Raw genomic sequence first — 112,878 nt, forward strand, 5'->3', positions numbered from 1 at the left:
GGCGACCACCGAGGCGCTGCGGCGCCGGCTCGGCATGGACGAGACAAAGCTGCTGCTGACCTTCCAGTCGCGCTTCGGATTCGACGAGTGGCTGCAGCCCTACACTGACAAGACCATGGAGCGTCTGGCGAAAGAGGGCGTGCGCCGTATCGCGGTGATCACGCCGGGTTTTTCCGCCGACTGCCTGGAGACGCTGGAGGAGATCGCGCAGGAGAATGCCGAGATCTTCAAGCACAATGGCGGGGAGCAGTTTTCCGCGATCCCCTGCCTCAACGACAGCGACCCCGGCATGGATGTGATCCGAACGCTGGTGCTGCGCGAGCTCCAGGGCTGGATATAGTGAGCCTGGATCCGAGGAGCGCCCCATGAACCGCCGCGAGGTTCTGGCGCTTCTTGGGGTGACCACGATGCTGCCGGCCTCGGTGCTGGCGCAAGCGAATGCGACGCGCCGGCTCGGCGTGCTCTCGGTCACTGCGGCGGACGATGCGATCGGGCAGACGCGTAGCGCGGTCCTGGTCGAGGCGCTTGCCGGCCATGGCTGGAAGGAGGACGGCAGCCTTGAGATCGATTGGCGCAACGGCGGCGGCGACCGCGCGCGGATCGCGCAACTCGCCGACGAACTCGTGGCGCTCAAGCCCGACATCCTGCTTGCGGTCGGCACGCCCTCAGTGGAGGAGCTGCGCCAGCGCACGACGACGATCCCGATCGTTTTCGCCGTCGTCACCGATCCTGTCAGCCAGGGCTTTGTCCAGAATCTCGCCCATCCCGGCGGCAATATCACCGGCTTCACCGATTACGACGGCCCGCTGGCCGGCAAATGGCTGGAGATGCTTACGCAGGTCGTGCCAAAGCCGTCACGCGTTTCCGTCGTCTACAATCCCGCCACCGCGCCGTTCGCGCCGCTGATGCTGCGGACGATCGAAGACGCCGGCCGCGCGCTCGATGTGACGGTGGTGCCCGCGCCGGTCCATGACACGGCCTCGATCGCCGCCCTGGCCTTGCGGAAAGACGGCGGCCTGCTGGTGCTGCCGGATTTCTTCACCATGTCCAACCGTGCGCTTCTCCTGGCAGCCATCAATGAAGCGCGCGTGCCGGCGGTGTTCTGGAGCCGGACCTTCGTCGACGAGGGTGGCTTGATGTCCTACAGCACCGACAGCGCCGAGCAGCTCCGCCGCGCCGCCACCTATATCGATCGCATCCTGAAGGGTGCGCGAGCGGCCGACTTGCCGGTCCAGAATCCGACCACGTTCGAGCTGGCGATCAACTTGAAGACGGCCAAGGCGATCGGCGTCACGCTTCCGCCAAGCCTGCTCGCAACCGCGAACGAGGTCATCGAGTAGGATTTGGCTGCGACCGCCGGATTCGTTAACGTCGTCGCTAGGTGTGCGCCAGCACGCTTTCAAGAGCGCCTCGCAAATACATAATCGCGACCATTCCCTCTCCCGGTGTCTTGTGTAGAATCCTACCGATGCCGAAATCAGGCACGACCGCTGAGCCTTGAATCCTTCTGAACTCTTTACTGAATACTTTACTGAACCCTTGGGGTCGTGATCCCGACCAATGACAGCGCGGAAAAGGCCTTTTCCCGCCAATCTTTTCCGCCTTGGAGGAAATATGAGCGGTTTCGACATTTTCGCGATTGTTCTGGTCTTGCTCGTCATCGTCACGCTGGTGGCCGGCGTGAAGACGGTGCCGCAGGGCTATGACTGGACCATCGAGCGGTTCGGCAAATACACCCAGACGCTGAGCCCCGGGCTCAATCTGATCGTGCCCTATTTCGATCGCGTCGGACGCAAGATCAACATGATGGAGCAGGTGATCGACATTCCCGAGCAGGAGGTGATCACCAAGGACAACGCCACCGTGACGGTCGACGGCGTCGCCTTCTTTCAGGTGTTCGATGCCGCCAAGGCGAGCTACGAGGTCTCTAACCTGACCCAAGCCGTCACCGTGCTGACCATGACCAACATCCGTTCGGTGATGGGCTCGATGGATCTCGACCAGGTGTTGTCGCACCGCGACGAAATCAACGAGCGCCTGCTGCGTGTAGTCGATGCCGCCGTCTCGCCCTGGGGCCTCAAGGTCAATCGTATCGAGATCAAGGACATTGTGCCGCCGGCGGACCTCGTCGAAGCCATGGGCCGACAGATGAAGGCCGAGCGCGTCAAACGCGCCGACATCCTTCAGGCCGAAGGTGCACGCCAGTCCGAGATCCTGCGCGCAGAGGGTGCCAAGCAGGGCCAGATCCTCCAGGCGGAAGGTCGCCGCGAGGCCGCCTTCCGCGACGCCGAAGCACGCGAGCGGTCGGCGGAAGCTGAGGCCAAGGCGACGCAGATGGTCAGTGAAGCCATTGCCAAGGGCGACGTCGCGGCGCTGAACTACTTTATCGCCGACAAATATATCAAGGCGTTCGGGCAGTTTGCGGACTCGCCGAACCAGAAGATCATCATGCTGCCGATCGAGGCCACCAGCATGCTCGGCTCGCTCGCCGGCATCGGCGAGATCGCCAAGGCGACGTTCGGCGAGAGTGCTGCATCCGCCGCTGCCGCCGCTCGTCGCGGTTCGGTGCCGACGACTGGGAGCACGCCCCCGGCGGTGCCGCCGCGGCAGGGGTAAAGCGCATGCCCCGGAAAAGTGGACACCGGTTTTCCGACAAGGGCATGCGCCATTTCAAAGAGGTCGTGTCATGACCGACATGTTCGTATCGCTCGGCACCTGGAACTGGCTGATCTTCGGCTTCATCCTGATGGCGCTGGAGGTGCTGGCGCCGGGAGTCTTCCTGTTCTGGCTCGGGCTCGCCGCGCTGCTGGTCGGGCTGATCTCGTTCGGAGTGGCGATATCCTGGCAGATCCAGCTCGTGATGTTCGCGATCTTCGCCGCCGCCGCCGTGCCGGTTTGGCGTCGGCTCGCCCGGCCGAAGCCGGATGCAATTGCCGCCAGCCCCTTCCTCAACAAGCGCGCGGATGCGCTGCTCGGCCGCGAGTTCACGCTGGAGAAGCCGATCGTCGACGGCAACGGCACCATGCGCATCGGCGACACCGTCTGGCGCGTCGCAGGTCCCGATACGCCGGCGGGCACGCGTGTGAAGGTGGTGCAAGTGGACGGCGCGAATCTGACGGTGGCGGCGGCTTAGTCCACCGTCATTGCGAGCGCAGCGAAGCAATCCAGACTGCTGCCGGTGGAAAGATTCTGGATTGCTTCGCTTCGCTCGCATGACGAGCTAGTCGGGACGGCATCGCCAGACTTACGCGCCGCTCTTGCTGCGCCACCGCTCCGCAAACCTATGCAGCGGCATGAACGTCTCGCACAAGTCCCGCCCGAGCGCCGTCAGCGCGTAACCGCCGGCTTCGCCGAGCTCCACGAACCCGGCCTCGCGCAAATCGTCCAGCCGCGCCTGCAGCACCGTCGGCGAGGCCTCGTCGCAGGCGGTGCGCAATGCGCGCGAGGTGAGGGGGGCGTCGCGCAGCTCCCACAGGATTCGCAGGCTCCAGCGTCGTCCGAGGAGGTCGAGCAGCACCATGATCGGCCGCCCGCTGCGCGGGCCACGGACGCCGCGCGATCTCGAAGTGGTCTGTTTCGCCATCGTCGCCCCCTTGCGCGGTGCTACAAATAGTGTAGCTTCATGCTACGTTAAATGTAGCAAGAGAGGCGGCCAATGTCCCCGGTCACAGCGCGCATTGCCCCGCTCACCCCGCCTTATCCCCCGGAGATCCAGGCCCAGTTCGACCGCATCATGCGCGGCGCGCCGCCACTGCTGCTGTTCCGGGTCATGGCGGGCCACACCCGCGCCTGGGACAAGTTTCGCGCCGGCGGCTTGCTCGATCCCGGACCGCTGTCGCTGCGCCAGCGCGAGATCGTGATCGACCGCACCTGCGCGCTGAACAAATGCGAATATGAATGGGGCGTGCATGTCGCGGTCTTTGCCGGGCCGGCGAAACTCACCGAGGAGGAAGTGCGCGCCACCGTGCAGGGTGATGCGGCGTCGTCGTGCTGGTCCCCGGCCGAGCAGACGCTGATCGCCGCCGTCGACGCGCTGCATCACAGCGCGACGTTTGACGACGCTGAGTTCGCTGCGCTGTCGGCGCATTACGACGAGGCGCAGATCCTGGAGATCATGCTGCTGTGCGGCTTCTACCGCACGGTCTCGTATCTGGCGAACGGACTGCGGTTGCCGCTGGAGGAGACGGCGGCAAGATTTCCTGCGCCGCTCTAGCCGCCGTCGTTGCGAGCGTAGCGAAGCAATCCAGAGTCTTTCCGCGGTGGCACTCTGGATGTTTCGCTGCGCTCGCAATGACGGTGAGTGGCTCCCTACGCCACGCCTGCCCGCAGCAGATCGTGCAGGTGCACGATGCCCACCACCTTGTCCGCCTCGGTCACGACCAGCGTCGTGATCTTGCGGGTGTTGAGCACCTCGATCATCTCGGTGGCCAGCATCGAGGGCGGTACGGTTTTCGGCTGCCTGGTCATGACGTCGTCGACCGACGCCGTCAGCAGGTCGGGCCGCATGTGGCGGCGCAGATCGCCGTCGGTGATGATGCCGAGAGCCTCGTTCGCCTCGTTGACGATGCAGACGCACCCCAAACCCTTGGCGGACATCTCCATCACCGCGTCCGACATCTTGGTGCCGAGCGGCTTGACCGGGATTTCCGCACCGGTGCGCATGTAGTCGCGGACGAATTTCAGCATCGCCCCTAACTTGCCGCCGGGGTGGAAATGCGCGAACTCCAGCGCGGTGAAGCCGCGGCCTTCGAGCAGCGCGATCGCAAGCGCATCGCCTATCGCGGCCTGCATCAGGGTCGAGGTGGTCGGCGCCAGATTGTGCGGGCAGGCCTCGCGCGCCTTCGGCAGCTCGATCACGACGTCGGCCGCTTGTCCCAGCGAGGATGCCGCGTTCGACGTCACCGCGATCATCGGGATTGCGAATCTTGCGGAATAGTTCACGAGAGTCTTCATCTCCGGCTGCTCGCCGGACCAGGACAGCGCCATGATGACGTCGTCGGTGGTAATCATGCCGAGGTCGCCATGGGCGGCTTCGGCGGTGTGCACGAAGAAGGCGGGCGTGCCGGTCGAGGCCAACGTTGCCGCGATCTTGCGGCCCATATGGCCCGACTTGCCGAGCCCGGTGACGATGACGCGGCCCTTCGCGTTGCGGATCAGATCGACCGCCTGGGCGAAGCTCGCGCCAAGCGGGCCGCGCAGGGCGGCGGCGAGCGCGTTGATACCGCCGCTCTCCGTTTCCAGCGTGCGGAGTGCGGATTCGACGCTGTCGGGAATGGGGCCGGATGATTGGGTCATCAGCGGTTTCGAACTCGGCATGTTCTGGTCCAGGAGGAGGGGCCTTCGCCCGTTGGCGCCTGCTTAACACGCCGCGGCCTTCGAGGCGACGAGCCCGACCCGACCCTCAACCGGTCGTTAACCATAATTGTTTTAACTCCATTAACGATAGTTCCCGCCGATCGGTGGGGACAATCGCGAAAGTGTTTGATTTCGTTGGAGTTCTTCCATCGTGGGGTCGTCTCCAGGCACGAGCCGGAGCAAACGCGCGCATTTCCTGCGCGCGGCTTTGCCGTGCTTTGCGCTGACGGTCCTCGGAAGCGCCCCCGTGGCCGCCCAGAGCCTCACCCCCGACCTGTTCAGTCCCAACCGCGGTGGCTTCGCTTCGCCCGACACGCTGCCGACGCGCCGCACCGCGGGCGTTCCGCAGGCACCGTCGGATGCGCTGCCGGCGCTGCCCGATCCCAACTCCGACTTTCGCAAGCGCCAGCAGACGCCGGCGCGCCCATGGCAGAACCCGACGAACCAAAACGCGACCAGCCAGGTCCCGACCTATGGCCTGCCGGCCGCCAACGGTGCGAGCAGCTCCGGCTACGACTCGCTGAACCGCAAGCGGCAGCAGCCGAAGTTCTATCCGGGTCAGCCCAAGCCGAAGCGCCCTGCTGGTCCCGGCTCGCGGGCGCCGACCACTACGCCGCCGCCATCCACGCTCGGTTCGCCGAAGATCGCGCCGCCCCCGTCCGCCTCCGCCAACAAGGCGCCCGTGCCGGCGGCGATGGCGGGCACCGTGCCCGGCCAGCCGCTACGCCGCCGCCTCAAGGCCGATGACGATGCGTTCGGCGCGGTCGGCGACTATGCCGGCAGTTTCCTGATCAAGGGCGGGCTCGAGCTCTCCACCGGTTACGACACCAATCCGGCGCGTCTGAACAAGCCGGTCGGCTCGCCGGCCTATGTGGTTGCACCCGATCTCCTCGTGGCGTCCGATTGGGAGCGCCACGCGCTGGTCGCGGATCTGCGCGGCTCGTTCTCGGGCTACACCAACAACATGCCGGCGACGATCGACGGCTTTGCCTCGCCTTCGCCGGTCGAGGTCGACCGCCCCGACTTCAACGGCCATGTCGACGGCCGCCTCGACGTCAATCGCGATCTCAAGCTGACCACGCAGCTGCGCCTGCGGCTCGCCACCGACAATCCCGGCAGCCCGAACGTGCAGGCCGGCCTGCAAAAATATCCTGTTTATGCCGCCTATGGCACGACCGTCGGCTTCGACCAGAGCTTCAACCGCTTCCAGATCGCGGCCGGCGCCACTGTCGATCGCACCGCCTACACCAACTCAAAACTGACCGACGGCTCGACCTTCAGCAACGACGATCGCGACTTCAACCAGTATGGCGGCGTCGGACGCTTCTCCTACGATCTCAAGCCGGGGCTGAAGCCATTCGTCGAGATCCAGGGCGACACCCGCGTCCATGACCTGGCCGCCGACCGCAACGGCTATTTCCGCGATTCGAACGGCGGCTACGCCAAGGTCGGCACGTCCTTCGAGTTCTCGCGGATCCTCATCGGCGAGGTCTCGGTCGGCTATTCCGCGCGCAACTATGTCGACCCGCGCCTGAGCCAGCTCGCGGGCTTCCTGACCTCGGGCTCGCTGATCTGGAGTGCAAGCGGCCTCACCACGGTGAAATTCGCCACCGACACCCAGATCGCCGAGACCACCGTCCCCGGCTCCTCCGGCGTGCTGGTGCACACCTACGGGGTCGAAGTCGATCACGATTTCCGCCGCTGGCTTACGGCAGTGGGCAAATTCACCTACGGCACCTACGACTATCAGGGCCAGAATCGTAACGACAAGACCTACTCGTTCGAAAGCAATCTGATCTACAAGCTCAACCGCAACATCTGGATCAAGGGCACGCTCCGCCACGACATCCTGGATTCGAACCAGCCGGGGTCAAGCTCGCAGGCGACGGTGGTGATGGTCGGGGTGAGGTTGCAGAATTAGAGGGGAGGCCCCGTGGCGGCTCGGATTACTTTGGACATCAACTCGGCTGGAGTATTCGAGCTATGGCTCAATCCCGAAGGCCGAGACCTTCTCGTCAAGGAACTGCTCGCCCTGAGCGAGACCAACGACCACTTTCACCTGATGCCCAGTGAAGTAGCCTCGGACGTCGAAGTTTCGGCGCGTCCCTATCGGCCGAACGACAAGCTTCTCGAATACGGTAAGGTGCTGTTCCGGCTTGACGAGTGGGACGCACAGCACTTTCCGCACGTCTTGGGCTAAGGCCCCGTCGCTCTCGCCATCTACTCCGCCGTCATGCCCCGCGAAGGCGGGGCATCCAGTACGCCGCGGCTTCTCGGTAAATCACAACTGTTTCGGAATACTGGATCGCCCGCTTTCGCGGGCGATGACACCGTTTGTAAATCTGACAGCGAGCCAAGCAACTACCGCGGCAGATCCGTCTTCCCCATCAGGAACGTATCGATCGACCGGGCACACAGCCGGCCCTCGCGGATGGCCCAGACCACCAGCGACTGGCCGCGGCGCATGTCGCCGGCGGTGAACACGTTGGGGCGTGAGGTCTGATAGTCCAGCGTGTTGGCCTTGACGTTGCCGCGGGGGTCGAGCTCGACCGAGAGCATCTTGAGCAGGCCCTCGTGCACGGGATGGACGAAGCCCATCGCGAGCAGGACGAGGTCGGCGTCGAGTTCGAACTCGGTGCCGGCGATCGGCTTGAACTTGTCGTCGACGCGCACGCAGTGCAGCTTCTTGACCTTGCCGTTCTCGCCGGTGAACTTCTGCGTCAGCACGGCGAATTCGCGGATCGCGCCTTCGGCCTGGCTGGAGGACGTCCGCATCTTCAGCGGCCAGTTCGGCCAGGTGAGGCCCTTGTTCTCGTGCTCCGGCGGGGCGGGCATGATCTCGAGCTGGGTCACGGAGAGCGCGCCCTGGCGCAGCGAGGTGCCGATGCAATCGGATCCGGTGTCGCCGCCGCCGATGACGACGACATGCTTGCCACCGGCCAAAATCTCCTGGACGCCGTTCAACGGTTCCTCCGACACGCGGCGGTTCTGTTGCGGCAGAAAGTCCATGGCATAGTGGATGCCGGCAAGGTCGCGGCCGGGAATCGGGAGGTCGCGCGGGGCTTCGGCGCCGCCGGTCAGCGCCACGGCATCGTACTCGTTGAGCATCTCGCGTGGGTCGACATTGCCGTCGGCGCCGACATGGCTGTTGTAATGGAAGGTGACGCCTTCGCCTTCCATCTGCGCGACGCGGCGGTCGATGATGCCCTTCTCCATCTTGAAGTCGGGGATGCCGTAGCGCAGCAGGCCGCCGGCCTTGGCGAACTTCTCGAACAGATGCACGTCGTGGCCGGCGCGCGCGAGCTGCTGCGCGCAGGCCATGCCGGCCGGACCGGAGCCGATCACCGCGACCTTCTTGCCGGTCTTATGGGCGGCGATTTCGGGCTTCAGCCAGCCATTGTCCCAGGCGCGATCGACGATCGCGCATTCGATGGTCTTGATGGTGACGGGGTTGTCGTCGATGTTGAGCGTGCAGGACGCCTCACACGGCGCCGGGCAGATGCGCCCCGTGAACTCCGGGAAATTGTTGGTCGAGTGCAGATTGCGCGAGGCTTCTTCCCAGTTGCCCTGATAGACGAGGTCGTTCCAGTCCGGGATCTGGTTGTTGACCGGGCAGCCGGGCGTGCCGGGCGAGACCGAGCCGGTGCCGTGGCAATAGGGAATGCCGCAATTCATGCAGCGCGCGGCCTGGTCGCGCGTTTCCTTCTCGGAGAGGGGAACGACGAACTCGTGGAAATGCTTCACGCGCTCGGCGACCGGGGTGTACTTGCGGTCATGCCGTTCGATTTCGAGAAAACCCGTGATCTTGCCCATTAAACCCGAAGTCCCTGCCGCTTAAATTCGTTGTGTTTCTCTCTCGTCGTCATTGCGAGGAGCGTGAGCTTCGAAGCAATCCAGTCTGCATCCGAGGAGAAAGTCTGGATTGCTTCGCTACGCTCGCAATGACGGGCGCTGATATTTCTTACGCCCCGATCGCGATTTTCGGCTCGGCGTCCGCGTTGGCGGCCATCTCGCGCAGCGCGCGCCGGTATTCGACCGGCATCACCTTGCGGAATTTTGGCAGCCAGTCCTTCCAGTTGGCCAGGATGTCGGCGGCGCGCCTGGAGCCTGTCGCCTTCGCATGGCGCGTGATCAGGACGTGCAGCCGCTCGACGTCGGAGGCGAGCAGGTCCTTGAACACGTCGACCCGGCCGTGCGCTTCGAGGTCACCGGAGTGGTGATAGGTGCCGGCGTTGATCAGCTCTTCCGACAGCACCGGCTCGAGCTCGACCATCGCCATGTTGCACAGCCTGTCGAAGTCGCCGGTCTCGTCCAGCACATAGGCGATGCCGCCGGACATGCCGGCCGCGAAGTTGCGTCCGGTCTTGCCGAGCACGACCACGATGCCGCCGGTCATGTATTCGCAGCAATGGTCGCCGGCGCCCTCGACCACCGCCACGGCGCCGGAATTGCGCACGGCAAAACGCTCGCCGGCGATGCCTCGGAAGTAGCACTCGCCTTGAATGGCGCCGTACATCACGGTGTTGCCGACGATGATGCTCTCTTCCGGCACGATGCCGCTGTTGGCCGGCGGCTTGACGATGATCTTGCCGCCCGAGAGGCCCTTGCCGACATAGTCGTTGGCTTCGCCTTCGAGCTCGAAGGTGACGCCTTGCGCCAGCCAGGCGCCGAAGGCCTGGCCGGCGGTGCCCTTGAGGCTGACATGGATGGTCTCATGCGGCAGGCCGGCATGGCCGTAGATCTTGGCGACCGCACCCGACAGCATCGCGCCCGCGGAGCGGTTGGTGCTGTTGATCTTGGCCTCGATCTTCACCGGCGCACCGCGGTCGAGCGCAGGCGTCGCCTGCTCGATCAGCGTGCGGTCGAGCACCGCTTCCAGATGATGGTTCTGGCGCTCGGAGTGATAGATCTTCTGGCCCTTCTCTTCCTTCTGCTTGACGAAGAGCTTGGAGAAATCGAGCCCCTTGGCCTTCCAGTGCGCGACCAGCTTGGTCTGGTCGAGCAGCTGCACCTGGCCGATCATCTCGTTGAAGCTGCGGAAGCCGAGCGAGGCCATGATCTCGCGGACCTCCTCGGCGACGAAGAAGAAGTAGTTGATCACATGCTCGGGCTGGCCGGTGAAGCGCTTGCGCAGGACGGGGTCCTGGGTCGCGACGCCGACCGGGCAGGTGTTGAGATGGCACTTGCGCATCATGATGCAGCCGGCCGCGATCAGGGGCGCGGTGGCGAAGCCGAACTCGTCGGCGCCGAGCAGCGCGCCGATCACGACGTCGCGGCCGGTGCGGAAACCGCCGTCGACCTGGACCACGATGCGGCTGCGCAGCCGCTCGCGCACCAGCGTCTGGTGGGTTTCGGCGAGGCCGATCTCCCACGGCGAGCCGGCGTGCTTGATCGAGGTCAGCGGCGAAGCGCCGGTGCCGCCCTCGAAGCCCGCGATGGTGACATGGTCGGCGCGCGCCTTGGCGACGCCCGCGGCTACGGTTCCGACGCCGATCTCCGAGACGAGCTTGACCGAGACCGCGCCGTCCGGGTTGACGTTCTTGAGGTCGTAGATGAGCTGCGCCAGATCCTCGATCGAGTAGATGTCGTGGTGCGGTGGCGGCGAGATCAGGCCGACGCCCGGCGTCGAATGCCGGACCTTTGCGATGGTGGCATCGACCTTGTGGCCGGGCAACTGGCCGCCTTCGCCGGGTTTTGCACCCTGCGCCATCTTGATCTGCATCATGTCGGAGTTGACGAGATACTCCGTGGTGACGCCGAAGCGGCCCGAGGCGACCTGCTTGATTGCCGAGCGCATGCTGTCACCGTTCGGCATCGGCTTGAAGCGGTCGGCTTCCTCGCCGCCTTCGCCGGTGTTCGACTTGCCGCCGATCCGGTTCATGGCGATCGCGAGCGTGGTGTGCGCCTCGCGCGAGATCGAGCCGAAGCTCATCGCGCCGGTGGCGAAACGCTTGACGATGTCCTTGGCCGGCTCGACCTGGTCGAGCGGTACCGGCTTGCGCTTCTCTTCGTCCGCATTCTTGATCCGGAACAGGCCGCGCAGCGTCAGGAGACGCTCCGACTGCTCGTTGAGGATCTTCGCGAAGGCGCGGTAGCGTTCCAGCGAATTGCCGCGCGCGGCGTGCTGGAGCAGCCCCACCGACTCGGCGGTCCATGCATGGTCCTCGCCGCGGCTGCGATAGGCATATTCGCCGCCGACATCGAGCGAGGTCTTGTACACGAGCGCGTCGCCGAACGCGTCGGCATGACGGCGCACCGCCTCTTCGGCGATCTCGCCAAGACCGACGCCCTCGACGCGGGTGTGCGTGCCCGCGAAGAATTTTCCGACGAATTCCGCCTTCAGGCCAATGGCGTCAAAGATCTGCGCGCCGCAATAGGACTGGTAGGTCGAGATGCCCATCTTGGACATCACCTTGAGCAGGCCCTTGCCGATCGACTTGATGTAGCGCTTGACGATCTCGTAGTCGTCGAGCGAGCCGGGCAGGCGGTCCTTCATCGCGATGATGGTCTCGAACGCCAGATACGGATTGATCGCTTCCGCGCCGTAGCCGGCGAGACAGGCGAAGTGATGCACTTCGCGCGGCTCGCCGGATTCGACGACGAGGCCGACCGAAGTGCGCAATCCGGTGCGGATCAGATGATGATGCACGGCGGCGCAGGCCAGCAGCGACGGGATCGGAACCCGGTCGGTGCCGACCATGCGGTCGGACAGGATGATGATGTTGACGCCCTCGCGCACCGCGCTCTCGGCGCGCGCGCAGAGCTCGTCCAGCACCTGGTCCATGCCGGCCGCGCCGAGGCCGGCGTGGAAGGTGGTGTCCAGCGTGCGCGACTTGAAGTGCGACTCGGCGACCTCGGAGATTGAGCGGATCTTTTCGAGGTCCGCGTCGGTCAGGATCGGCTGGCGCGCTTCGAGGCGCTTGGTAGTGGCTAGGCCTTGCAGGTCGAACAGGTTCGGCCGCGGTCCGATGATGGAGACGAGGCTCATCACCAGCTCCTCGCGGATCGGATCGATCGGCGGATTGGTGACCTGCGCAAAGTTCTGCTTGAAGTAGGTGAACAGCGGCTTGGCCTTGGCCGACAGCGCCGAGATCGGCGTGTCGTTGCCCATCGAGCCTGCGGCTTCCTCGCCGGTGGAGGCCATCGGCGTCATCAGGATGGTGATGTCTTCCTGGCTGTAGCCGAACGCCTGCTGGCGATCGAGCAGCGACAGGTTGGAGCGCACGCCGGTGGTCGGCACCTTCGGCAGCTCTTCCAGCACGATCTGGGTCCGCTCCAGCCACTCCGTGTAGGGATGGCTCCTTGCGAGCTCGGCCTTGATCTCGTCGTCGGGGATGAGGCGGCCCTGCTCGAGGTCGACCAGCAGCATCTTGCCGGGCTGCAAGCGCCACTTGGTGATGATCTGGTCCTCGGGAATCGTCAGCACGCCCATCTCGGACGCCATCACGATGCGGTCGTCCTTGGTGACGAGATAGCGCGCCGGCCGAAGGCCGTTGCGGTCCAGCGTGGCACCGATCTGGCGGCCGTCGGTGAAGGCGATCGCGGCGGGGCCGTCCCACGGCTCCATCAGGGCTGCATGATATTCGTAGAAGGCGCGGCGCTTCTCATCCATCAAGGGATTGCCGGCCCACGCCTCCGGAATCATCATCATGACGGCGTGCGGCAGCGAGTAGCCGCCCTGCACCAGGAATTCGAGTGCGTTGTCGAAGCAGGCGGTGTCCGACTGGCCTTCGTAGGAGATCGGCCAGAGCCGGTTGATGTCCTTGCCGTACAGCTCGGAGCTCACCGAGGCCTGGCGCGCCGCCATCCAGTTGACGTTGCCGCGCAGCGTGTTGATCTCGCCATTATGCGCGATCATGCGGTAGGGATGCGCCAGCGACCACGCCGGGAAGGTGTTGGTCGAGAAACGCTGGTGCACGAGCGCCAGCGCGCTCTCGAAATCCTTCTCGTGCAAATCGGGATAGTACTTGCCGAGCTGGTCGGCGAGGAACATGCCCTTGTAGATCACGGTGCGGCAGGACATCGAGCACGGATAGTAGCCGGCGAGGCCGCGGTCGCGGCGCTGATAGATCGCTTGCGAGATCGACTTGCGCAGGATGTAAAGCCGGCGCTCGAAATCGTCCTCGGTCTTGGCGGTGCCGTTGCGGCCAATGAACACCTGCATGCAGGCGGGCTCGGTCGGCTTTACGGTGACGCCGAGCGAGGAATTGTCGGTTGGCACGTCGCGCCAGCCGAGCAGCGTCAGGCCCTCTTCCTTGATCTGGTCGGCGATGATGCTCTTGATGACGTTGCGCCAGGCAGTGTCGCGCGGCATGAACAACGCGCCGATGGCGTATTCGCCCGGATTGGGCAGCACGAAGCCGAGCTCCTTCGCCTTGCGGCTGAAGAAAGCATGCGGGATCTGCACCAGAATGCCGGCGCCGTCACCGGCGCGCGGGTCGGCGCCGACGGCGCCGCGGTGCTCGAGGTTACAGAGGATGCTGAGCGCGTCCGCGACGATCTCGTGCGACTTCTGGCCCTTGATGTTGGCGATGAAGCCGACGCCGCAGGAATCTTTTTCCAGGCTCGGATCGTACAGGCCTACGGCCGGCGGCCGTGAATTGTGTTCCTGAATCGGATCGGTCGTTTTCGAGGCGACCGTCGCCGACAGTTGTTCTGCCACGATGTTTCCGCGCTCGACTTGCGACCCGTTCATGTTCTCGTCCTCTCCATGCGGCAAGCTGCCTCACCGCCATCTTCGGCGCACCTTGGGCGTCCCGCGGCACCCGCTTCTGGGTCACCGCTCGTCCGCTCGCGAGCCGCATTTTCTTAAATTCAGGCCAAGGCGTTCTTCGTCCCCGAGAACGGCTTTGCCTGTTGCCTTCTTGGCGCTCGAAAGCACCGACTTTCGTTGCAATCCCTATGCCGGAACCGCAAGCAAAATTGAGACAGTCTTCCTGTCCTAACCATCACCTTGCCAAATTTTTGTCTATCACACAAGCGCGCGCAAGTCCCGATTCCCCATATGTCAATCAATCGCTTTCCAAAAGTTGCGCGGCCCCGGTTTTGAAGCAAACGCGCCCTGATCCGGCCCTGCCGACGCCGGAATCCCCAATGAAGCTTCGGATCAACCCTTTGGAAGACCCGCCACGCCGCAAGAAGCAAAAGAGCGCGATCCATCCGGGGGCCTGACAGGAGCGTCTCGACCATGAAGTTTTTCACAGGATGTGTGGCCGCCGCCACGCTGGCGCTGGCCGCGACCGCGGCTCAAGCGCAGGTTCCAGCGCGAGGGGCGATGATCGCGGTCTCGGATTTCGACGCCCCCTATGCGCCGTCGGAGGCCGCGCCGCCGCCGCGCTACGGCTATGGCTACGAAGAACGCGGGCCGGCCCCGGTGCTGCTGCCATCGACCGAGGTCTACGCGGTGCTGCGCGAGAACGGCTTCTCTCCACTGGGCATCCCGCGCCTGCGCGGCGGCGTCTACACCATCGCGGTGATTGACCGCCGGGGGGAGGACGGCCGGCTCGTGATCGATGCCCGCGACGGAAGGATTTTGCGCCTCATGCCGGCTGCCGACGCCTACGGCATGGCACCCGGCTACGAGCAGCCTGCGGTTGCACCTTACCGCCCGCAAAGCGCGCTGCCGCCGCCGACCATGGTCCGCAGTGGTCCGCCCCGCCCTCCGGCCCCGATCCCGCATGTCGCCAGCCGTTCCGTGCCGCTGCCCAAGGCGGCTCCGCCGCGCGAGGCCCCGGGCGTCCCCGCCAAGCCGGCCGAGCCTGCGACGCCGCAGGCCCAGGTGCCGCAGGCACAACCTGTGACGCAGACCGCGGCCGCCGTGCCGTCCAAGCCCGCTGAGGTCGCACCGCAAGCCGCCGCGCCAACCGTAGGTCAGGTCAAGCCTGCCGCGACTATCCTGCCTACGCAGGAGATGCCGGCGGCACAGGGGCTGGACTAAGCGCGGGCGTTTGAGGCGATGGCCCGCATCACCCCAACGGTGTCGTCCTGGCGAAGGCCAGGACCCATACCGCGAGGTGCATCATATGAGTGACGCGGGAGTACCGAACTCCGAATCTTCGCCAAACTCCTCCCTGTGGTTATGGGTCCTGGCCTTCGCCAGGACGAGGTTGGGGAGAGAGTTAGCGCAAACAGAAGGCGTCTCAGCACTCAGGCGCCTTCTGAACCATGACGAGCGCGGCTCAGCTCCGGCCATACCCCGCCGCTTCCAGGATCAAATTCGCCACCTCCTTCGGATGCGACACCAGCGACAGATGGCCGGCGTCGAGCTCGATCGTGGTTGCGTTCATGCGCTTGGCGAGGAAGCGTTCGAGATCGGGATTGATGGTGTAGTCGTTCTTCGACACCGCGTACCAGCTCGGCTTGGAATGCCATGCCGCCTCCGTGGTGCGACCGGCGAAGATCGAGGCGGCCGTCGGCCATTGCACGGCGTAGAGCTCCTTGGCCTGCTCCGGCTTAACGCCATTGGCGAAGTACTTCAGGAAGGCGTCTTCTGACAGCTTGGTGTAGCCGTCGCGCTCGACGACGCCGGCGCGTGCCGGTCCCGCCGGAAACTGCTTCGACAGCGCGACAAAATCCTCGTTGGCATCGGGCGCACGGGCGGCGACATAGACGAGGCCGGTGACCTTCGGGTCGGTGCCGACCTGGCTGATCACGGTGCCGCCCCAGGAATGCGCGACCAGCACGGTCGGACCATCCTGTTCGGCCAGCACGCGCTTGGTCGCCTCGACGGAATCCGCAAGCGACGACAACGGATTTTGCACGGCAGTTACGTTGAGCCCTGCGGCCTGGAGGATCGGGATCACTTCCGACCAGCTTGAGCCGTCGGCCCAGGCGCCGTGCACCAGCACAACGTTCTTGGCCTTTACGGTCTGCGGCGTCTGCGCGTGAGCGAGGCTGAGAGGGGCCGCCAGCAGGCTCGCGGCGACGAAAAGGCTGCGCCAGAAAGTCATGATTGTTCTCCGTCTTGTTTTTGGGTTCGATATCCAAAAGACGATGCGCGGGGCGGCGGTGTTACGCCATTTCACCGCTCTGTGATGCGGCGCAACAGTCCAGCACGGCCGTTCAGCAATCGGTGACGTCCCGGCGACGACCGAGACCATCCTCTCTGGTAAGGTATGGCAGATCCGTCGTTCGGTATTTCTTCCGTGCACGATTGATCGATCTCGCGGCAGGATTCCCCGGCTCTCGCCGGGACGAGGAGAGCCCAACAAAAAAACGCCCCGGGGCACCGGGGCGTTTTCGCAACCTGGAAGCGGCCGACGTGATTTACGCGGCTACCGAGTTCTCGATCACCTGTGCGCCTTGCGCACCGGTGTTGATCGCGATGTGGCGGGGCTTCTTCGCTTCGGGAATCTCACGGACGAGGTCGACGTGAAGCAGCCCGTTCTCGAGCGAGGCGTTCTTCACCTGCACGAAGTCGGCAAGCTGGAAGGCGCGCTCGAAGGCACGCGCGGCGATGCCACGGTACAGCACTTCGGCCTTCGAGTTCTCGTTGGCGACTTTCTCGCCCTTAATCGTCAACGTGTTTTCCTTCGCGACGATGGAGAGCTCATCCTTGGCAAAGCCCGAAACCGCAACGGTGATGCGGTAGTCGTTCTCACCGGTACGCTCGATATTGTAGGGGGGATAACCGGGGCTGCCGTCCGAACCGGCCTGGTCGAGCAGGTTGAAGAGACGGTCGAAGCCGACGGTGGAACGGTAGAAGGGGGTCAGGTCGTAGGTACGCATGGTCAAGTCCTCCATTGAGCGACTGTTGAGTAACCCGCCCGCCAATCGGGCCGGGCTTTCGTCTGTGTGCAGCCTGATGTTCCGGTTCCGAAACACTGGTAGCGGCCTGCACCAAGGTGATATGGGTTCAGGGGAACGGCGTTCAAGAGGGCGGATACTCAGCCTTTTCGGCGCTCCCGCCCCTGATTTGCAGCTCTTCGTGCCCAAGCCCTCCCCATCATGACGCTGGTCTCGATACCGTCCAATCCCGTTCCCGAAGACGTCGTCAGCGGCACCATCAAGACCCCTGATGGCGTCGAGCTGCGCTTTGCGCGCTGGGCACCGCCGGCGAACCGCAAGGGCACGGTCTGCGTCTTCACCGGACGCAGCGAGCAGATCGAGAAGTATTTCGAGACCGTGCGCGACCTGCGCGACCGCGGTTTTGCGGTGGCGATGATCGACTGGCGCGGGCAGGGCCACTCCTCGCGCCGCCTGCGCGATCCGCGCAAGGGCTATGTCCGCGACTTCGCTGATTTCGAGATCGACGTCGAGACCTTCGTGCAGCAGGTGGTGCTGCCGGATTGCCCGCCGCCCTTCTTCGCGCTCGCCCACTCCATGGGCGGCACCGTGATGCTGCGGGTGGCGCATGCGGGCAAGCGCTGGTTCGACCGCATGGTGCTGTCTGCGCCGATGATCGACCTCCCCGGCCGCGCCACCTCGTTTCCGGCGCGGGCTCTGCTGAAGACGATGCGCGTGCTGGGGATGGGCGGCCGTTATGTCCCCGGCGGCAGCGACCAGATCACCGGGCTCAATCCCTTCATCAACAATCCGCTGACCAGCGACCCCGTGCGCTATGCGCGCAATGCCGCAATCCTGGAGGAGGATCCGACCCTCGGGCTCGCGTCACCGACGGTCGCCTGGGCCGATACCGCCTTCCGCGCGATGAACACCTTCAAGGGCAAAAACTACCCGTCCGAGATCCGTCAGCCGATCCTGATGCTGGCGGCCTCCAGCGACACCGTGGTCTCGATCGCGGCGATCGAGGAGTTCGCCTATCATTTGCGCGCAGGCTCCCATCTCGTGATCGCCGGTGCCAAGCACGAGATTCTCCAGGAGCAGGACCGCTACCGTTCCCAATTCTGGGCAGCCTTCGACGCCTTCGTGCCAGGCACGCCGCTGTTCAAGTGAGGGGAGGCGATGCTGCCCTGCGACCACACGCCGGCATGCCGGGACAAGCCCGGCCATGACGAGGAAGTAGCATCACCCACTACAGCGTCTTCAGATACTCGATCAGATCGTAGCGCTCGTTGTCGTCCTTGAACACGCGGCCGATGACACCGGGACGTTTTTCCTCGCCCGGCTTGCGCTCGAAGGAATGGCCGAGCACGCTGTTGCCCTGGATCGGATCCTTGTCCGACCCGGCCGAGAACTCGGTTTCACCCGTCTTGCACTTCTCGTTGGCGGTGACCGCAAAGCCGACGGTCACGGGATCATAGTCGCGGCGGCCCATGCAGAATTTTTGCGGGCGCTCGCTTGCAGGCTTCAGCAACCAGTAGAGAGAGGGCACCGAACCGTTGTGCAGATAGGGTGCCGTGGCCCAGACGCCGTTCAGCGGCCGTGCCCGATAGCGTGCTCCCCCCACCGGATTGAGGCAGTTCTTGCGCGCGAGATTCCACAATTTCGACCGCTCGGCGTCCGGAGTCTTCTCGTCGTCCATCCATTTGCGGGCGACGAGATCCACCACCGTCATCAACCCGAGCGCATAAACCATCTCGGTCGGCGAGCTTGCGGTCGAGACGTCGCATTGCCACCATTTCTGGAGGTCGGCCGTATTCACCTTCAGGAAGCCGGGCAGATCGACGATCCTGTTGCTGAGCACGAGCGACTGTTCGGGATCCGTCTTGATCTCGTCGAGGGGGATCGTCACCGCGTTCAGCACCTTGCTGTCGCCGCTCGGCTCCCAATGTCCCGACGACCAGAAAGCCGGGGTGTCGATCGCCGGCAGATGGCATCCGGAGCACATCTCGGCGTAGATCTTGCGGCCATTGTCGACCTTCTTTTGATCGAGCCTCCAATTGTCGCCAAGGATCTGCGAGGGCCATTTCGGCGCCAGCAGGCCGCCGAACTTCGGGCCGGTGGAGGGATCTGCCGTCTTGAACGGGTCTGGCCCCCTGAGCATGTCCTCGATCCAGCCGAGCGTGTTGATATGAACCGAGGAGCGCCACAGCCTGTCCTCCGGGTAGGCGTCGGACAGGTTGAGCAGCGCCGTCACGCCGAGGGCTTCGCCGGCGTTGCGGATCAGCGGCTGCTCGATCGAGGCGTCGTACTGGGCGAACTTGAACCAGGGCACGGTCCAGATCGGGGGATAGCTGACCGGCGCGTCCTGGGCGTGCAGGTTCTTCTCGAATCCCTTGATCCCGCTCAGCGCGAGATCCTGCGAAAAAACTTGATTGCCGATGCGATTGAGAGCGTCGAGGCGACCGAACCCTTCCTCGGTGTCCTGCTGCTGCCTGCCGTTCCAGGTCTTCTTGCCTTCAATCGTCTTTTGCTGGGTTTGCGCCCAGTCGATCAGGAAGTTGCCGATCGCGCTGAGCTTCTGCTTGAGCGCGGCGCGGTCAGCCTTGCTGGCATCGGGGCCGAGCACGCGATCGGCGAAGCGCTGGAAGCGGAACGGCACGTAAAGCGTGTAGGCGATCGACAGGCCGGTGGAGACCTCGAGCTTCTTCAGGTCGGTCATGGCCGGGCCGCCGTCGAAACGCACGTCCACGCCCTGGTAGTGGATCTGGCCGGTATGGCAGGCCGCGCAGGTCAGCCCGATCTTGTCCTCTTCGCGACGGCCGGTCGCGGGATCGACGACACCGGTCATCCGTGCGAAGCCGACCGGCAGGCCGTCGACGTTCTCCGCCGGCGTCCACCTGGTCGACCAGTCCGGCACCTGTGTCGTCTCGTAGACATTGGCATAGCCGAAGCGGCGCAGTGACGTCGCGTCAGTCTGGATCGACTGCGGGCTCGGGATGAACCCGAAGCGCTCGAGATAGGTGCCGTCCGTCATCATGCCCGGCGCCGAGAACAGATGCAGGCGCGGCTGCTCCAGGGCCATGAACCATTCATAGGGCACCGGGAAGGTCGCTGTGCCCTGGCTGGCATGGTGAAACCAGTGCCTGTCCTTCAGCGACCAATTCTGTTCGAGCCAAAAGGCCGCCTTCGTCTCCGGGACCGTGGGCAAGGGTGGCGGCAGGAGATTCACGAGAATTCCCTTTTGCGGCAGCATGGCGCGCACCTGGTCGGGAAATTCGGCGACCGCAACGAGCAAGGCGAGACCGAGGGCGAGCAGCAGGGCCGCAACCTTGAGGGCGCCCCGCACCACACGCTGGCAGGTGGACAGCACCGGCTGCGATACCAGCCGCTGGTTGATGCGAGCAGGGAATTGCCGCTCGTTGAACAGAGTGCGCACGTCGGCCACGCTGAGATAGCGGTCCTCACCCGCGCCCTTGCCCATGATCTTCAGGAGGATCGGCCACTCGAACTTCATCAGCAGGGGGTAGTACCAGCGCGCGGCGCTGCCGGCGCGCTTGAGGTTGTCGCGCATGAAGACGCCGATTTCCGAGGCGTTGAGACCGGGCTCAGAGCCGCCGCCGTTCGGATCCCGGTAGTCCCGGCCGAAGCTCGCAAACCGCGCAAGCTCGTCCTCATCGACCTTGCCGTCGACGCCGAGGACGCGCGAGCCGGCACCGCGCTTGTCGAGAGGGCCGCCACGCAACGCGTCGAGCTGTGCGCCCGAAAATATGCTCTTCAGGATGTGACCGAGCCCGTTGGCGATAAGCGCAACGCCGCGGACCTGGATGCGGGCCGAGACCTTCTTCAGCCCGGTCTCGCCGCTCGCATTCGCGATCGTTTGCGACAGCGTGCCGAGCGGAACGGTTCTGCCGTCAACAAACCCCTCGCCGACGAGGCCGCGGAGGAATGGACAGGGATTGTTCGGGGAGACCTGGATCGAAGGGTCTAAGGAGGGCTTCGGAGCGGAGTCATGCATGGCCCAAATCCTGAAAACGGCGAATCGTGAAATACAGACGCGGCGATAGAGCGCGGAAAGTCCTGACAAACCGACAACACGTTATACTACTTCAGCGTGTAGCCGAGTGTGGCTGAATTCACTGTCGTGTCAATAAAGGCGGAGGGGACATTGCCGCGTGGCCGCGGCTGGCTCTCAGGATTCGGCGACGCGTTTGACGTCGCTCGAAACCAGGGTCAGTTTGCCGAGCGGCACGCCCGCATTCAAGAGTCCGGCGCGGTAATGGGCGAGGTCCTCGGGCCGCTTCCAGTGGAAATTGCGCAAATGGCGGTCGACATTGAGAGTCGGGTAGTTAGCCATGAGCACGCGGGTCGCCTCGACCGCCTCGTCGCCGCGTCCCAATTGCGCCAGCGCCGCGGCGCGGATTGCCAGCGCCTGCAAATGGTTCGGGTTGATGTAGAGCTGTTCTCGAGCCCATGACAGAGTCGCGTCATATTGGCCCAGCAGATAATGGCTGAAGGCGTTCAGTGCGGCCCATTGGTAGCGCGGATCGCTGTTGTCGCGCTGTGCGGCCATCGAGAACAGCTCGATCGCCTCGCGGTGCTCGCCGATGACGAAATGGCAGATGCCGAGCACGCCGCGCGCGCCGTTGTCGTAGGGGTTGAGCGCGACGGCGCGCTTGGCGGCGTCCATCGCGGCCTCGTAATGCCCCTCCAGCGCGTGGGTCCAGGACAGGATCGAGAACGCAAATGACGAGCGCGGATCGAGCCGAACGCTGGTTTCGGCAAGCTTCATCGCCTCGGCCCACATCTCGCGCGTGCCCTTGACCCAGCCGAACTGGATGCTCTGGATCTGAATCGTGGCGAGATAGGCGTGCGCAATCGACAGCTTGGGCTCGAGCCTGATGGCCTCCCGGAACAGGTCGACGGCGATGGCCAGGTCTTCCTTGGTTTGCCGATAATAGTGCGACAGTCCTTTGAGGAAGCGGTCCCAGGCGGTGACGTCGGTCGAGAGCCGCGCCGGCGCCGAGGCTTCGGCCCGGACGATCTCGGTGGCGATGGCGGCGGACAGGTTGGTGGTGATCTCGTCCTGCATCGCGAAGAGATCGCCGATGTCGCGGTCGTAGCGGCCAGTCCAGAGCTGCTCGCCGGTCTCCGGCGCGATCAGCTCTGCGGTCACGCGGATCTTGGCTCCGGCACGCCGCACCGAACCCTGGATCAGATAGGTGGCGTCGATCTCCCGCGCGATCAGGCGGGTGCTGGCGTTGTTGCCCTTGAACACGAACGTCGAGTTGCGGCTCAGCACGCGATAGAAGGATTGCAGCGACAGCGCGTGGATCAGATCCTCGGTCAGGCCGTCGGAGAAATACTCGTCCTGTGCGTCGCTGAGATTGGCGAAAGGGAGCACGCCGACGATCGCGGTGCGATACTGCTGCGAGAGGGCGGATGCCTCCCTCAGCGCGGGCGCAAGCGCCGGTGCACCTTCAGGCGTCCAGGTCCAGACCCCGATCGGATCCTTGATGTTCTTGAAGCGGTGGTTGCCGGCATCGACCAGCGGCACGGTGAGATGCTTGCTGGCCTCCTTGTAGGCCTTGGCCGAGATGGCGAAGCCGCCGGGGCTCGCCACGGCTTCGAGGCGGACGGCAATGTTGACATCGTCACCGAAGACCTCGTCCTCGTCGGCGATGACGTCACCCATATGGATCCCGAGGCGGAACTGCATGGCGCGATCGGCGGGCAGATGGTGATTGCGCTCCGCCATCAGGGTCTGCATCGCGATCGCGGCCTCGGTGGCGCCGACGATCGAGGGGAATTCCAGCAGGAAGCCGTCGCCGGTGGTTTTGACGACGCGGCCGCCGTGATTGAGGATGATGGGATGGATCGCGCTGCGATGGGCCTTGAAGGCGGCATGGGTGCCGGCCTCATCGGTGCCCATCATGCGCGAATAGCCGGCGACATCGGCGCAGACAATGGCAGCCAGACGTCTTTCCATATTCCGGAGCTCCAAGAGACTTGCAAGAGACTTGGAAGAGATCGAGGACCGGCCACGGCGTGGCAGTCGCCTCGAATCCCGCATTCAAAGAACCCGTTCCTTATAGAGCAGATGAGGCCGAGCGAAAGTATGATCCGCATTGCAAATTCGAGGTAAATCCTCGGCAATCCGGCAGTGGACGGGGACGAGCGAACGCACTAAGCCGACCTCTTGGGCTACGGTTGGGCGGCGGAGGCACGTCACACATGCTGGGCATTCACGAAATCTGGCTCTTCGTCCTGTCGGGCGTGCTGCTCAACATCACGCCGGGGCCTGATACGGTCTATGTGATCGGCCGCAGCATGCAGCTGGGCTGGCGAGGTGGCGCCGCGGCCGCGCTGGGCATCAGTTGCGGCTGCTTTTTCCATGTCGCGGGCGCGGCAATCGGCCTTTCGGCCCTGCTGATGGCCTCATCGACCGCGTTCTCGATCCTGAAGCTGGTCGGAGCGGCCTATCTCGTCGTGACCGGGCTTCAGATGCTGTGGTCGCGCCCGGTGCTGGCCTCGGCCATCGACGAGCCTGTGCAGAGCTCGCTGCGGCGGGTTTTCCTCCAGGGCGTCTTCACCAACGCGCTCAATCCCAAGGTCGCGCTGTTCTTCCTTGCCTTCCTGCCGCAATTCGTCGCAGCGGACTCGGCGCACAAGCCGCTCGCCTTCCTGATGCTGGGCCTGATCTTCATCTGCACGGGAACGCTGTGGTGCCTGGTGCTGGCGGCGTTCGCGGCAAGGGCCGCCCACCGCTTGCGGAGCTCCGAAGGCGCGGTCGCCTGGGTCAACCGTACCCTCGGCGGCCTCTTCATCTATCTCGGCATCCGCGTCGCCATGCTGGAGACGCGGTAACGTCCTTTACGCGAATTCCTTCAGCAGCGCGCTGCCGGCGAGATAGAGGCCGAGCAGGATCATCGCGATCAGGAACCAGCGGCGAAACGCTTCCGCCGGCATCCGCGCCCGCACCGTTTGGCCGATATACATGCCGGCAAACGCGCAGGCCATGCCCACGGCGCCCGGCACCGCGTTGGCCGGCGTCAGCAATCCCCCCGCGGTGAGATTGAAGGCGAGCGCCAGTGTCGCTGTCGTGAAAAACACGCCGAGCGCCTGCACCAGCTCGTCCTTCTCCATGCCGATCGCCTGCATGAACGGCATCGAGGGGATCACCTGCACGCCGGTCGAGGCCGAGATCACGCCGGTGACCACGCCGACCACGCCGCCGACCCATTTCTCGTTCTTTGGCGCAACATGAAACTGGAATTTGTTCAGCCCGATGATCGCGTAGATGACCAGGAGCACGCCGAGCACGATCGTGCCGTAGCGCGCATGCGGGCCGGTGAGCGCGCCGGCATTGAGCCAGCACCCGATCACGGTGCCGATCATCAGCGGCCACAGCCGCCTCAGGATATCGCGCAAATGGGGGCCGACGAAGGTCTGCCAGATGTTGGTGACGATGGCGGGGACGATCACGATGGCGATCGCGCGGCTCGGCGCCATGCTCACCGCGAGCAGGCCCATGGAGACAGTCGGCAGGCCGAGCCCGACCACGCCCTTGACGAATCCGGCGATCAGGAAAACGGCGGCGATGAGAATGAGGAGCGGGTCGATCATATCTGCACATTGACCGATGCAGCGCGCCGGCACAATCTGTAGCTTACGGAGAAAGCCTTCGTTTGGAACGAAGGCTGAAGGGACCCCCGATGCGCTTCGACCTCGTCGACCTCCAGCTGTTCATCGCGGTCGCCGACCAGCGCAGCATCACCCGCGGCGCGGAGCGGTCGCATCTGGCGCTGGCCTCAGCCAGCGCGCGCATCAAGGGGCTGGAGGATGCGCTCGGCGTCGCGCTGCTCAAGCGCGGGCGCCGCGGCGTTGAGTTGACCTCGGCCGGCGAGAGCCTGCTCGATCACGCCCGTCTCGTCATTCACCAGATCGACGCCATGCGCGGCGATCTCGCCGGCTTTGCCAGCGGCGTGCGCGCCAGCGTGCACTTCCTCGCCAATACCTCGGGGCTTTCGGAGCATCTGCCGAAGGCGCTCGCCGGCTTCCTGCGCGAGCATCGCGACGTTGCCATCGACATCGAGGAGCGCGAGAGCACCGACATCGCGGCCGCGATCACTGCGGGCGCGGCCGATCTCGGCTTCGCCGCCGAGCACGCGCTGCCCGATCATATCGAGCGATTCGCCTTCAGCGAGGATCGCCTGACGCTGGTGACGTCTAGGCGCGGCCCGTTCGCCGGCCGCCGCGCGATCGATTTCCAGGAGGCGGGCGCTTGCGACTTCGTCGGGCTGACCAGCGCCACCGCGCTTCAGGTGCATATTTCGAAGCACGCCGCCCGGCTCGGCATGCGGCCGCATTACCGCGCACGCTTGCGCGACTTCGATGCGATCTGCCAGATGGTCGCCGCCGATGTCGGCGTCGCGCTGGTGCCCGAAGCCGCGGCCCGCCGCTGCGCAAAACTGATGCCGCTCGCCATGGTCCGCCTGCTCGATAGCTGGGCCAACCGCAAACTCGTGATCTGCGCGCGAAGCTTCAAGACACTACCGCGCCCGGCGAAGATGCTGGTGGAGCATTTGCGGTCTGCGGCGGTGTGAGTTCTGGGATTTCCCCTCCCTTTAGAAGAGGTTAAGACGCAGCTACTTCGCCGTCTCCACGCCAGCGTCCTTGATCACCTTCGCCCATTTCTTCGTCTCGTCCGCGATGAATGTGCGAAAATGCTCCGGCTCATCGCCGACCAGCGTCGCGCCCTGGGCAGCGAGCTTTTCCTTCACCGCCGGATCCGCCATCGCCTTCGTGGCCAGATCATGTAGCGCGGTGACGATCTCCTTCGGCGTGCCCTTCGGCGCGACCATGCCGTACCAGTTCTCGATGCGCAGATCCGCAAAGCCCGCTTCCGCGGTGGTCGGCACGTCAGGCGCCGTCGGCGAACGCTCGGCGGAGCCGACCGCGATCGGTCGCAGGGCGCCCGCCTTGACCTGCGGCAGCAGCACGGGGAGGTCCAGGAACGTCATCTGCACCTGCTGGCCCAGCAGATCGTTCACGGCGGGCGCCGCGCCGCGATAGGGCACGTGCACGATGTCGATCTTGGCCGTCAGCTTGAACAATTCACCGGCGAGATGCGGCAGGCTGCCGGGTCCGGAGGAGGCGAAGTTGAGTTTTCCCGGCTGCGCCTTGGCGAGCGCGATCAATTCCGCGATGTCCTTTGCGGGGACGTTGGTGGCGACCACCAACATTTCCGGCACGGTTGCGACCAACGTCACGGGCGTGAGGTCGTTGAGCGTATCGTAGGCGACCCTTTCCATGCTCGGGCTGATCGCCAGCGCGCCGGCGCTGGAGATCGCGATGGTGTAGCCGTCAGGTGCAGCCTTGGAGACGGCATCGGTGCCGAGCACGCCACCCTGGCCGCCGCGATTGTCGATCAGCACCGGCTGCCCTGACAGTTCCGACATGCGCTGGCCGATCACCCGCGCGATGATATCGTTGGGGCCGCCGGCCGGAAACGGCACGATCAGCTTGATCGGCTTGGCCGGGAAATTCTGGGCGGAGGCGAGCGTCGGAAAAAGAAGCAAGGCCGCGAGAAGGAGCGTACGCCGGTTGGTCATGCAGGCTCCTAGATCGCCTAGCCGTTGAGCAGTTTCAGTGCTTCTTCGTGAACCCTGGCGTCGCCGGCCGCGACGATGCGGCCGCCGCCCTGGGCCGGCTTGCCTTCCCAGGTGGTGACGACGCCGCCGGCACCGGTCACGATCGGGATCAGGGCTGCGATGTCGTAAGGCTTCAGCTCGGTCTCGACCACGAGATCGACGTGACCTGCCGCCAGCATGCAATAGGAGTAGCAGTCGCCGCCATAGCGCGACAGCCGCGCGCCCGTTTCGATGCGGCCGAAGATGGCGCGGTCGCGCTCGCTCATCAGCAGCGGGCTGGTGGTGTAGGTCGTCGCCTCCGACAGCAAGGCGCAGCGCCGGACCTGGAGCCGGCGCTCGCCGGACGGGCCTTTATAATGAGCCGAGCCGCTGTCGCCGGAAAAGCGTTCGCCGATGAAGGGCTGGTGCATCATGCCGTAGACCGGCGTGCCCTTGTGCAGGAGCGCGATCAGCGTGCCCCAGATCGGAAAGCCGCCGATGAAGGATTTGGTGCCGTCGATGGGGTCGAGCACCCAGACATAATCCGAATCCTCGCGCTCGTTGCCGAATTCCTCGCCGACGATGCCGTGCTGGGGAAAGTTGGCCTTGATCAGACGCCGCATCACCGCCTCCGCGGCGCGATCGGCCTCGGTCACGGGGTCGAAATCCTTGGTCTTGCTCTTGTCCTCGATCGACAGCGAGGTGCGGAAGAACGGTAGGATGGTTTCGCCGGAGGCGGTGGCGAGCCGTCCGATGAAGGCGGAGAAATCGATCACCGTCACGGCGTATCCTCAAAAAAGCGAAAGTCGGGTGAAGCTCACTCCTGCCTAGCTCAAATCGGAAGAATCGTGCAGCGCTGTCTTGCTTTTGCACCCTGGTATTTTGGATGCCGGATGCGTCCCTCCTTCAAAGAACTTGGCTGGCCAAAAATCGATCATTGAGTTGAAACCTTAGTTCCGGATCTGCCTCGTTCGTATGCAAATGACTATCAACCCATTGAATTTCCTTATCAAAGGAACTGAATCTGGGTTTCTCTAGAAGCAACCGAGCTATGTCCTCATTGCATGGGAAACCGGTCGAAAGCCCTTGCACTTTGTGCGTCGCGGCCGCATATTGTTGCGGTGCGGTAGCGCTTCTCGCGTTACTGCTGCCCTCCTTGGGCGTTTCCTCCCTAGACTTGGGCCGCTTCTTCATTAGAAGCGGCCCTTTTTTCTTTCAGCCTCTGCTTTCTCTCGGCATCGGCTTTCATTTCGATGCTCGCCGCGAAACGCATTCGCGCTGATCGCACCCAACACAATTGTTCGAAGAAAACGTCGCGCCTATTCAGCCGCGGCCTGGAACGGGCCGAGATCGCCGAACGGGACCGTGGTCGCCAGCACGTCTGCGAGCACGCCGAAGTCCGACGCCACTTGTGCAAAGCGCGGACTGCGCTCGCGCCGCCGCTCGTCCATGTAGATTGCGCGGTTGAGCTCGAGCTGCACGGCATGCAGGCCACTGGCCGGGTTACCGTAATGCTCGGTGATGAAGCCGCCGGCGTAGGGCTTGTTGCGGCCGATCGAATAGCCGAGGCCGGCCATGGTCTCCTCGACCCGGTCGGGCAATAGCGGCGTGCAGCTCGTGCCGTAGCGGTCGCCGATGACGATGTCGGGCCGGCGCGGCTCGTCGCGGGAGACGCCGACCGAGGGCATCGAATGGCAGTCGACCAGCACGACGGTGCCGAACATCTGGTGCACCTTGTTGATCAGCCGGCGCAGCGCGCGATGATACGGCTTGTACAGCGTCTCGATCCGCCCCAGCGCGTCGTCGACCAGGATGCGCTCGCGATAGATCTCCTGGCCGTCGCCGACCACGCGCGGAATGGTGCCAAGTCCGCCGGCAACCCGCATCGAGCGGGTGTTGGCAAAGCTCGGCAGGCGCCCGGTGAACATCCGGGGATCGAGCTCATAGGGCTCGCGGTTGACGTCGACATAGGAGCGCGGAAAGTTGACCCGCACGGTCGGAAAGCCGCGCTCGCTGAGATGGCCGATCAGCTCGTCCATGAAGGAATCTTCGGAACGCCGCAGCGTCGGCAGGTCGATCCTGGAGGCGCTGAGGAATTCGTCCGGATAGGTCGAGCCGGAATGGGGCGAGTTGAAGATAACCGGCGCGCGCCATTGCGCGGGCTCAACGATCTCGAAGGCTGGCGACTTGTCGCCGTCAAACCGGGTCATCTTCTCAGGCTTCGTCCCTTGGTGTCAGGCTTCGCCCTTGGCAATCAGGCTCCGCCTCTCGGTATCAGGCTTCGCCCTTGGCGCATTGATTCGGCCGATCGGGCGGCTCTTATGTGTCGTCATTGTCCGGAATCGCAACCATCCTGCCAAGCGAAAAGATGAGATCTGCGCTGGAACATGTCTTAACCCTGCGGGCAGCGAGGTGGGGACCGGCAGGTACGGCTCGATTGCTTCGTGCCGTATTCCGGTTCACAAGAGTCCGGCAGCGCGAGCTGCGGAGGGTAAAGATTTTCACCCCAAATTTACCCTCCGTCGGGCTTAGTGACCTCCGCTGATATCCTCTGGGGATTCGACATTTCCGCCATGCCAAAGATCCTGCTCGCCGAAGACGACAACGACATGCGCCGTTTCCTGGTCAAGGCGCTGGAAAACGCCGGTTTTCAGGTCTCGTCCCACGATAACGGCATGGCCGCCTATCAGCGGCTACGGGAAGAGCCGTTCGAGATGCTGCTCACCGACATCGTGATGCCGGAGATGGACGGCATCGAGCTCGCCCGCCGGGCCTCGGAACTCGACCCCGACATCAAGATCATGTTCATCACGGGCTTCGCCGCGGTCGCCCTGAACTCCGATTCGGATGCCCCCAAGAACGCCAAGGTGCTGTCCAAGCCCGTGCATTTGCGCGAATTGGTCAGCGAAGTGAACAAGATGCTGGCGGCCTAAATCGGCCCCCTTCCGTCCTTGCACCGGCTCCCGTGAGCCGTTATAGGGACCCGACCCGATCTAGAGACATCTAGGGCGCGTAGCTCAGCGGGAGAGCACTACCTTGACATGGTAGGGGTCACAGGTTCGATCCCTGTCGCGCCCACCATCCTTCGCTCGCGATAGCCGAGTGAAGGATGCCACGCCGAAGCCCAACGGGCGCAGGCGGGCTGCCGCCGCGAGGTTCGGCTCGGCAAGCCACCAATCTCATTTCGGCGAAGCGTGTCCGGTGTAGCTCGAAGAGCGTAGACGGACTGGAGCGGCAGCCTCCTTCGCCGACACACCGCCGCTAAATCCCCTATTTCAGTTCCGTGTTTGCGACCGGAAGGATGGAGGCGACGTGCCAGCCGTCCGCATCCTGAACGTAGGTCTGGCTGATCAGAAACGTATTTTGTTGTGGCGGCTTGCCCGGAAGGCCGCGCGTAAAGACGATCGGCACGAGGATCTGCATGATCTCGTTCGAGATCACGGCGACGCGGAATTTCGACATGTCGGGTTCGAGGTGCCAGGTGCCCTCGTAATAGGTCTTGAACCGCGCGGCGACCTCATCGCGACCGCGCGTCTCGATGTTTCTGGCAAACAACAGCGTTCCGGCTGAATTCAGGAGCATGGCCTTCATGGCGTCCGCATCATGCGCATTCTGCGCCGCGATGAATTTCTCGAAGATGGTTCGTGCTTCGGCATCATTTGCGGCAGCCTGCGCGCCTCCGGCCGGCCAGAACGTTGCGGCGAGAAACAGCGCTGCGGCAAACGCCGCAACTTGAGGGCGCCGTGAAAACACTCGTGGCGTGAAATTGCCTGAAGGCATTTTAGGTCGGATCATGGTCACCTCTGGTCATTTGCCGGCGGAATTTGAATGGTGAGCGTCATACCATTGTGGCCAGGTCGATGTTTTCAGGATTGCACGATCGGCGATGACCCCGACATCACGGAAACGTAGGCTTCCGGATGCCACGGGACCAGGCAAGCAAACCCTCGCCGCGAGCAGCGAGTTGAGTTATCGTCTTGTGGTGTGAAGTAACCCGGATGAAGGTTGCCCATGAGCGTGTCCGTCATCGAGCAGGCAAAGATCCAGGCGCAGGTGCTGGTGCCCCTGGTTAAGGCGTTGCAGGCCGAACTCGGCGAGGCGCGCGCCAATGCATTGGTGCGCAAGGCGCTTGGCGACCTCTATCGCGGCTTCGGCGAGGAATTCTGGAAGGCAAAGAACAGCACGAACAACGAAGCCGATCTCGGCAAGGCCGTCGCGTCGGCGTTCAAGACCTATGCCCGAGACGACGCGCTCGCCTATGACATCATCGAGCAGACCCAGGACGCCTTTGCGTTCGACGTGACGCGATGCGCCTATGCCGAGTTCTACAAGGCGCTGGGCGAGCCGGAGCTCGGTTTCCTGCTGGTCTGCACCGCCGACTTCGCGACCGCTGATGGATTTGGCGCCGACGTCAGGCTCACGCGCACGCAAACCATCATGCAAGGCGCGTCCCATTGCGATTTCCGCTACTGGCGCGACGAGCGCGGATCAAAATGAAGGGAATGCGGGTGATGCGGGCGAGCTATGTTGCCCTGATGGTGCTGGCGCTGATGTCGTCGCGCGCCGCTGCTGCGGTCATCGACTGGCAGGCCGAACTGCAGCGCTGCCGCGCATTGCGCGAAAGCGTGGCGCCGCTGCTTCAGGCCGGCGAGGGCATCTCGGCCGTCGGCCGCTCCAACAGATCCATCCGCCGCTGCATCTGGATCCAGCGCATCGCGGTGCGCAGGAAGATTCCCGGCGCGGAGGTTTGGTAGCGTAGCTGGTCATGCAGCGCTGCTGTCTCACACTCCGTCATCGCGAGCGCAACGAAGCAATCCAGACTGTTTCCGCGGAGGGGTTCTGGATTGCTTGGCCGCGCTCGCAATGACGATGTGGAAGCAGCAACGTGTTCAGCTCATCGCCTTCACGATGGAGATTCCGATACCGAGCTCCTCGTGGAACTTACGCACCAGCGCGGCCTGCCAGCTCTCGCCGAACTCGATCTCGCCGCCGATCGCGACGACGCGATGTGCGAATGAAGGCGCCATGTGGTCATGGGGGATCGTTATCGTGCACCACCTCGGTGCAATGCGCAGCTTGATCCGCGACTCCCCGCCTGCCATTGTCCGCCCACCACGCCAGCGAGAAATGAAGGCAGGTTATCGATATGAGCAGCGTGAACAAACCAGGTGGCAACTACTTGCCGGTGATCATCCATGGTGGAATTGCGTATGTCAGTGGTCAGCTGCCGCGTCGCGGCGAAGCCCTGCTGTGCTCCGGTAAAGTCGGCGCAGGTGTCGATGTCGCCGCCGCACAGGGGGCGGCGGCCCTCTGCGCAGATCTCTGCATTTCGGCCATCAATCACGCAACAGGTGGAGAGGACAAGATCGTCCAGGTCTTGCAGCTCGTTGGATACATCGCCTCGGCCCCTGGATTCACTCAGCAATCGCAAGTCATGAACGGCGCTTCCGACCGGTTGATCGAGCGCCTAGGCGATCGCGGTCGTCACACGCGTACATCTGTCGGCGTCGCCGAGTTGCCGCGGGGTGCACCGGTCGAGCTGAGTATGATTGCCGCTGTTCAGTCGTAGGAAGGCATGCCGTTCGCTGATCGTCAGCTTCGACGTTCGCACTTCGATACGTCGCGACGACACGCGGTCTATTCGACCAGATACTTCTTCACCGCAGCCTCGTCCCACGCGATCCCGTTGCCGGGCTCCTCGTTCGGCAGGGCAAAGCCGTCCTTGATGATCAGCCGCGTTGAAAGCACTGCGTCGGCCCAGTCGACATATTCGAGCCAATGCGCGGTCGGCGTCACGCACAAAAGATGCGCGCTGACTTCCGAGAACAGATGCGTCGACATCTCGATCCCGGCGGCATGCGCCAGCGCGGCGGCGCGCAGCCAGCCGGTGACGCCGCCGATGCGCTGCACGTCGGGCATCACGTAGTCGCAGGCTTCGGCTGAGAGCGCGGTCTGCATCGCGAAGGCGCTGTCGAAATTCTCGCCGATCTGGACCGGCGTGCGCAGCGCATCCGCGATGCGGGCGTTACCCTCATAATCGTCGTGACGGATCGGCTCCTCGATCCAGGTCAGGCCCTCATCGTCGAGCATCTCGCCACGGCGGATCGCCTCGGTGGCCGTCAGCGCCTGGTTATAGTCGCACATCAAGGTCACGTCGTCGCCGACGGCCTTGCGCACCGCGCGCACCACCTTCAGGTCTTCCCGTGCATCGGGACGGCCGACGCGGATCTTTGCGGCCTGAAAGCCCTCGGCCAGCAGCTTGTGGGCTTCCTCCACCGCGGCACCCGCCGGCATGATGCCGAGCCCCTTCGAATTGTAGGCCCTGACCGGTCTTGGCGCGCCGCCGAGCAGCCGCGCTAGCGGCAGGCCGCGTGCGCGCGCCAGTGCGTCCCATGCCGCCATGTCGATGCCGGATTGTGCCAGCCGCTGCAGGCCGGCGAGCCCCAGCAGGGTGAAGCGCTGGGTCAGCTTGCGCTCGATCTCGAACGGTAGCAGCTCGTCGCCCGCAAGCAGCTCCGACATTTCCGCGACCATCGCCGTCAGCGGCTTCAAGGCCGATGGCGTGATCGAGAACAGATAGGCGTGCCCCTGGACGCCCTGGTCGGTCTCGCAGTCGATCAGCACCAGCGGTGCCTTTGCGACAGCCCCGGTCGAGGTCTGGAGCGGGAGGTTCATCGGCACGATGACGGAGCGCGCATTGAAGCGCTTGATGCGGATGGTCTCGGCCATTTGGTGGATCTCCTGGCGGAGTGAATGCAGATAAATGCCGATCTTAAACATTCGCCATGAAACGAAAAGCCGCTTGGCGCGACCACCATAAAATGGGGTTGCGCGGGAGCGCGTTTATTGGCTCTGTTCCGCAAATCGCCCCGAGTTCGAGACAGGAACGCAATCACGGAGCCAAAGAGTGAAGCAAGAGATCTCCGCAGAACAGCGCAAGAGCGGCATCCTGACCGGTGCCGCGATCGCCTTCCTGCTGCTCGCCTTGCCGCTCGCGGTGTGGCTGGACCTGACCGAACTCAGCAAGACCGCGCTGCGCCGGCAGGCGATCGACCTGAATTCGGTGATCACGAGCGTGCGCAGCTACTACGCGACCAACGTGGTCGGGCGCATCATCGCCAATCCGAACGGTACGACCAGGGTGATTCACAACTACGAATCCATCCCCGGCGCGATCCCGATCCCGGCGACATTGTCGCTGGAGCTAGGGCGGGTGATCGGGGCGCAGCAGGAAAACATCACCTACCGTTTCGTCTCGGACTTCCCGTTCCAGAACCGCGCCCCGCACCAGCTCGACAAGTTCGAGAAGGACGCGCTCGAATCGCTTCGCAACGATCCCGAGCAGAAGATCGTCGACACCGAGACCTCGCTGTTCAACGACAAGGTCCGGCTGATTGCTCCGGTGACGATGGGCCCGGCCTGCGTCAGCTGCCACAACAGCCACCCCGAGAGCCCGAAGAAGGACTGGAAGGTTGGTGACGTCAGAGGCATCCAGGAGGTGATCATCGCCCAGCCGATCGCCGCCAACATCTTCTCGTTCAAGTTCCTGCTGGCCTATTTCCTGATCGCCGCCGGCAGCGGCCTGTCGTTTCTCTCGCTGCAGCGCCGCCAGGCGAGCCGTATCAAGGGCATGAACAAGGAGCTCGAATCCGCCAACGACTTCCTGGCTTCGCTGTCGATGAAGATCTCGCGCTACATCCCGCCGCAGGTCTACAAGAGCATCTTCTCCGGCCAGAAGGACGTCACCATCCACACCGAGCGCAAGAAGCTCACCATCTTCTTCTCCGACATCCAGAATTTCACCGCGACGGCGGAGCGGCTCCAGCCGGAGTTGCTGACCCAGCTCCTCAACGAATATTTCACCGAGATGTCGGCGGTCGCCCACGAATTTGGCGGCACCATCGACAAGTTCATCGGCGATGCCATGCTGATCTTCTTCGGCGACCCCGAGACCAAAGGCGACCGCGCCGACGCGCAGGCCTGCCTTCAGATGGCCTGGCGCATGCAGCACCGGCTCACCGAGCTCAATGCGAAATGGCGCGCCTCCGGCATCGAGCTGCCGTTCAAGGCCCGCATGGGCGTCAATTCCGGCTATTGCAATGTCGGCAATTTCGGCAGCAGCGATCGCATGGACTACACCATCATCGGTGCGGAGGCGAACCTCGCCGCGCGCCTGCAATCGATCGCCGAGCCCGGCGGCATCGTGCTGAGCTACGAGACCTTCGCGCTGGTCAGCGACATCGTCCGCGCCCACGCGCTGCCCGCGATCACGATGAAGGGCATCAGCCGCGAAATCATTCCCTATTCGGTCGACGCGCTGAACGACGCGGCCGCCGAAAGGAGCGGGATCATCACCGAGCGAGCGCCGGGGCTGGAGCTCTATCTCGACCCCGCCGTGGTCAAATCCGGCGACGCGGCGCGGGTGCGCTCGCTGCTGGAGAATGCGCTGGCCTCGCTGAACCCGGCGTGAGGAGCACGCGCGTTGCCGTCTCCCATCGAGAGAGTGTGCCGTGTGGCACCCCCTCCCTAGCCCTCCCCCACAAGGAGGGAGGGAAACACATCTTTAACGTGGCGACGTTGTCCAACTTCGCGGAAAGTCGATCATGGTGCGACGCTGCTCCGTTCTCCGCTCGGCTCCCTCCCCCCCCTTGTGGGAGAGGGCGGGGGAGAGGGGTAGCCCAGCAATAGGTGGGCCCGAGTCAACTCACCGCGCCGCGCCTTCCGTGAAGGCGGTGTCGATCACGTCGCCGAAGGGTTGCCAGGAGCGGCCGTCGAACTGGACCAGCCGCATCTGCCGGATCGGCAGGTAGCTGTTCGGCGAGGTGTTCATCCTGATGTTGGGCAGGGCGACCGAAGGCTGATAATTCCTCAGCGAAGCCGCCTGACGCATGATGTTCTCGCGCGAGAGGTCGTCGCCGCATTGCTTCAGCACCTGCGTCAGCGCCTCTGCCGCGGCGTAGCCATAGAGCGCGGCGCTGCTGTTGGTGCTTTCGTCGTGATGGTATTTGTCCATGAAAGTGAACCAGTCCTTCATGGCGGGATCGTCCTTCCATGCGGGATCGCTCGGGTCCTTCAGAAAGGCCGCCGAGATCACGCCGGAGGAATTCTCCAGGCCTGCGGGCGCCATCGCATTGGCGATTGAGGCGGAGGCGTCGTTGACGATGAAGACCGGGCGCCACTTGAGCGACGCCGCCAGCTTGATCACCTTGGACGCCGTCGACGGTACACCGAGAAAGACGAAGATATCGGCGCCGGCGCGCTTGAGGATCGAGACGTGTCCGTCGAGATGCTCATCGGCAATGTCGAAGGCGATGTCGACGAGGACGAGACGGTTCAGATCGCCAAGACCTTCCTCCAGGCCCTTGAGAAGCGCACGCCCGAACTGGTCGTTCTGCCAGAGCACCACGATCTTCTTCCTGGGATAATAGGCCTGGAGATAGTTGGCGTAGATGCGCCCCTCCGACCGGAACGACGGCTGCCAGCCCATGGTCCAGGGAAACGCCTTGGCCTGGCTCAGCTCCTCGTCGCCGGAGGCGACGAACAGTTGTGGGATCTTCTTCGCGTTCAGATACCAGCGCGTGGCGAGATTACCGGGCGTGCCGAACGATCCGAACATCAAATGCACGTCGTCCGTCTCGACCAGATTGCGCGTCAGCTCCAGCGCGGTCGTCGGATCGGAATTGTCATCGCGCGTGATGAAGCGGATCTTGCGGCCGTTGATGCCGCCGCGCGCGTTGACCATGTCGAAATAGGCCGCTTCCGCCTGGCCGATGGCGCCGAATTCGGACAGCGGTCCCGAATACGGCATGACATTGCCGATACGGATTTCGTTGTCGGCGGTGGGTTGATCGGCGCGCTCCTGCGACATCGCCCCGAGCGATGCCAGGGCAACCATCAACACGAACAGCATCCTGCCGGAGACGCGCATGCCCGATACCTTGACGTTGGCCCCTCATCGAGGTCGGCTCAATCCGCACCAAGGCTGCTTGATCTAGGTCAAGCGTTTGTCAAAGCTGTGGCGCGGTGCGCAGCTGGAGGGCCGGACGAAACGGCAGGCGTGCTGACGCGCCGACTGGGGCGCGCCGCTAGGGCAGCCCGCGGACTTTGAACTCCATCTCGACCCGGCGGTCGTGAAATCGGGCGATATAGCCCGGGTGCGCTCGCTGTTCCGCACTCGTCCGATGAAAAATGAATCGATCTGTGAAAGATCATGTTTGGGATAGCGGGCCGTAATTTGGATGGTGGTCTATATTGACCGGTGGCGGCAGAGCTCTCGGTTCCATGATGGTCCATCACCGCCCGCATCGGCGCCCATCGGTGACTGAGAGTATCGCGCTCCCGCCGGATTCAGGCGAGCCTCATGGCCATTCAGCGACCACCTTGTCCTACATGCCGGATAACAACGACGCTGGCGCGCATCACGCCAAGCTCCGCCGGTTCTGAGATTTGGACCTTCGAATGTCCCGCTTGCGATTTCGTCGACCAGATCGCGGTCGTGCTGGTCGACCCAATGAGATCGTCTGATACCTTGGCTTGGTTTCAGGGCGAATTGCGGGCGCCTACATAGGGCGCGCGCTACCTGGAACGATCGAGCGCCGAAGGCCTGGACGTAGGCATTGGTCGAGAAGAACCGGTTGCAGCGCTCGGCTTGGCAACGACGGTGACGTTCAGCGAGCTTGGTGCTGCGCTTCATCAGCAGAGGTAGTCACCCGAAAATCCGCATCATTAATGCTTTGCCGATCGGGGCGGCGTGGATGCCGCTGAATGCGCTGACGTAGTCACCGGAATAGAAAGCGCGAATGAGAGCGATGCGGGTGTTGAGGGTTTCATCAAACCGGATTGCAAAGCCATTCCCCGTGCGTCGCACGACCAGGGCCGCGACGTTTCTCTCCTGGAGGGTGCAGCGAACCGCGGTCCCGACAGGTGGTGGATTGTCGCTCACGAAGCGAGCGCCCGTGATCGACATGTCTGCCAAACGGTAGATGCACTGCCGGGAACCGATATTGAAAAGGACAGGCTCATCTCGCTCGAACCGCTCGGCCTTCCGTCGCCGCGGCTGCTCGATGGACACCAGGCAGACGATCAACAGAATGATGGCGTTGTACAAACTCCAGGCGAGCGCCAGACCGCCATAGGCGATCATGTCACCTTGCACATGAAGCACGAAGGCATAGACGATACCCGCGAGCGTAATCGCCAATGCGGTGCCGTATATCCTGAGCAGTGGCCATTCGACGAAGCGTTGGTCGCGATCCCCGCCCTTCGCCGTGACCTTGAATGTGTGTCCCTGCGTCTGGAGCAGTCCCGCCGCCACGGCCTTGAGAACCGCCGGCAGTGCAATGTATTGAGCGACATCCGACATCACCGCCATGGAGCGTCCGCGGGAAATCCAGGCCATGGTGAGCGAATACCAGACATAAAAAGGCAGGAAATATCCGAGGAGTTCGAAAAGATCGGCCTGGACCGCTTTGATGCCGAAGAGAAGATAAAGGCTTGGAACGACGAGACCGAAGACCTTGACAACATAGGTCGAGGTCCAACTCATGAATGCTTCGATGAGAGAAAGCCTGTCGACAACGTCCAGCTGCGATCTTCGGGAAAAGGGACCACTGCGCCCCCGAAAGATTTGCATGAAGCCAAGACACCATCGGCTGCGCTGAGTGATGTACTCCTTGAGTCCCTCCGGGGCCAGCCCCAAGGTCAGACGCTCGTTCAGGTACACCGTGCGTGATCCAATTTCCGTCAGCCGCAGCGTCAGCAAGTAGTCCTCCGTCACGGAATCGGTCGGAAAGCCGCCGATCTTCACGAGGGACGAGAATCGGATGACCGACGACGTGCCGCAACAAAACGCCACGCCCCAAGCGTCCTTCGATGGCATCAGGATATCGAAGAAAAAGCGCTGCTCGTCCGGCCAGACCTTGGTCGCGGCCAAATTGGTTTGGATCGGATCCGCATTGATGAAATGCTGAGGTGTCTGTACCACGCCTACGCCCTGGTCGCGGAACAGGCACGTCGCGCGGCTGAGAAATTCGGGCATAGGCACGAAATCGGCGTCGAGAATCGAAATGAAATCTGGGGGATCGGCGAGCTCCGCCACATGCCACAGGGCGTGATTGATGTTGCCGGCCTTGGCGTCCTTGTTGTCCGGGCGCGCCAGATACCGGCAGCCGAGCTGGCCGGCAAGCTTTTCGAGCCAGTCACGCCGTCCGTCGTCCAGAACCCAGACGCGGTAGTTGGGATAGTTCATTCCCGTGGCGCCGATGATTGTGCGCTCCAGAATCGACGTTTCCTCGTTGTAGGTGCAAATGAATACGTCGATCAGCGGAGCTTGCCGTCCGGCAAGCCACCGCCTGTTGACTTCGACTTGCGGCGTTCGATTGGTCGAGCGGCTGAGAAACACCAGTGTCAGTGCACCCGCCGCAAGCGATACAGCCTCGACGAAGAGGAACACGGATCCCACGGCGAAGTCGGCGGTCCAGCCGACGGGCGGCACCGTGGCTGTCATGCGCCATCCAAAATAGCGGATCATGAGCAGCAATGCGATTGAGATCATCAGCGAGCGCGCCGTGGAGTTCTCGTGCCGCAACCAGGGAAGGACGGCAACGCAGAACCCGAGCGCAATAAGGCCGGGTGTCAGCGCGGCGATCATGGCTTTCTCGCAGTGTCTGGCGAGAAGATGACGCGTCCGGTTCGCCCGACTGGACAATCGTTGGAGCCATCGTTGAGGTCGGGGACCGAAATCGTCGCACGATACGGTTCCTTGCTCAGCGCATCGGGATTAATGGCGAGGTTCGCTGCGACCCCTGCGGAGCCGGTGAGATTGACGACGGTGCCAGTCAATTCGGGGCCGCCGGCGCTCGGCCGGAAATGTGCGAGAGATCCCAGTTGCAGCCCGTTATACACGCTCTCAGTGACGTTCGCCGTCACTACGGCGCCGGAACAATCGAGTAGACGAATGAGCGGTTGTCCGGCCCGGACGTCCTCTCCAGGTGCCGTCATGACCTCCCATATTCGGCCGGCGACGGGGAACTTGATGTCCGCCTCGGAGCGGCCGATGTAACGAGATCGCTCTGATTCTATCTCGCCGACGAGCCACGAGATTTGCGCATCGGCGTGCGCTACGTCCGCGGTGAGGCCTTCAGCCCGCTGCCGCATTTCCTCCTCACGCTGCACCGAGCTCGGACGATCGTTGTAGCTGTCGCCGAGGAAAGTGCCCTCGCGCGCGGCGGTGAGCTCGACCTGGGTTGCATCCAGACGGCGTCGCGCGCCGATTTCGGTCTGCTGAGCAATGGTTTGATCCCGCGTCAGGCGCCCAAGCTCGACAGACGAAACGCTGCCCGATTTGATGAGCGATGATGCTCGTTCCACCGCGGCTGCCGCCTCTTCACGACGCGCTGCGGCCGCTTCGATTGATGTTTGGATTTCTGCGATGCGCGCCTCGAGCTGACGAATGCGCCCCGCTGTGAACAGGGCCGCCTGACGCGCCAGATCCTTCTGCCCCGCCTGGGCTGAAGCTATCTTCGAAACGAGGCTCGGCCTTTCGTTTTCGAGGCGAGACATCTGACTGCGCAGGTCATCGAGCCGCACGCGGTCGCCGCGCGGATTGACGACACGGAGGATGAAAGTGCCCTCACCGACGGTGCCTAAATCGCCTGACAGACTGGCCCCGGCTGAAATCTTCCCGTCAATCGGCGACCTCAACGTCACGAGCCTCGAATTGACGACGGCTTCGACGCTTGACGTCTGGAAAAGCGCTCTGAGCGGCAGCCAGCCGAATACTGCGACGATGGCGATGCCCGCCGCGGCCTTCACAAATCGGAGAAGCGTCCGGCTCGGCTTGGATTGCGCTACATCCGCGGCGGCATCGCCGCCGGTTGCGGGGGCATCGGCATTGCCGGGACTGAGACGCGCATCCAACGCGCGTTGCAAACCGTGCGCGTCATGGTTTCCGTCCACCGCGAGAGGTTTTGCGATATCTGGACCGCCGCCGCCTTCGAATGTCGAATCGAAACGCGTTTTGTTTTGCATCATACACCTGAGAGTCAACGCGCAACCTCCGCGCGAGATACGGCCGGCCGAATCCAAATGCGATGTTGGTGTTGCAAAGGCTAACTGAAACATGAGAATTGTCTGCGATAGCGGATCGCCAAGAGTCGCATTGGGCCGATAGAGGCACGGGTCCGTGCTACCGTTCAGCCGATGTGTTGACGAGGTGCAGCTTGGTCGCGGGCGAAGCCCGCGGCATTGCTTTCTCAAACTCCGCGAGAATGCTGGCGCCGAGCTCTGAGGCGGGGATCGGCCGGCCGAAGAAGAAGCCCTGGACCTGATCACCGTTGGCCGCGTCGAGGAAAGCTGCCTGGTTGGCGGTCTCGACGCCTTCGACCGTCACCCGCATGCGCAGTTCCCGTCCGAGCGCGATGATCGCTTTTACTACTGTCCCGACCTGACAATGAGGGCCGTCGAGGCTCTGCATGAAGGCTCGATCGATCTTGATCTTGTCGAACGGAAAGCGCCACAGATAGCTGAGGCTCGAATAGCCAGCCCCGAAATCGTCCATCACGATGGCAACGCCCATCGTCTTGAGCGTCCGGAGCTGAGCCATGATCGTTTCGGTGTTGCCGAGCAGCAGGCTTTCGGTGATCTCCAGTTCGAGTCGGTGCGCCGCGAGTCCGGCGTCTTTTAGTGCGGCGGCGACGATGTCACCGATGTTGCCCGCCACGAACTGCACGGGTGACAGGTTCACTGCAACGGTCAGGTGCGCCGGCCAGGTCGCGGCCGTGCGGCATGCCTCCCGCAACACCCACGCCCCGATCTTGTCGATAAGCCGCAAGTCCTCGGCGACCGGAATGAAGGTCAATGGCGGAATGAGGGTTCCGTCCGCCGCGGGCATCCGGATCAGCGCTTCGAAGCCGGCAAGGCGGCGCTGGGATATTTCGAAGAGCGGCTGATAATGCAATTCGAAGCGATCATTCAGTACCGCGTCGCGAATCGCCCTCTCGAGCTCGATGCGCGCTTGTAGCTCAGTGTCCATTTCAGGCAGGAAAAACCGGATGCAGTTGCGGCCGGCTGCCTTGGCCGCGTAGAGCGCGAGGTCGGCACTCTTGAGCAACCGCTCGGCGGTGGTGTCTTCCCCCGTCGCCAGCGCCACGCCGATGCTAGCGGTGGTGAGGATCTCGTGCTGCTTGAATTTCACGGTCGCATTTACCGCGGCGGCGAGATGGCTCGCAAACGACTCGGCCTGAGCTTTGCCGGCGATCCCGCTCTGCACGACCACGAATTCGTCGCCGCCGAGCCGCGCCACCACGTCGTCGATCCTGGCCGCGGCGCGAAGACGCTTGGCGATGGACTTGAGCAGAAAATCGCCACTGTCGTGACCAAGCGAATCGTTGACCTCCTTGAAACGGTCGATGTCGATGAAGTGTACGGCAAGGCTGCCGCCCCGCATCGGCAGGCGAGCGATGGCGCTCTCCAGTTTTTCGATCAGCTGCGGGCGATTGGTCAGCCCGGTCAACGCGTCATGATGGGCGAGAAACCGGATGCGCCGGTCAGCGTGCTTCACCTTTGTTTCCCGATACCAGGCAATTGCGGGAATGGAGAAGGCGAGACCTGACAGCAGGCAAAGGAACACGGCCGCGGTCAGGAACGTATTGTGGACATTCTTGCGTTGCTCGGTTTCATCCACGTAGGCCGCAACGACAGCGGTGAGGCGACCGTCGGTCTGGACCGGGACATAGGCGCGGGCGAAGAATGCCGGTCGGTCGGGCGAATTTCCCTCCCTGACGTCGACGATCGGGAGACCGTCAACCGCTGATCGCGCCGCATCGGGGCTATATTCAGACAAGTCGACGAGCGCGATCTTTTCGCGGGTCGAAACGAACTGGGAGTAGCCATTACGGTTGAATATTTCGTAGTGAAAGACCTCGCCGGAATTTCGCGCCGACAGGAAGAACGCCATGCTCGCGGCGGAAGGCTGCTCGCCGCCGGCGATCTGCTCGAGATCGGTGACACTGGCCGCCAGGAACCTCGCCCAGCTACGAGCGGTCGACGTCGCATCTTGACGGAGAAGATGATCGGTCGTGATCTTCAGGGTCGTCCCGGCGCCCAGCAACAGAATGGCAAGCGCGGCGACGATGGTGACGATGTTTCGCTGAGGCCAGATACTGGCGAGTGACGGCATCAGTGCTACCGGGTCGATCGCATTTTCGTGAGCTCGGCCCGAACCGTTTTTAGCAGTTCGGCATTGCGCTCACTTTTCGAAGCCCAATCGTCGGCAACGGCCGCGAACACGGCATTGGCCGCATCGAGGTCCGACGGCGTGGGTATGGTCACCTGGCGTTTGGGATCGGACTTCAGCTCCCCCATAATGCTGTTTTCAACGGCTTCGTAGGTATCCATGAAACGTCCGGCAGACCACGCACCGCTGTATTTGAGGATGGTCGCCTGTGCAGGTTTCGGCAGCCGGTTGAATATTTTCCGGTTCATCAAAACCATCAGCGGTGCGCCGCTGATGCCAAGAAGGTAATGATAGGTCGCAACGCGTTTGATGCCGTAATCGACCAATGGAGATGGTGGTACCAGGGCGCCATCGATGCTGCCGCTGCCAATGGCTTCGGAGATCTTGGTGACCGGCAGAAATACGGGCCGCGCTCCGAGCTTTTCGAGCGCTGCGGCTTCGCCCGGATTGTTGACGCGAATTCTCTTGTCCTTCAGATCATTCAGCGACGTGATCGGAATGTTGCTGTGGATCGTCTCGGGCTCGGTGACATAGGCGCCGATCACCACGTAGTCGTCGTATCCTTGCAGCGCGCCGGCGGCCATAAGCCGGTTGAACACCGCAACGGACTCCCGCATGTTCGTAAACAGGCCGGGCATCTCGATGATTGCATTGTCTGCGAACCGGTTGCGAGTCAGTCCCGTCACGACGTAGGCGATGTCGGCCGTACCATCGAGCACGAGCTGGGGTTGCTCAGCCGGATCCTTTCCAAGCACGCCGCTGAAATAGGTCTCGATTTCGATCTGGCCTCTTGCCTCGGCGTTGACCGCGTCGACGAATGGCTTGACCGCAGCGAGATAACTCGTCGAGCGGTCGGAACTGGGGAAGGCCAATTTGAGCTTGACCGGTTCGGCGGCGGAGGCCGAAATCAACGCAAAAGAGATCACCGCGCATCGTGCAAGCAAACTAAGCATCGGTTTTCCGATCGTGGCGGCGGCGCGTCGAAACGCCGATTTGCTCGGTCCCTAACGAACCCCCATAGATAGAAATGCTTCAGAGAACTCTCCTAGATAGCACGCGGCGATCCGGGCGGCGACCAGATCGCGAATCGTAGTTTGAAGCGTGCTAACGCCGGCGAGACAATTGTCTGAGAGCGCGCGGCCGCGAGAGGGCAACCCAGCTAAAGGTGGACGTTATCAGCGCGCTGCCGGCAACACGCCGCTACGGCAGACCGCGCGCCTCGAGCTGATGCACCAGCAGCAGTGTCGGCTCGGCGAGGCTGTCGCCGGAGCCGTCGAGGCCGAAGGCGCTCGCGATGCCGTCGCGGCTGCGCAGCAGCGCGCTACGCGGACAATGGCCGGCGCCGCAGAGCGTCTTCTTCAGGGTTTCGCCCTGCGCCGTGATGCCGGCGGAATCATCCGCGGCCCAGGCCAGCACGATCGGGACGTCCACATTGAGGATGCCGGGGAAGACCGAGCGCTTGTTGTACTGGCTGGCGTCCCTGCCGAGATAGGCCTTCTCGCTGTCGCTGGCGTCCTTGCCGGCGCGGTAGATCCCGGACACCAGCACGACCGCCGCGACATCGGCGCGGTCGGTCTGGAGTTCGGGATGGGCCAGCAGGGTGGCGACGTGGAAGGCGCCGGCGCCGTAGCCGACTGCGACGATCTCGCGGGCATCGCCGTTGAATAGGTCGATATTGCCGTAGACCCAGGACAGCGCCGCCGCCACGTCGCTCGCACCCGCCGGCCACGTCGCCGAGGGCGCCAGCCGGTAGTTGACGCGCACGCCGATCATGTCGTTGCGCGCGGCAAAGCACATGGCCTGGTCCTGGATCTGGCGCGACAGCTCCGGCGCGGCGCGGTCGCCAGTGAAGGTGTCGCCGGTCACGAACAGCAGCACCGGCCGCGGCGTATCCGCCTTGGTCGTGGCGGTGGCGACATCGAGCACATTGGCTTCGCTCTCGCCGTAGCGCAGGCCGCGCGAGAAGGTGACCTGCTCGCATAGCCGCGCGGTGCCGCCTGCGGTGGTGTCGCTATCTGTGAGGCCGACCTGGACAAGATCGGACGGCGCAGCCGGCCGCGGCGGCAAGGGGCCGTGCGCGGAGGCTGCCGTCAGGCCCAGAATCAGAAAAAATGCGAGAAAATTCTTCATGTCGGTGGTGGCCCTGCGTGCCCGATATGGGCTCGCGCGTTTGGCCCGTCTTTTCAATTCGCCTTATTAGTTAGTTGGTCATGAGGCGATTTCGCGGCACCCATGGTTCTCTCGGCTCGTCCTCCACGCGTGGTTCAATTCCCCGGCTGGAACGTGCAATCCGCCCCGCTGCCGTCCTTCCGGCGGATGGCATTGGGGTCGATCGTGCAGCTCAGCTTGGTCAGGCTCTCGAAATTCGATCCTGCGGCGCCGTCGGCCGGAATGCCGGCCAGAGCTTCGGTGGCGAAGATCTCGTTGGCCGTGGAGCCATTCACCGTCCGGGTCTTCTTGCCGAAGGTGACCTCGCAGTTCCGGACGGTGATGTCGACATTGCCGGCGCGACAGACGATTCGATCGGCGGTCACCATGATCGGCTTCTTGTAGGGAATGTCGCTGTTGGCGGCGAACAGCATCGCCATTGCCTTCTTCTCGGCGCCAGACAGGACCGACGACAGCGGCGCGATCACCCCCGCGAGCGCCAGCGCCGTCGCGCCCGAGACTTTTGCGGGCGTCGCGTCGGAGGCTCCCGCGACGCCGGAGGCGGCTGCGAGGACGAGGGTGCAGGCGAAGATCAATCGACCGGCTTTCATCTTCCCTCCCTGGACCTGCAATCGCGGCTTCCCTCCGAGAAGCGCGCGGAACCAGATTAGCATGTAAATCCGAATTGGAAGGCAAGTTCGCCTCGCCTCGCGCCTTCGCGCGCTACGGCTGTTTTGCTCCGAGGTGTCAAACGGTTACGCCGCGGGGCCGAGCCCCGCGCCGAGACGGCCGTTCTACTGTGCATGGGGTTGTTTTCGCGTTTTTTTGTTTGGCCGACCTGTCAGGCCTGCTTCATCGTCCGGAAGGTGATGGAATAGCGGCGCGCCTCGACCGGCGGGATGCTGTGCTCCCATTGCGACCGCGCCTCGCCGTCCATCATGTAAAGCGAGCGCGGCCGGGCTTCGAGCGTGTGGCGCTCCCATTTGTCGCCGCTACGGCGGCGGAAACGGAATTTGCAGGACGAGCCCAGCGACATGCCGAGGATTTTGTCGAAATGCGGCTTGTCGCGATGCCAGCCGATGCCGACGCCGGCCTCGTATTCGGTGCAGAGCACCTGCCGCACGCTGCCGCCGGCAAGCCCAGCCCATGCCTCGACCTGCCGCGCGACGGGCAGGACCCAGTCCGGGATCGGCTCGGCCTCGGCCAGCCGCTGCAGCGAATAGTCATAGCGATAGCCGAAGGACGCCACCCGGCGGTTGCCCTCGAAGGCGCCGAACTGGAAGCGCTGGAGCGGCAATGCTGCGATGCGGCCGATGAGCGCCTGCTCGACGGCGGTCTCGACGAAGTCATCGGCATAGCGAAGGCCGGCGGGCCCTGCGTGCGGATCGTCGAACAAGCCAAGCTGCGTCATTCCTCGCATTTCCGTGATGGAACCTAATGGTGGCTGATGCGACTTACATATGACGCGGAAAGTAACATGCGAGGCTGTCATGGCAGAGAAGCATACCGCCGATCCGGCAGAGATCATGCGGGCGACCGGTCATCCTGAGCTGGAATACGCAGCCGGCTGGACCATCGCCGGTCTGGTCACCATCGGCACCATCGTCGCCGCCTGGGTGTTCGCGATCTAGCCATTGGAAACTGCAGCTCGAACGCCGCGCCCTGATCGGTCGGCGTGAGCCTGATCGAGCCGCCATGGCTCGCCATCACCGCGCGCGCGATCGCCAGCCCCATCCCGGTGCCGCCCTGGTCGCGGCGCGTGGTGAAGAACGCGTCGAAGATCCTGTCACGGTTCGGCGTCGAGATCGGCTCGCCGTCATTGCTTACCGTCACACGCAGGGTCGTACGCTCGTCGATCGCTTTCAGCCTGATTGTCCCAGCCTTGTGTCGCATCGCATTATCGGCGAGATGCGACAGCACGATGAGCGCCTTCTCGGCCGACATGCCGATCATCAGGTCGAGGCTGCCGCTGGCCTCTATCGAGCTCGCCGGAAATCGGCTCCTGAGGTCGGCAATCACCGGCGCCAATTCCGTGCGCTCGTTTTGCGGCAGGCTTTCGGCACGCGCGAGTTCGCGCAGCCGCTGCGCCATCGCTTCCAGCCGCTTTGTGTCGGACAGGATGTTGGCGATGAACGTCTCCTGCTCGGCCGGCGTCAGGCTGCCCGCTTTGCCCTGAAGCGTCCGCGTCGTGTAGATCACCCCCGCGACGTGGTTGTTGACGATGACAGGCATTGCCGAAAACACGTGGACGCCGAGGCCGCGGCCATCAATTCTACGGCGTCACCGCTCCGCGGGGCACGGCGCGTGGGGCGGTCAGCTCCTTCCACGTCGAATTGGCGACATGCACGGGCGAGAACGCCGGGCGCTCGACATAACGGCCGTCGCCGGCCTCGGCGCGCAGATCGCCGTCTTTCCAGACGATTCGGCCGCGCGACAGCGTCGCCGCCGGTCCGCCGGTGCAGGAAAACCCCTCGAACACGTTGTAATCGATCCGGCTCATCTGCCGCTTCGCGCTGATGGTCTTGCTCGCCTTGGGATCCCAAACCACGATATCTGCATCCGAGCCGACGGCGACCGCGCCCTTGCGCGGATAGATGTTGAGGATGCGGGCGATATTCGCCGAGGTGACTGCGACGAATTCTTCCTTCGTCAACCGTCCCGTGGCGACGCCCGCGGTCCACAGCAGGGCGAGGCGATCTTCGAGGCCGCCGGTGCCGTTCGGGATCTTTCTGAAATCGCCGAACCCGAACCGCTTCTGCTCGGTGGTGAAGGCGCAGTGGTCGGTCGCGACCACCTGCAGCGAGCCGGCTTGCAGACCGGCCCAAAGACTATCCTGATGCGACCTGTCGCGGAACGGCGGCGACATCACGCGCTGCGCGGCATGATCCCAGTCCTTGTTCTGATATTCACCGGCGTCCAGCAACAAGTGCTGGATCAACGGCTCGCCATAGACGCGCTTGCCCGCCGCACGTGCGCGCGCGATCGCCTCATGCGCTTCGCGGCAGCTCGTGTGCACGATATAGACCGGCGTCCCCGTCATGTCGGCGATCATGATGGCGCGGTTGGTGGCTTCGCCCTCGACCTCCGGCGGCCGTGAATAAGCGTGTCCCTCGGGCCCGGTGACGCCGCCCGCGATCAGCGCCTCCTGCATCAGGGCGACGACGTCGCCGTTCTCCGCATGCACGACAGGCATGGCGCCGAGATGGGCGCAGCGGGCGAACGAGTTGTAGAGCTCGTCGTCGTTCACCATGAGCGCGCCCTTGTAGGCCATGAAGTGCTTGAAGGTGTTGATGCCGTAGGTTTTGACCACGGTCTCCATCTCGTCATGGATCTGCTTCGACCACGACGTTACCGCCATGTGGAAGCCGTAGTCGGAGGCCGCCTTCTCGGATTTGTGTCGCCACTCCTGATAGGCCGCGAGCATCGGCTGGCCTGGATCGGGCAGGCAGAAATCCACCACCATGGTGGTGCCGCCGGCCAGCGCCGCCTTGGTCCCCGATTCGAAATCGTCGGCGGTGACAGTGCCCATGAACGGCATTTCGAGATGAGTGTGCGGATCGATGCCGCCCGGGATGACGTAGGCGCCGCCGGCATCGATGACCTCGCACCCCGTCGGCGCATCGAGCGATTGCCCGACCGCGACGATGGTCTCGCCGTCGATCAGCACGTCCGCGCGGCGCGAATGATCATGATTGACGACGGTGCCGCCGCGGATGAGGAGGGGCATTGGATGCTCCGGAGAGGAAAGTGGACCTCGCGAAGCTAAGCGCGCGGCACACGACGCGACAGGTGAAATTTTAGTCAGGCACGCCGACAGTTGAGCCGTGCTCTCTCGGCCCCTACGCCGCCCGCGCGATCAGCCCGTCAATCATCGCGCGCACCAGGCCCGCGATTTCCTTCCGGAGCGCCGGCAGCGGCACCGCGACCAGTTTCTGCTCCAGTCCCAGCGCCACCATGCCATGCACCGCCGAGAACAGGCTGCGCGCGGTGATGCCGAGCTCCTCCCGACTGCGTTTTGGAAATAGCGCGGCCAGCGGCTGGTAGACGTGGCGAAACAGCTGCAGCTGGTCGTCGATGGACCAGTCGGGGAGGGGCTTGTCGGCTGCCATGCGGTGCTCGAACAGAGCGCGCCACAGTTCGAGATTCTCCGCGGCGAAATCGCAATAGGCGAGAGCAATGCGGACCAGGGTCTCCTGCGGCGACGGCTCGCGCGCGCTTTCCGCCGCGCTCAGGGCCCGGTCGAGCCGAAGCAAAGTGCGCGAGCCCACGCGCAGGATCAGTTCATCGACATCGGCGACGAGATTGTAGACCGCGCCGTTGGCGCAGCCGATCTCGCGGGCGAGATCGCGGGTCTTTAAACCCGCCAATCCCCTGTCGGCGATCATTCGTTCCGCCGCCAGGATCAAATCGGATCGAAGTTTCTCTCGGCGTTCCAATGGCTTAGTCATCTGCAAACCAAATTCTTGAGCGTCGCTCAAATATTCCTTGAACGATGTTCAAGTTTCTTGCTACAAACCATCCGTGAGCAACGCTCATAACAGGGAGCTTCAGATGTTCAAGACCGTAGTGACACTTTTCCGCGGCAGCGTGGCCGCCGCCAGCGAGGAGCTGGAAGACCGGACGGCCCTTCTGATCCTCGATCAACAGATGCGCGACGCGGCCGCGGCCGTCGAGCGCGGCAAACGGACCCTTGCGCTGGCGATTGCGCAGGACCAGCAGGAAGCTCGCAAGCTCGAGGCGACCGTCGCCCGCATCGCTGATCTCGAGATGCGCGCGGTCGCGGCGCTCGACGGGGACCGCGAGGATCTCGCCAACGATGCTGCCGAAGCCATCGCGGGCCTGGAGGCCGATCGCGATGCGGCGCTGACGGCCCGCGCACTGTTCGCAACCGAAATCGCGCGGCTGAAGCGGCACGTCGCAAGCGCGCAGGCCCGCATCACCGAGCTCGACCGCGGCCGCCGCGTCGCCCGTGCCTCGGAAGCGGTGCGCTCGCTTCGCCGCAGCGGCATCGAGGCGGCACGCCCCTACGAATCCACGCTGCCGGAGGCGGAGAGCACTTTGAGGCGTCTTCGTGAGCGGCAGATGGAAGCCCAGGCCGCCGACGACGCGCTGGTCGAGCTCGATGCGGCCACCGGTCCGCTCGCCACCGCCGAAAAACTCGCCGAGCAGGGTTTTGGCCCCAGGCTCAAGACGACCGCGGACGACGTGCTGGCACGGTTGAAGTCCAAGCGCACGCCGACGGTCTGATCCCAAACCCATCATCATTCGAACCAACAGGAGACCATCATGAACCAGAATGGCCAGCCCCACAGCGGCGCCTGGGTGACTTTCACTTACGTGTCCTTCGCAGCCTCCGCCTTCCTCATCGCCATCGGCATCTTCTTCCTGCCGATCGACCTCTGGATGAAGGGTTATCTCACCATGGGCATCGTCATGTTGATCCAGACTTGCATCACCCTGACCAAGACGGTCCGGGACAACCATGAAAGTAGCCGGATGGTGAACCGCATCGAGGATGCCAAGGCGGAACGTCTGCTGATGGAAGTCTCCAAGGCGGCCTGAGAGGCATGACAATACGCAAGGAAGCAGCGGAGCAATTTGTTCCGCTGCTTCGCGCCGGATGCATTCCGTCAAACCTTATCGCGCCAGCGAAATGCAACCGAGCCATGACGGATCGCGCGGGCGTGCGCTCTTGCGCACCGGCAGCGGCCGGAGCACTCTGCACGAGCGGCACACAAAGAATGCCGCCAAAAAGATGTGCTTACAAGATCTCGGCGAGGAACTTCATGGCGGTGACGCGGATCGACTGCGACATCCACCCGGCGGTTGGTGGCACGCGCACGACGCTGCTGCCGTATCTCAGCGATCACTGGAAAGAGCAGGTCGTGAGCCGCGCCATCGACGGGCTCGATCTCACCTCCTATCCGCCCAGCATGCCGCTGGCGGGCCGCGCCGACTGGCGTCCGGCGAACGGCGCAAAGCCTGGTTCCGATCTTGCGATGGTACAGAAGGGCGCATTCGAGCAGTTGGGTGCCAGCCACGCGATTCTCAACGTGCTCTACGGCGCTCAGGCCGTGTTCGATCCCTACATGGCGGCCGACTTCTGCAGGGCGATCAACGACTGGATCGCGACTGAGTGGCTGTCGCGCGATGCGCGCTTGCGTGCCTCGATCGTGGTGCCGATGCAGGATCCGGATCTGGCGGTCGAGGAGATCGAGCGCCGCGCCGGCGATCACCGCTTCGTGTCGATCCTCGTGCTGGCGCAGGGCGAGACGCTGCTGGGACGCCGGCATTTCTGGCCGGTCTATCGGCTCGCGGAAAAGTACAAGCTGCCGCTCGCGATCCACGCCGGCACGCAATATCGGCAGGCGCCGAGCTCGGCCGGATGGCCGTCGCACCGCTACGAATATTACTTCGTCGAGGCGCAGGCATTTCAGGCGCAGATCCTGAGCCTGATCTATGAGGGCGTGTTCGGCAAGTTTCCGGACCTCAAGGTCGTGCTGATGGAATCCGGCGTGAGCTGGCTCCCGGCTTTCATGTGGCGCGCCAACAAGACCTGGCGCGGCGTGCGCGTCGAGGTGCCCTGGGTCGAGCGCGAGCCGGCAGCGATCATCCGCGACAGTTTTCGTGTCACAATGCAGCCGTTCGACGCGCCGGGCGACGCCAAAAGCGTCGAGGAGATCATCGACCAGATCGGCTCGGACAAGATGTTCCTGTTCGCGTCCGACTATCCGCACTGGCAGTTCGACGGCGACGATCCGATCCCGCCGGACCTGCCGAACAGCATCATCTCGAAGATGTGCGTCGACAACCCGCTGGAGACGTTTCCGCGGCTGTCGCTCGCCAACTAGACCGGAGTTTCGCATGAGTGACGTCATCGACCGCCCACTACGAGAAGACGAAAAGCCTGCCGCTTCGCGGCTGCGCATCGTCGATTGCGACGTTCATCCGAGCCTGCATTCGTTCGACGATCTCAACGAGTTTCTGCCAAAGCGCTGGCAGCAGCATCTGAAGGAATATGGCAGCCATTTGCGCACGCCCTATCTGTTCACCACGCCCTATCCGCGCTCTTCGCCGCTGATCGCGCGGCGCGATGCCTGGCCGCCGACCGGCGGGCCGCCCGGTTCGGATCTCGCCTTCATGCAGAAGCAGCATCTCGATCCGCTCGATGTCGAGTTCGGGATTTTGCAGGTGCTCGATCTCTTCATCTTCTCGCAGCAGAACCTCGAATTCGGCGCCGCGATCCAGCGTGCCATCAACGACTGGCAACTGGCGTTCTGGTCGCATCGCGACCCGCGCCTGAAGGCTTCGATCCTGGTCGGGCAGGACGGCGTCGATCTCGCCATTGCCGAGATCGAACGCTGCGCGAAAATCGGCGAATACGTCCAGATCAACGTCTCGCCGCGCGCCAACGAGCCGTTGGGCCGCCGCCGCTACTGGCCGATCTACGAGCGTGCCCAAGAACTGGACCTGCCGCTCGGCATCCATGTCGGCGGCTATGGCGGGCATGCGCCGACCGGTGGCGGCTGGCCGTCCTATTATGTCGAGGAGCACCAGTCCAACGCGCACACCATTGCGGCGCAGCTTGCCAGCCTCGTGATCGAGGGTGTGCCGGAGCGTTTTCCGAAATTGAAGTTTGTCTTTATCGAGGGCGGCTTCGGCTGGATCCCGTCCGCGGTGTGGCGAATGGACCAGCATTTTGAGCGGTTTCGCAGCGAGGTGCCGCATCTCAAGGCAAGCCGTCGGAATATGTCCGCGAGCATTTCTGGTTCACGACGCAACCGATCGACGAACCTGACGAAGCCCGGCACCTGCGCTCGTTGATCGAATGGGTCGGCATCGACCGTCTCCTGTTCTCGTCGGACTATCCGCACTGGGATTTCGACGATCCGCGCTTTGCGTTCAAGACGCCACTGACGGAGGCCGAGCGAAGGAAGATCTTCAGCACCAATGCCCGCGCGGTCTACAAGTTCTGAGAAGGTCTGCACGGATGGCCCGTCACATCGTCGCGTCCACCTCGGAGATCCCACCCGGTGGCAACAAGGTCGTCGATGTCGCCGGCCGCGACATTGTCGTGTTCCACGTCAATGGCGAGTTCTTCGCTTTGCTGAACCGCTGCCCGCACGAAGGCGCGCCGCTGGAGAAAGCGGCCTGTGTCGCGCGACTGACCTCGCCCGAGCCCGGCATCTATCAGCGCTCGCGCGTCGGCGAGATGCTGCGCTGTCCCTGGCATGGCTGGGAGTTCGACATGCGCAACGGCCAATCCTGGTTCGACCCGAAGCGCGTCAAGATTAAGTCATATCCGGTCGCGGTGGAGCGAGGCGAGGAACTCCAGAAAGGCCCGTATGTTGCCGAGACCTTTCCGGTGCATGTCGAGGACAGCTACGTGATTGTCGAGGTCTGAGCAGCCGTTTCGGATTGTGATTTCGCCGCAGGTGGGATAAGCCTCGCCCGCATTTATGGCGGAGACGAGCTTTGTCGAAACAATCACTGCGTGAGGAGGCCGAGCGCCTGATCCGCGAATCGATGGAAAAGAAAACCGTCGTCGTCAAGCAGGGCGATACTCGCATCGAGGCCGTCTGTGGTAAATGCGGCGCCCCGAACCGTGTGCAGGCGCCAAAGGGCCAGACCCGCATCAAGTTCGCCTGCAAGAATTGCGGGCATCAGCAAGAGACGCTGTAGGTTTCTTCGCCCTCTCCCCCTGTGGGAGAGGGTGGCTCGCCGCATAGCGGCGAGACGGGCGAGGGGTTTCTCTCTGCGAGAGACACTGCTCCTGAATTTGCGGATGCAACCCCTCATCCGGCGCTTCGCGCCACCTTCTCCCACAAGGGGAGAAGGAAAAACGCCTAATCCCCCTTCACGAACTTCGCGAATGCATCCGCATGGTCCGGGTGCCAGCGTGACAGCGGCGGGCGGTTCTCCACGATGTCGCCGGCGGCCCACAGCATGCGCTTTTCATCGAGCGCGCGCGGGACATCGTTGTCCGGGCACAGAATGTAGAAATCCCCGGCCTCCAGCCGCGCCAACATGAAATTCACGGTCTGCTCGGCCGTCCAGGCGCCGGCCGGCTTCTCTGTGCGGCCCTTCGCGGTAAGGCCCGTAAAGACGAAGCCGGGAATCAGCAGATGCGCGGTGATGCGGCAACCCGCAGTGTTGCGCAGCTCGTGCTGGAGCGCTTCCGTAAAAGCTTTCACGCCTGCCTTGGAGACGTTGTAGGCGGGATCGCCGGGCGGGGTGGTGATGCCCTGCTTCGACCCGGTGTTGATGATGAGCCCCGCGCTGCCGCGCGCGATCATGTTGGGCGCGAAGGTGCGCGAGCCGTTGATGATGCCCCACATGTTGACGCCGATGATGCGCTGCCAGTTGTTGGGTTCGCCGAACAGCGTGCTGCCGGGCTGGATGCCCGCATTGTTCATGAGGATGTCGGTGCCGCCGAAGCGCTCGTGGACGGCGCGCTCCAGTTCCATCACGCTCTCGGCCTTGCTGACGTCAATCGCGAAGGTCATCACATGTGCGGCGGACGTGAGGGATGAGAGTCTTGTCGCGGCGTCCGCCAGCCGCGCCTGATCCACATCGGCGATACACACCTTCACGCCGTTTCGCGCGAAGGCTGCGGCGGCGGCGAATCCGATGCCGGACGCGCCACCGGTGATCACGGCAACATTGTCTTTGATGATCGCGGGATGTGGCATGGATCGGTCTCCGGGGAGGGGCTCGGTCGTGCTATAACATGGCACTCGCGCGACCCCGCACAAGTCGGCATGGGAGGTGTTCGTTCCGCGCCGACTCTACGCCTCTACTTTACGCCTGTCCGGCATCGCAGTATTCTATCGATCAACGATCCCACCCAGATCGAACCAATCAATCATTGACAGGGAGTTCAGCCATGGCTGTGTCGCAGGCTATTCCGATCGCGCGCCATCCATTCGCCAACGGATCCTACAAGCAGATGCTGATCGACGGGAAGTGGGTCGATGCTGCCTCAGGCAAGCGCTTCGAGACCCACAACCCCGCGACCGGCGAACTGCTCGCAACAGTGGCCGAGGGCGACAAGGAAGATATCGATCGCGCAGTTGCTGCCGCTCGCCGCGCCTTCGAAGGGCCCTGGAGCAAGGTCAAGCCGTTCGAGCGGCAGAATCTGCTCCTGAAGCTTGCCGACCTCGTCGAGAAGAATTTCGACGAATTGTCGCAGCTCGACACGCTCGACATGGGCGCGCCGCTCAGCCGTACCCGTGCCTATCGCCTGCGCGCCGTCGGCATGCTGCGCTATTATGCCGGCCAGACCACCGCGATCCATGGCGAGACCATCGAGAACTCGCTGCCCGGCGAAATCTTCTCCTACACGCTGAAGGAGCCGATCGGCGTCGTCGGCGCCATCATTCCCTGGAATGGTCCGCTGACTGCGACGATCTGGAAGATCGGTCCGGCGATCGCGACCGGCTGCACCGTCGTGCTCAAACCGGCCGAAGAAGCGCCGCTGACCTCGCTGCGCATCGCCGAGCTGGCGATGGAAGCGGGCGTTCCGCCCGGCGTCATCAACGTCGTGCCTGGCTATGGCGAGACTGCGGGCGCGGCGCTTGCCGCACACCACGACGTCGACAAGGTTGCCTTCACCGGCTCGCATGTCACGGGCCAGTCGATCATCCGCGCCTCGGCCGGCAACCTCAAGCGCGTCTCGCTCGAGCTCGGCGGCAAGTCGCCGGACATCGTGTTCGCGGATGCCGATCTCGATGCGGCCGTGCCGGGCGCTGCGATGGCGGTGTTCGCCAATTCGGGACAGATCTGCAGCGCCGGCACCCGGCTTTTCGTCGAGCAGTCGATCTATGAGGAGTTCGTCGGCCGCGTGGCCGAGTTCGGCAAGAAACTGCAGGTCGGCAACGGCCTCGATCCCAACACCCAGATCGGACCGCTGGTGTCCGAGCAACAGCTCGAGCGCGTCACCAGCTATCTCGACATCGGCCAAAAGGAAGGCGCGCGGGCGCTTGCCGGCGGTGGCCGCGTCACCGAAGGCGCGCTTGCAAAAGGCTTCTTCGTCTCGCCGACAGTGTTCGCGGGCGTCCAGGACAATATGCGCATCGCGCAGGAGGAGATCTTTGGTCCCGTCATTTCGGCGATCGCGTTCAAGGACATGGACGAGCTGGTCAAGCGCGCCAACGCCACCACGTTCGGTCTCGGCTCGGGCCTGTGGACGCGGGACGTCAGCAAGGCGCATGCGGTCGCGAAGAGGCTCCGTGCCGGTTCGGTGTGGGTGAACTGCTACCAGGCGATGGACCCGGCCGTGCCCTTCGGCGGCTACAAGATGAGCGGCTACGGCCGCGAATCCGGCAAGCAGCACGTCGAGGAATATCTCAACGTGAAGGCGGTGTGGATCAAGACGGCGTAACACTGGTCTTTCCCGCGTTCCGCGGGAGGGAATATCTGCTTTTGCAGGGGCGGCGCCTTCTCTCGGTAGCCGCCCCTCGCTATATGATGCGCATCCTTCCTTCGCCATTAGAGGCCAGCATGAAATTCGAGGCGTTGTTTCAACCGTTGCAGGTCGGTCCGTACACGCTCGCGCATCGCGTCGCGATGGCGCCGTTGACGCGCATGAGGGCCGAGCGCGAGAGCTTTTCGCCGCGGCCGCTCAACGCCGAATATTACGGCCAGCGCGCCACCCAAGGCGGCCTGCTCATCGCCGAGGCCTCGCCCGTGCTCTCGCACGGCCGCGGTAATCCAGCGACGCCCGGCATCTATTCGGAGACGCAGATCGCGGGCTGGCGCAAGGTGGTCGACGCCGTGCACGCCAAGGGCGGCATCATCTTTCTCCAGCTCTGGCACGTCGGCCGCGTCTCGCATTCCTCCTTCCACGGCGGGGAGCTGCCGGTCTCGGCCTCCGCGATCCCGATCAAGGCCGAAGGCATGAAGGCGATGACTGCCGACGGCAAGATCTCCAACTATGAGACGCCGCGCGCGCTGGACACGGATGAAGTCAAGGGCATCGTCGAGGCCTTCAGGCAGGGTGCGAAGAACGCGCTGGCCGCCGGCTTCGACGGGGTCGAGATCCACGGCGCCAACGGCTATCTGCTCGAGCAATTCCTGCAATCACGCAGCAACCAGCGCACCGATCAATATGGCGGTTCGATCGAGAACCGCGCGCGGCTTCTGCTCGAAGTGACCGAGGCCGCGATCGACGTCTGGGGCGCGGGCCGCGTCGGCGTGCGGCTGTCGCCCCACGGCATCGCCAATGATTCCGGCGAGCCCGATCCGATGCCGCTCTACACGCACGTGGTCAACGCGCTCGACAAGCTCGGTCTTGCCTATCTGCATTTCATCGAACCGCGCTCCAGCGGCTCGGGGCGCGCCGAAGTCAACTGGCAGAACGTGCCGTCGGCGATGCTGCTGTTCCGCCCGCTCTACAGCGGCGTGCTGATGACCGCCGGCGGATTTACCGGCGAGACCGCGAACGCCGCCATTGCGGAGGGGCATGCTGACATCATCGCCTTCGGCCGCATCTTCATCTCCAACCCCGATCTGCCGCTCCGCCTGCAGCACGATTACCCTCTCACGCCGTATAACCGTGCGACGTTTTACGGTGGCGAGGAGAAGGGTTATACGGATTATCCCGCGTACGACGAACTGACGCCGGTCTGACACTGCTGTAGCCCGGATGAGCAAAGCGATATCCGGGGTTCACTCAAGCTCTGGTCTTCCCGGATGTCGCTTCGCTCATCCGGGCTACAGAGTTATTGTGTTGCCCCGACTGACACCACGAACTCCGTCATTGCGAGCGCAGCGAAGCAATCCAGACTGCCTCGGCGGCAAGACTCTGAATTGCTTCGCTGCGCTCGCAATGACGAGAGGAGAGACAATGGCCAAAGCCGCAGCCGCCGCAGGTATAGCCACCGGCCAGTGCCTCTGCGGCAGGGTTACCTTCGAGATCGACGTTCCCGCACGCTGGGCCTGGCACGATCACTCCGCCGCCAGCCGTCGCGCCCACGGCGCCGCCGATGCAACCTATGTCGGAAGCTGGAAGAAGCGGTTTCGCATCACCGCAGGTAAGACGGCGCTGACGCGCTACGAGGACAAGGCAACGAAGACCGCGCGCAGCTTCTGCGCGCATTGCGGCACGCCGATCGCATATGAGCGCCCGCGCGGGCCGCATATGGTCAACATCCCCCGTGCGCTGTTTAGGGAACGCACCGGCCGCCAGCCGCTCTATCACATCGCGATCGAAGAGCTGCAGGAATGGACCTATACCGGCGAGCCGCTGGTGCCGCTGAAAGGCTTTCCCGGTGTGGTCTGGCAGCGCTCGAAAAAAAAGAAGCGGGCGAGCGGCGAGGATCCGTTCGAGTTGGGGCGCGAGGAGATGTAGCGCTGTCCCACGCAACGCAGCCATGACCGCGCTTCCTTGCGCGCCTCCCGCGATTTCGGCCATCATGCTTTTTGCCTTGCGGCAACGTCCGCCTCTGGAGGAAACATGAAGAACAAGATCACCGGCCGCTCCGCCTTTCTCGCGTTGCTCAAGGACGAGGGCATCACGCATCTGTTCGGCAATCCCGGCACCACCGAGCTGCCGATCATGCATGCGCTGAAGGATCACCCTGACCTCGCCTATGTGATGGCGATGCAGGAGAGCCTGGTGGTGGCGATCGCGGATGGCTATAGCCGCGCCTCCGGAAAGCTGGTCGCCTGCAACGTCCATGTCGCGCCCGGCCTCGGCAACGCGATGGGCTCGCTCTACAACGCCCAGTTCACGGGCACGCCGATGATCCTGACCGCGGGCCAGCAGGAGCAGGGCCACGGACTGATGGAGCCGGTGCTGTATGGGCCGCTGGTGCGCATGGCCGAGCCGCTGGTGAAATGGGCGGTCGAGGTGACGCGGCTCGAGGATCTGCCGCGCATCGTGCGCCGCGCCGCAAAAGTCGCAACCACCCCGCCGACCGGGCCGGTGTTCATTTCATTGCCCGGCGATATCCTCAACAGCGAGGCAGGGATCGATCTCGGTCGCTCCACCCGCATTGACGCTCGCACAAGACCATCGGATGAGGCACTGAAGGCGTTCGCCGCCCGACTGCTCAGGGCCGAGCGTCCCGTGATCGTCACCATGGACGAAGTGGTCAAGAGCGATGCGCTGATGGAGGCCGCCGAACTCGCAGAACTACTCGGCGCGGCTGCCTACCAATCCTCGACGCCCTATGGCTCGCACTTCCTCTCGGAGAGCCCGAGCTTCGTCGGCACGCTGGCACGTGTCCAGAAAGTCGCGCGCGACACGCTTGCGCCCTTCGACCTCTTGATCGCGCTCGGCGGCGATCCCTTGCGGATGTCGGTCTACAGCGAGGTCGACGCGCTGCCGGAGGGCCTTGGCATCGTGCAGATCGGCCTCGGCGATTGGGAGATCGCCAAGAACTACGGGGCTGAGATCGCGCTGAAGGCGGATTTGAAGGAAACGCTGCGCGCGCTGATCCCGGTGTTGAAGGAGATGGGCGGCGCTGCCCTGGCGAGCCGCGCGAAGCAACGGCTGACCGAACTCGCGCCGAGGAACTGGACCGCGCGGCGCACCGCGCTGGTCGAGCAGATCGGCAAGGCCGCGGACCGCAGCCCCATCGATCCGGACTGGCTGGTGCTGCAAATGGTCGAGGCCATGCCCGCTAATGCCATCCTCGTGGACGAAGGCCTCACCTCGAGCCGCCAGATCACGGCCTTGCGTGCGCACCGCGATCGCTTCGGCTATCACGGCCTTGCCTCCGGCGGCATCGGCTGGGGCCTGCCGGCCTCCGTCGGCGCCAGCATCGCCAATCCCGATCGCCCGGTGGTCTGCTTCTCCGGCGACGGCAGCGCGATGTATTCGATCCAGTCGCTGTGGACAGCGGCGCATCACAAGCTGCCGCTCAATGTGGTCATTGCCAACAATGGCGGCTACCGCATCATCAAGCAGCGCCTGCTCGCCTTCCACGGCGACGACAATTACGTCGGCATGGATTTTGTCGATCCGCCGGTGGATTTCGCGGGCGTGGCTAAGGCGCTGGGATGTGAGGCAATCAAAGTCAGCGATCCCCGAGAGTTGAAGGCGACGCTGGCGTCGGCGTTTGGCCGGCCGGGGACGAAACTGATCGAGGTGATGGTGGACGGGAAGCTGTAGGGCAGCGTCACCTGCGGCATTGGTGCCGCCACATTATCAGTCGTGATCACCCGCGAAGGCGGCTGATCCAGTATTCCAGAGCCGGCGGTGATTGAGTCGAGACGCTGCGGCGTACTGGATGTCCCGGTCAAGCCGGGGCATGACAGCGTACCTAGCGGCGCTACCCCTTTCTCCCCACTCTGAACCCTGCCGCCGGATGCGGCGCACCTAGCCGCGCCCGCCCCTCGCCGAACAGCTTCTCGCGTAGCGTGCCCTGCGCGTACTCCGCCTTGTACCGCCCGCGTCGCGTCAGCTCCGGCACCAGCATGTCGGCGATGTCCTCGAAATCGCCGGGTGAGATCGCGAAGGCGACGTTGAGGCCGTCGACATCGGTCGCCTCGAACCACGCCTCGATCTTGTCCGCGACCATTTCCGGCGTGCCGACCACGACGGGACCTGCGCCGCCGACGCCGACATGCTCGATGACGTCGCGCACGGTCCAGACGCGATCGGGATCGGCGCGGGTGACGTTATCGAGTGCGCTGCGGCCGGCATCGTTCTGAACATGGCGCACCTGCTGATCGAGCTCGTAGCCGGAGAAGTCGATTCCGGTCCATCCCGACATCAGCGCCAGCGCGCCTTCCGGGCTGATGTGGCGGCGATAGTCGGCATATTTTTCGTTCGCTTCGGCTTCCGTCCGCCCGAGGATGATCGTCATCATCGAGAACATCAGGATTTCCGCCGGATTGCGGCCGAACGCGGCGGCCTCCTGACGGATCGCCGATACGCGCGGCGCGATCACCTTGGCTGACGGCCCCGACATGAACACGCATTCGGCGTGCCGTGCCGCGAACTGCCGTCCGCGCGGCGAGGTGCCGGCCTGATACAGCACGGGCGTCCGCTGCGGCGACGGTTCGCTCAGGTGGATGGTGTTGTTGATGCGGTAGTTCGCGCCCTCGTGGTTGACGCGATGGACCTTTGTGGGATCGGTGAAGATGCCGCGCGTGCGGTCGCGCAGCACGGCGTCGTCCTCCCAACTCCCTTCCCAGAGCTTGTAGACGACCTCCATATATTCGTCCGCGATCTCGTAGCGGTCGTCGTGCCCGATCTGCTTGTCCTTGCCGGCGCCGCGCGCGGCGCTGTCGAGATAGCCGGTGACGACGTTCCAGCCGATACGCCCCTCGGTGAGATGATCGAGCGTCGACATCCGCCGCGCGAACGGATAGGGCGGCTCGAAGGAGAGATTGCTGGTGACGCCGAAGCCGAGATTCTGCGTCACGGCGGCCATTGCCGACAGCAGCAGCAGCGGATCGTTCGAGGGCGACTGGGCTGCGTTGCGCAAGGCTGCGTCAGGACTGTTGCCGTAGACGTCATAGACGCCGAGCACGTCGGCCAGGAACAGTCCGTCGAAACGGCCGCGCTCCAGCGTTCTGGCAAGATCGATCCAATAGGGCAGGCGGTTATATTCGGCAGCGCGGTCGCGCGGATGGGTCCACAAGCCCGGTGATTGGTGCGCGACGCAATTCATCGCAAATGCATTGAGCCTGATCTGCTTGGCCATGATGGTCCCCCGGCGCCCTGTACCGGGCGCTCTTCGAATGATAGAGCTGCGCCCGAACTTGGCGAAGTTCTTGCATATAGCGCGACGTTGGCAAGGCCAAAATCAGCGGCGCTGCCGCGCTTGGCAAGCCAATCTCAAGAGAGCAAGAACGAAATCCCAAGACTATCGAAGTCCCCGCCACTTTCGGAGGCCTGCCCGTATCGGGTATGCTCCTTCGCCTCGCAACCTAAAAAAGAAAATAATGACCAGAGCCGATGCCATCGCCCGCGCCCGTGACGATTTTGAATCGGGCGCGTTCCTCGCCGAACTCGACCGCCGCGTCGCCTACCAGACCGAGAGCCAGAATCCGAACCGGAGCGTCGAGCTGCGCGCCTATCTGGAACAGGAGATGGTGCCCGCTTTTGCCGCGCTCGATTTCGAAAGCCGGATGATCGAATCTCCCAGCGGCAAGGCGCCGTTCCTGTTCGCCGAACGCCGCGAAAGTGAGACGGCGCCGACCGTGCTGATCTACGGCCATGGCGACGTCGTTGACGGGATGGAAGGCGAGTGGCGCGACGGCCGCGATCCCTGGCGCACCACGGTTTCGGGCACGCGTCTCTACGGTCGCGGCACCGCCGACAACAAGGGCCAGCACAGCATCAACATGGCGGCACTCCGCGCGGTGCGCGAGGCCCGCGGCGGCAAGCTCGGCTTCAACGCCAAGTTCATCCTCGAGATGGGCGAGGAGATCGGCTCGCCGGATCTCGGCAAGGTCTGCGATCTCAATCGCGATGCGCTCAAGGCCGATCTGTTCGTGGCCTCCGACGGGCCGCGCCTGTCCGCCGACCGTCCGACCCTATTCCTCGGCTGCCGTGGCGGCATCCGCATTCATCTCGATGTGAACCTTCGCGACGGCGGCCATCACTCCGGCAATTGGGGCGGTGTGCTCGCCAACCCAGCGACCATTCTGGTCAACGCGATCTCGACGCTGGTCGACGGCCACGGCCGCCTTCAGCTGGACGCGCTGAAGCCGCCGCGCCTCACCAACCAGATCCGCAGCTATCTTGCGGACGTGCAGGTGGTGCCGACCGAGGACGAGCCGGCGTTGGCCGAGAACTGGGGCGAGGAGGGTCTTTCGGCGGCCGAGCGGCTCTATGCCTGGAACACGCTCGAAGTGCTGGCGATGTCGTCGGGAAACATCGAGAAGCCGGCCAACGCCATTCCCGGCCACGCCAATGCCGTGCTGCAACTGCGCTTCGTGGTCGGCACCAAGGTCGACGGCCTGATCGAAGCCGTCCGTGCGCATCTGGTCGAAAGGGGTTTTCCGATGGTCGAAGTGCGGGCCGCACAGAGCTTCGCGGCATCGCGCACCGATTTCGACAGCCCCTGGATCGCATGGGCGGCGAATTCGGTGAAGGAGACCACCGGCAAAGTGCCGGCGGTGCTGCCGAATTTCGGCGGCTCGCTGCCCAATGACGTGTTTTCCGAGATATTGGGCCTGCCGACGATCTGGGTGCCGCACTCCTATCCCGGCTGCTCCCAGCATGCGCCCAATGAGCACATCCTGCTGCCATTGACCGAAGAGGCCTTGACGGTGATGGCCGGCCTGTTCTGGGATCTCGGGGAATTGCCAAGCCCGCTAACAAGCCCGCTAACGCGCCCGCCGGCCTGAGCCGTTAACCGGAGCCGCGATCCAGCCAAAAGTCACATTCTATTCCAACCCAATTTGTGCTTGCATCCCGCCGGCATCATCCTGAAAGGGGACCAAAACGTGAAACATTTCCGTAGCATCGGCCTCGCGCTCGCCGCGACCTTCGCCGTCGGCCAGGCCGGGGCCGAGGAGCTGACCGGCACGCTCAAGAACATCAAGGACACCGGCGCCATTACGCTCGGCTTCCGCGACTCCTCGATCCCGTTCTCTTATCTCGACGACAACCAGAAGCCCATCGGCTACGCGATGGACATCTGCTACAAGATCGTCGACGCCGTGAAGAAGGAGCTCAAGCTCGACAAGCTCGAGGTCAAGCTCAATCCGGTGACCTCGGCGACCCGGATCCCGCTGATGGCGAACGGCACCATCGATCTCGAATGCGGCTCGACCACCAACAATGCCGAGCGCCAGAAGCAGGTTGCCTTCACCAACACCCATTATTTGACCGCCAGCCGCTACGTCTTCAAGAAGTCGAGTGGCCTGAAGGCGATTGACGACCTCAAGGGAAAATCGGTGGTTTCCACTGCCGGCACCACCAACATCAAACAGCTCACCGAGGCCAATGTTGCAAAAAGCCTCGGCGCAAACATCATTCCGGCCAAGGACCACGCCGAGGCCTTCCTGATGGTCGAGACCGACCGTGCGGTCGCCTTCGTGATGGATGATATCCTGCTCGCGAGCCTCGTTGCCGGCTCGAAGTCGCCCGATGACTACGTCATCTCCAAGGACGCGTTCTCCAAGCCTGAGCCCTACGGCATCATGCTGCGCAAGGACGACGCGGCCTTCAAGAAGGTCGTCGACGCGGCGACCGCTGCGCTCTACACCTCCGGCGAGGGCCAGAAGATCTACGACAAGTGGTTCACGCAGAAGATCCCGCCGAAGGGCCTCAATCTCAACACGCCGATCTCGGCCGAGCTGAAGAACGAGTTTGCCAAGCCGACGGACTCGCCAAACCCGGACGATTATAAGTAAGCTATAACCTCGATCTTTCGATCGGGATCGTGTCCGGCCATCTTGACTCCAGGATGGCCGGACATTTGCATAGGCGCCAGGACATCGATGACTGGCGCGTTCGCGCGGGGGACACGTGAACTACAACTGGAACTGGGGAATCTTTTTCCAGCCGAACCCGATGGGGACCGGCACCTATCTCGACATGCTGTTGTCGGGCCTGGTGCTGACCCTCAAGACGGGTGCGCTCGCCTGGATCATCGCGCTGATCACCGGATCGATCGTCGGCGTGATGCGCACACTGCCGTCGAAGGGAGCGTACTGGTTCGGCTTTGCCTATGTTGAATTCTTCCGCAATATGCCGCTGCTGGTGCAGCTCTTCCTGTGGTTTTTCGTGCTGCCGGAAGTGTTGCCAAGGTCCGCGGGATTGTGGCTGAAACAACTGCCGAACGCGCCGTTCTGGACGGCCGCGATTGGCATCGGGTTCTTCATGTCGGCGCGCGTCGCCGTGCAGTTGCAGGCCGGCATCGGATCGCTGCCGCGCGGGCAGAAGATGGCGGCGACCGCACTCGGCCTGACGACCCTGCAGGCTTATCGCTACATCCTGCTGCCGATGGCTTTTCGCATCATCCTGCCGCCGCTGACGTCCGAGTTCCTCAACACCATCAAGAACACGGCTGTGGCCATCACCATTGGTTTGCTCGAACTGACCGGCCAGGCGCGCTCGATGCAGGAATTCTCGTTCCAGGTGTTCGAGGCCTTCACCGCTGCGACCATCCTCTATCTCCTCGTCAACGCCGTCGTCGTGACCGCGATGCGCTTCCTCGAGCGCTGGGTCGCGATCCCCGGCTACATCACGGGGAAGTAGCGCCATGTTCAGCAATTTTGATTTCGGGGTCATCATCCGCACGCTGCCCTATCTATTCTATGAGGGCATGACGTTCACGCTGATGCTGACCGGGCTTGCTGCACTCGGCGGCCTCGTCTTCGGCACGGCGATCGCGCTGATGCGGCTGTCCGGCTACAAGGTGCTGGGCCGCATCGCGGGCGTCTATGTCGACTTCATGCGCTCGCTGCCGCTGGTGCTGGTGATCTTCTGGTTCTACTTCCTGGTGCCCTATATCGGGCAATGGGTAACTGGCGCGTCGCGTCCGATCAGTGTCGGCGCGTTCGCGTCCTCGCTCATCACCTTCATCATGTTCGAGGCCGCGTACTTCTCCGAGATCATGCGTGCCGGCATCCAGTCGATCTCGCGCGGCCAGCCGGCCGCAGCCAACGCGCTCGGCCTGACCTACGCCCAGACCATGCGCTACGTCGTTCTGCCGCAGGCCTTCCGCAACATGCTGCCGGTCCTGATCACGCAGACCATCGTGCTGTTCCAGGACACCTCACTGGTCTATGTGCTGTCGATCACCGATTTCCTCGGTGCGGCTAGCAAGGTCGCGCAGCGCGACGGCCGTCTGGTCGAAATGTATCTATTCGCAGCGATCGTCTACTTCACCATCTCCTGTATCGCGTCCTTCGGCGTTCGCCGCCTGCAGGCGCGCATCGCCATCATTCGATAGAGTTTGCCATGATCGAGATCAGCCACGTCGACAAATGGTACAGCCCGGCCTTCCAGGTGCTGACCGACTGCACCACCAGCGTCGCCAAGGGCGAGGTGGTCGTGGTCTGCGGTCCGTCGGGATCAGGCAAGTCGACGCTGATAAAATGCGTCAACGCGCTGGAGCCATTCCAGAAAGGCGACATCAGCGTCGATGGCACTAAGGTCAACGACCCCAGGACCAATCTGCCCAAGCTGCGCGCGCGTGTCGGCATGGTTTTTCAGCACTTCGAGCTGTTTCCGCATCTGAAGATCATTGATAATCTCTGCCTCGCGCAGCAGAAGGTGCTCGACCGGTCGCGCGACAAGGCGGTGGCGAAAGGCATGCAGCTGCTGGAGCGGGTCGGCCTGAAGGAACAGGCGCAAAAATTTCCCGCGAACCTGTCCGGCGGCCAGCAGCAGCGCGTGGCGATCGCCCGCGCGCTCGCGATGGATCCCATCGTCATGCTGTTCGACGAGCCGACCTCGGCGCTCGACCCCGAAATGGTGAGCGAGGTGCTCGACGTCATGGTAGACCTCGCCCATGAGGGCATGACCATGATGGTCGTGACGCACGAGATGGGCTTTGCCCGCAAGGTCGCCAACCGCGTGATCTTCATGGACCGCGGCGAGATCGTCGAGGACGCCCCGAAGGACGATTTCTTCGGCAAGCCCCGCAGCGACCGCGCGCAGAAGTTCTTGTCGAAGATTCTGTCGCATTGATCCCACTGTCATTCCGCGACGTGCCTCCTGGCGCCGGTCGGGAATGACGGGTTGAGGGTTTCGTGGCACCGACAAATCCCTTATACCAGCGGGTAATCCCTATTCCCGCCAGGAGACCTGCCTTGGATCCGATCGCCTATGTCAACGGCTCATTCGTCCCGCTTTCGGACGCCAAAATTTCGGTCCTCGATCGCGGCTTCCTGTTCGCCGACGGCATCTATGAGGTCTCGGCCGTGCTCGACGGCAAGTTGGTCGACAATGCCTCGCATCTGGCGCGGCTGGAGCGCTCGGTCGGCGAGATCAAGCTGAGGCTCCCGGAGACGGTCGAGCGCATCACCGAGATCCAGCAGGAGCTGATTGCACGCAACAAGGTCGAGAACGGCCTCGTCTATCTCCAGGTCACCCGCGGCGCCGACAAGGGCCGCGACTTCGCCTTCCCCAAGGGCGACGTCAAGTCGAGCCTGGTGATGTTCACGTCGGAGAAGGACATCATCAACGCCGCCTCGGCCAAGACCGGCATCAATGTGATCACCGTGCCCGACATCCGCTGGGAGCGGCGTGACATCAAGAGCGTAGCATTGCTGGCGCAAGTGCTGGCAAAGCAGGCCGCGGCCGAAGCCGGTGCGGGCGAAGCCTGGATGCTGGAAGACGGTTACGTCACCGAAGGCGGTTCGTCTTCAGCGTTCATCCTGACCCAGGACGACGTCATCGTGACCCGCAAGAACTCCAACGCGATCCTGCCGGGCTGCACCCGCAAGGCGGTGGTGGCGCTGGCGGAAGAGCGTCAGCTCCGCGTCGAAGAGCGTTCCTTCACGGTCGCCGAGGCGCTCGCCGCCAAGGAAGCCTTCGCCACCTCGGCGTCGCTGTTCGTCCAGCCGGTGGTTGCGATCGACGGCAAGAAGGTCGGCGACGGCAAGCCCGGCCCGATCGCCATGCGGCTGCGCGAGATCTACGTGGAGTTCGCGAAGGCGACGGCGGTTTAAGCTACCTACCGCCGTCATCGCCCGGCTTGACCGGGCGATCCAGTACTCCGTGACGGGAGTGCTGGACTCGAGAAGCCGCGGCGTACTGGATGCCCCGGTTAAGCCGGGGCATGACAGGCGAATGTATTGAGGCAGTTTGGCCTCCACACATCAGCACCTCACGCCACCGATGCCTTCACCTTCACCGGATGAACCGCACGGAACGCGATCGCGATTCGGTTCCAGGCATTGATGGCGCCGATCAGCATGGTCAGGTTCACCGTCTCCGCGTCGGAGAATTGCGGGCGGACCTGCTCGTAGACGTCATCAGGCGCGTGCGTCTCGGAGATCAGCGTCACTGATTCCGTCCAGGCCAGCGCCGCGCGCTCGCGGTCGGTGTAGAGCGGTGATTCGCGCCAGGCGTTGAGCAGATAGATGCGCTGCTCGGTCTCGCCGCGCTTGCGGGCGTCCTCGGTGTGCATGTTGATGCAGAAGGCGCAGCCGTTGATCTGTGACGCCCGGATCTTGACGAGCTCGATCAACGATTTCTCAAGGCCCGTCGACTGGATCTGCTCTTCCAGTGCCATCAGCGCCTTCATCGTGTCGGGTGCGGCCTGGTAGAAATTCATGCGGGGTTTCATGGTCGTTCTCCTTGCTGGCTGGGTTGACGTCAGTGGGCGCCGCCGGCCGAGGCGTGGCCGGCCTTCTTCAGGAAGAGGGTGGCGATCAGCGCGACGATCAGGGCCACGCCGAGCAGATAAAAGGTGTCGCTGAAGGCGAGGATATAGGCCTGCTTCTGCACGATATGGCCGATCGCAACATAGGCGCGATGCAACGCGTCCGCCCGATCGAGAATGCCGTGATTGACGAAGTATTGGGTGAGCTGTTCCAGCCGCGTCCGCGTCGCCTGCTCGAACAGCGAGACTGACTGCATCAGCACGTTGGAGTGATACTGCTCGCGCTTGGTCAGCAGGGTCTGCAACAGCGCGATGCCGACGGCGCCGCCGAGGTTGCGCATCATGTTGAACAGGCCGGAGGCCGAGCCCGCGTTCTCCGGTTCGATGCCTGAGGTCGCCACCGCAGACAGCGGCGCCATTACCAGCGCCTGGCCGATCGCACGAACCACATTGGGCCAGAGCAATTGATCGGCGGCATAGTTGCCGGTCATGTAGATGTTCATAAAGTTGGAGGCCGCGAACAGGACGAAGCCGACGCCGATGATGAGCCGCGCATCGAGCTTCTGCATCAACCGCGGGACCAGCGGGATCAGCACCAGCTGCGGCAGGCCGGTCCAAGCCAGCACCATGCCGATCTGCTCGGCATTGTAGCCCTGGATGCGGGCCAGATATTGCGGCAGGATGAACACCGAGCCGTAGAGCGCGATTCCCAGCAGGAAATTCGCGAGCATGCCGAAGCCGAAATTGCGGCGGACCAGCAGACGCAGGTTCAGGAGCGGCTTCTTCACGGTGAGCTCGATGATCAGGAAGGCGCTCAGCGCCACGGCCGCGATGACGGACAGCTTGACGATGAAGGGCGAGCCGAACCAGTCGTCTTTGTTGCCTTCCTCGAGCACGGTCTGCAGCGCCGACAATCCGATCGCCATGGTGATGATGCCGGCCCAGTCGCCGTCGCGCAGCAACGACAGCTTCATGGGCTTTGCATCGAGCGCGTACCAGAGCATGCCGACCATGATCGTGCCGGGGACAACGTTGACATAGAAGATGTACTGCCAGCCAAAATTCTCGGTGAGATAGCCGCCGATGGTCGGGCCGATCGCGGGCGCGAACGTCGCCGACAGCGCGAACAGCGCAAGGCCCACGGGTTGCTTGGCGCGCGGCAGCAATGTGATGATGAGTGTGAACGCCATCGGAATCAGCACGCCGCCGGTAAACCCTTGCACCGCCCGCAGCACGATCATCTGCGGCAGGTCTTGCGCCAACGCACAGGCGGCTGACAGGACCAGGAACAGGACCGCATTGGTGAGGAGATAGATGCGGATCGAGAACACCTGCGCCAGCCAGCCGGACAGCGGGATCACCACGATCTCCGCGATCAGATAGGAGGTCGAGATCCAGCCGCCGTCATCAATGCCGGCGCCGATCGCGCCCTGGATATCGGCGAGTGAGGCATTGACGATCTGGATGTTCAGCACCGCCATGAAGGCGCCGAGCGTCGCGCCGATCACGGCGATCCAGGTCTTGGTCGAGACGGCGGGCGTTGCGGGGGCCGCGACGGGAGCGGGGATATCGGCCGTGGTATTAACGGTCGGTTGGAGCGTGCTCATGGAAGCCTCGTCTCGGTTACGGAGACAGGATGGATCAGGCAGTTCGTTTCGATAATCGACCAAGTTTGGGAAGGATCATCCGGTAGGACTTGATAGTCCCGCCGGACCTTTCCGGCTTCAACCGCCGTTCGGACGGGCCGCGTTGTCGGCGAGATGCTTCGCCGTCTCACGCTCGGCCAGCACGGTCTGCTTGGTGTCGACGGTCGGCACCGCGGACATGCCGGGGCGCAGCAGGCCGGTCAGGCTGTGGTCGTCGAGCACGATCTTCACCGGCACCCGTTGCACGATCTTGGTGAAATTGCCGGTGGCGTTGTCGGGCGGCAGCAATGCGAATTCAAGGCCGCTCGCCGGCGACAGGCTGTCGACATGGCCGCGCAGGGTCTGGTTGCGGAAACTGTCGACGTGCAGCTCGACCGGCTGGCCGGCGCGGACATGTGTGAGCTGCGTCTCCTTGAAATTCGCCACGACATAGACCGCATCGAGCGGCACCACCGCCATCAATTGCGTGCCGGCCTGCACGAACTGTCCCACGCGCAGTGAGCGGGCGCCGACCGTTCCGTCGACCGGCGCGGTAATCTCGGTGTAGGAGAGATTGAGCGTCGCCTGCTCCGCGACCGCACGCGCATGTTCGAGCTGGGCAGTAGCCTGCGCGCGCTGGGTCGTGAGCACGTCGACCTTGCGTTGCGCGGCCACGAGGCCCGACCTGGCATGTTGCAGTTGCGCGTTGCTGGCGCGCAACGCGGCGTCAGTCTGTTGCGCGCGCTGAATCGTGCCGGAGCCCGACTTCATCAGGTCGTCGTAGCGGGCGCGCTCCTCCTGCGCAAATTTCAGATTCGCGTCCGCAGCAGCGACATCGGCTGTGCTCTGCTCGATGATCGGCTGCTGGAGTTCGAGCTGGGCGTCGAGGTTCCGCACTGCCGCTTCCGCCGCAGCGACATCGGCGCGGGCCTGATTGAGCGCCGCCTTGAAGTCGCGGTCGTCGATCTTCGCCAGCAGCTGGCCCGCTTTGACCTTTTCGTTGTCGCTGACCAGCACCTTGGCGATGTAGCCCGAGACCTTTGGCGCGATGATCGTGGAGTCGGCCTTCACATAGGCGTCGTCGGTTGTCTCGAGATAACGGCCGTTGACCCAGTAGTCGTGTCCGTAATGGACAACCGCAGCCGTGCCCGCAAGGAACGCGAGCGCCAGCGCCGCCCGCCGGACCGTATTCCGGGCGGGACCACGCACCGGCGCCGTCGGGGTAGCTTGCGGTATTTCAGTCGCTTGCTGAAAGTTTTTGGTGCGGGGCATCTCGGACATGGCAGTCTCCTTCGGCTGACCCAGACTATCGGTCTTCCTCGTCCGATCGATAATCAGCGAAATGCCGAAAGGATTATCCGCTGACAGTGGATAGTCCCGGGATCTCGCCTTGGCCCGTATGATCTATCGAGCCGGAGGTACGACTGCCCCAGAGCGATTGCCGCGCCTGTCGAGGGATTGCGGCTAACGCATCCGCGCTGCCCGCAGGAGCGGTTTGATGGATAATCGGACGGAATTCCTTGCGATTATCTCTCAAGAGCGGATAATCAGTCGGCATGGACCGATTGACCAGTCTCGAAGTCTTCAGCCGGGTGGTCGAGACCGGCGGCTTCTCTGCAGCAGCCCGCAAGCTCAACATGTCGACCACCATGGTGAGCAATCACGTCCAGGCGCTGGAAGACCGGCTCGGCGTGAGGCTGCTTCAGCGCACCACGCGCAAGGTCAGCCTCACCGACATCGGCAAGGCCTATTACGACCGCTGCATCCAGATACTCGCCGAAATCAAACAGGCCGACGATATCGCGAGCGAATTGCAGTCGGTGCCCCGCGGCACGCTACGGATCCACGTCGCCACGCACATGGTGCCGTTCGTTGCGCCCGTGGTGGCGAAGCTCCTGTCGTCCTATCCGGAGCTCAAGATCGATCTGCGGATGGGCGAGGCCGAAATCGACCTCATCGAAGAAGGCTATGACGTTGCTCTGCGCATGACCGCGCCGCCGGATTCGAGCCTGATCGTTCGCAGCCTCGCAACCTGGCGGCACGTGCTGTGCTGCTCGCACGACTACCTCGAAAGGCACGGTCGCGTGCAGAAGCTCGATGAGCTCACCGCGCACAATTGCGCCCGTCACTTGAATTATCCGTTCGGCGAAGATTGGCGCTTCTTCGATCGCAAGGGCACGCCGGCATCGGTGCGCATCTCCGGCAGCTTTATCACCAACAGCGGTGAGGCCTTGCGAAAGGTGGCGCTGGAAGGCGCTGCCGTCTGCCTGATGGCCGGTTTTCTCGTCCAGGGCGATCTCGAAGCCGGTCATCTCGTTCGCCTTCTGCCCGAATATCGTCCCGTCGAGATGTCGATGAACGCGGTCTATCCGCACCGGCATCATCTGTCGGCGAAGGTCAGGACCTTTATCGACATGCTCGTGCATCACAGCGCCGAGCAGCAGAAGCTGATCAATCCCTATTCATGAGCGGGGTGGCGCCGGCAGCCGTCCGAACACTTTTTCAAGCGCCATGCCGAGCGCAAGCAGGCGGCGGTCGCTGCCTGCAGGGCCATCCAGCTCGAGTCCGATCGGAAGTTTGCTGACCGCGCCGAGCGCAATCGGGATCTGGATGCCGGGAATGCCGGCATTGCTGCCGGGATCGGTGTTCTGGATGAACAACCCGAAATTCTCGAGGCTGCTGGAATCCGGATTGGAGGCAATGGCGACGCGCGGCGTGGTCGGGAAGGCGATGGCATCGAGCCGGTTGTCGGCGAAAGTCCTGCTGTAAAGCACCTGGAGCGCGGGGCGTGCACTATTGATCGCGGCGTCATAGATCGGCTTGGCGTCAACCAGCGTGCCATCGGGGGCAGGCAGTTTGCGCGGGATCACCAGGCCATCATAGGTGCCCTTGACGTCGGCGCTGGAGATGTCCCTTGCCATCGCCTCGATGCTGAGGCCCGTGCCGGTGTGGTCCAGATAGGCGACCAGATCGTCATAGGCTTCGTACAGCGCGACCGGAAAGCTGACCTGGCCATTGAACTCGGCCAGTTGCGGCATTTCGATCTCGACCATCGTGACACCCTGCGCTTTCATCTTCGCCACTGCTGCCTGGAAAGCGGCGTTGGTGTCAGCGTCGAGATTTGTCAGCATCGACCTCACGATGCCGATTCGCATCTGCTTCAGATCGGCCGCCTGAACGGCTTCGCCACCTGCTATGACGCGGTCGAGGAGTTCGACATCCGCCGCGGTCGCCGCCATCGGGCCCGCGGTGTCGCGGGTGTGCGAGATCGGCGCGATGCCAGCTTGCGGATAGCGTCCGACCGTCGGACGCAGCGAGGCACATCCATTCAGTGCGGCGGGGACCCTGACCGATCCGCCAGTGTCGGTGCCGAGCCCGCCCGCGACGATCCGCGCGCCGATCGCGACGCCCGTTCCTGAGGAGGAGCCGCCCGCGATCAGGGTGCGGTCATAGGCGTTGCGCACGCCGAACTCCGCGCCGGTCTTGAATGCGGTGTTGTAGCCGGAGATGCCGAAAGCGAGCTCGTGCATGCTGGTCTTGCCGATGATGACCGCGCCCGCCGCGCGCAATTTTGCGACCACCGGCGCGTCGGCCCTCGGAACGTAATGCTTCAGCGCCGGCGTTCCTGCGCTGCAGGGGAGCCCCGTGACCTCGATATTGTCCTTGATCACGATGGGAACACCGCCGAGCGGCTTGTCCTTGTTGTCGTTCGCGTCGAATGCGGCCGCAGCCTTCAGAGCGCCGGCCTCGTCCAGGGTGACGAAGGCATTCAGATCGGCATTGGCCTTGGCGCGGGCGAGAGCTTCCGTCGTGAGCGCGGTGCTCGTGACTTTTCCGGCGCGGAGGTCGGCCACAGCCTGGGTCAGGGTCAACTGGTCGAAATCCATGAGGCGTCACCCGGTTGCAGGAGCGCCATCAGGGCGCCCCTCGGCTCCAGAGGCTGAAGTCTCGTCGGCGCTCCGTCAACCGTAGGCGCGCATCCTTGCAGGTGATGGCGCATTGAGCTCGGCGAACAGCCGTTCGACCTCGGCCTTCACCTTCCCGATCGCGGCGTCCTTAACCGGCCCGTAGCCCCGGATATCCATCGGCGCTTTTGCAATGGCGACCAGGCTTGGCAGTTGCGCCGCGTCGAGTCCGCCGAGCAGCCGTTTGATGACGCCATCGTACCAGGTGATGAGTTCCCGCTCGGCGCGCCGCTCCGCCGTGTAGCCGAACGGATCGAACGGCGTCCCGCGCAATCCCTTCACCCGCGCCAGCATGGCGAGCGGCATCTGGATCCACTGTCCGAAGGCGTGCTTGCGCGGACGTCCGCGGGCATCGCGCTTCGACGGCAGGAACGGCGGGGCAAGGTGATATTGGATGCTGAAGTCGCCTTCGAATTCGCCTTTCAACTCGTCGAGGAAGCCGGTCTGCATGTGCAGGCGCGCCACCTCGTACTCATCCTTGTAGGCCATCAGCTTGAACAGGGCGTGCGCGACCGCCTGGGTCAATGCCTCGCTATTCAGGCTGGCTTCGGCATGGCGAACACTTGCAACGCGCTCTCGATAGCGCGCTGCGTAGGCATCGTTCTGATAAGCCGTGAGGAAGTCGGCGCGGCGGTCGATCAGCTGGTCGAGCGTCTCGGCCTTCGGCGCTTCGTCCACCTTCGGCAAGAAGTCGGGATCGGCGGCTGCAATCCGGCCCCAGGCGAAAGCCTGCTTGTTGCTTTCGACCCCGACGCCGTTGAGCTCGATCGCGCGCAACAGCGCCGACAGCGAGACCGGCAGCAGCCCGCGCTGCCAGGCAAAGCCCAGCATGACGATATTGGCATAGACGGCATCGCCGAGCAGGCGCTCGGCCAGCGCATTGGCGTTGATGGTGTCGAGATTGCCGTCGCCGATCACCTGGCCGATCGCACGCAGGCGGGCGGGTGAGGCGAGATCGGCGTCACGGAAGCGGACGACGTCGCCGGTCGGCATCTCCGCGGTGTTGACCGCGGCGCGCGTACCTTTTCGATAGGTGCCGGACGCCTTCGGCGAGGAGCTGACGACGAGGTCGCAGCCGATCAGCGCATCGGCCGCGCCCTGGTCGATACGGACCTGGTGCAATGCGTCGGGGGATGCGGCCAACCGGATGTAGCTCAGCACCGGCCCGAATTTCTGCGCAAAGCCGGTAAAATCCAGCACCGAGACACCGTTTCCTTCGAGGTGGGCCGCCATGCCGATCAGCGCGCCGACCGTGATCACGCCGGTGCCGCCGACGCCGGTGACGAGCAGATCATAGGGACGGTCGAGCGTTGCGGGCGCGGGCAGGGGAAGCGTGGCCGCGTGGCCGACCGCGTCGATCCGACTCGCGCCCTTCTTCCGGCGCCTCGCGCCCTCGACGGTGACGAAGCTCGGGCAGAACCCGTTGAGACAGGAAAAGTCCTTGTTGCAGGATGAGAGGTTGATCCGGCGCTTCCGGCCGAACGGCGTCTCCTTGGGCTCGACGCTGAGGCAGTTGGATTCGACCGAGCAGTCGCCGCAGCCTTCGCAGACGAGATCGTTGATATAGGCGAAGCGTTTGGGATCGATCATCTGTCCACGCTTGCGGCGACGCCGTTTCTCTGTCGCGCAGGTCTGCTGATAGATCAGCACCGAGACGCCGGGAATATCGCGCAGCTCGCGCTGCACGCTGTCCATCTTCTCGCGCGGATGGAGGGACACGCCGACCGGAAGATCGCCTGGCGGAAATTGCGCCGGATCGTCCGACACCAGCGCGATGCGCGCAACGCCCTCGGCGCGGACGCTGTGCGCGATAGCGTGGACGCTGATTGGGCCGTCGACGGGTTGGCCGCCGGTCATCGCCACGGCATCGTTGAACAGGATCTTGTAGGTGATGTTGGCCTTGGCGGCGATCGCCTGCCGGATCGCCATCGAACCCGAATGATAATAGGTGCCTTCGCCCAGATTCTGGAACACGTGCTTGTTGCCGGTGAAGCGTGACGAGGCGGCCCAATTCACGCCTTCGCCTCCCATCTGGATCAGGGACGATGTCTCGCGGTCCATCCAGCTGGCCATGAAATGACAGCCGATGCCGGCCAGCGCCTTCGAACCCTCGGGCACTTTCGTCGATGTATTGTGCGGGCAGCCCGAGCAGAAATAGGGCGTACGCGTCGCACCGCTGACGTTGATCGTGCGCGAGGCCTCAGGCATCAAGCCGGCTGCGCGTGCGGCGAGATTGAGGCCTGGGAACATCGGATCGAGACGGCGTGCGAGCACCCCAGCGAGCGCACGCGGTGACAATTCGCCGATCCAGGAGATCAGCCGCGCCCCTTGCTCGTCATGCTTACCGACCATGCGCTCGGGTTTTTCGCCCGGATAATCGTAAAAATATTCCTTGAACTGGCTTTCGATGATGCCGCGCTTCTCCTCGACGACAAGGATCTCGCGCTTGCCCCTCACGAACGCCATCGCGTCATGCAGCGCCAGCGGCCAGACCATGCCGACCTTGTAGATGTCGATGCCGATGCTGCGGCAGTCCGCTTCGTCGAGACCCATCAGCCGCAGCGCTTCCATCAGATCGAGATGGGCCTTGCCCGTGGTGACGATGCCGTAGGTGGCGTCCGGGATGTCGTAGATGTGACGATCGATCGGATTAGCCTTTGCGAAGGCGTAGACCGCGTGCTTCTTCGCCTCCAGCCGCTCCTCGATCTGCGGGCCGGGCAGATCGGGCCAGCGATAGTGCAGGCCGCCGGGTGGCGGCGTGAAGTCTGGCGCGTGGAAGGCCCGCGGTGGGCGCAGCGCGACGGACGCGCCGGATTCCACGATCTCAGAGATCGCCTTGAAGCCGACCCACATGCCGGTGAAGCGGCTCAGCGCGTAGCCATATTCACCGAATTCGAGATATTCGCTGACGCTTGCGGGGTGGAGCGTCGGCATGAACCAGCTCATGAAGGCGACGTCGGACTGGTGCGGCATCGAGGACGAGACGCAGCCATGGTCGTCGCCGGCGACCACCAGAACGCCGCCATGCGGTGAGGAGCCGTAGGCGTTGCCGTGTTTCAGCGCATCGCCGGAGCGATCGACGCCGGGGCCCTTGCCGTACCAGAGAGCGAACACGCCATCGACCTCGCGGTCGGCTTGCGTCTCGACCTGTTGTGAGCCGAGCACGGCGGTCGCGGCAAGATCTTCGTTCACTGCGGGGAGGAATTCGATGCGGTCCCGCTTCAGTCGCTCGTGGATGCGCCACAGCTCGAGGTCGATCCCGCCGAGTGGCGAGCCGCGATAGCCTGAGATGAAGCCCGCCGTGTTCAGCCCCGCGGCACGGTCGCGCCGCACCTGGTCGAGCGCGATGCGGACGATGGCCTGCGTGCCGGTGAGGAAGACGCGGCCCCGTTCGCGAACGTAGCGGTCGGAAAGCTCGTAAGGATCGAGAGACGAAATGGCGGCCATGCGGACCTCCCCACGGCATCCTTGCCGGATGGGAGAAGGGTAAGCCTGGGCAACTGGTAGGTCTTACCTTTCTTTCCGAATGGCGTACCTATTATGGTAGAGTTATCCAAAACGATCTACGGGAAGGTAGATTAATCCATTTTGGTGGTTTCCATGATCGAAGACCAGGACGCGCGGATTCTCGCCTATCTTCAGAAGGACGGCCGCGCCACCAACCAGCAGCTCGCCGACGCAGTCGGCATGTCGACTTCGGCATGCTGGCGCCGGGTGCGCGCGCTGGAGGAGAGCGGTGCCATCCGGGGCTATGCGGCCCTGGTCGCGCGCGAGCAGGCCGGCTTTGCGATGTCCGCGATCCTCCACGTCTCGCTGGAACGGCACGACGCAAAATTCGTCGACGAGTTCGTCGCGCGGGTGACCACGCGGCGTGAGGTGCTGGAGTGCTTTGCGACCACGGGCGATGCCGATTACCATTTGCGTGTCGTCGTGCAGGATATGGCGGCGTACAACAGATTCCTCGACGACTTCATGTTCCGCATTCCCGGCATCCGCTATGTCAGAAGCAACGTGGTGCTGAAGGAGATCAAGACGGGCGTCGCGCTGCCGTTTTGAGCTTGTGCTGAGGAGGCCGCGTAGCGGCCGTCTCGAAGCGCGACGCCACAACCGGGCCTTCATCCTTCGAGACGCTTGCTTCGCAAGCTCCTCAGGATGAGGATCACCGCTCCTCCCGCACGAACCTGTTCCGCAGCGTGCCGATGCCGGTGATGTCGATCTCCACGACGTCGCCGTGCTTGATATCAGGCGAGGCACCATCCGTGCCCATCCAGATCACATCGCCCGGCCATAGCGTAAAATACTTGGTCAGCTCGACTAGGAACGGCACCACGCCAAAGATCATGTCGTTGGTGTGGAAGCGGTTGGTCTCCTTGCCGTTGACCCGGACGATCGTTTCCATCTTGTCGAGGTCGGCCTCGGTCTCGATCCACGGGCCCATCGGCTTGAACGTGTCGGCGTTCTTCGAGCGCCACAGGCTGCGGTCGGCCTTCTGCCAGCTGCGCTCGCTGACGTCGTTGCCGATGGTGTAGCCGAAGACGCAATCCATCGCATTCTGATTGGTGAGATGCTTCACCTTCTTGCCGATGACGACAACGAGTTCGCCTTCGTAGTGGATCTTGTCCGTCGCAAAGGACGGGATCGCGACGTCCTCGTCATGCGCAATCAGCGCGTTTTGCGCGCGATAGCCGATCTCGGGGCGGTCGGGGACAGCAGGCACTTCGCCGCGCTTGTCGGCGGCTTCCTTCAGATGCTTGAGGTAATTCAAGCCGACGCAGTAGAAGGTGCGCGGAATCAGCGGCAGTTCGATCTTGACCTGCGAGAGCTGATACGTGCGCGAGGTGCGTTGCCATTCTCCGAAGGGATCGCCCTCGATCGCGATGACCTGGTCACCCTCGACGATCCCCCAGGACGTCTTGTCCGCAGCGGTGAATTTCAGCCAGCGCATGCCGTGTCTCCGTTGTTATTCCGCGGCATCGCGCGGCTGCACTTTCCAGTCGCCGGCAGCCGGCCGCTTGAGCCCGAGATTTTCCCGCAGCGTCTTGCCGCGATATTCCTTCTGGAACAATCCGCGCCGCTGCAATTCCGGGACGATATGTTGCACGAAATCGGCATAGGAGCCGGGCACATAGGTCGCGGCGATGACAAAACCGTCGCAGCCGCGCTCAACGAACATTTCTTCGAGCTTGTCCGCGATCTCCTTGGGACCGCCGACCATCGCATCCTGGACCTGGCCGCGGCCGGAGAAGGTGACGAAGTCGCGCGCGCTCGGATTGCTTTTGCCGGAGTTCTTGAGCACGCCGTCGCGGATGCCCAGAATGCCCTGCATGCTCTTCAGCTCTGCAGTCGTCAGCGGCTCGTCGAGATCCTTGGAGGCGAAATCGTAGTTGAGCGCTTCGGCCAGCAGCGACAGCGCGTCGATCTGCAGCGGCAGCTTGTTGATCAGCGCCATCTTGTCTTCGGCCTCGGCTTTGGTCGCGGCGCAAACCGGTGTCGTCAGGTTGCAGAGGAACATCGCCTCCGGATCGCGGCCGGCTTTCGCGGCCTCGTTACGCACCGACGCATAGCCTTCCTTGGCGGCGGCGAGATTGCGTGCAGCGGTGAAGATCACCTCACCCCATCGTCCTGCAAAGCGCTGGCCGCGGCCGGACGCGCCGGCCTGGATGATCACGGGATGGCCCTGGTCGGAGCGGGGCACCGTGAAGGGACCGCGGGACTTGTAGAATGGGCCCTTGTGATCGAGCCGCTTCACCTTGGCCGGATCGGCAAAGCGGCCGCTCGTCTTGTCCATGATGAGCGCGCCGTCTTCCCAGGTGTCCCAATGGCCGAGAACGATCTCCATGAATTCGTCGGCGCGGTCATAGCGGGCGTCGTGCTCGGGATGAGAATCCCGGCCCATGTTGAAGGCCTCGCCGTCATTGAGCGAGGTCACGACGTTCCATCCGGCGCGTCCGCCCGACATCAGGTCGAGCGTTGCGAAGCGGCGGGCGATGTCGAAGGGCTCGAAATAAGTCGTCGAGCCGGTCGCACCCAACCCGAGCTTCTCCGTCACCATGCCCATCGTCGTCAGCACGATCAGCGGATCCATCTTCACGCAGCGGATGCCGTATTCGACGGTGTGGGCGTGATCGTTGCCGTAGCGGTCCGGCATCGCCAGCCGGTCGTCGAAGAAGGCCATGTGGAACTTGCCGGCTTCGAGGATTTTGGCGATCTCCTGATAATAGTCCGCCGACATCGAATCGTCGCGCGAGTCCGGATGTCGCCACGAGCTCGGCAAATTCGTGCAGTTCTGGGCCTGAAGGAAGCCGACCAGTACCATCTGCCGCGTCATGCTGCTGTTCTCCGAATTGCGTCAGGCCGAAATCCGTCAGGCCAGGTCGAGGACCGTGTCGAGCCTGTACTCGCGCGCCAGCGCGCGCAGTTTTTCCCAGGTCGCATCCTCGATCTCGATGCCGTCGCGCAGGCGCTGCTGCTCACGCAAGCCCTCGATCTCACCGGGATAGAACACGCCCTTGCTGCCCTCGGAGGGCGGGGTCGATTTGAGATAGTGTGCGAACTCGGCGACCTCGCGCTTGAAATCCTGCAGCGGGCGAAACGCGGCGACGTTGAACACGGCCATGAAGCAGCCGTCATTGTGCCGGCCCGTGGGCTCGACGCCGAAACCGAGGCCGGTGAGCAGGCCGCACAGGACCTCGACCATTGCGGCGAGGCCGCTGCCCTTGTAGCCCTCGGTGCCGCCGAGCGGCAGCAGCGCGCCGCCCTTGCGATACTGGGTTGGATCGGTAGTGTGCCGTCCCTCGGCATCGATGATCCACCCCGGCGGGATTTCCTCGCCGCGGGCGACCGCGAGCTGGATCTTGCCGGCCGCGACCGCAGAGGTCGCCATGTCCAGGTAGAACGGCGCATCGAGGTCGGACGGCACCGCGATCGAGATCGGATTGGTGCCGAGCCGTGCCTCCTTGCCGCCGAATGGCGCCACATGCTTCGGCGAACGGCCGGAATCCGCCGTTGCGATCCCGATCATGCCTTCGCGCATTGCCATCAGCGGATAGGCGGCGAGGCGGCCGACATGGCTTTGCCGGAACACGGTGCAGGCGGCGACATTCGCCGTCTTCGCTTTCTCGATCGTCAGCGCCATCGCCTTGGCGTTGACGTGGAAGCCAAAACCCCACTGGCCGTCGATCACGGTCGTCGTCGGCGATTCCTGCACGATGGTCCATCTGGCGCCGGGCACGATGTGGCCGGCCTTGATCCGGTCAACATAGGTGGGAATGGCGATCACGCCGTGGGAATCGTGGCCGGCGAGATTGGCGTTGACGCAGCCGTTTGCGACCGCGTCGGCCTCTTCCTCGGAAGCCCCGGCAACCCGAAGCAGCGCTGCGCTGATGCGCGTGAGGCGGTCGGCATGGACGATCGGCATGGCGCTTCCCCGGCATGGTGCCCTTAACAGGCTGCTTGTTGGGCGCCATGGTCTCAAAGCGCGGCTGCGATATCAATCTCCTGTAAACCAATACAGGGCTGCAAATTCGCAGCGAGCAGGGCCGTCGGGCGAAGATTCGTCCCGCGCGGTGGCATTTTCGACAGATTGGCGCAGGTCGTTCGCAGCTCGTTCACTTTGATCGATGGTTTGCAGCGCGCAATAACGACCACTTAGGCGATCGCCGGTCATAACGTCATCCGGGAAAAAAAGGCAGAAATGCCCGGGAGCTGAGATCGTGCCGACGACACTCGCGCGCACCTTTGCGGCGTTGAGCGCCATCAACGAAGCGATCCTCTACGCGAAATCGCCGGATGAGCTGTACCAGAAGGTCTGCGACGCCGGGTTTGCGAGTGGAGACTTCATGGCCGTGGCCGTGTTCCTTGTGGAGCCGGATGGCCATAAGCTTCGCTTTGCCGCTGGTCGCGGCGATGACGTGGCGCGGCTGAGCGCGATCGAGATCACCACGCAGGCTGGCACGCCGGAAGGCTTGGGCGTGGGCGGCGAGGCGTTCCGCAGCCAGAAGCTCTGCATCAGCAACGATTTCCTGAACGATCCGCGTTCGCTGGCATGGCGCAACGGCGCGGTGGCGGCGGGTGTCGGCGCGGCCGCGGCGCTACCCCTGGTCTGCATGGGACGCAGTATTGGGGTGTTGTATGTTACGCGGTCGGGCGCCGGCTCGCTCGACGAGGCGATGGTCTCGTTGTTCGAGCGGATGTCGGCCAATATCTCTCACGCGCTGGAGAGCTTCGCGACCGAGGGAGCCCGCCTGGATGGCGAGCGGGCAGTGCGGCGGCTCAACCGCATGTTCGGCGCGCTCAGTGCGACGAACGAAGCAATTCTGCAAGCCAGCACTGAGCTGGACTTGTACCAGCGGGTCTGCGACGCCGCTGTTTATAGCGGCAAATCGCTTGCCACTTTCGTTCTGCTGCACGAGCCGGATTCCGAATGGCTGACGCCGGTGGCAGCGACCGGACATAATCTGGATCTGATCAGACAGTCGCGCTACTCGATTGATCCGGAGAGTCCCTACGGCAAGGGCATCTCCGGCGAGGTGTTCCGGACCCAGCAAGCGATCGTCGAGGACGACCTCGTCAATCGCACCAAGGGGACCACCTGGGAGCAGGCCAACGTCAATGCCGGCGCCGTCGCCTGCGTGGCTGCTCCCTTGATCAAGCGTGGCACCAGCATCGGCGTGCTGTTTTTCTTCGTGAGCAAAGCCTGGGCGAAAGACGAAGGCATCGTCGCATTGTTGCTGCGCATGACCGAAAACGTGTGCTTTGCGCTCGAGAACTTCGACCGCGACAAGGAGAAGGCCCAGATCGCCTTGGAGGAGGATCGGCTGGCGCGTATGTACGCAGCGCTAAGCGCGACGAACGAAGCCATTCTGCGGGCAAGGTCGCGCAGCGAACTGTTGGATCTGGTTTGCGAAGCCACGGTGCACGGCGCCAAGTTCGCCTCGACCTCCATTGCATTGCTTGACCGCGATGCGGGACTGCTTCGTGTTGTTGCGTCCTTCGGACCGAACGCCGAGGAAGTGCGATCCTTCAGGCTGTCGGTCAGCGACAAGGAGCCGGAAGGACGAGGGCTGACCGGCACCGCGTTCCGGACGCGGCGGCCCTGTATCAGCAACGACGTCCTGGCAGACGCCCGCCTCAAGCCTTGGCACGCCAGCGCGCGTCGCAATGGCATTAGGTCCTCAACCGCGATGCCGCTATTCAACGGCGACAGCGTCGAAGGCGTATTCCTGTTCAATTCGCCCGAGTGCGGCACTTTCACGGACGAATTCGTCGAGCTATTGCGCAAGCTCCAGGCCAATGTCGCCTTCGCGTTGGAGAACTTCGACCGTGCCGACGAGAAGGCGAAGGCCGACAGGCAGCGTGACAGGTTGAGCGGCATGTTCGAGGCGCTGAGCGCGACGAACGAGGCAATCATGCGCGCCAAGACGCGCGAGGAGCTGTTCGAAGGGGCGTGCCAGGCAGCCGTGCTCGGCGGCGTATTCGCCTCGGCGACAATCGGCATTATGGACGACCAGCGTGAACTCGTTCGCGTGGTCGCCGTGAAGGGGCGCCTCCAGGAGCGGATGGTGGGACGCACCTGCTTTGTTTCCGCCGACCATCCTGAGGGTCGCGGAATCATAGGGATGTCGCTGCGGACCCGCGGGCCCAGCGTCATCAACGACTATCTCCACGACCTCCGAGCGGCGCATTGGCACTCTAAGGCGATCGAAGATGGAACGCGAGCGGCTGCCAGCTTCCCGCTGCTGCGCGCCGGCCAGGAGCCGATCGGCATTCTGCTTTTCCTCGCGCCGGAAGAGAATACGTTCACACCCGATATGGTCGAGTTGCTCGGGCGCCTCGCCGAGAACGTGTCATTTGCACTCGATAATTTCGATCGCGCCGAGGAAAAGGCCCGCAACGAGGCGCGGACGGAGCGTTTGGCTCGCATGTTCGCGGCGCTGAGCGCGACCAACGAGGCGATCATGCGGGCGAAGTCGCGCGCCGAACTGTTCGACCTCGTCTGTCTCGCCGCATCGAACGGCGCCAAGTTCACCTCGACCACCATTGCGCTGGCGAGGGTCGATAGCGATCAGCTGGAGATCGTGTCGAGCGCCGGACCGTCGTCTGACACCACGCGCAATGTCCGCCTATCAATCGACCCCGAGCGCCCCGAGGGGCGCGGAATGAGCGGCACGGCGTTCCGCACCCGCCAGCCCTGCATCAGCAACGACTATCTCAATGACGATCGCGTTCGCGCCTTTCATTCCATTGTCCGCAACGACGGCGCGCGGTCGGGCGCGGCTTTTCCCCTCGTCGCACACGATCGGGCCGTCGGCGTCATGATCTACATGTCGACCGAGCCCGGCACCTTCACGGCCGAGTTCGTCGAGCTGTTGCAGCGCCTCGCCGACAACGTCTCCTTCGCGATGGAGAATTTCGACCGGGCCGACGAGAAAAACCAGGCCGACGAGCGAATCGAATACCTCGCTTCGCACGACAGCCTGACCGACCTGCCGAACCGCGAGACCTTCAACGGGTTGCTGCATGAGGCGATCGACGAGGCGCAGCGCCACGATCAGCGCTTTGCGGTGCTGTTCATCGACCTCGATCGTTTCAAGGTCATCAATGATTCGCTGGGCCACGAGGCCGGCGACCTGCTCCTGCTCGAAGTGGCCAACCGGCTGCGTGGTGCCCTGCGCGCAAGCGACGTGGTGGCGCGGCTCGGCGGCGACGAGTTCGTAGTGATCCTCGATCAATGCGGCGAGGTCGACGACGTCCAGCGCATCGCGACCGGGCTGCTGACGGCGCTTGCCGAGCCCATGGAGCTAGCGGGGCACGAGTGCCACACCACGGCCTCGATCGGCATCGCGATGTATCCGACCAACGGCTCCGACGTTCAGATGCTAACAAAGAACGCCGACATGGCGATGTATCTCGCCAAGGAAGATGGCAAGAACGGCTATCGCTTCTTCTCCAAGGAAGTGAAGACGCAGTCGATCGAGCGGCTGTCGTTGGAGAGTGCGCTGCGCCGGGCGCTGGAGCGGAATCAGTTCACTTTGAACTACCAGCCCAAGGTGGACATGGAGACCGGCCAGATCACCGGCGTGGAAGCCCTGCTGCGCTGGAGGCATCCCGATCTCGGCAGCATCTCGCCGGCGCAGTTCATTCCGCTTGCGGAGGAGACCGGATTGATCGTGCCGATCGGCCGCTGGGTGGTGAAGGAGGCCTGCGCGCAAGCCATGGCCTGGCAGCGCCGCGGCCTTTTGCCGGTATCGATGGCGGTCAACCTGTCGCCGCGCCAGTTTGTCGACGAGCATCTCTTGCAGGACGTCGACGAGGCGCTCGCCGCAAGTGGAATGTCGCCGGTGCTGCTCCAGCTCGAAGTCACCGAGAGCATGATGATGCGCAACGTCGGGCGCGCGCTCAAGGTGCTCGACGCCATCCAGAGTCGCGGCATCCGTCTCGCCATCGACGATTTCGGCACCGGCTATTCGTCGATGTCTCTGATGAAGCATTTCCCGATCGACACCATCAAGATCGACCGCTCCTTCGTGCGCGACCTGCCGCAGGATTTGGAAGACCAGGCGATCGCGCAGGCGATCATCAGCATGGGCAAGGCGCTCGGCATGACCGTGGTGGCGGAAGGCGTCGAGAATGCCGAACAGGAGGCATTCCTGCGCGCCCATGGCTGCGACGAGATGCAGGGCTTCCTGATCTCCAAGCCGCTGCCGGCGCGGCAGATGGCCGAGCTGCTGCAGCCCATGGAGCTGCCCTACGCGCCGCCGCTCCAGCCGGAGCCGGACCATGCCGCCACCGCGGCCGCGGCGCTACGGTTGAAAAGCGCTGTCGTCTGACGGCTGCGGGTGCAGCTCGCGGGCGTCGTCTTCCTTGATTTCCGCCTTGCGCGGAAAATCATCCGGCCAGGTCGGCGAGGTTTGCTTGGCGAACAGGGCGAGCAGGGCGTGCGCGCCTTCGGCAAAGCTCGAGTCGTGGCTCAGACCGAGTTCAGAACACCACGCGTGTGGCATCGGCTCGTGCGCGTCGAGCACCGCCATTGCCGGACCCCACCACCAGGCCGGCGCTGGCGATCGTTCGCCCTCCGGTACGGCCTGCCAGAGGACGAGCTCGTCCATCATGCGCTCGAATTGCAGGTTTGCGGCCTGATGCATTCGTTCCGTGCTCCCTTGGGTCGCGCCTGAAAGCAGGCCGATGCGCGGACTCGATCGTGGCCTTCGCTGTGAAAAGCTGGCTCGCGCAATTGGCTGAGCCGATTGTGCCGCTTGTGTCGGCGGCCATACAAAACACGCGGCGGCCGGGAAAGTTGCCGACACCGACTGTGACAGTCTCTTTAGCCGCTTATGAGCCCGGCCCGCAAGGCGCAATACCGGCGCCGCTGGCGTTGAAATAGCGCAGGCGGGGCTGGCAACCGGCGGCGATCATGTCGTCGTCTACTCAGCGATTATTAAAGGGCCGATGGCGGCTGAACAGCAGATAGATTGCGCGTGGGTTGGTGGTTAAATAGCGCCAGAACAGGCGGCGGGGCTCGAGCAAGGTGCGCCAAGCCCATTCCAGCCCGATCTTCTGCATCCATCGCGGCGCGCGGGCGCGGCTTCCCGACAAGAAGTTGAACAGGCCGCCGGATGTCTTGATGACGCCGACATTGGTGAGATGCGGGGTGAATTCCTCGACGAACGCCTGCTCGTTTGGCACGCCCAGCGCAACCCAGAGATAATCCGGCGCAAGCGCGTTGATCTCGTCGACCTTCGCGCGCAGCGCGTCGCCACGGAGATAACCGTGGCTGTAGCCAACGATCTTGAGGTTTGGATACATCTTTCGGACGTTCTCGACCGCAAGGGCGTTCTCGTCCTCGCTGGCGCCGAACATGTAGAAGGTGCGGCCGACCGCTTCAGCCTTGCGCGCGACGACGTGAAACAGGTCCGTCGTGGCGACCCGCTCGGGCAACGGAAACCAGGATTGTAGCCTGGACGCCGCCACCAGCGGCTGGCCATCGGCGTTGATCAGGTCAGCGCTGCGGAACAGGCGCTCGGTCTCGGGTTCGGTCGAGCACCGCGCCAGCACCTCGCCATTGGCCGAGGTCAGGTGCAGCGGACGGCCGATGCGATGGCGCGGATCGGTCGCCTCGATCATGAAATTTGCGGTCGCTTCCAGATCGAGTGCGGCCATGCGAAGGCCGCCGATGGTGATCCGCGGCACGTCGGCGGTTGCGGCCCGGCCATCGAGATTGATGCGGCGCTCAAGCATATTGTCTGCCTCGTTGGCGAGCTTGGGCCATAGGGGTGAGTTCGTCGAGCACGACGCCGACGAGCTTGCGCTCCGCGCGGCCGAGTGTGCTCAAGATCTCCTCCAGGCCGTCGTTGATGTCGAGGCTGGTCGGCAGCACCGCCACCAGCGCGTCGGCATCATCGAGCAGCTTACGGCTGCCGGCCGTGAGTGGCGCCGCGGGGCCGTCAAGGATCACAAGGTCATAGCCGCCGGCGGAGCGCGCCTGCTCGATGGCCTTGCGGATGGCGTCAGTGGCCTTGCCGGCGTCGCGTTCGGCGGCCGGCAATATCGAGATGCCGTTGAGTGTCTTGATCTCGCGCGCGGCCTTGCTGCCGATCGAAAGCCATCCGACCTTGCTGGGCTCGCTCTTGACGGGACGGCTGACCTTGTTCGAGAGCGGGTGCGCCTGATGGTCGGCATCGATCATCAGGACCCGGGCGCCGTCGCGCGCGGCCGCGAGCGCGAAATTCAGCGCGGTCACGCTGCGCCCGGTGGTCTCACCGGCACCGACGAGCGCGATGACCGGCATTGTCTTTCCGCCGGCGCGCCGGGCCGCCGTAGCGCGCATGTCGCGCCAGGCGTTGAGCAGCGTCGTCAGTGGAAAGCAGGGGCGCAGCGTTGGCCAGCCGAGCCGGGTGAGGTCGATGCCGCCGCCGGTGGCGAGAATGGCACCGAGCGTGTGGATGACGTCGGCCTCCTGGAGGCGCGCGATCAGCGGCTTTTCGATCAGGGGCTTCTCGACCATCGAAGGTTGCAGCGGCGGGGCGGCGAGTTCCGGCAGTGCCTCCGCGACTTCCGGGGCTCGCGAGACCGGCTGGGACCGGGCAGTCTCCGGCGCCCGCGAAGGCTCTGGAGCTCGCGGAGCTTGCGGCAACGGAGTGCGATTGGGACGGGCCGGCGCCGGTGCGAACGCACCGGCCACCAGCAGCTCTGCCGCGACGAACCAGCTCGATGCAGCGATTGCGCCGAAGATGAAGCCGATCATGGCGAACAGGCTCATCGCCGGCGGGAACGAGCGCCGCTGCGGCACCGTCGCTTCGCCGATGATTCGGGCCGCCGAGGTGTTCAGCGTCTCCTGCTCCTCGGTCTCGCGCGAGCGCTTGAGGAAGGATTGATAGACGTCACGGCTGGCATCGGCTTCGCGCTCGAGTTCGCGCAGGCGCACGGCGGCCTGGCTGAGCTGGACGCTCTGCCGCTTCTGCGCCTCCAGCGCCCGGCTGAGCGAGGCTTCAAAGTCGCGGGCGCGCGTCAAATCGTTCTTGGCGGACTGGGCGAAGCGGTCGATCTCTTCGTTGATGGTGCGCTTGAGATCCTCGACCTGCTTTTCGGTCTGGCGCAGCGCTGGATGACGCGGGCCGAGTTCGCCGGCCTGCTCCGCATATTTCTTGCGCGCGTCGGCATATTGCGCGCGCAGGTTGGCGATGGTTGGCGATTGCAGCGCCTCGGAGTTCGCGCCTGCATCTGCCGTCGTGCGCCGGCTCGCCTCGATCTGGTCGAGGCGCGCCTGCGCGTCCATCGTCGCGGCGCGGGCGGCGGAAAGCCGCTGGTTGCTGGCGGAAAGCTGCTGGTCGCTGATCAGCGCGTCCTGGGTGCCGACGAAATTGTTCTGGGCCTTGTAGGTCGCGAGCACGGTCTCGGCGTTGCGCAGCCGCTCGCGCAGTTCCTTCAGGCGGCCGGAGAGATCGTTGGTGGCGCGCCGCGCGGCTGACGCCTGCGAGTTGCGGGACTCCGCGAGGTAGGCGCTGGTCAGCGTGTTGGCGAGCATTGCCGCTTTCGCCGGATCGGTCGACCAGACTTCGATATCGACGATGAAGCTCTTCTCGGTCTTGCGGATCGTGATGTGCCGGTTCAGCGCCTCGAGGGCGGCGAGCTGCACTTCCTTTTTCTCCGCGGCGGAGGGCGCGTGGGGCTGAAGGCCGATCAGGCCGAGCAGCGACGACATCACGCCTTTGCCGTCGGCGCCGCCGCCGAATTCGGGATCCTTGTCCAGATCAGCCTGCTGGATCACCTGGAGCAGCACGCTGTTGGAGGTGATCAGGCGCGCCTGGCTCTCGACCACCATCGACATGCCGGAGACGTCCTGCGCGCGGGGCGTTAGCTCGCGGTCGACGAGCTGAAGCTCGCGCGGGTCGACATAGAGCTGGGCGGTGGCGGTGTAGCGGGGCGTCAGGCTCTTGCCCACGGTGACGGCAAGCGTCGCACCGAGCAGCGCGGCAACGGCAATCGCGATCTTCCGCCGCCAGAGCAGATTGACCAGCTCCAGCACGTTGAAGCCGGCCTGAGGCCGGTGCTGCGGGGCCTCCGGTCTGGCCCGATCTATCGGCTGGTTATAGTCAAGCATGATCCCCAGCTTTCATTCCAAGTGCCGCGAGCTGAGGGGGTACTCTTCGCTCTACGCCACGCACCTCAGATATAGGTGCCCACTCAACGCAACAGGGAAAATTAACCATACTCATTGAGGGACTATTCACCGAAATGGCAAACAAAGCGTTTAAGCGCGTGCCTCTCTTCGACGCGTCGTCGTGACGCGTGCGATGGCGCGGTCCTTCAGAGATTAACGGTTCGTTACCCCGTGCGGCGTGGCCGCGAGGCTTCGCTGGTCTTGCGATCGGCCGCGCGCGCACCATGGCCGTCAGCTTTTCCGCAGGATGACGTGATAATCGCCGCGGCGGACGTCGGTCCCGCGCGGGAGCACGGCGTTGAGAACGGCGGCGCCGGCGTCGACCAGGGCTGCGAACAGCGGCTTGCGCCGGCGCATCTCGGGATAGCGCGGGCTCTCGACCTCACGGCGGTAGATCATCTCGAGGCCACTGGCGGCGGCGAACGCTTCGAGCCTCGGCAGCGACACCAGGGGATGGAAGAAGGTCGGGAACGGCGGCTCGCCCGGCAGGCCGGCATCCTTGATGCCTCGAATGTGCCGGTAGAACCAGACGTGGAACCAGTGCGGCGAGTATTTGGTGACGACCCCGGACAATGAGCGCGGATTGGGCGCGCCGATCAGAATCATCCCGCCGCGCTTGAGCGCATCGCGGAAATTCAAGAGTGCGGCGTCGACCTTGGGAAGATGTTCGATCACGTTGTAGCAGATCACCAGATCGAAGGTCTCGCGCCCGAAGCGGTAGGTCTGGACGTCGCCGAGGATCGCTTCGTCCGCGTAGCTGTTGTTGCGAACCTGGTCCTCGTCGATGTCGACGACGGTGACCTTGCTGCGGTTCAGCAATTCCGGTGGCAGGACGCTGCACGAGCCGCCTCCGGCTTCGTAGGTGGCGAGCTGGCCCCGTGGCAGTTCGCGGCGCAGTACGTCGTGAACGGCGAGCAGGCTGTCGCGGGCTTCACCGGGGACGAGATCGTGCAGCGCCTGAGTGTGTGCAATGGCCGCGGGAATTTGGACCGCCGTGGTTGTCGCGAAATCGATCGTGGCTGGCTTGTTCATTTTTTTCGGACCGCGCTTGTTCGACTTAAATTTACAGGAAAAATCTCGTGTGCCCGTAGAGCAAATCCGATGCCGCGACGCTTCACCCGCCGCGGTGCTTACGATGGGGTTAATGAGCATGTGCGTTAACTACGGCATCCTCCGCGCCAGCCGCCGTCGGCACGGTGGACCGCGAATTGCAGTATCACGCGTGCAAGGTTTCGCGGCAGAAACACCCGAAAGCGGTTAAGTGCATGGATGGCGGAACATCGGCGGCCTTGGCGCCGTCGTCAGGCTCAAACCGGCCGTTCATTTTGGGACGCATCCGTCCCGGGGCGATGTGCCGTCGCGGGACGGCGCTGATCCCGGGATCGAAGCAGGGCTTTTTCAATCTATCTCGGACATCTAGAACGTCATGACATTGATCCCGACAGACCTGTCCGCCACGCGTATCTCGCATGCCGTGCGCGATCCCAACCGGGAGATCGCGGCCAGCTCCCGGATCATCGACCTGTCGGTTGGTATCGTCGTCTGCATCCCCTGCTTCCGCCGCCCGCAGCATCTGCGGTTGACACTGGACTCGCTCGCCAGCCAGCGCACCCCGCGCTCTTTCGCCGTCGTCATGGCCGAGAACGATGCGGTCCGGCGCGAAAGCGCGCCGGTGGCCGCGGAGTATCTCGCCGATGGCAGACTTCAGGGTGTCTGCCTGGTCGAGAAACGGCAAGGCAACGTCCAGGCGATCAACGCCGCCTTCGAGACGGCGCTGGCGCTGTTTCCCGCCGCGACCCGGTTCCTGATGATCGACGACGACGAGATTGCCTCGCCCGATTGGCTCGAGCTGATGGTCCGCACCGCGGAGGCGACCGGCGCCGATGTGGTCGGCGGGCCGGTGCTGCCGGTCTTCGAGGACCACCGCATGCCCTGGCTTTCGCGCCACCCCGTTTTCTGTCCCGCCTATGATTACAGCGGCGCTGTGCCCTTGATCTACGGCTGCGGCAATTGCCTGATCACGCGTGCGGCGTTCGAGAGCTTTGCCCGTCCCGCCTTCGACCCGCGCTTCAACTTCCTCGGGGGCGGCGACTGCGATTTCTTCGTGCGCTGCCGCGACGCCGGCATGACCTTCCACTGGACGGCGGAAGCAGTCATCACCGAGACCGTGCCGCAAAGCCGCACCAGTTTCGGCTGGATCGTGAAGCGAGGCCTGCGCATCGGCGCGATCAATTATCGTGTGCAGTCCAAGGCCGCGCAGGGCGCTGCGGCGCGAGTGTGGGTGTTTGCGCAGATGCTCGGGAGGTTGCCGCTGTCGCTGTTGCGCGCGGCCGCTCTGCTGAAATCGTCGAAAGCCGTCGTCGCGATGCATCCCGTGATGGTCGCGCTCGGCTCGGCGCTCGCCGCGTTCGGCATCGAACCGAAGCCCTATGAGGCCTCGAAGATCGTGTCCTGACGCCGAGGCGGCGGGCTAAATACCGAAGCAGGCGAGGGCGACCCTGACCGCGGAACGCGGCAGCGATTTGAGCGAGCGGCGCCCGACTATCCCGAGATAGGCGAAGGCCTGGCGATATCTACCGAAGCGGACCGCTTGCATTGCCGAATACGTGACGAGATGAACCTCGGCGGCCTGGCGCAGCCCGGCCGCCATGCCCGCGGGCAATCGCGCCATGATCAGCCCGTCGTCGAACACCCGCGCGATCGCCGGAAAGAAATCCTGTGGCGTCCGCACCGCCGCGTTCATGGTGTTGGCCGTGTGAAGGCGGTAGTCGAGCAGAAGGTTCGGCGCAAATTCGAATTCGCCGATCGCGGCAAGGCGGCACCAGCAGTGCCAGTCCTCGCAATATCTGAGCGAGACGTCGAACCCGCCGATGGCGCGGAAGGCCTCTGCACGTGCGAGCGCAATGCCGCCATTGACGATGAAGTTGCCGGCGGCGAGCCGCGCCAGCACGTCGCCGGACGGTTTGCGGCGGCCCTTGAGCAGATCCCGACGGCCGATCTGCCGTCCCTCGCTGTCGATCGTATTGTAGTCGCCGTAGACCAGAACCGCTCGCGGCGCGCCACGCGCAGCCGCCAGCAGCGCCGCGACCGCGCCGGGCCGCAGGCGATCGTCGGCATCGAGGAAGAGCAGCCATTGGCCGTTCGCATGCTGCGCGCCGAGATTGCGCGCTGCCGATACGCCGGCGGCGCCGTTGGTCATCAGGCGCAGTCGAGGGTCACGAATGGCGCGGACGATGGCGGGGGTATCGTCGGTCGAGCCGTCGTCCACGACGATCACTTCGGTGACCTCGGTTTGTGCCAGTGCGCTGGCGAGGGTTTCGCCGACATAAGCCGCAACATTCTTGGCCGGAATGACGACGGACACCGACGTGGTTGAGCCGACCTGCAGCGGGACGCGCGCCGCTGGAACGACGCGCGATGTGGCAGGCAATTCGAGAATGTCTTCCGCGGTGATCAAGATACGGCTCGCCTTTAACGGTCTGTTAACCAGGGCGCATCTGCGCTTGGCAATGCGATCGATCGCAACCCTGGCCGCCCTCGATGATACTCGCATCGGGAAAAAAGCGTCGCCACGAAGGCTGCCGCAGCGTTGGTTTCGTCAATTAGCGTTAAGCCGCCGGCATTAAGCCTGTGGCAAATTAGGAAGAGTGCGACAGCCGGTCCCATGCGAGAATGCGCATCAGGCCGCCGCGGATGGACACCAGTGCCCGCAAAGACATTCGACTACGATCCCGACGATATGGTCCTCAACCTGTTCTACGAGGACAAGGATGATCGCTGGTTTCCCGGCGACCGGCATCTGCGGCGCATGGCGCGTCGCATGCTGCTTGGCGAGCCGCGCATGAGCGGGCAGCTGCGCGTGTTCCTCAATCTCTGTGCGGGGCTCGATCGGCTCGGTATCCGCTATCGCGTCAACGACTATGGCTACATCGCGCGGCATCCGGGCGAACTCGCCTGCATCATCGGCCGCACCTTCTTGCTCGACAAGTTCGCCTGGAAAAATCCGATCCTGCTCGGCGTCGCCGCCCACAATCATCCGCTCGACGATCCCGACCTGTTCAAGCGCCTGCCGGTGAAGAAGGTCGTGGTGCCCGGCCCGTGGTACGCCGACATGTATCGGCCGCATTGGCCCGACACGGAGGCCTGGCCGATCGGCATCGACACGGATCTCTGGGCACCGCCGGCGACGTCGCAGAAGAGCGTCGACGTCCTGATCTACGACAAGGTGCACTGGGACCGCGATCGCTACGCGGCGGAGCTGATCGAACCCGTCCGCGCCCGGCTCACGAGGGAAGGCCGCTCGTTCGCCGAGCTGCGTTACGGCAGCTACAAGGAAGAAGACTATCGGGCCGCGCTCGCGCAATCGCGTGCGATGATCTTCCTCTGCCAGAACGAGAGCCAGGGCATCGCCTATCAGCAGGCATTGTCTTGCGGCGTGCCGGTGCTGGCCTGGGATCCAGGCGGGCCGTGGCGAGACCCCGACTACTATCCGCATCGGGTCCAATTCGCGCCGGTGTCGTCGGTGCCGTACTGGGACGATCGTTGCGGCGCCAAGTTCGTCGACATCGCCGGGTTTGAGGCGGGCTGGGATGATTTCTGGGCCGGGTGCGCCGCCGATACGTTCGATCCCCGCGGTTTCGTGCTGGACAACCTGACGCTGGAACAGCGCGCGCTTCAATATTACGAGATCGCGCGGAGCATCGTGCGGCAGCAGGCGGTGCCGCAGCGCCCCGCTGGACTGGTTGACGGATGCTTAACAGGGATCGGCTAAGACTTCGAGCTTCCCCCGGGCTTCACCACCAGCCTTGAGCCATGGATCGCAGCGCCATTGACATGACCGACGTCGAGGCCCGATCGTTCGGCGGCGTCCTGCGCGATGGGCTTGCAGGGGTCGACGCCGTGCGGGCGGCGCGCTGCCTCGTCGCAGTCGCAGCGCTGCTCCTCGTGCTGGTGACGCTCGATCCGTTTCCCGACCTGCGCAGCGAGGATGTCACCACCGTCGTCGGCGGACGAATGGCGCTCACTTATGTCGCCTGGGGCCTGCTGGCCGCGCTCGCAGTCCTGTTGGTCGCCGCAACGGATGCGCCCGCGCTTAAGACGCTGGTGACGCCGCTGCATCTCTGCCTGGTCGGCTGGCTGTTGATCAGCATCGTCTTCTCCGAGAATCGCGGAGTCTCGATGCAGCGCTTCATGCTCGCAGCCAGCGTGATGTCGCTCGCGGTGCTGTTGCCGTTGCTGCCGCCGACGCAGCGCAGCTTCAACCTGTGCCTCGGCGGCGCCGCCCTCGTACTGCTTGCGCTCTGCTATCTCGGCGTCTTCGTGGCGCCGCAATACTCGATCCACACCGCACTCGACGTCACCGAGCCGCAGTTGGCCGGCGACTGGCGCGGCAGCTTTGGTCACAAGAACATCGCTTCGCCGGTGATGACCATCCTGATTTATGTCGGCATTTACCTGTCTGCCATTGGTTCGTTCTTGATGGGGCCGGCCATCGCCGCGCTGGCTGGAATCTTCCTGATCTTCACCGGCGGCAAGACGTCGTCGGTACTGTGCCTTGCGATTTATGCGCTCGCCTCGCTGGTCTGCGTGACGCCGGGCCTGTGGCTGAAGCGGATCATCTGCTTCGTGCCGCTGATCGCGATGAACCTGCTGACGGTCGGCAGCGTCATGAGCCCGGCGCTCGGAGCGATGACGCGGCTGCTTCCGCTCGATCCCACCTTCACCGGCCGTTCCGCCATCTGGGAGTTCGCGCTCGCAGCTGTCGCGGAGAAGCCGATCATCGGTCACGGCTACGCCGCGTTCTGGGACGACGTGACCGCGCGGCAGACCGCCCAGGGCGCCGAATGGGCGACGAGCGCGGCGCACAGCCACAACAGCTATCTCGACCTCGCGGTCACCATCGGCCTGCCGGGGCTGTTGCTGGTGATCCTCGTCTTCGTGCTCGCGCCGCTCGGCAATTTCCAGACGGCCCGAACTCACAACCGCAGCGGTGCGTTGGCAAAGCTGTTCCTGACCGTATGGCTGTTCGGCCTGTATTACGGGGCCACCGAGACCTTCTTGCTCGAACGGCAAAATCCGATCTGGTTCATGTTCACTGTTGCCGTGGCCGGCCTGCACTTCCTGGCCAGGTTCCAATGCGTCGCGGAAATGGAACCGGACGACTTGTCGCAGCCGGTGCCGCCGCAATGGCATCGGCTTAACGATAAGCTGTGAGCTCACTTGTGGCCGCGACAAAACATAATCTATCTGGAAACGCCCAGTAATCGTATGTCCCGCGGATGACGATCCTCAGCGTCGAGCAACCAGATGGTCTTGTGTCCAGCGCGTCGGCAATCGCGGTCGATTTCGTGCGTGATTGGCCGCGGGCCGCATCGCGCCTGAACGCAGGCCATCGCACTGCATTCCAGCATGGCTACTGGCTCGGCGCCTGGTACGAGGCGTTCCACGATCTCTCGCCGCTGATTGCATTGATCTCCGATGCCACGACCGGCAGGGACATCGCAATCGTGCCGATGATCAGCCACCTCAGGCGCGGCATCCGCATCGTCGAATTCGCCGATCTCGGCGTTTCCGACAACAACGCGCCGATCCTGGCGCTCGATGCCGCGTTGGACGCGGCGGCGGCGGATGCGATCGGCACGGCGCTGATCGACGCATTGCGCGCATTGCCGGACCGCTTCGATTTGCTGCGCCTGAAGAAGATGCCGGCCCAGATCGGCGGCAACCCGAACCCGCTGGTGTCGCTCGGCCGGATCGGGTCCTGCTCGCTCAACGGCAACCTCGTGCTGACCGGCGACGACTATGAAGATTACCAGGCCTCGATCAAGCGCATGCAGATGCCACGCTGCTGGCGCGTCTTCAACCGTCACGCCGGCGCGCGATTCGAGATCGCCACCGATGTCGCGCGTGCGCGCGAGCTGCTGGACGTGATGGATGCCCAGCAGCAGGCGCGCATGCGAAAGCTCGGCTCGCGCTTCGTCCTCAACGACGAAACCCATGCGCAGTTCTATCGCGAGGTCGCGCGTCGGGGCGTCGCGAACGGTTATGCCGTCATCTCGGCGCTGGTTTGCGACGAGGCCATTGTCGCCACCGCGCTCGGCGTCAGGTTCGGTGAGACCTATTTCCTGCTGCGCATCAGCCACACCGGCGATTCCTGGTCGAACTGCTCGCCGGGGCTGCTCGTGACCGAGCGCACTATGGCGGCGCTGCATGCGGAAGGCGTGCGCCGTTTCGACCTCAGCATCGGCAACCAGGACTACAAGCGCCGCTTCGGCGCCGAGCCGGTGCCGCTGACGGATGTCAGCGTCGCGCTGTCCTGGCGCGGCATGCCCTTCGCGTGGCGCGACCACGCCGCGCAGGGCCTGCGTCGTCACCCCAGGCTTGCCGCCTTTGCGGCGCAGGCGATGGGCAAGAGGACGCGCTGACGCGCCGCCCTGGATTGTAGGGTCACTCGATTATCGCAATCGTTGTGTTATCGTCGCCTGTTTCCCGGAGGCGACATGGAAGATCGTTCGGCAAAATATCGCGCATTCTATGCACAGTTGATCAGCGCCGCGGCGAGGGCCGCGGACCCCCGTATCGAAGAAGCGTTTCGCACCGTCAGGCGCGAGACGTTCGCCGGACCCGGGCCGTGGTCGATCTCGGTTGGCGGCCACCCCTATGTTGTCACACCCGATGATGATCCCGCTTTCCTCTATCAGAACACGCTGCTCGCGCTCGACAGCGCGCGGGGTCTCAATATCGGGATGCCCGGCGCGCACGCCTATTGGCTCAGCGGTTGCGCGGTGAAGGAAGGCGAGACTGTGATCCAGATCGGCGCGGGGAGCGGCTATTACACCGCAATCCTCGCGCATCTCGTCGGCCCCGGCGGCCGCGTCCATGCCTACGAGATCGACGAACGTCTGGCAGGCCTCGCGCGCGAGAATCTGAAGGACATCGCCCATACGGACGTGCGGGATCGATCGGGCATCGCGTCCGATCTTCCCAAAGCCGACGTGATCTATGTCTGCGCGGGTGCGGCGCAGCCGGCCACCGAATGGCTCGATGCCTTGCTGCCCGGTGGGCGGCTGGTGTTTCCACTCGCGCCCGAAGGCATGATCGGCGGCATGTTGATGATCACGCGCCCCGACGAGGGGGCGGTCTGGCCCGCCAAATTCCTCGGGCGTGCCCAATTCATCGGCTGCGCGGGATTGCAGAACGCGGATGCCGCCCGGCGACTGGCCGAGGCGTTCGCAAGGGGGTGGGAGGGCGTGCAGTCGTTGCGGAGAGAGGGCGCTCCCGACGAGACCTGCTGGTTCGCCGGTGAGGGCTGGTGGCTGTCGACAGCGCCGGCGCCTGTCGCGACTGCGCCCATTAAGCCCAACGCGGACATCACGCAGGCCTAGTGGCTAGAGCATCATGACTTCGCGCAGCCGGCACAGTGAAAGCGGCCGCGTGAGGCCTTGAACAGGCTCCGGCAATACCAGCGCCGCGCCAGCGCCTGAGCGGGCCTGCGGATCATCTGCGCGATCAACAAGAGTTCGAAAGCCATTCGTATCGCTTTTGGTGAAATATCCTGGCCACAGAGATGGGGCGGCATCTCCAGAAGAGAATGCCGCCCAGATCGCACCTGCCATGCAGTGGTTCGGACGTAAAGCTTAACCGCGCTCAGCCGTGCAGCTTCCTGGCTGTCTCCGCGATCTGGCGGCCCTGATAGCGTGCGCCGGCGAGCTCGTTGGCGCTGGGCTGCCGGCTGCCGTCGCCTCCGGTGATCGTGGTGGCGCCGTAAGGCGCGCCGCCGGTGACCTCGTCGAGCTTCATCTGGCCGGCAAAGCCGTAATTCAGGCCGACCACGACCATGCCGAAATGCAACAGGTTGGTGATGATCGAGAACAGCGTCGTCTCCTGACCACCATGCTGGGTCGCGGTCGCCGTGAAGGCGCCGCCGACTTTGCCGTGCAGCGCGCCCTTGGCCCAGAGACCGCCGGCCTGGTCGAGGAAGTTCGCCATCTGCGAGGCCATGCGGCCGAAGCGGGTGCCGGTGCCGACAATGATCGCGTCGTAATTGGCGAGGTCGTCGATCGTGGCGACGGGGGCGGCCTGGTCGAGCTTGTAATAGGACGCCTTGGCGACCTCGGCCGGCACCAGCTCGGGTACGCGCTTGATGTCGACGGTGGCACCGGCTTCGCGCGCGCCTTCGGCAACGGCATTGGCCATCGTTTCGATGTGGCCATAGGCGGAATAATACAGGACGAGAACTTTGGTCATGATGTCTCCGATGGGATTGAGTGAGTGCTTTTTTTGGGTCGTCATGCCCGGGCTCGTCCCGGGCATCCACGTTCTTGTTCGCTCGTCGCGGGGCGTGGATGGCCGGGACAAGCCCGGCCATGACAGAGAGAGCCGTTACGCCGCGTCGACGAGCACGATCTCGGAATCTTCGAGTGCCGTGATTTTCAGCCTGTCCTCGTCGCGGATCGCGGCGCCGTCGCGGGCGTTGACGCGCACGCCGTTAATTTGGACTGACCCCGCCGCGGGCACCAGATAAAGGTGCCGCGACTTGTGCGGCACGTACTCGGCGCTCTCACCGGCCTTCAGCGTGGTGGCGAGCACCCGCGCATCGGCGCGGATCGGCAGCGCGTCCGTGTCATGCTCGAAGCCGCTCGCGATGGTGACGAGCTTGCCCGAGCGGTCTCCTTTCGGAAACGGCTTCGAGCCCCAGGTCGGCTGCCCGCCGCGCGCGGTCGGCTCGATCCAGATCTGGAAGATGCGTGTCTTGGTCGACTCGAGATTGTACTCGGAGTGGCGGATGCCGCTGCCGGCGCTCATCACCTGCACGTCGCCCGCTTCGGTGCGGCCTTCGTTGCCGAGGCTGTCCTGATGGGTGATCGCGCCCTCGCGCACATAGGTGATGATTTCCATGTTGGCGTGGGGATGGGCGGGAAAGCCGGTGTTCGGCGCGATCTCGTCGTCGTTCCAGACCCGCAAGGCGCCGTGACCCATGTTGTCGGGGTCGTAATGGCTTGCGAAGGAGAAATGATGCTTGGCATTGAGCCAGCCGTGATCGGCGCCGCCGAGCTTTGCGAAGGGTCTGAGTTCGATCATCTGCGTAATTCCTTGTTTTGGCGGATGGCGCCTTGATCAGGCGCCAAAACCGCCGTCGACGTTGAGCACCGTGCCGGTGACGAAGGAGGCTTCCGGACTTGCGAGGAACACGACGCCAGCCGCGACTTCCTCGGGGCGGCCGAAGCGCTGCAACGCGTGCTGCTTGCGCTGGGTCTCGGCGAACTCGCCGCCGTCCTTCGGGTTCATGTCAGTGTCGATCGAGCCGGGCTGCACCACATTCACGGTGATGCCGCGTGGGCCGAGGTCGCGCGCTGCGCCCTTGGTGTAACCGACCACGGCGGCCTTGGTGGCGACGTAGTCCGCAAGACCCGGGAACGAGGCGCGATCGGCGAGCATCGAGCCGACGGTGACGATGCGGCCGCCTTCGCCCATCAATTGCGAAGCGGCGCGGATCGCAGCGATCACGCCATGCACGTTGATGGCATCCTGGCGGGCGAGCGCTTCGGTGTCGGCATTGGCGTCACCGATCGCACCGCCGCTCGCGACGCCGGCATTGTTGACGAGGATGTCGAGATGGCCGAACTCCTTCGCGACGTCGTTGACGAGCTGCGTCACGTCCTTGGCCGAGGCCTGGTCCGCCTTGAAGGCGCGGGCATTGACGCCTCGGGCCTTCAACTCGGTGACGACGGCTTCCGCCTTTTCGGGAGAGGCAACGTAGCTGATCGCGACATCCGCGCCTTCATCGGCGAGGGCGCGAGCAGAGGCCGCGCCGATACCGCGCGAGCCACCAGTGACGAGGGCAACCTTGCCTGAGAGCTTCTTGGTCATTGGATTTCTCCATTCCTGAATTTCTGATGACCCTTGGATAAGCCTCTGTTTGTGGTATAGAAATAGAAACTGTCGAAACACATTGTTTCCTTAAACATCCCAATTGGATCCGCTTTCATGGCCAAACTCCCCGATTTCGAGGCGCTCGCGATTTTCGCAAAAGTCGTGGAATTACGGTCGTTTGCGGGGGCCGCTGGTGAGCTCGCGATGTCCAAGGCAACGGTGTCCAAGGCGGTCACGCGCCTCGAAGAGCGGCTCGGCGCCCGGCTGTTCAACCGCACCTCACGCCGGCTCGCGCTGACCGATGCCGGGCATAAGCTCGCCGAGCGTGCGACGCGCCTGCTGTCCGACGGCGAGGCGGCGGAGAACGAGGCGCTGGCGCAATCGGTCGCACCGCGCGGCCTCGTGCGGCTCGCCGTGCCCATGACATTCGGGATCAAGGCGGTGGCGCCGCTGCTGCCGGAGTTCTTCGAGGCGTATCCGGAGGTCTCGGTCGATCTGCACTTGAGCGATGCGACCATCGATTTGATTGGCGAGGGCTTCGACATGGCGGTGCGGATCGCGCGGCTGCCGGATTCCTCGCTGATCGCCCGCCGGCTCTTCACCATGCCGCGTTTCACGGTGGCCGCGCCGTCATATCTCGAGCAACACGGGCGGCCGACGCATCCGATGCATCTGGCCGAGCACAAATGCTTCAGCTACGCCTATCTCTCCACGCCCAACGTCTGGCACTACACCAACTCGGCCGGCGAGCAGGCCAGCGTACGTCCGGGCGGACAGCTCCGCGTCAACAACGGCGAAGCGGTGATGCCGGCGCTGATCGCCGGCCTCGGCATCGCCGACCTTCCGGAATTCATCGTCGGTGACGCCATCTCCTCCGGCGAGGTCGAAGTGATCCTGAAGGACTGGAAGCAGGTCGAAGGCGCCGTGCATCTGGTGACGCCACCTGGCGGCCCGCGCCCCGCGCGAGTCGAGGCGCTCGGTGATTTTCTCGCGGCGAAGCTGCCGGGGACGTGCAAGCGGCGAGTGCGCGGAAAGGCAAAGCCGTCTTAGAAAAGCCGTCGTAGAGCGAGCGGCTTCATCGACCTCCATCATTGCGAGGAGTGAAGCGACGAAGCAATCCAGAATGTCTCCGCGGAGGTATTCTGGATTGTTTCGCTGCGCTCGCAATGACGGGTTGGACTAAGACACCTTCTCACCATTACGCACCACAATTCGCAAGCTCGGCTTCAACGTCTCCTCCAGTTGCGACTTCAAATCATGAACACGCGGATCGCGCGAACGCTTCGCGCAGACCGCGTATTGGTGCACGGATTGCGCCAAGGCGCGTCGCGCTTCCGGCGTTCGCGTCACGTCCGGCTTTGAAAGCCGCAAGACGATGGCGGCGAGATTCACCAGCATCTCGTCCAGCGCCACGTCAATGGTCTGAAGTCTATTCATCGCTCCACTCCCTGGGAGGCAACGGTGAGCCCAGGGGGGCGTTCCTGACCGGGCGGAACATGGATAATGCTTCGTTAATCCCGCCGCGCGGCTTGTTCTTGCGGACGGTCACGCTAGGCTGGCAGCGAAATAAGAAAACAGGGGGAAATCTGCCATGGATCGACGCGATGTCCTGCGCGCGGCTGCCGCATTGCCGTTGTTGCCTGTGTTGTCGAGCGCGGCTTTCGCGCAAGCCTATCCCTCTCGCAACGTCACCATGATCGTGCCGTTTCCGGCCGGCGGCCAGGCGGATCTTGCGGCGCGCCCCGTCGCACAGGCGCTGGAGCGAATCCTCGGCAAGGCGGTCATCGTCGACAACCGCGCCGGCGGTGGCGGTGGATCCGTCGGCAATGCCGCGGCGGCGCGCGCCGAGCCCGACGGCTACACGCTGCTGATGACGCTGTCCTCGCTCGCGGTGCTGCCCGAGGCCGACCGGCTGTTCGACCGTCCGGTCGCCTACGAGCTCTCGCAGTTCATGCCGATCGCGCGGGTGCTGGCCGATCCCACGCTGCTCGCGGTGCCCGCCTCGGCGCCATGGAAGACCGCGCAGGATTTCGTCGAGGATGCCAGGAAGCGTCCCGGCCAGATCACCTACGGCTCATCGGGGCCTTACGGCACGCTGCACGTGGCGATGGAGATGTTTGCGAGCAGCGCCGACATCAAGCTGCTGCATGTGCCGTTTCGCGGCGCCGGACCGGCGCTCACCGCGCTGCTCAGCGGCACCGTGCAGGCGATCGCCGCCGCACCGGGAACGCTGAAGCCGCAAGTGGAGGACGGCAAGCTGCGCGTGCTCGGCAATTGCGGCGCCAAGCGCGTCGCAAGCTTCCCCGATGTGCCGACCTTCCAGGAGCTCGGTTACAAGGACGTCGAGATGTACATCTGGGCCGGACTCTTTGCACAGAGTGCTCTTCCCGCGCCGATCGCGACTCGCCTGCGCGAGGCGATGGCGCAGGTGATGACGAGCCCCGACGTGCTCAAGGCCTTCGAAACGTCGGGCAGTCTCGTTGCCTATCAGGACGCGCCGGCGTTTGCCGAGTTCGTGGCGGTCGACAGCGCGCGGCTGATTGCTGCGGTGAAGAAGATCGGCAAGGTCGAATAGGTTCCTGGCCCATTTTCACAATTTTTTGTTGGTCCAGAACCTCTCCGCGTCTCATTGATTGAACAGAATTCGAGAGACTCGCGAAGGAATCGGACATGCGAACAGAGCGGATCGCGCTGGGTGTGGCGCTTGCAATCGGCGGCATCGTCGCGCAAGGCGCTGCATCCGCTGAAGAGTATCGCGGAACCATGGAGCAGCAGATGGCCTGCACGCCGGATGTGTGGCGGCTGTGCAGCGATCAGATCCCTGATGTGAGCCGCATTACGGCCTGCTTGCGGCAGAATACGCCCCAGCTCTCCAGCGGCTGTCGCGCGGTGTTCCAGTCCAACAACCAGATGCCGCCGCAGCAGCAGGTTCCGGGCAATCGCGCCGCGCCGGCGCCGCGATACAACAATGTGCCGCCACCACCTCCGCAGGCGCAGCCGCGGCCTTATGACGATAGCGACGAGTAGTGCTGCCCAAGCATGATCGGGGCGCGCGCGCGCAGCAGTGGGCGCGAAGCGCGGTTGTGCCGCCTCGTTCAGCGCTCGCCCTTGCCGTCCGACTCAGGTCGATCCCGGAGCGCCGTCCGCATGATGGCGCCGAAGAGCAAAGCTGCCACCGGCCAATGGAACCAGATCTTGTGCATGCCGGTGAAAATATTGATCAGAATCAGAAAGGCCGACACCGTGAGGGCCGCCGCAACCGGGCGGGGCAGCTTCGCCAGTCCGTCTGAAACGAAGCCCATCCAATTGGATGACTCGGATCTGTCGCGGTGCGCGGCGTCAGTTTGCGAGCCCGCACTTGCGGTCTGAGATGTCAGGCGTTCGCCAGGCGGAAAGCTCCGTGCTTGAGCGGCTTGGCCGCTCATGGTCACACGATAGCTGGTCACGGGGAGCAATGTTTTTCATTGGACGCTGGCCGAGGCAGTCGAAGCCAACAGATAATTTGTTGTGCACCTGATCATAGGCGGAGCTGGAGATCACGATACCACCGGGTTCGGCAAGTTCTTGCAGACGCGCCGCGATATTGACCCCGTCTCCATAGAGGTCGGAACCATCCACCATCACATCGCCGAGATTGATGCCGATGCGAAACCGCATCGGGGGAGGTGGGCCCGAATCCTGGTTGGAAATTTCCTGCTGAATCTCGACCGCACACTGCACGGCTTCCACGACGCTGGCGAATTCGGCGATGACGGCATCGCCCCAGGTATTCACGATCCGGCCGTCATGGCGCTCCACCAATCGCGCGATGGCCGTGCGATAGCGGCGGAGTGTCTCCAGCGTTCCCGCCTCGTCTGCTTCCATGAGACGAGAATAGCCGTGCACATCAGCGCATAGCACGGTGGTCAGCCGCCGTTTGACCTTATCATCGGGCATGGTCCGTACATTAGCGTCCCTGACCGGCAAATGCATCAGGCATCCCCCAGCTGCCTTACGGCCTGACTTCGCAGACATCGACCCATTCAGCCCGGGTCAGCTCCGCCATCCGCTCCGGCGTGATGCGCACGGCGCTGTGGGTCGAGCCGGCGGCCGGCACCACCACGTCGAACGCTTTCAGCGAGACGTCGCAATAGACCGGCAGCGGCGCCTTTAATCCGAACGGGCAGACGCCGCCGACCTCGTGGCCGGTGATCTCGGCGACCTCTTCCAGTCCCAGCATTTTCGGCTTGCCGCCGAACGCCGCCTTCACCTTCTTGTTGTCCATGCGCGAAGTGCCGGCCGCGACGATCAGGATCACGCGCTCGCCGATCCGCAACGACAGCGTCTTGGCAATCCGTCCGGGCTCGACGCCATAAGCCTCGGCGGCCAGCGGCACTGTCGCGGAGCTGATCGGGGATTCGATAACTGATATGTCGGGGGCTTTCTCGGCGAAGAAGGCGCGAACGGATTCCAGGCTCATTCAGGTCGGCTCATTCCAGACTTACCGTTGGGCGGCGATGCCTAAGCAACTTGGCAGTTCCGAGAGCGCCCGGACGCGATGATCCGGCGCAAAGCCGAGCTCGTCCATCTGGGTGCGGATCGCCTTAAACATCGTCAGCGGTGCCACGAGTTCGTTCTCGACGCAAGCCAGCGCCATCGCTTCCGGCGTCACCCGTTCGATCCAGGCAACGTTCAGTCCGAATGCTTTCGCGCCCGCGACATCCCAGGGATTGGAGGAGACGAACAGCACCTCGTCAGGCGCGGTGCCGAGCACCTCGCCGATCAGCTCATAGGCCTCCGGGCTCGGCTTGAAGATCTTCTTCTCGTCGACGCTGATCGTGGCGTCGAGCAGGGCGTCGAGGCCGGAGTTGCGCACGAGCGCATTCAGCATGTCCGGACTGCCGTTGGAGAGGATGGCGAGCTTTCGCGGTTTCAGAGCCGTGAGCGCCGCCGTCGCATCCGGATAGAGATCGAGATGAAGGTACTTCTCGACGACGCGCTCGAATGCCTCATTCTCGTAAGCGAGCCCGAGCACGCGCAGCGTATAGGCAAGCGAGTCGCGCGTGATGGCTGCAAAGTCCTGGTAGCGCCGCATCAGCGAGCGCAACCAGGTGTATTCGAGCTGCTTGATTCGCCAGATCTGCGTGATGATCTCACCGTAGCCCGGAAACGCATCCTCGGTGGTCTCGGCGACCGACTGGATATCGTAAAGCGTTCCGTAGGCATCGAAGACAACGGCTTTGAGACTCAATTGACCTGTCCTCCGGGATCGTTGCGGTCCACGGACTATACAAGGCGCCGCGGTATCGATCCAACACGGAAACGCGAACTGAGCCCTCGCTTTTAAAGCCTGATCACGATCTTGCCGAAGTGTGAGCCGGTCCGCAGGTGCGCATACGCTTCGGGAACGTCGTCGAAGTCGTAGACCCGATCCACGATCGGGTGGATCGCGTGTTCGGTCAGGAAGCGATTCATCGCGGCAAAGTGTTCGACCGATCCGACGGTGACACCAATGATGTCGGCATTCTCCCACTGCAGGCGCGCGAGGTCGGGCTTGGGACCGAACCCCGTCAAGACACCGATCTGGACGATCTTGCCACCCGAAGCGACCGATCGCAGCGATCGGTCATAAGTGCCGGGACCGCCGAGTTCGAGGATGTGACTGGCACCTGCGCCATTCGTCGCCTTCATGAGGACGACATCCCAGTCAGGGGTGTCGCGGTAGTTGATGAGGATCGAGCCGCCCAGCGCCTTGGCGCGGGCGAGTTTTTCATCCGAGGAGGATATCACGATCGCACGCGCCCCCAGCGCCGCTGCGAATTGAAGCCCGAACAGCGCGACGCCGCCTGTTCCCTGGACCAATAGCGTGTCGCCTTTGTGCATCCCGCCGCGTGCGATGAGGCCATGGAAAGCCGTGACGCCGGCACAGGGCAGGGTCGCTGCCTCCACCGCGGACAGATGGGCCGGCACTGAGACCAGCGCGGTCGCCGGCAGCACGACATACTCAGCCAGCATTCCGTCCATCGTGTTGCCACCGAGGGATGACGGAATATAGCTGGACTTGAACGGCCCCGAGATCCAATCGCGGAAGAACGACGCAGCGACGCGGTCTCCGAGTCGCCATTGCGCGACGCCGGCGCCGATGGCGTCAACGACACCCGCACCGTCGGAGAGTGGCACGCGGCCGTTGATCTCGCCTTGGCCTGCACGGTCGAGGATCAGGAGGTCGCGGTAATTCAGACTTGCCGCTTCGACCCGAATGCGGACCTCGCCATTGGCGGGTTCGGGTTTGCTGATTTCGGCGCGCGCAAGGCGGCCAGCACCAGCATGGCCATTCAAATGGTAGGCTTTCATCGTTGCTCCCTTCACAAGTGGCATTCACTTGGACGAGCAAAGTCTTTAGGGTCTGACAGTGCTGTCAGGGTCAAGGGGCTTCAGATGAAAATCGGCGAACTCTCCCGGCGGACGGGGGTCAGCGTCCGAATGCTGCGCTACTACGAAGGCGAAGGACTGCTCACGCCGCTGCGGACGAACTCCGGCTATCGCGACTATGGCTTGGCCGAAGAGGAAACCGTACGGCGCACCAAGATGCTCGGCGGCGCGGGAATGACGCTCGAAACCATCAAGCGGTTGCTCCCATGCGTGAGGAACAACGATCCAGCTTTCACGCCGTGCAACGAGCTGCGAAAAATACTCACTCAGCAGGTCGGCCTGATCGACGAACGTATCGAGACGCTCAGCCAAAGCCGGACAATCCTGGCCGGCTTCCTCGCAGGCGTGAACTGATCGCATAACATAGCCATCAGATTCACCGCGCCAAAGTCTTAGGCCCTCAGGGCCGGAGCATGAGGGCTTCGATAGCAGCGTCGAAGCCCTCGATGCGCTGACGAGTACGCGCCTAGATCCCCAGCAGCTTGCGCGCGTTGGCCTTCAGCACCTTCGGCCGGATCTCGTCGCGGATCTCGATCTTGGCGAAATCCGACAGCCAGCGGTCGGGCGTGATCACCGGCCAGTCCGAACCGAACAGCATCTTGTCCTGCAGGATCGAGTTGATGTAGCGCACCAGGATCGGCGGGAAATATTTCGGCGACCAGCCCGAGAGGTCGATGTAGACGTTGGGCTTGTGGGTCGCGACCGACAGCGCCTCTTCCTGCCAGGGGAAGGAGGGATGGGCGAGAATGATCTTGAGCTCGGGGAAATCGGCCGCGACGTCGTCCATGTACATCGGGTTGGAATATTTCAGCCGCATGCCCATGCCACCGGGCATGCCCGAGCCGACGCCGGTCTGGCCGGTGTGGAACAGCGCGATCGCGCCGCCATTGTTGATCTCTTCATAGAGCGGATAGGCCATGCGGTCGTTGGCGTAGAAGCCCTGCATGGTTGGGTGGAATTTGAAGCCGCGCACCCCGTATTCCTCGATCAGCTTGCGCGCCTCGCGCACACCGAGCTTGCCCTTGTGCGGGTCGATCGAGACGAAGGGGATGAGAACGTCGAGATGGTCGGAGGCGATCTCCAGCATCTCCTCATTCTTGTAGCGGCGGAAGCCGGTCTCGCGCTCGGCGTCGACCGGGAAGATCACCGCGGCGATGTTCTTGGACCGATAGTAGGCGGCGGTCTCCGGCACGGTCGGCGGATGCTTGTGCGGCGACTTGAAATAGTCCGCCATCTGCGCCTGGAAGTCGTCATAGCCGTCGTCGGGATGGGTGCCGCAGGGCTCCTCGGCGTGGGTGTGGATGTCGATGGCAACGACGTCGTCGATGTTCGGCAGCTTCAGCTTCGGCATGGGTTTCCTCCCGACGGGTTGTCGAATTGATTATATGATATAACGAATTTGGCAAGGCATTGTGGGGACAAGGCGTTGTGGGATCGGCGTCGTCCGAGATGATTGAGCCCGATCCGGCCGCTTCTACTTTGCATCGGGTTGTTTTCCTGAATTTGCTGGGTGCGATCGGGCCAGTTAACATTGACATCCGGTCCTCCCATGCCTTAAGAACCGCCCCGTCCCGGGCGGTCGGTCCGCCAGCGGGAAAATCTCATTTTGCCTCATTCGCGCGTGCCGAAACGGTAGTGCCGAACACGGCCTTTCGAACGTTCAGGATTCTGCCATGAAGGTCCGTAACTCGCTGAAATCGCTGCGCGGTCGCCATCGCGCCAACCGCCTGGTCCGCCGCAAGGGCCGGGTCTATGTGATCAACAAGGTGCAGCGCCGCTTCAAGGCTCGCCAGGGCTGATCTGGGCGGCTGATTTCGCCCTGCCTGACGCTCGCGCGCCCGCAAGACCACGGTCTCACACGAGTTTGACGCCGCCCCTGCTTTGCAAGGGCGGCTTTGCGCGTTTAGACTTCGACCATGGCAGTGAGATTCCTCTTCGCGCGCACCCTGTGTCTGGCTCTTGTGCTGGGAGCCGCCGGCCTCGCTCCGGCGCTGGCGCAGGCTGATCCGCCGGCTCCGCCCGGCAAGCAGAAGAAACTTCCGGAAGCGCCGGCCAAGCTGCCCAAGGTCGACCGCACCAAGAATCTCGATTTCCTGTTCGGCGCGCTGAAAGCTGCGCCCGACGAAGCCAGCGCCAAGCATGTCGAGGCGCGGATCTGGGCGATCTGGATCCAGACCCCGAGCGACACCGCGGCGCTGCTGATGGCGCGGGCCAAGACCGCCGTCGACGCAAAGAAGATCGAGGTTGCGATCAAGCTGCTGGATTCGGTCGTCAAGCTCAGGCCCGACTACATCGAGGCCTGGAATCGTCGTGCGACGCTCTACTACATGCAGAACGATTATGGCCGCTCGCTCGCCGACATCCGCGAGGTGTTGATCCGCGAGCCTCGTCATTTCGGCGCGCTCGCAGGCCTCGGCATGATCATGCAGGAGGTCGGCGACGAAAAGCGCGCGCTCGAAGCCTACCGCAAGGCGCTCGCCGTCAATCCGCACCTCGAGAAGATCCCCGACCAGGTCAAGGCGCTGATCGAGAAGGTCGAAGGCCGCGATATTTAGCGGACAAGTCGATCATTGCTCGAGCGAATGCGGCGCAGGCGGATTAACCACGATGACACGCGCCGCGTTACAAGGGGTGTGGATGGCACCGCCGCAGGCCTACCTTCATGGCGGGAGCACAGCCATGAAGCGTTTGATCTTTGCAGGTATGTTGCTGTTGGCGTCGGGCACGGCGAGCCTCGCCGACGGACTGTTCTGGGTGGTCGGCAATCGCGCCACCGGAAAATGCAACATCGTGACCAGCAATCCCGTGATCTTCGGCGACGTCTGGTTCGGTGACGGTCCTTACAAATCGAAGGCCGACGCCAAGCTTGCCCGTTCGACCATCCGCGCCTGTCCCGCACCCACGCCTGACGAGGAAAAGGACGAGGACAGCACGAACTAGGTCGACAGCAATCTAGTGCAAAACGCTGCCTTCGCGCTCGGCGAGGCCGCGATCGACCGCTGCGGCGTAGGCCTTTGCAAGCTCCGTCTCGAGGTGCTCGTTGATCAGCAGCAGCGCGCGCACGGCACCGCGCAGGTCACCGTGGCAGCTTGCCACGATCTCGTCGATCGCAGTATCTTTGGATCTCAGGCTCATCGAAATTCTCCGGTTCAAATCAGGATAAATCCTGCCGGTCTTCCCGCATCCCTGAGGGTTGCGAGCACGATCGGCGCCCACCTGCGTCTAAATGGCGGAACCGACCATGGCGATTATAAGGAAGCCGCGATGACGAGTGCATGAAGCTGTTTCGAAGCCTGCGTGCTCCGGGGAGCAGTATTGATTTCATTGCGTTTTTCTCGCTTGAATTATGCACATATCCACAGCCCCGGCATTTCAAGTGGAGCGCGGGGGCTCCCCGGGCGAAACTGCCGGCCGCAAGCCACGTAACTGCCCTGTGACTTGGGTCGCCCGGATTCCGTCCATGATCGTGATGTCAGTCGTGACCGCGCTGGTTGTGCTGGCGCTGGTCACGCAGGCCGGCGTCCTCGCCGTGCAACGCGCCTTTCCACCGCAGGGCCGGATGATCGAGGTCGAGGGTGCCGTGCTTCACCTCGTCGATATCGGCCCGCGCGATTCGGGCCTGCCGATCGTGATGCTGCACGGCGCGAGCTCCAACCTCGAGGCAATGCGGCGGCCGCTCGGCGATCTCCTCGCCAGGAACCATCGCGTCATCCTGATCGACCGTCCCGGCCACGGCTGGAGCACGCGGGCGCGGCGGCAGGATTCGACGCCGGAGGTCCAGGCGCGAATGATCGATGAGGCGCTCGGCAAGCTCGGGATCGATCGCGCGGTGTTCGTGGTGCATTCCTGGAGCGGCGCGCTCGGCGCGCGGCTGGCGCTCGATCATCCCGGCCGCGTCGCGGGCCTTGTGATGCTCGCGCCCGTCACCCATCCTTGGCGCGGCGGCGTCGGCCGCTACAACGAGATCATCGCAACGCCCGTAATCGGCCCGCTGTTCGCCTACACCATAACCCTCCCGCTAGGCTATTTCCTGAGCGAGTCCGGCGCGCGCAACGTCTTCCTGCCGCAAACGATGCCGGACGGTTTCGTGCAGGACTCCGCGACGCCGTTGCTGCTGCGCCCGCGCGAGTTCATCGCCAATGCCTATGATCTGGTGTCGCTGAAGCAGGCGGTGGCTGCGCAAGCTCCGCGCTACGGCGAGATAACGGCGCCGGTCACGATCATCGCCGGCGAACCCGACAAGACGGTAAAGACCGCCATTCACGCCCGCCCGTTCGCCGCCACCGTGCAGAATGCCAAGCTGATCGTGCTGCCTGATCTCGGCCACATGGTGCAGAACGCGGTGCCCGATCTCGTGAAGACAGAGATCGAGACGATGATCGGGAAAATCGTCCCGGCGCAGGCGACCGCCGATTAGAGCGTTTTCGAGCGAAGTGGATGCCGGTTCGCGTGAAGAAAACGCGTCAAAACGAGAAGCTGGAGCTTCGGTTCAGAACCGAAGCTCCAGCGGCCGCCGTTCCCGCGCTTACTGCTTGATCTTTCCGTCTTTGTCGAACTGCGACACGTAGGCCCAGAGATTGTTGATCTCGGTCTCGTTCTTGATGCCGGCGAACGCCATCTTGGTGCCGGGGATCTTGGCCTTGGGGTCCTTGATGTATTCCTTGAACACGGCCTCGTTCCAGGTGATGCCGGAATTCTTGTTGGCGTCGGAGTAATTGTAGTCCGGCGCGGTGCCGGACTTGCGGCCGTCGAGGCCGTTGAGCTCGGGGCCGACCTTGTTCTTGGCGCCTTCGCCGATCGCGTGACAGGCCAGGCATTTGTTGAACGACGACTTGCCGGCCGCGACGTCCTGCGCCATCGCGGCGGGTGCGGTGGCAATCGCGGTGAGGATGGTCAATGCGCCAAAAATCAGTTTTGTCATCGGGTGCTCTTCGTCTCTTCCCTGGGGGCTGGTCAGTTGCATGCCTGATCGGCAACGGTCGGACCTGCCGGTTTTGGCAGGCCTGCTCGGATTGGACAAGCCGCCAAACCATGGCAGGTTTCACGATTTCCTACTTGTCCCAGAGCGAACTCGCGCAGGATCGTCGATCCGACTTTCGGACGGCCTACCCAAACCACCGCGGACGTGGTTGATTTACCGCGACAAATCGATCATGCGGCCTTGGCCGGAAGGATATGCCATGAAGGAAATGTTATGGCCATCATGATGCCCGCGAGCGACCAGGCCGTGCTCGCGCGCCGCGCCGAGATCGTGGCTGCATTGCGCGCAATCGTGCCGGGCGAAGGCGTGATCGACAGCGCCGCCGAGATGCGGGCCTATGAATCCGATGGGTTGACGGCCTATCGGCAGCCGCCGATGGTCGTTGTGCTGCCCGACACGACCGAGCAGGTTTCGCTGGTCCTGAAATATTGTGCAGGGCAGGGCATCAAGGTGGTGCCCCGCGGCTCCGGCACCTCGCTGTCCGGCGGCGCGCTGCCGCTGGAAGACGGCGTGCTTCTGGGCCTCGGCAAGTTCAAGCGCATCCGCGAGATCGATTTCGACAACCGCGCCGTCGTCACCGAACCCGGCGTCACCAACCTCGCGATCAGCCAGGCCGTCGCCCATGCTGGGTTCTACTACGCGCCGGATCCGTCATCGCAGATCGCCTGCTCGATCGGCGGCAATGTCGCGGAGAATTCCGGCGGCGTGCACTGCCTGAAATACGGCATGACCACCAACAACGTGCTCGGCTGCGAGATCGTGCTGATGAGCGGCGAGATCCTGCGCATCGGCGGCAAGTCGGCGGAAAACTCCGGCTACGATTTGATGGGCGTCATCACCGGCTCGGAAGGCCTGCTCGGTGTCATCACCGAGATCACGGTGCGCATCCTGCAAAAGCCGGAGACGGCGCGCGCGCTGATGGTCGGCTTCGCGCAAGTCGAGGCGGCCGGCGAATGCGTGGCGCGCATCATCGGCGCCGGCATCATTCCCGGCGGCATGGAGATGATGGACAAGCCCGCGATCCACGCCGCGG

General features: G+C 63.8%; 103 protein-coding genes, 1 tRNA gene and 3 pseudogenes (2 of these 107 running past the window's edge). 53 read left to right on the plus strand and 54 right to left on the minus strand.

Annotation, left to right across the window (positions count from 1 at the left end; translation table 11 throughout):
- From hemH to IVB36_RS11040, 4 genes are all read left to right on the plus strand, one after another.
- Positions 1–340 carry the final stretch of a ferrochelatase gene (gene hemH / locus IVB36_RS11025; RefSeq protein WP_018453327.1) on the plus strand. It extends 698 nt beyond the left edge of the window, so only the last 340 of its 1,038 coding nucleotides appear in the window; its start codon lies off the left edge, out of view; the stop codon is at positions 338–340.
- A gap of 25 nt (positions 341–365) precedes the next feature.
- Entirely contained in the window at positions 366–1,340 is a 975-nt protein-coding gene (locus tag IVB36_RS11030) for an ABC transporter substrate-binding protein (RefSeq protein ID WP_018453328.1), read from the plus strand.
- A gap of 274 nt (positions 1,341–1,614) precedes the next feature.
- Positions 1,615–2,616, plus strand: coding sequence for an SPFH domain-containing protein (locus IVB36_RS11035; RefSeq protein ID WP_007615156.1), 1,002 nt, complete (start codon positions 1,615–1,617; stop codon positions 2,614–2,616).
- Positions 2,617–2,686: 70 nt separating this feature from the next.
- Positions 2,687–3,133 carry an NfeD family protein gene (locus IVB36_RS11040; protein ID WP_007597152.1) on the plus strand — a complete coding sequence of 149 codons (447 nt, stop codon included), beginning with the start codon at positions 2,687–2,689 and terminating at the stop codon, positions 3,131–3,133.
- A gap of 111 nt (positions 3,134–3,244) precedes the next feature.
- Here IVB36_RS11040 and IVB36_RS11045 read toward each other — a convergent pair whose 3' ends face one another.
- Entirely contained in the window at positions 3,245–3,583 is a 339-nt protein-coding gene (locus IVB36_RS11045; protein ID WP_204512442.1) for a helix-turn-helix domain-containing protein, read from the minus strand.
- Positions 3,584–3,655: 72 nt separating this feature from the next.
- On the opposite strand from IVB36_RS11045, the gene IVB36_RS11050 reads away from it, so the two are divergent.
- On the plus strand, positions 3,656–4,213 hold the full coding sequence (locus IVB36_RS11050; RefSeq protein WP_018453330.1) for a carboxymuconolactone decarboxylase family protein: 558 nt from the start codon (positions 3,656–3,658) through the stop codon (positions 4,211–4,213).
- Positions 4,214–4,308: 95 nt separating this feature from the next.
- Here IVB36_RS11050 and IVB36_RS11055 read toward each other — a convergent pair whose 3' ends face one another.
- Complete coding sequence (locus IVB36_RS11055) at positions 4,309–5,316, minus strand: KpsF/GutQ family sugar-phosphate isomerase (RefSeq protein WP_166520846.1); 1,008 nt, start codon at positions 5,314–5,316, stop codon at positions 4,309–4,311.
- 190 nt (positions 5,317–5,506) lie between these two features.
- On the opposite strand from IVB36_RS11055, the gene IVB36_RS11060 reads away from it, so the two are divergent.
- Both IVB36_RS11060 and IVB36_RS11065 read left to right on the plus strand, forming a co-directional pair.
- Positions 5,507–7,276, plus strand: a complete 1,770-nt coding sequence (locus IVB36_RS11060; protein WP_247299314.1) for an outer membrane beta-barrel protein — start codon at positions 5,507–5,509, stop codon at positions 7,274–7,276.
- A gap of 12 nt (positions 7,277–7,288) precedes the next feature.
- A complete protein-coding gene (locus IVB36_RS11065) occupies positions 7,289–7,555 on the plus strand; it encodes a hypothetical protein (protein WP_018453333.1) in 267 nt (88 codons plus the stop codon).
- A gap of 161 nt (positions 7,556–7,716) precedes the next feature.
- Here the strand turns inward: IVB36_RS11065 and IVB36_RS11070 are convergent, their stop codons facing one another.
- Together IVB36_RS11070 and gltB are read right to left on the minus strand one after the other, a co-directional pair.
- Positions 7,717–9,168 (minus strand): glutamate synthase subunit beta, encoded by a 1,452-nt coding sequence (locus IVB36_RS11070; RefSeq protein ID WP_018453334.1) that lies wholly within the window; start codon positions 9,166–9,168, stop codon positions 7,717–7,719.
- Between the two features lie 148 nt (positions 9,169–9,316).
- Positions 9,317–14,050 carry a glutamate synthase large subunit gene (gene gltB / locus IVB36_RS11075; protein ID WP_026232514.1) on the minus strand — a complete coding sequence of 1,578 codons (4,734 nt, stop codon included), beginning with the start codon at positions 14,048–14,050 and terminating at the stop codon, positions 9,317–9,319.
- 492 nt (positions 14,051–14,542) lie between these two features.
- Between gltB and IVB36_RS11080 the strand changes: the two genes are divergently transcribed.
- Positions 14,543–15,292, plus strand: coding sequence for a hypothetical protein (locus tag IVB36_RS11080; protein ID WP_247391487.1), 750 nt, complete (start codon positions 14,543–14,545; stop codon positions 15,290–15,292).
- A 241-nt stretch (positions 15,293–15,533) separates the two neighbouring features.
- Here IVB36_RS11080 and IVB36_RS11085 read toward each other — a convergent pair whose 3' ends face one another.
- Together IVB36_RS11085 and IVB36_RS11090 are read right to left on the minus strand one after the other, a co-directional pair.
- On the minus strand, positions 15,534–16,304 hold the full coding sequence (locus IVB36_RS11085; RefSeq protein WP_018453337.1) for an alpha/beta hydrolase: 771 nt from the start codon (positions 16,302–16,304) through the stop codon (positions 15,534–15,536).
- A 316-nt stretch (positions 16,305–16,620) separates the two neighbouring features.
- Positions 16,621–17,082, minus strand: a complete 462-nt coding sequence (locus IVB36_RS11090; protein WP_026232515.1) for an Hsp20 family protein — start codon at positions 17,080–17,082, stop codon at positions 16,621–16,623.
- A 219-nt stretch (positions 17,083–17,301) separates the two neighbouring features.
- Here IVB36_RS11090 and IVB36_RS11095 point away from each other — a divergent pair, with 219 nt between their 5' ends.
- On the plus strand, positions 17,302–18,249 hold the full coding sequence (locus IVB36_RS11095) for an alpha/beta hydrolase (RefSeq protein WP_018453339.1): 948 nt from the start codon (positions 17,302–17,304) through the stop codon (positions 18,247–18,249).
- 79 nt (positions 18,250–18,328) lie between these two features.
- On the opposite strand, the gene IVB36_RS11100 is transcribed toward IVB36_RS11095, so the two are convergent.
- Positions 18,329–21,094, minus strand: coding sequence for a di-heme-cytochrome C peroxidase (locus IVB36_RS11100; protein ID WP_085350689.1), 2,766 nt, complete (start codon positions 21,092–21,094; stop codon positions 18,329–18,331).
- Between the two features lie 174 nt (positions 21,095–21,268).
- Positions 21,269–23,065: a tetratricopeptide repeat protein gene (locus IVB36_RS11105; RefSeq protein WP_247391489.1), complete on the minus strand. Its 1,797-nt coding sequence runs from the start codon at positions 23,063–23,065 to the stop codon at positions 21,269–21,271.
- Between the two features lie 245 nt (positions 23,066–23,310).
- Between IVB36_RS11105 and IVB36_RS11110 the strand changes: the two genes are divergently transcribed.
- Positions 23,311–23,943 carry a LysE family translocator gene (locus IVB36_RS11110; RefSeq protein WP_018453342.1) on the plus strand — a complete coding sequence of 211 codons (633 nt, stop codon included), beginning with the start codon at positions 23,311–23,313 and terminating at the stop codon, positions 23,941–23,943.
- Between the two features lie 6 nt (positions 23,944–23,949).
- On the opposite strand, the gene IVB36_RS11115 is transcribed toward IVB36_RS11110, so the two are convergent.
- Positions 23,950–24,702, minus strand: coding sequence for a sulfite exporter TauE/SafE family protein (locus tag IVB36_RS11115; protein ID WP_018453343.1), 753 nt, complete (start codon positions 24,700–24,702; stop codon positions 23,950–23,952).
- Positions 24,703–24,791: 89 nt separating this feature from the next.
- On the opposite strand from IVB36_RS11115, the gene IVB36_RS11120 reads away from it, so the two are divergent.
- Positions 24,792–25,682, plus strand: a complete 891-nt coding sequence (locus IVB36_RS11120) for a LysR substrate-binding domain-containing protein (protein WP_247391491.1) — start codon at positions 24,792–24,794, stop codon at positions 25,680–25,682.
- 42 nt (positions 25,683–25,724) lie between these two features.
- Here the strand turns inward: IVB36_RS11120 and IVB36_RS11125 are convergent, their stop codons facing one another.
- From IVB36_RS11125 to IVB36_RS11135, 3 genes are all read right to left on the minus strand, one after another.
- A complete protein-coding gene (locus IVB36_RS11125) occupies positions 25,725–26,690 on the minus strand; it encodes a tripartite tricarboxylate transporter substrate binding protein (RefSeq protein WP_018453345.1) in 966 nt (321 codons plus the stop codon).
- A gap of 17 nt (positions 26,691–26,707) precedes the next feature.
- On the minus strand, positions 26,708–27,490 hold the full coding sequence (hisN, locus tag IVB36_RS11130) for a histidinol-phosphatase (RefSeq protein WP_018453346.1): 783 nt from the start codon (positions 27,488–27,490) through the stop codon (positions 26,708–26,710).
- A gap of 537 nt (positions 27,491–28,027) precedes the next feature.
- Positions 28,028–28,918 (minus strand): N-formylglutamate amidohydrolase, encoded by an 891-nt coding sequence (locus IVB36_RS11135; RefSeq protein WP_018453348.1) that lies wholly within the window; start codon positions 28,916–28,918, stop codon positions 28,028–28,030.
- 363 nt (positions 28,919–29,281) lie between these two features.
- On the opposite strand from IVB36_RS11135, the gene IVB36_RS11140 reads away from it, so the two are divergent.
- Together IVB36_RS11140 and IVB36_RS11145 are read left to right on the plus strand one after the other, a co-directional pair.
- Positions 29,282–29,641, plus strand: coding sequence for a response regulator (locus IVB36_RS11140; RefSeq protein WP_007597092.1), 360 nt, complete (start codon positions 29,282–29,284; stop codon positions 29,639–29,641).
- A gap of 73 nt (positions 29,642–29,714) precedes the next feature.
- A tRNA-Val gene (locus tag IVB36_RS11145) sits at positions 29,715–29,789 on the plus strand.
- Positions 29,790–29,978: 189 nt separating this feature from the next.
- Here IVB36_RS11145 and IVB36_RS11150 read toward each other — a convergent pair.
- A complete protein-coding gene (locus tag IVB36_RS11150; RefSeq protein ID WP_026232516.1) occupies positions 29,979–30,503 on the minus strand; it encodes a nuclear transport factor 2 family protein in 525 nt (174 codons plus the stop codon).
- A 216-nt stretch (positions 30,504–30,719) separates the two neighbouring features.
- On the opposite strand from IVB36_RS11150, the gene IVB36_RS11155 reads away from it, so the two are divergent.
- Positions 30,720–31,205: an L-2-amino-thiazoline-4-carboxylic acid hydrolase gene (locus IVB36_RS11155; protein WP_018453351.1), complete on the plus strand. Its 486-nt coding sequence runs from the start codon at positions 30,720–30,722 to the stop codon at positions 31,203–31,205.
- Positions 31,202–31,462: a hypothetical protein gene (locus tag IVB36_RS11160; RefSeq protein ID WP_018453352.1), complete on the plus strand. Its 261-nt coding sequence runs from the start codon at positions 31,202–31,204 to the stop codon at positions 31,460–31,462. Before IVB36_RS11155 ends, IVB36_RS11160 begins: the two co-directional genes overlap by 4 nt.
- A gap of 135 nt (positions 31,463–31,597) precedes the next feature.
- Here IVB36_RS11160 and IVB36_RS11165 read toward each other — a convergent pair whose 3' ends face one another.
- A complete protein-coding gene (locus IVB36_RS11165; RefSeq protein ID WP_018453353.1) occupies positions 31,598–31,735 on the minus strand; it encodes an NUDIX domain-containing protein in 138 nt (45 codons plus the stop codon).
- A gap of 119 nt (positions 31,736–31,854) precedes the next feature.
- Here IVB36_RS11165 and IVB36_RS11170 point away from each other — a divergent pair, with 119 nt between their 5' ends.
- Positions 31,855–32,277 carry a RidA family protein gene (locus tag IVB36_RS11170; RefSeq protein ID WP_018453354.1) on the plus strand — a complete coding sequence of 141 codons (423 nt, stop codon included), beginning with the start codon at positions 31,855–31,857 and terminating at the stop codon, positions 32,275–32,277.
- 68 nt (positions 32,278–32,345) lie between these two features.
- Here the strand turns inward: IVB36_RS11170 and IVB36_RS11175 are convergent, their stop codons facing one another.
- Positions 32,346–33,437, minus strand: a complete 1,092-nt coding sequence (locus IVB36_RS11175; protein ID WP_026232518.1) for an enolase C-terminal domain-like protein — start codon at positions 33,435–33,437, stop codon at positions 32,346–32,348.
- A gap of 178 nt (positions 33,438–33,615) precedes the next feature.
- Between IVB36_RS11175 and IVB36_RS11180 the strand changes: the two genes are divergently transcribed.
- Positions 33,616–35,178, plus strand: a complete 1,563-nt coding sequence (locus IVB36_RS11180; RefSeq protein WP_247391493.1) for an adenylate/guanylate cyclase domain-containing protein — start codon at positions 33,616–33,618, stop codon at positions 35,176–35,178.
- A 234-nt stretch (positions 35,179–35,412) separates the two neighbouring features.
- Here IVB36_RS11180 and IVB36_RS11185 read toward each other — a convergent pair whose 3' ends face one another.
- The 4 genes from IVB36_RS11185 to IVB36_RS11200 form a co-directional block, all read right to left on the minus strand.
- Positions 35,413–36,636, minus strand: coding sequence for an ABC transporter substrate-binding protein (locus IVB36_RS11185; protein WP_018453357.1), 1,224 nt, complete (start codon positions 36,634–36,636; stop codon positions 35,413–35,415).
- A 777-nt stretch (positions 36,637–37,413) separates the two neighbouring features.
- Positions 37,414–39,357, minus strand: coding sequence for a glycosyltransferase (locus IVB36_RS11190; protein ID WP_247299319.1), 1,944 nt, complete (start codon positions 39,355–39,357; stop codon positions 37,414–37,416).
- Positions 39,354–40,736, minus strand: a complete 1,383-nt coding sequence (locus IVB36_RS11195) for an HlyD family secretion protein (RefSeq protein ID WP_143273909.1) — start codon at positions 40,734–40,736, stop codon at positions 39,354–39,356. Before IVB36_RS11195 ends, IVB36_RS11190 begins: the two co-directional genes overlap by 4 nt.
- Positions 40,737–40,893: 157 nt before the next feature.
- Positions 40,894–42,390 carry an EAL domain-containing protein gene (locus tag IVB36_RS11200; RefSeq protein ID WP_256469929.1) on the minus strand — a complete coding sequence of 499 codons (1,497 nt, stop codon included), beginning with the start codon at positions 42,388–42,390 and terminating at the stop codon, positions 40,894–40,896.
- Here IVB36_RS11200 and IVB36_RS40400 point away from each other — a divergent pair.
- Together IVB36_RS40400 and IVB36_RS11210 are read left to right on the plus strand one after the other, a co-directional pair.
- Positions 42,358–42,519 carry a hypothetical protein gene (locus tag IVB36_RS40400; RefSeq protein WP_240543322.1) on the plus strand — a complete coding sequence of 54 codons (162 nt, stop codon included), beginning with the start codon at positions 42,358–42,360 and terminating at the stop codon, positions 42,517–42,519. The two genes, IVB36_RS11200 and IVB36_RS40400, sit on opposite strands and share 33 nt — an antisense overlap.
- Before the next feature lie 99 nt (positions 42,520–42,618).
- A complete protein-coding gene (locus IVB36_RS11210) occupies positions 42,619–42,879 on the plus strand; it encodes a hypothetical protein (RefSeq protein WP_240543323.1) in 261 nt (86 codons plus the stop codon).
- A gap of 11 nt (positions 42,880–42,890) precedes the next feature.
- On the opposite strand, the gene dctP is transcribed toward IVB36_RS11210, so the two are convergent.
- From dctP to IVB36_RS11230, 4 genes are all read right to left on the minus strand, one after another.
- Positions 42,891–43,868 (minus strand): TRAP transporter substrate-binding protein DctP, encoded by a 978-nt coding sequence (dctP, locus tag IVB36_RS11215; protein ID WP_247299323.1) that lies wholly within the window; start codon positions 43,866–43,868, stop codon positions 42,891–42,893.
- A gap of 274 nt (positions 43,869–44,142) precedes the next feature.
- Positions 44,143–45,072 (minus strand): carboxylesterase family protein, encoded by a 930-nt coding sequence (locus IVB36_RS11220; RefSeq protein WP_018453363.1) that lies wholly within the window; start codon positions 45,070–45,072, stop codon positions 44,143–44,145.
- 134 nt (positions 45,073–45,206) lie between these two features.
- Positions 45,207–45,701, minus strand: a complete 495-nt coding sequence (locus tag IVB36_RS11225; protein WP_018453364.1) for a hypothetical protein — start codon at positions 45,699–45,701, stop codon at positions 45,207–45,209.
- Positions 45,702–45,931: 230 nt separating this feature from the next.
- A complete protein-coding gene (locus IVB36_RS11230) occupies positions 45,932–46,501 on the minus strand; it encodes an alpha-ketoglutarate-dependent dioxygenase AlkB (protein WP_018453365.1) in 570 nt (189 codons plus the stop codon).
- A gap of 79 nt (positions 46,502–46,580) precedes the next feature.
- On the opposite strand from IVB36_RS11230, the gene IVB36_RS11235 reads away from it, so the two are divergent.
- Positions 46,581–46,721, plus strand: a complete 141-nt coding sequence (locus IVB36_RS11235; protein ID WP_007597071.1) for a hypothetical protein — start codon at positions 46,581–46,583, stop codon at positions 46,719–46,721.
- Here IVB36_RS11235 and IVB36_RS11240 read toward each other — a convergent pair.
- The 3 genes and pseudogenes from IVB36_RS11240 to IVB36_RS11250 all read right to left on the minus strand — a co-directional run.
- Positions 46,678–47,352 (minus strand): annotated as a pseudogene (locus IVB36_RS11240) (HAMP domain-containing sensor histidine kinase); the annotation flags it as partial. The gene IVB36_RS11235 and the pseudogene IVB36_RS11240 overlap by 44 nt on opposite strands.
- A 10-nt stretch (positions 47,353–47,362) precedes the next feature.
- The gene (hydA, locus tag IVB36_RS11245) at positions 47,363–48,817 is read right to left on the minus strand and encodes a dihydropyrimidinase (protein ID WP_018453367.1); all 1,455 of its coding nucleotides are present in this window, start codon (positions 48,815–48,817) and stop codon (positions 47,363–47,365) included.
- A gap of 112 nt (positions 48,818–48,929) precedes the next feature.
- Positions 48,930–49,538: a TetR/AcrR family transcriptional regulator gene (locus IVB36_RS11250; RefSeq protein WP_026232519.1), complete on the minus strand. Its 609-nt coding sequence runs from the start codon at positions 49,536–49,538 to the stop codon at positions 48,930–48,932.
- A 103-nt stretch (positions 49,539–49,641) separates the two neighbouring features.
- Here IVB36_RS11250 and IVB36_RS11255 point away from each other — a divergent pair, with 103 nt between their 5' ends.
- The 6 genes and pseudogenes from IVB36_RS11255 to IVB36_RS11280 all read left to right on the plus strand — a co-directional run bounded on the left by IVB36_RS11255 (position 49,642) and on the right by IVB36_RS11280 (position 53,772).
- Complete coding sequence (locus IVB36_RS11255; protein WP_018453369.1) at positions 49,642–50,337, plus strand: PspA/IM30 family protein; 696 nt, start codon at positions 49,642–49,644, stop codon at positions 50,335–50,337.
- Between the two features lie 39 nt (positions 50,338–50,376).
- On the plus strand, positions 50,377–50,652 hold the full coding sequence (locus tag IVB36_RS11260) for a YiaA/YiaB family inner membrane protein (RefSeq protein WP_007615098.1): 276 nt from the start codon (positions 50,377–50,379) through the stop codon (positions 50,650–50,652).
- A 224-nt stretch (positions 50,653–50,876) separates the two neighbouring features.
- Positions 50,877–51,941 (plus strand): amidohydrolase family protein, encoded by a 1,065-nt coding sequence (locus IVB36_RS11265; protein ID WP_018453370.1) that lies wholly within the window; start codon positions 50,877–50,879, stop codon positions 51,939–51,941.
- Positions 51,942–51,954: 13 nt separating this feature from the next.
- Positions 51,955–53,066: pseudogene (locus IVB36_RS11270) on the plus strand (amidohydrolase family protein).
- A 14-nt stretch (positions 53,067–53,080) separates the two neighbouring features.
- A complete protein-coding gene (locus IVB36_RS11275) occupies positions 53,081–53,494 on the plus strand; it encodes a Rieske (2Fe-2S) protein (protein ID WP_018453372.1) in 414 nt (137 codons plus the stop codon).
- A 71-nt stretch (positions 53,495–53,565) separates the two neighbouring features.
- Positions 53,566–53,772 carry a hypothetical protein gene (locus IVB36_RS11280; protein ID WP_007615092.1) on the plus strand — a complete coding sequence of 69 codons (207 nt, stop codon included), beginning with the start codon at positions 53,566–53,568 and terminating at the stop codon, positions 53,770–53,772.
- A 164-nt stretch (positions 53,773–53,936) separates the two neighbouring features.
- On the opposite strand, the gene IVB36_RS11285 is transcribed toward IVB36_RS11280, so the two are convergent.
- On the minus strand, positions 53,937–54,782 hold the full coding sequence (locus tag IVB36_RS11285; protein WP_018453373.1) for an SDR family NAD(P)-dependent oxidoreductase: 846 nt from the start codon (positions 54,780–54,782) through the stop codon (positions 53,937–53,939).
- Between the two features lie 194 nt (positions 54,783–54,976).
- Between IVB36_RS11285 and IVB36_RS11290 the strand changes: the two genes are divergently transcribed.
- The 4 genes from IVB36_RS11290 (at position 54,977) to IVB36_RS11305 (ending at position 60,208) form a co-directional block, all read left to right on the plus strand.
- Positions 54,977–56,473, plus strand: a complete 1,497-nt coding sequence (locus IVB36_RS11290; protein WP_247391495.1) for an aldehyde dehydrogenase family protein — start codon at positions 54,977–54,979, stop codon at positions 56,471–56,473.
- A 119-nt stretch (positions 56,474–56,592) separates the two neighbouring features.
- Positions 56,593–57,720 (plus strand): alkene reductase, encoded by a 1,128-nt coding sequence (locus IVB36_RS11295; RefSeq protein WP_026232520.1) that lies wholly within the window; start codon positions 56,593–56,595, stop codon positions 57,718–57,720.
- 217 nt (positions 57,721–57,937) lie between these two features.
- On the plus strand, positions 57,938–58,441 hold the full coding sequence (locus tag IVB36_RS11300) for a GFA family protein (protein ID WP_247391499.1): 504 nt from the start codon (positions 57,938–57,940) through the stop codon (positions 58,439–58,441).
- A gap of 105 nt (positions 58,442–58,546) precedes the next feature.
- Positions 58,547–60,208, plus strand: coding sequence for a thiamine pyrophosphate-binding protein (locus IVB36_RS11305; RefSeq protein ID WP_018453377.1), 1,662 nt, complete (start codon positions 58,547–58,549; stop codon positions 60,206–60,208).
- A gap of 160 nt (positions 60,209–60,368) precedes the next feature.
- On the opposite strand, the gene IVB36_RS11310 is transcribed toward IVB36_RS11305, so the two are convergent.
- Entirely contained in the window at positions 60,369–61,748 is a 1,380-nt protein-coding gene (locus IVB36_RS11310) for an LLM class flavin-dependent oxidoreductase (protein ID WP_247391501.1), read from the minus strand.
- 241 nt (positions 61,749–61,989) lie between these two features.
- Here IVB36_RS11310 and IVB36_RS11315 point away from each other — a divergent pair, with 241 nt between their 5' ends.
- The 6 genes from IVB36_RS11315 to IVB36_RS11340 all read left to right on the plus strand — a co-directional run bounded on the left by IVB36_RS11315 (position 61,990) and on the right by IVB36_RS11340 (position 67,677).
- On the plus strand, positions 61,990–63,399 hold the full coding sequence (locus tag IVB36_RS11315) for a M20 family metallopeptidase (RefSeq protein WP_018453379.1): 1,410 nt from the start codon (positions 61,990–61,992) through the stop codon (positions 63,397–63,399).
- Between the two features lie 99 nt (positions 63,400–63,498).
- A complete protein-coding gene (locus tag IVB36_RS11320) occupies positions 63,499–64,410 on the plus strand; it encodes an amino acid ABC transporter substrate-binding protein (protein ID WP_026232521.1) in 912 nt (303 codons plus the stop codon).
- A gap of 115 nt (positions 64,411–64,525) precedes the next feature.
- Positions 64,526–65,257 (plus strand): amino acid ABC transporter permease, encoded by a 732-nt coding sequence (locus IVB36_RS11325; protein ID WP_026232522.1) that lies wholly within the window; start codon positions 64,526–64,528, stop codon positions 65,255–65,257.
- A gap of 4 nt (positions 65,258–65,261) precedes the next feature.
- Entirely contained in the window at positions 65,262–65,954 is a 693-nt protein-coding gene (locus IVB36_RS11330; RefSeq protein ID WP_018453382.1) for an ABC transporter permease subunit, read from the plus strand.
- 8 nt (positions 65,955–65,962) lie between these two features.
- The gene (locus IVB36_RS11335; protein ID WP_018453383.1) at positions 65,963–66,694 is read left to right on the plus strand and encodes an amino acid ABC transporter ATP-binding protein; all 732 of its coding nucleotides are present in this window, start codon (positions 65,963–65,965) and stop codon (positions 66,692–66,694) included.
- A 122-nt stretch (positions 66,695–66,816) separates the two neighbouring features.
- Positions 66,817–67,677: a D-amino-acid transaminase gene (locus tag IVB36_RS11340; protein WP_018453384.1), complete on the plus strand. Its 861-nt coding sequence runs from the start codon at positions 66,817–66,819 to the stop codon at positions 67,675–67,677.
- Between the two features lie 158 nt (positions 67,678–67,835).
- Here the strand turns inward: IVB36_RS11340 and IVB36_RS11345 are convergent, their stop codons facing one another.
- The 3 genes from IVB36_RS11345 to IVB36_RS11355 form a co-directional block, all read right to left on the minus strand.
- On the minus strand, positions 67,836–68,297 hold the full coding sequence (locus IVB36_RS11345; protein WP_026232523.1) for a carboxymuconolactone decarboxylase family protein: 462 nt from the start codon (positions 68,295–68,297) through the stop codon (positions 67,836–67,838).
- Between the two features lie 29 nt (positions 68,298–68,326).
- Positions 68,327–69,940 carry an MDR family MFS transporter gene (locus IVB36_RS11350; RefSeq protein WP_018453386.1) on the minus strand — a complete coding sequence of 538 codons (1,614 nt, stop codon included), beginning with the start codon at positions 69,938–69,940 and terminating at the stop codon, positions 68,327–68,329.
- A 117-nt stretch (positions 69,941–70,057) separates the two neighbouring features.
- Positions 70,058–71,239 (minus strand): HlyD family secretion protein, encoded by a 1,182-nt coding sequence (locus IVB36_RS11355; protein WP_247299327.1) that lies wholly within the window; start codon positions 71,237–71,239, stop codon positions 70,058–70,060.
- Between the two features lie 275 nt (positions 71,240–71,514).
- Between IVB36_RS11355 and IVB36_RS11360 the strand changes: the two genes are divergently transcribed.
- Positions 71,515–72,426: a LysR family transcriptional regulator gene (locus tag IVB36_RS11360; RefSeq protein WP_247299329.1), complete on the plus strand. Its 912-nt coding sequence runs from the start codon at positions 71,515–71,517 to the stop codon at positions 72,424–72,426.
- Here the strand turns inward: IVB36_RS11360 and iaaH are convergent.
- Together iaaH and IVB36_RS11370 are read right to left on the minus strand one after the other, a co-directional pair.
- A complete protein-coding gene (gene iaaH, locus IVB36_RS11365) occupies positions 72,421–73,845 on the minus strand; it encodes an indoleacetamide hydrolase (RefSeq protein WP_018453389.1) in 1,425 nt (474 codons plus the stop codon). The genes IVB36_RS11360 and iaaH overlap by 6 nt on opposite strands.
- A gap of 75 nt (positions 73,846–73,920) precedes the next feature.
- Positions 73,921–77,370: an indolepyruvate ferredoxin oxidoreductase family protein gene (locus IVB36_RS11370; RefSeq protein ID WP_247391502.1), complete on the minus strand. Its 3,450-nt coding sequence runs from the start codon at positions 77,368–77,370 to the stop codon at positions 73,921–73,923.
- A 153-nt stretch (positions 77,371–77,523) separates the two neighbouring features.
- Here IVB36_RS11370 and IVB36_RS11375 point away from each other — a divergent pair, with 153 nt between their 5' ends.
- Positions 77,524–77,979 carry an Lrp/AsnC family transcriptional regulator gene (locus IVB36_RS11375; RefSeq protein ID WP_018453391.1) on the plus strand — a complete coding sequence of 152 codons (456 nt, stop codon included), beginning with the start codon at positions 77,524–77,526 and terminating at the stop codon, positions 77,977–77,979.
- A 103-nt stretch (positions 77,980–78,082) separates the two neighbouring features.
- Here IVB36_RS11375 and IVB36_RS11380 read toward each other — a convergent pair whose 3' ends face one another.
- The 4 genes from IVB36_RS11380 to IVB36_RS11395 form a co-directional block, all read right to left on the minus strand.
- A complete protein-coding gene (locus tag IVB36_RS11380) occupies positions 78,083–78,868 on the minus strand; it encodes a fumarylacetoacetate hydrolase family protein (protein WP_018453392.1) in 786 nt (261 codons plus the stop codon).
- A 15-nt stretch (positions 78,869–78,883) separates the two neighbouring features.
- Positions 78,884–80,251: an LLM class flavin-dependent oxidoreductase gene (locus IVB36_RS11385; RefSeq protein WP_018453393.1), complete on the minus strand. Its 1,368-nt coding sequence runs from the start codon at positions 80,249–80,251 to the stop codon at positions 78,884–78,886.
- A 36-nt stretch (positions 80,252–80,287) separates the two neighbouring features.
- Entirely contained in the window at positions 80,288–81,340 is a 1,053-nt protein-coding gene (locus IVB36_RS11390; RefSeq protein WP_018453394.1) for an Ldh family oxidoreductase, read from the minus strand.
- Positions 81,341–81,412: 72 nt separating this feature from the next.
- Positions 81,413–81,589, minus strand: a complete 177-nt coding sequence (locus tag IVB36_RS11395; RefSeq protein ID WP_157642888.1) for a hypothetical protein — start codon at positions 81,587–81,589, stop codon at positions 81,413–81,415.
- 46 nt (positions 81,590–81,635) lie between these two features.
- Between IVB36_RS11395 and IVB36_RS11400 the strand changes: the two genes are divergently transcribed.
- Positions 81,636–85,751, plus strand: coding sequence for a GAF domain-containing protein (locus IVB36_RS11400; RefSeq protein WP_018453395.1), 4,116 nt, complete (start codon positions 81,636–81,638; stop codon positions 85,749–85,751).
- Here IVB36_RS11400 and IVB36_RS11405 read toward each other — a convergent pair.
- The 4 genes from IVB36_RS11405 to IVB36_RS11420 form a co-directional block, all read right to left on the minus strand.
- Positions 85,725–86,066, minus strand: a complete 342-nt coding sequence (locus IVB36_RS11405; RefSeq protein WP_018453396.1) for a hypothetical protein — start codon at positions 86,064–86,066, stop codon at positions 85,725–85,727. The two genes, IVB36_RS11400 and IVB36_RS11405, sit on opposite strands and share 27 nt — an antisense overlap.
- 283 nt (positions 86,067–86,349) lie before the next feature.
- Positions 86,350–87,159: a WecB/TagA/CpsF family glycosyltransferase gene (locus IVB36_RS11410; protein WP_018453397.1), complete on the minus strand. Its 810-nt coding sequence runs from the start codon at positions 87,157–87,159 to the stop codon at positions 86,350–86,352.
- Entirely contained in the window at positions 87,152–89,521 is a 2,370-nt protein-coding gene (locus IVB36_RS11415; RefSeq protein WP_018453398.1) for an exopolysaccharide transport family protein, read from the minus strand. The genes IVB36_RS11410 and IVB36_RS11415 overlap by 8 nt, the downstream gene beginning before the upstream one ends.
- A gap of 291 nt (positions 89,522–89,812) precedes the next feature.
- Positions 89,813–90,613: a methyltransferase gene (locus tag IVB36_RS11420; protein WP_018453399.1), complete on the minus strand. Its 801-nt coding sequence runs from the start codon at positions 90,611–90,613 to the stop codon at positions 89,813–89,815.
- A gap of 394 nt (positions 90,614–91,007) precedes the next feature.
- Between IVB36_RS11420 and IVB36_RS11425 the strand changes: the two genes are divergently transcribed.
- The gene (locus tag IVB36_RS11425) at positions 91,008–92,036 is read left to right on the plus strand and encodes a glycosyltransferase (protein ID WP_018453400.1); all 1,029 of its coding nucleotides are present in this window, start codon (positions 91,008–91,010) and stop codon (positions 92,034–92,036) included.
- A 15-nt stretch (positions 92,037–92,051) separates the two neighbouring features.
- Here IVB36_RS11425 and IVB36_RS11430 read toward each other — a convergent pair whose 3' ends face one another.
- Positions 92,052–93,038 carry a glycosyltransferase gene (locus IVB36_RS11430; RefSeq protein WP_018453401.1) on the minus strand — a complete coding sequence of 329 codons (987 nt, stop codon included), beginning with the start codon at positions 93,036–93,038 and terminating at the stop codon, positions 92,052–92,054.
- 246 nt (positions 93,039–93,284) lie between these two features.
- Between IVB36_RS11430 and IVB36_RS11435 the strand changes: the two genes are divergently transcribed.
- The 4 genes from IVB36_RS11435 (at position 93,285) to IVB36_RS11450 (ending at position 97,965) form a co-directional block, all read left to right on the plus strand.
- Positions 93,285–94,352 carry a glycosyltransferase gene (locus IVB36_RS11435; RefSeq protein ID WP_018453402.1) on the plus strand — a complete coding sequence of 356 codons (1,068 nt, stop codon included), beginning with the start codon at positions 93,285–93,287 and terminating at the stop codon, positions 94,350–94,352.
- A 41-nt stretch (positions 94,353–94,393) separates the two neighbouring features.
- Positions 94,394–95,794 carry an O-antigen ligase gene (locus IVB36_RS11440; protein ID WP_018453403.1) on the plus strand — a complete coding sequence of 467 codons (1,401 nt, stop codon included), beginning with the start codon at positions 94,394–94,396 and terminating at the stop codon, positions 95,792–95,794.
- A gap of 65 nt (positions 95,795–95,859) precedes the next feature.
- Positions 95,860–97,005, plus strand: a complete 1,146-nt coding sequence (locus IVB36_RS11445; RefSeq protein ID WP_247299339.1) for a GNAT family N-acetyltransferase — start codon at positions 95,860–95,862, stop codon at positions 97,003–97,005.
- A gap of 75 nt (positions 97,006–97,080) precedes the next feature.
- Entirely contained in the window at positions 97,081–97,965 is an 885-nt protein-coding gene (locus tag IVB36_RS11450; protein ID WP_085350128.1) for a class I SAM-dependent methyltransferase, read from the plus strand.
- A gap of 3 nt (positions 97,966–97,968) precedes the next feature.
- Here IVB36_RS11450 and IVB36_RS11455 read toward each other — a convergent pair whose 3' ends face one another.
- From IVB36_RS11455 to IVB36_RS11470, 4 genes are all read right to left on the minus strand, one after another.
- A complete protein-coding gene (locus IVB36_RS11455) occupies positions 97,969–98,196 on the minus strand; it encodes a hypothetical protein (RefSeq protein ID WP_157642889.1) in 228 nt (75 codons plus the stop codon).
- Between the two features lie 31 nt (positions 98,197–98,227).
- Positions 98,228–98,827, minus strand: a complete 600-nt coding sequence (wrbA, locus tag IVB36_RS11460; RefSeq protein ID WP_018453406.1) for an NAD(P)H:quinone oxidoreductase — start codon at positions 98,825–98,827, stop codon at positions 98,228–98,230.
- 135 nt (positions 98,828–98,962) lie between these two features.
- Complete coding sequence (locus IVB36_RS11465) at positions 98,963–99,661, minus strand: pirin family protein (protein ID WP_018453407.1); 699 nt, start codon at positions 99,659–99,661, stop codon at positions 98,963–98,965.
- A 36-nt stretch (positions 99,662–99,697) separates the two neighbouring features.
- On the minus strand, positions 99,698–100,450 hold the full coding sequence (locus IVB36_RS11470) for an SDR family oxidoreductase (protein WP_247391504.1): 753 nt from the start codon (positions 100,448–100,450) through the stop codon (positions 99,698–99,700).
- Positions 100,451–100,567: 117 nt separating this feature from the next.
- Between IVB36_RS11470 and IVB36_RS11475 the strand changes: the two genes are divergently transcribed.
- The gene (locus tag IVB36_RS11475) at positions 100,568–101,503 is read left to right on the plus strand and encodes a LysR family transcriptional regulator (RefSeq protein WP_085350126.1); all 936 of its coding nucleotides are present in this window, start codon (positions 100,568–100,570) and stop codon (positions 101,501–101,503) included.
- A gap of 129 nt (positions 101,504–101,632) precedes the next feature.
- Here the strand turns inward: IVB36_RS11475 and IVB36_RS11480 are convergent, their stop codons facing one another.
- Positions 101,633–101,890: a hypothetical protein gene (locus IVB36_RS11480; RefSeq protein ID WP_026232525.1), complete on the minus strand. Its 258-nt coding sequence runs from the start codon at positions 101,888–101,890 to the stop codon at positions 101,633–101,635.
- Between the two features lie 154 nt (positions 101,891–102,044).
- Here IVB36_RS11480 and IVB36_RS11485 point away from each other — a divergent pair, with 154 nt between their 5' ends.
- Both IVB36_RS11485 and IVB36_RS11490 read left to right on the plus strand, forming a co-directional pair.
- A complete protein-coding gene (locus IVB36_RS11485; protein ID WP_018453411.1) occupies positions 102,045–103,028 on the plus strand; it encodes a tripartite tricarboxylate transporter substrate binding protein in 984 nt (327 codons plus the stop codon).
- Positions 103,029–103,123: 95 nt separating this feature from the next.
- A complete protein-coding gene (locus IVB36_RS11490; protein WP_018453412.1) occupies positions 103,124–103,480 on the plus strand; it encodes a hypothetical protein in 357 nt (118 codons plus the stop codon).
- 68 nt (positions 103,481–103,548) lie between these two features.
- On the opposite strand, the pseudogene IVB36_RS11495 reads toward IVB36_RS11490, so the two are convergent.
- From IVB36_RS11495 to IVB36_RS11510, 4 genes and pseudogenes are all read right to left on the minus strand, one after another.
- Positions 103,549–104,389, minus strand: a pseudogene (locus IVB36_RS11495) (adenylate/guanylate cyclase domain-containing protein).
- A 55-nt stretch (positions 104,390–104,444) separates the two neighbouring features.
- Entirely contained in the window at positions 104,445–104,912 is a 468-nt protein-coding gene (locus IVB36_RS11500; RefSeq protein ID WP_018453414.1) for a YbaK/EbsC family protein, read from the minus strand.
- Positions 104,913–104,933: 21 nt separating this feature from the next.
- Complete coding sequence (locus IVB36_RS11505; RefSeq protein WP_018453415.1) at positions 104,934–105,683, minus strand: haloacid dehalogenase type II; 750 nt, start codon at positions 105,681–105,683, stop codon at positions 104,934–104,936.
- A 92-nt stretch (positions 105,684–105,775) separates the two neighbouring features.
- Positions 105,776–106,786 (minus strand): NAD(P)-dependent alcohol dehydrogenase, encoded by a 1,011-nt coding sequence (locus IVB36_RS11510; protein WP_026232526.1) that lies wholly within the window; start codon positions 106,784–106,786, stop codon positions 105,776–105,778.
- Between the two features lie 84 nt (positions 106,787–106,870).
- On the opposite strand from IVB36_RS11510, the gene IVB36_RS11515 reads away from it, so the two are divergent.
- Positions 106,871–107,218: a MerR family transcriptional regulator gene (locus tag IVB36_RS11515; RefSeq protein WP_018453417.1), complete on the plus strand. Its 348-nt coding sequence runs from the start codon at positions 106,871–106,873 to the stop codon at positions 107,216–107,218.
- 112 nt (positions 107,219–107,330) lie between these two features.
- Here the strand turns inward: IVB36_RS11515 and IVB36_RS11520 are convergent, their stop codons facing one another.
- Positions 107,331–108,215: an amidohydrolase family protein gene (locus tag IVB36_RS11520; RefSeq protein ID WP_247299343.1), complete on the minus strand. Its 885-nt coding sequence runs from the start codon at positions 108,213–108,215 to the stop codon at positions 107,331–107,333.
- Between the two features lie 322 nt (positions 108,216–108,537).
- Here IVB36_RS11520 and ykgO point away from each other — a divergent pair, with 322 nt between their 5' ends.
- The 3 genes from ykgO to IVB36_RS11535 all read left to right on the plus strand — a co-directional run bounded on the left by ykgO (position 108,538) and on the right by IVB36_RS11535 (position 109,804).
- A complete protein-coding gene (gene ykgO / locus IVB36_RS11525) occupies positions 108,538–108,663 on the plus strand; it encodes a type B 50S ribosomal protein L36 (protein WP_006611362.1) in 126 nt (41 codons plus the stop codon).
- A 117-nt stretch (positions 108,664–108,780) separates the two neighbouring features.
- Positions 108,781–109,419, plus strand: a complete 639-nt coding sequence (locus tag IVB36_RS11530) for a tetratricopeptide repeat protein (RefSeq protein ID WP_247369071.1) — start codon at positions 108,781–108,783, stop codon at positions 109,417–109,419.
- Positions 109,420–109,543: 124 nt separating this feature from the next.
- The gene (locus IVB36_RS11535; protein WP_018453420.1) at positions 109,544–109,804 is read left to right on the plus strand and encodes a hypothetical protein; all 261 of its coding nucleotides are present in this window, start codon (positions 109,544–109,546) and stop codon (positions 109,802–109,804) included.
- A 12-nt stretch (positions 109,805–109,816) separates the two neighbouring features.
- Here IVB36_RS11535 and IVB36_RS11540 read toward each other — a convergent pair whose 3' ends face one another.
- Complete coding sequence (locus IVB36_RS11540) at positions 109,817–109,999, minus strand: hypothetical protein (protein WP_007596968.1); 183 nt, start codon at positions 109,997–109,999, stop codon at positions 109,817–109,819.
- Positions 110,000–110,324: 325 nt separating this feature from the next.
- Here IVB36_RS11540 and IVB36_RS11545 point away from each other — a divergent pair, with 325 nt between their 5' ends.
- Entirely contained in the window at positions 110,325–111,281 is a 957-nt protein-coding gene (locus IVB36_RS11545) for an alpha/beta hydrolase (RefSeq protein WP_247299345.1), read from the plus strand.
- Positions 111,282–111,389: 108 nt separating this feature from the next.
- Here IVB36_RS11545 and cycA read toward each other — a convergent pair whose 3' ends face one another.
- Positions 111,390–111,785: a cytochrome c-550 CycA gene (cycA, locus tag IVB36_RS11550; RefSeq protein WP_018453422.1), complete on the minus strand. Its 396-nt coding sequence runs from the start codon at positions 111,783–111,785 to the stop codon at positions 111,390–111,392.
- Positions 111,786–112,058: 273 nt separating this feature from the next.
- Here cycA and IVB36_RS11555 point away from each other — a divergent pair, with 273 nt between their 5' ends.
- Positions 112,059–112,878 carry the 5' portion of an FAD-linked oxidase C-terminal domain-containing protein gene (locus tag IVB36_RS11555; RefSeq protein ID WP_018453423.1) on the plus strand. Its footprint extends 674 nt past the window's final position, so 820 of the gene's 1,494 nt are visible here — the first part of the coding sequence; the start codon lies at positions 112,059–112,061; the stop codon falls past the right edge of the window.

Origin of the sequence: Bradyrhizobium sp. 35 (assembly GCF_023073215.1) — a bacterium.
GTDB classification, from domain to species: Bacteria; Pseudomonadota; Alphaproteobacteria; order Rhizobiales; family Xanthobacteraceae; genus Bradyrhizobium; species Bradyrhizobium canariense_D.

Excerpts from the sequence above, each read along its gene's own strand:
- IVB36_RS11030 (WP_018453328.1), top strand. The coding sequence starts at position 366 with ATGAACCGCCGCGAGGTTCTGGCGCTTCTTGGGGTGACCACGATGCTG.
- IVB36_RS11035 (WP_007615156.1), top strand. The coding sequence starts at position 1,615 with ATGAGCGGTTTCGACATTTTCGCGATTGTTCTGGTCTTGCTCGTCATC.
- IVB36_RS11040 (WP_007597152.1), top strand. The coding sequence starts at position 2,687 with ATGACCGACATGTTCGTATCGCTCGGCACCTGGAACTGGCTGATCTTC.
- IVB36_RS11045 (WP_204512442.1), bottom strand. The coding sequence starts at position 3,583 with ATGGCGAAACAGACCACTTCGAGATCGCGCGGCGTCCGTGGCCCGCGC.
- IVB36_RS11050 (WP_018453330.1), top strand. The coding sequence starts at position 3,656 with ATGTCCCCGGTCACAGCGCGCATTGCCCCGCTCACCCCGCCTTATCCC.
- IVB36_RS11055 (WP_166520846.1), bottom strand. The coding sequence starts at position 5,316 with ATGCCGAGTTCGAAACCGCTGATGACCCAATCATCCGGCCCCATTCCC.
- IVB36_RS11070 (WP_018453334.1), bottom strand. The coding sequence starts at position 9,168 with ATGGGCAAGATCACGGGTTTTCTCGAAATCGAACGGCATGACCGCAAG.
- gltB (WP_026232514.1), bottom strand. The coding sequence starts at position 14,050 with ATGAACGGGTCGCAAGTCGAGCGCGGAAACATCGTGGCAGAACAACTG.
- IVB36_RS11080 (WP_247391487.1), top strand. The coding sequence starts at position 14,543 with ATGAAGTTTTTCACAGGATGTGTGGCCGCCGCCACGCTGGCGCTGGCC.
- IVB36_RS11085 (WP_018453337.1), bottom strand. The coding sequence starts at position 16,304 with ATGACTTTCTGGCGCAGCCTTTTCGTCGCCGCGAGCCTGCTGGCGGCC.
- IVB36_RS11090 (WP_026232515.1), bottom strand. The coding sequence starts at position 17,082 with ATGCGTACCTACGACCTGACCCCCTTCTACCGTTCCACCGTCGGCTTC.
- IVB36_RS11095 (WP_018453339.1), top strand. The coding sequence starts at position 17,302 with ATGACGCTGGTCTCGATACCGTCCAATCCCGTTCCCGAAGACGTCGTC.
- IVB36_RS11100 (WP_085350689.1), bottom strand. The coding sequence starts at position 21,094 with ATGCATGACTCCGCTCCGAAGCCCTCCTTAGACCCTTCGATCCAGGTC.
- IVB36_RS11105 (WP_247391489.1), bottom strand. The coding sequence starts at position 23,065 with ATGGAAAGACGTCTGGCTGCCATTGTCTGCGCCGATGTCGCCGGCTAT.
- IVB36_RS11110 (WP_018453342.1), top strand. The coding sequence starts at position 23,311 with ATGCTGGGCATTCACGAAATCTGGCTCTTCGTCCTGTCGGGCGTGCTG.
- IVB36_RS11115 (WP_018453343.1), bottom strand. The coding sequence starts at position 24,702 with ATGATCGACCCGCTCCTCATTCTCATCGCCGCCGTTTTCCTGATCGCC.
- IVB36_RS11120 (WP_247391491.1), top strand. The coding sequence starts at position 24,792 with ATGCGCTTCGACCTCGTCGACCTCCAGCTGTTCATCGCGGTCGCCGAC.
- IVB36_RS11125 (WP_018453345.1), bottom strand. The coding sequence starts at position 26,690 with ATGACCAACCGGCGTACGCTCCTTCTCGCGGCCTTGCTTCTTTTTCCG.
- IVB36_RS11135 (WP_018453348.1), bottom strand. The coding sequence starts at position 28,918 with ATGACCCGGTTTGACGGCGACAAGTCGCCAGCCTTCGAGATCGTTGAG.
- IVB36_RS11140 (WP_007597092.1), top strand. The coding sequence starts at position 29,282 with ATGCCAAAGATCCTGCTCGCCGAAGACGACAACGACATGCGCCGTTTC.
- IVB36_RS11150 (WP_026232516.1), bottom strand. The coding sequence starts at position 30,503 with ATGATCCGACCTAAAATGCCTTCAGGCAATTTCACGCCACGAGTGTTT.
- IVB36_RS11155 (WP_018453351.1), top strand. The coding sequence starts at position 30,720 with ATGAGCGTGTCCGTCATCGAGCAGGCAAAGATCCAGGCGCAGGTGCTG.
- IVB36_RS11160 (WP_018453352.1), top strand. The coding sequence starts at position 31,202 with ATGAAGGGAATGCGGGTGATGCGGGCGAGCTATGTTGCCCTGATGGTG.
- IVB36_RS11165 (WP_018453353.1), bottom strand. The coding sequence starts at position 31,735 with ATGGCGCCTTCATTCGCACATCGCGTCGTCGCGATCGGCGGCGAGATC.
- IVB36_RS11170 (WP_018453354.1), top strand. The coding sequence starts at position 31,855 with ATGAGCAGCGTGAACAAACCAGGTGGCAACTACTTGCCGGTGATCATC.
- IVB36_RS11175 (WP_026232518.1), bottom strand. The coding sequence starts at position 33,437 with ATGGCCGAGACCATCCGCATCAAGCGCTTCAATGCGCGCTCCGTCATC.
- IVB36_RS11185 (WP_018453357.1), bottom strand. The coding sequence starts at position 36,636 with ATGCGCGTCTCCGGCAGGATGCTGTTCGTGTTGATGGTTGCCCTGGCA.
- IVB36_RS11190 (WP_247299319.1), bottom strand. The coding sequence starts at position 39,357 with ATGATCGCCGCGCTGACACCCGGCCTTATTGCGCTCGGGTTCTGCGTT.
- IVB36_RS11195 (WP_143273909.1), bottom strand. The coding sequence starts at position 40,736 with ATGCAAAACAAAACGCGTTTCGATTCGACATTCGAAGGCGGCGGCGGT.
- IVB36_RS11220 (WP_018453363.1), bottom strand. The coding sequence starts at position 45,072 with ATGAAGAATTTTCTCGCATTTTTTCTGATTCTGGGCCTGACGGCAGCC.
- IVB36_RS11225 (WP_018453364.1), bottom strand. The coding sequence starts at position 45,701 with ATGAAAGCCGGTCGATTGATCTTCGCCTGCACCCTCGTCCTCGCAGCC.
- IVB36_RS11230 (WP_018453365.1), bottom strand. The coding sequence starts at position 46,501 with ATGACGCAGCTTGGCTTGTTCGACGATCCGCACGCAGGGCCCGCCGGC.
- IVB36_RS11235 (WP_007597071.1), top strand. The coding sequence starts at position 46,581 with ATGGCAGAGAAGCATACCGCCGATCCGGCAGAGATCATGCGGGCGACC.
- hydA (WP_018453367.1), bottom strand. The coding sequence starts at position 48,817 with ATGCCCCTCCTCATCCGCGGCGGCACCGTCGTCAATCATGATCATTCG.
- IVB36_RS11250 (WP_026232519.1), bottom strand. The coding sequence starts at position 49,538 with ATGACTAAGCCATTGGAACGCCGAGAGAAACTTCGATCCGATTTGATC.
- IVB36_RS11255 (WP_018453369.1), top strand. The coding sequence starts at position 49,642 with ATGTTCAAGACCGTAGTGACACTTTTCCGCGGCAGCGTGGCCGCCGCC.
- IVB36_RS11260 (WP_007615098.1), top strand. The coding sequence starts at position 50,377 with ATGAACCAGAATGGCCAGCCCCACAGCGGCGCCTGGGTGACTTTCACT.
- IVB36_RS11265 (WP_018453370.1), top strand. The coding sequence starts at position 50,877 with ATGGCGGTGACGCGGATCGACTGCGACATCCACCCGGCGGTTGGTGGC.
- IVB36_RS11275 (WP_018453372.1), top strand. The coding sequence starts at position 53,081 with ATGGCCCGTCACATCGTCGCGTCCACCTCGGAGATCCCACCCGGTGGC.
- IVB36_RS11285 (WP_018453373.1), bottom strand. The coding sequence starts at position 54,782 with ATGCCACATCCCGCGATCATCAAAGACAATGTTGCCGTGATCACCGGT.
- IVB36_RS11290 (WP_247391495.1), top strand. The coding sequence starts at position 54,977 with ATGGCTGTGTCGCAGGCTATTCCGATCGCGCGCCATCCATTCGCCAAC.
- IVB36_RS11295 (WP_026232520.1), top strand. The coding sequence starts at position 56,593 with ATGAAATTCGAGGCGTTGTTTCAACCGTTGCAGGTCGGTCCGTACACG.
- IVB36_RS11300 (WP_247391499.1), top strand. The coding sequence starts at position 57,938 with ATGGCCAAAGCCGCAGCCGCCGCAGGTATAGCCACCGGCCAGTGCCTC.
- IVB36_RS11305 (WP_018453377.1), top strand. The coding sequence starts at position 58,547 with ATGAAGAACAAGATCACCGGCCGCTCCGCCTTTCTCGCGTTGCTCAAG.
- IVB36_RS11310 (WP_247391501.1), bottom strand. The coding sequence starts at position 61,748 with ATGGCCAAGCAGATCAGGCTCAATGCATTTGCGATGAATTGCGTCGCG.
- IVB36_RS11315 (WP_018453379.1), top strand. The coding sequence starts at position 61,990 with ATGACCAGAGCCGATGCCATCGCCCGCGCCCGTGACGATTTTGAATCG.
- IVB36_RS11330 (WP_018453382.1), top strand. The coding sequence starts at position 65,262 with ATGTTCAGCAATTTTGATTTCGGGGTCATCATCCGCACGCTGCCCTAT.
- IVB36_RS11335 (WP_018453383.1), top strand. The coding sequence starts at position 65,963 with ATGATCGAGATCAGCCACGTCGACAAATGGTACAGCCCGGCCTTCCAG.
- IVB36_RS11345 (WP_026232523.1), bottom strand. The coding sequence starts at position 68,297 with ATGAAACCCCGCATGAATTTCTACCAGGCCGCACCCGACACGATGAAG.
- IVB36_RS11350 (WP_018453386.1), bottom strand. The coding sequence starts at position 69,940 with ATGAGCACGCTCCAACCGACCGTTAATACCACGGCCGATATCCCCGCT.
- IVB36_RS11355 (WP_247299327.1), bottom strand. The coding sequence starts at position 71,239 with ATGTCCGAGATGCCCCGCACCAAAAACTTTCAGCAAGCGACTGAAATA.
- IVB36_RS11360 (WP_247299329.1), top strand. The coding sequence starts at position 71,515 with ATGGACCGATTGACCAGTCTCGAAGTCTTCAGCCGGGTGGTCGAGACC.
- iaaH (WP_018453389.1), bottom strand. The coding sequence starts at position 73,845 with ATGGATTTCGACCAGTTGACCCTGACCCAGGCTGTGGCCGACCTCCGC.
- IVB36_RS11370 (WP_247391502.1), bottom strand. The coding sequence starts at position 77,370 with ATGGCCGCCATTTCGTCTCTCGATCCTTACGAGCTTTCCGACCGCTAC.
- IVB36_RS11375 (WP_018453391.1), top strand. The coding sequence starts at position 77,524 with ATGATCGAAGACCAGGACGCGCGGATTCTCGCCTATCTTCAGAAGGAC.
- IVB36_RS11380 (WP_018453392.1), bottom strand. The coding sequence starts at position 78,868 with ATGCGCTGGCTGAAATTCACCGCTGCGGACAAGACGTCCTGGGGGATC.
- IVB36_RS11385 (WP_018453393.1), bottom strand. The coding sequence starts at position 80,251 with ATGACGCGGCAGATGGTACTGGTCGGCTTCCTTCAGGCCCAGAACTGC.
- IVB36_RS11390 (WP_018453394.1), bottom strand. The coding sequence starts at position 81,340 with ATGCCGATCGTCCATGCCGACCGCCTCACGCGCATCAGCGCAGCGCTG.
- IVB36_RS11395 (WP_157642888.1), bottom strand. The coding sequence starts at position 81,589 with ATGACCGGCGATCGCCTAAGTGGTCGTTATTGCGCGCTGCAAACCATC.
- IVB36_RS11405 (WP_018453396.1), bottom strand. The coding sequence starts at position 86,066 with ATGCATCAGGCCGCAAACCTGCAATTCGAGCGCATGATGGACGAGCTC.
- IVB36_RS11410 (WP_018453397.1), bottom strand. The coding sequence starts at position 87,159 with ATGCTTGAGCGCCGCATCAATCTCGATGGCCGGGCCGCAACCGCCGAC.
- IVB36_RS11415 (WP_018453398.1), bottom strand. The coding sequence starts at position 89,521 with ATGCTTGACTATAACCAGCCGATAGATCGGGCCAGACCGGAGGCCCCG.
- IVB36_RS11420 (WP_018453399.1), bottom strand. The coding sequence starts at position 90,613 with ATGAACAAGCCAGCCACGATCGATTTCGCGACAACCACGGCGGTCCAA.
- IVB36_RS11425 (WP_018453400.1), top strand. The coding sequence starts at position 91,008 with ATGACATTGATCCCGACAGACCTGTCCGCCACGCGTATCTCGCATGCC.
- IVB36_RS11440 (WP_018453403.1), top strand. The coding sequence starts at position 94,394 with ATGGATCGCAGCGCCATTGACATGACCGACGTCGAGGCCCGATCGTTC.
- IVB36_RS11445 (WP_247299339.1), top strand. The coding sequence starts at position 95,860 with ATGACGATCCTCAGCGTCGAGCAACCAGATGGTCTTGTGTCCAGCGCG.
- IVB36_RS11450 (WP_085350128.1), top strand. The coding sequence starts at position 97,081 with ATGGAAGATCGTTCGGCAAAATATCGCGCATTCTATGCACAGTTGATC.
- IVB36_RS11455 (WP_157642889.1), bottom strand. The coding sequence starts at position 98,196 with ATGGCAGGTGCGATCTGGGCGGCATTCTCTTCTGGAGATGCCGCCCCA.
- wrbA (WP_018453406.1), bottom strand. The coding sequence starts at position 98,827 with ATGACCAAAGTTCTCGTCCTGTATTATTCCGCCTATGGCCACATCGAA.
- IVB36_RS11465 (WP_018453407.1), bottom strand. The coding sequence starts at position 99,661 with ATGATCGAACTCAGACCCTTCGCAAAGCTCGGCGGCGCCGATCACGGC.
- IVB36_RS11470 (WP_247391504.1), bottom strand. The coding sequence starts at position 100,450 with ATGACCAAGAAGCTCTCAGGCAAGGTTGCCCTCGTCACTGGTGGCTCG.
- IVB36_RS11475 (WP_085350126.1), top strand. The coding sequence starts at position 100,568 with ATGGCCAAACTCCCCGATTTCGAGGCGCTCGCGATTTTCGCAAAAGTC.
- IVB36_RS11480 (WP_026232525.1), bottom strand. The coding sequence starts at position 101,890 with ATGAATAGACTTCAGACCATTGACGTGGCGCTGGACGAGATGCTGGTG.
- IVB36_RS11485 (WP_018453411.1), top strand. The coding sequence starts at position 102,045 with ATGGATCGACGCGATGTCCTGCGCGCGGCTGCCGCATTGCCGTTGTTG.
- IVB36_RS11490 (WP_018453412.1), top strand. The coding sequence starts at position 103,124 with ATGCGAACAGAGCGGATCGCGCTGGGTGTGGCGCTTGCAATCGGCGGC.
- IVB36_RS11500 (WP_018453414.1), bottom strand. The coding sequence starts at position 104,912 with ATGAGCCTGGAATCCGTTCGCGCCTTCTTCGCCGAGAAAGCCCCCGAC.
- IVB36_RS11510 (WP_026232526.1), bottom strand. The coding sequence starts at position 106,786 with ATGAAAGCCTACCATTTGAATGGCCATGCTGGTGCTGGCCGCCTTGCG.
- IVB36_RS11515 (WP_018453417.1), top strand. The coding sequence starts at position 106,871 with ATGAAAATCGGCGAACTCTCCCGGCGGACGGGGGTCAGCGTCCGAATG.
- IVB36_RS11520 (WP_247299343.1), bottom strand. The coding sequence starts at position 108,215 with ATGCCGAAGCTGAAGCTGCCGAACATCGACGACGTCGTTGCCATCGAC.
- ykgO (WP_006611362.1), top strand. The coding sequence starts at position 108,538 with ATGAAGGTCCGTAACTCGCTGAAATCGCTGCGCGGTCGCCATCGCGCC.
- IVB36_RS11530 (WP_247369071.1), top strand. The coding sequence starts at position 108,781 with ATGGCAGTGAGATTCCTCTTCGCGCGCACCCTGTGTCTGGCTCTTGTG.
- IVB36_RS11535 (WP_018453420.1), top strand. The coding sequence starts at position 109,544 with ATGAAGCGTTTGATCTTTGCAGGTATGTTGCTGTTGGCGTCGGGCACG.
- IVB36_RS11540 (WP_007596968.1), bottom strand. The coding sequence starts at position 109,999 with ATGAGCCTGAGATCCAAAGATACTGCGATCGACGAGATCGTGGCAAGC.
- IVB36_RS11545 (WP_247299345.1), top strand. The coding sequence starts at position 110,325 with ATGATCGTGATGTCAGTCGTGACCGCGCTGGTTGTGCTGGCGCTGGTC.
- cycA (WP_018453422.1), bottom strand. The coding sequence starts at position 111,785 with ATGACAAAACTGATTTTTGGCGCATTGACCATCCTCACCGCGATTGCC.